The 112,995-nt window shown below is 69.4% G+C and carries 107 protein-coding genes (2 of these 107 cut by a window edge); 52 read left to right on the top strand and 55 right to left on the bottom strand.

Features of this window, described 5'->3' with window-relative positions:
- From A3CE_RS0123030 to A3CE_RS0123020, 3 genes are all read right to left on the bottom strand, one after another.
- Positions 1-703 carry the 5' end (the start) of a transglycosylase domain-containing protein gene (locus A3CE_RS0123030; protein WP_026468768.1) on the bottom strand. It extends 1,772 nt beyond the left edge of the window, so 703 of the gene's 2,475 nt are visible here — the first part of the coding sequence; its start codon is at positions 701-703; the stop codon falls past the left edge of the window.
- A gap of 145 nt (positions 704-848) precedes the next feature.
- Positions 849-3,581, bottom strand: coding sequence for a transglycosylase domain-containing protein (locus A3CE_RS0123025; RefSeq protein ID WP_020642476.1), 2,733 nt, complete (start codon positions 3,579-3,581; stop codon positions 849-851).
- Between the two features lie 67 nt (positions 3,582-3,648).
- Positions 3,649-4,044 carry a DUF5318 domain-containing protein gene (locus tag A3CE_RS0123020; RefSeq protein ID WP_020642475.1) on the bottom strand — a complete coding sequence of 132 codons (396 nt, stop codon included), beginning with the start codon at positions 4,042-4,044 and terminating at the stop codon, positions 3,649-3,651.
- A gap of 245 nt (positions 4,045-4,289) precedes the next feature.
- On the opposite strand from A3CE_RS0123020, the gene A3CE_RS0123015 reads away from it, so the two are divergent.
- The 4 genes from A3CE_RS0123015 to A3CE_RS0123000 all read left to right on the top strand — a co-directional run bounded on the left by A3CE_RS0123015 (position 4,290) and on the right by A3CE_RS0123000 (position 7,359).
- Positions 4,290-4,838 (top strand): PadR family transcriptional regulator, encoded by a 549-nt coding sequence (locus tag A3CE_RS0123015; protein WP_020642474.1) that lies wholly within the window; start codon positions 4,290-4,292, stop codon positions 4,836-4,838.
- A 69-nt stretch (positions 4,839-4,907) separates the two neighbouring features.
- Entirely contained in the window at positions 4,908-5,996 is a 1,089-nt protein-coding gene (locus A3CE_RS0123010; RefSeq protein WP_020642473.1) for an inositol-3-phosphate synthase, read from the top strand.
- Between the two features lie 89 nt (positions 5,997-6,085).
- Positions 6,086-6,616: an RNA polymerase sigma factor gene (locus A3CE_RS0123005; protein WP_245589572.1), complete on the top strand. Its 531-nt coding sequence runs from the start codon at positions 6,086-6,088 to the stop codon at positions 6,614-6,616.
- Complete coding sequence (locus A3CE_RS0123000) at positions 6,613-7,359, top strand: hypothetical protein (protein ID WP_020642471.1); 747 nt, start codon at positions 6,613-6,615, stop codon at positions 7,357-7,359. The genes A3CE_RS0123005 and A3CE_RS0123000 overlap by 4 nt, the downstream gene beginning before the upstream one ends.
- Here A3CE_RS0123000 and A3CE_RS0122995 read toward each other — a convergent pair.
- Positions 7,322-7,963, bottom strand: a complete 642-nt coding sequence (locus A3CE_RS0122995) for an HAD family hydrolase (RefSeq protein WP_020642470.1) — start codon at positions 7,961-7,963, stop codon at positions 7,322-7,324. The genes A3CE_RS0123000 and A3CE_RS0122995 overlap by 38 nt on opposite strands.
- Positions 7,964-8,199: 236 nt before the next feature.
- Here A3CE_RS0122995 and A3CE_RS0122990 point away from each other — a divergent pair, with 236 nt between their 5' ends.
- The 3 genes from A3CE_RS0122990 (at position 8,200) to A3CE_RS0122980 (ending at position 12,674) form a co-directional block, all read left to right on the top strand.
- On the top strand, positions 8,200-10,281 hold the full coding sequence (locus A3CE_RS0122990; RefSeq protein ID WP_020642469.1) for a PhoX family protein: 2,082 nt from the start codon (positions 8,200-8,202) through the stop codon (positions 10,279-10,281).
- Positions 10,282-10,368: 87 nt separating this feature from the next.
- Complete coding sequence (locus A3CE_RS0122985) at positions 10,369-12,000, top strand: DUF7850 domain-containing protein (RefSeq protein WP_020642468.1); 1,632 nt, start codon at positions 10,369-10,371, stop codon at positions 11,998-12,000.
- Entirely contained in the window at positions 11,997-12,674 is a 678-nt protein-coding gene (locus A3CE_RS0122980; RefSeq protein WP_020642467.1) for an SDR family oxidoreductase, read from the top strand. Before A3CE_RS0122985 ends, A3CE_RS0122980 begins: the two co-directional genes overlap by 4 nt.
- A gap of 8 nt (positions 12,675-12,682) precedes the next feature.
- Here A3CE_RS0122980 and A3CE_RS0122975 read toward each other — a convergent pair whose 3' ends face one another.
- The 3 genes from A3CE_RS0122975 to A3CE_RS0122965 are packed head-to-tail and all read right to left on the bottom strand — an operon-like array spanning position 12,683 to position 16,490.
- On the bottom strand, positions 12,683-13,990 hold the full coding sequence (locus A3CE_RS0122975; protein ID WP_020642466.1) for an amidohydrolase family protein: 1,308 nt from the start codon (positions 13,988-13,990) through the stop codon (positions 12,683-12,685).
- 23 nt (positions 13,991-14,013) lie between these two features.
- On the bottom strand, positions 14,014-14,664 hold the full coding sequence (locus A3CE_RS0122970) for a response regulator (protein WP_020642465.1): 651 nt from the start codon (positions 14,662-14,664) through the stop codon (positions 14,014-14,016).
- Entirely contained in the window at positions 14,661-16,490 is a 1,830-nt protein-coding gene (locus tag A3CE_RS0122965) for a sensor histidine kinase (RefSeq protein ID WP_020642464.1), read from the bottom strand. The genes A3CE_RS0122970 and A3CE_RS0122965 overlap by 4 nt, the downstream gene beginning before the upstream one ends.
- 173 nt (positions 16,491-16,663) lie before the next feature.
- On the opposite strand from A3CE_RS0122965, the gene A3CE_RS0122960 reads away from it, so the two are divergent.
- Entirely contained in the window at positions 16,664-17,365 is a 702-nt protein-coding gene (locus A3CE_RS0122960) for an ABC transporter ATP-binding protein (protein WP_020642463.1), read from the top strand.
- Positions 17,362-19,611 carry an ABC transporter permease gene (locus tag A3CE_RS0122955; protein ID WP_020642462.1) on the top strand — a complete coding sequence of 750 codons (2,250 nt, stop codon included), beginning with the start codon at positions 17,362-17,364 and terminating at the stop codon, positions 19,609-19,611. The genes A3CE_RS0122960 and A3CE_RS0122955 overlap by 4 nt, the downstream gene beginning before the upstream one ends.
- Before the next feature lie 92 nt (positions 19,612-19,703).
- On the opposite strand, the gene trmB is transcribed toward A3CE_RS0122955, so the two are convergent.
- From trmB to A3CE_RS0122925, 6 genes are all read right to left on the bottom strand, one after another.
- On the bottom strand, positions 19,704-20,339 hold the full coding sequence (gene trmB, locus A3CE_RS0122950; RefSeq protein WP_376741603.1) for a tRNA (guanosine(46)-N7)-methyltransferase TrmB: 636 nt from the start codon (positions 20,337-20,339) through the stop codon (positions 19,704-19,706).
- Positions 20,340-20,411: 72 nt separating this feature from the next.
- On the bottom strand, positions 20,412-20,963 hold the full coding sequence (locus A3CE_RS0122945; RefSeq protein ID WP_020642460.1) for a hypothetical protein: 552 nt from the start codon (positions 20,961-20,963) through the stop codon (positions 20,412-20,414).
- A gap of 178 nt (positions 20,964-21,141) precedes the next feature.
- Positions 21,142-21,897 (bottom strand): ABC transporter permease, encoded by a 756-nt coding sequence (locus A3CE_RS0122940; RefSeq protein ID WP_020642459.1) that lies wholly within the window; start codon positions 21,895-21,897, stop codon positions 21,142-21,144.
- Complete coding sequence (locus A3CE_RS0122935) at positions 21,894-22,811, bottom strand: ABC transporter ATP-binding protein (protein ID WP_020642458.1); 918 nt, start codon at positions 22,809-22,811, stop codon at positions 21,894-21,896. The genes A3CE_RS0122940 and A3CE_RS0122935 overlap by 4 nt, the downstream gene beginning before the upstream one ends.
- Positions 22,812-22,910: 99 nt before the next feature.
- Complete coding sequence (locus A3CE_RS0122930) at positions 22,911-23,660, bottom strand: ABC transporter permease (RefSeq protein WP_020642457.1); 750 nt, start codon at positions 23,658-23,660, stop codon at positions 22,911-22,913.
- A 17-nt stretch (positions 23,661-23,677) separates the two neighbouring features.
- Positions 23,678-24,616 (bottom strand): ABC transporter ATP-binding protein, encoded by a 939-nt coding sequence (locus A3CE_RS0122925; protein WP_020642456.1) that lies wholly within the window; start codon positions 24,614-24,616, stop codon positions 23,678-23,680.
- A 197-nt stretch (positions 24,617-24,813) separates the two neighbouring features.
- Between A3CE_RS0122925 and A3CE_RS0122920 the strand changes: the two genes are divergently transcribed.
- From A3CE_RS0122920 to A3CE_RS0122910, 3 genes are all read left to right on the top strand, one after another.
- A complete protein-coding gene (locus A3CE_RS0122920; protein WP_020642455.1) occupies positions 24,814-25,401 on the top strand; it encodes a TetR/AcrR family transcriptional regulator in 588 nt (195 codons plus the stop codon).
- Positions 25,398-26,309, top strand: a complete 912-nt coding sequence (locus A3CE_RS0122915) for an SDR family NAD(P)-dependent oxidoreductase (RefSeq protein WP_020642454.1) — start codon at positions 25,398-25,400, stop codon at positions 26,307-26,309. The genes A3CE_RS0122920 and A3CE_RS0122915 overlap by 4 nt, the downstream gene beginning before the upstream one ends.
- Before the next feature lie 156 nt (positions 26,310-26,465).
- Positions 26,466-27,365, top strand: coding sequence for an endonuclease domain-containing protein (locus A3CE_RS0122910; protein ID WP_125591664.1), 900 nt, complete (start codon positions 26,466-26,468; stop codon positions 27,363-27,365).
- Positions 27,366-27,369: 4 nt separating this feature from the next.
- Here A3CE_RS0122910 and A3CE_RS0122905 read toward each other — a convergent pair whose 3' ends face one another.
- Positions 27,370-28,026 (bottom strand): response regulator, encoded by a 657-nt coding sequence (locus tag A3CE_RS0122905; RefSeq protein WP_020642452.1) that lies wholly within the window; start codon positions 28,024-28,026, stop codon positions 27,370-27,372.
- Complete coding sequence (locus A3CE_RS0122900; protein WP_425387613.1) at positions 28,023-29,204, bottom strand: sensor histidine kinase; 1,182 nt, start codon at positions 29,202-29,204, stop codon at positions 28,023-28,025. Before A3CE_RS0122900 ends, A3CE_RS0122905 begins: the two co-directional genes overlap by 4 nt.
- Positions 29,205-29,397: 193 nt before the next feature.
- Between A3CE_RS0122900 and A3CE_RS0122895 the strand changes: the two genes are divergently transcribed.
- The 11 genes from A3CE_RS0122895 (at position 29,398) to A3CE_RS0122845 (ending at position 41,270) form a co-directional block, all read left to right on the top strand.
- On the top strand, positions 29,398-30,921 hold the full coding sequence (locus tag A3CE_RS0122895; RefSeq protein WP_185839798.1) for a dynamin family protein: 1,524 nt from the start codon (positions 29,398-29,400) through the stop codon (positions 30,919-30,921).
- A 59-nt stretch (positions 30,922-30,980) separates the two neighbouring features.
- The gene (locus A3CE_RS0122890) at positions 30,981-31,628 is read left to right on the top strand and encodes a hypothetical protein (RefSeq protein ID WP_020642449.1); all 648 of its coding nucleotides are present in this window, start codon (positions 30,981-30,983) and stop codon (positions 31,626-31,628) included.
- An 82-nt stretch (positions 31,629-31,710) separates the two neighbouring features.
- Complete coding sequence (locus A3CE_RS0122885; RefSeq protein WP_020642448.1) at positions 31,711-32,097, top strand: nucleotide exchange factor GrpE; 387 nt, start codon at positions 31,711-31,713, stop codon at positions 32,095-32,097.
- Positions 32,094-33,932, top strand: coding sequence for a dynamin family protein (locus tag A3CE_RS0122880; protein WP_020642447.1), 1,839 nt, complete (start codon positions 32,094-32,096; stop codon positions 33,930-33,932). Before A3CE_RS0122885 ends, A3CE_RS0122880 begins: the two co-directional genes overlap by 4 nt.
- A gap of 112 nt (positions 33,933-34,044) precedes the next feature.
- Positions 34,045-34,746, top strand: a complete 702-nt coding sequence (locus A3CE_RS0122875; RefSeq protein WP_020642446.1) for a hypothetical protein — start codon at positions 34,045-34,047, stop codon at positions 34,744-34,746.
- A gap of 349 nt (positions 34,747-35,095) precedes the next feature.
- Complete coding sequence (locus A3CE_RS0122870; RefSeq protein ID WP_020642445.1) at positions 35,096-36,919, top strand: phosphoenolpyruvate carboxykinase (GTP); 1,824 nt, start codon at positions 35,096-35,098, stop codon at positions 36,917-36,919.
- Positions 36,920-36,980: 61 nt separating this feature from the next.
- Positions 36,981-37,823, top strand: a complete 843-nt coding sequence (locus A3CE_RS0122865) for a TIGR03621 family F420-dependent LLM class oxidoreductase (protein WP_084641721.1) — start codon at positions 36,981-36,983, stop codon at positions 37,821-37,823.
- Positions 37,824-37,836: 13 nt separating this feature from the next.
- On the top strand, positions 37,837-38,718 hold the full coding sequence (locus A3CE_RS0122860; RefSeq protein WP_020642443.1) for an LLM class F420-dependent oxidoreductase: 882 nt from the start codon (positions 37,837-37,839) through the stop codon (positions 38,716-38,718).
- Positions 38,715-39,320, top strand: a complete 606-nt coding sequence (locus tag A3CE_RS0122855; protein ID WP_020642442.1) for an ABC transporter ATP-binding protein — start codon at positions 38,715-38,717, stop codon at positions 39,318-39,320. The genes A3CE_RS0122860 and A3CE_RS0122855 overlap by 4 nt, the downstream gene beginning before the upstream one ends.
- Positions 39,314-40,660: a hypothetical protein gene (locus A3CE_RS0122850; protein WP_020642441.1), complete on the top strand. Its 1,347-nt coding sequence runs from the start codon at positions 39,314-39,316 to the stop codon at positions 40,658-40,660. The genes A3CE_RS0122855 and A3CE_RS0122850 overlap by 7 nt, the downstream gene beginning before the upstream one ends.
- A 31-nt stretch (positions 40,661-40,691) precedes the next feature.
- Positions 40,692-41,270, top strand: a complete 579-nt coding sequence (locus A3CE_RS0122845) for an EndoU domain-containing protein (protein WP_020642440.1) — start codon at positions 40,692-40,694, stop codon at positions 41,268-41,270.
- On the opposite strand, the gene A3CE_RS0122840 is transcribed toward A3CE_RS0122845, so the two are convergent.
- Both A3CE_RS0122840 and A3CE_RS0122835 read right to left on the bottom strand, forming a co-directional pair.
- Positions 41,267-41,539 carry a helix-turn-helix domain-containing protein gene (locus A3CE_RS0122840; protein WP_020642439.1) on the bottom strand — a complete coding sequence of 91 codons (273 nt, stop codon included), beginning with the start codon at positions 41,537-41,539 and terminating at the stop codon, positions 41,267-41,269. The genes A3CE_RS0122845 and A3CE_RS0122840 overlap by 4 nt on opposite strands.
- Positions 41,540-41,655: 116 nt before the next feature.
- Entirely contained in the window at positions 41,656-43,269 is a 1,614-nt protein-coding gene (locus tag A3CE_RS0122835) for an alpha/beta hydrolase (RefSeq protein WP_020642438.1), read from the bottom strand.
- 182 nt (positions 43,270-43,451) lie between these two features.
- On the opposite strand from A3CE_RS0122835, the gene A3CE_RS0122830 reads away from it, so the two are divergent.
- Complete coding sequence (locus A3CE_RS0122830) at positions 43,452-43,733, top strand: DUF3311 domain-containing protein (protein ID WP_020642437.1); 282 nt, start codon at positions 43,452-43,454, stop codon at positions 43,731-43,733.
- Positions 43,730-45,373, top strand: a complete 1,644-nt coding sequence (gene mctP / locus A3CE_RS0122825; RefSeq protein ID WP_020642436.1) for a monocarboxylate uptake permease MctP — start codon at positions 43,730-43,732, stop codon at positions 45,371-45,373. The genes A3CE_RS0122830 and mctP overlap by 4 nt, the downstream gene beginning before the upstream one ends.
- A gap of 5 nt (positions 45,374-45,378) precedes the next feature.
- Here mctP and A3CE_RS0122820 read toward each other — a convergent pair whose 3' ends face one another.
- The 4 genes from A3CE_RS0122820 to A3CE_RS0122805 all read right to left on the bottom strand — a co-directional run bounded on the left by A3CE_RS0122820 (position 45,379) and on the right by A3CE_RS0122805 (position 48,758).
- Entirely contained in the window at positions 45,379-45,990 is a 612-nt protein-coding gene (locus A3CE_RS0122820; protein ID WP_020642435.1) for a hypothetical protein, read from the bottom strand.
- A 20-nt stretch (positions 45,991-46,010) separates the two neighbouring features.
- Complete coding sequence (locus tag A3CE_RS0122815; protein WP_020642434.1) at positions 46,011-46,940, bottom strand: helix-turn-helix domain-containing GNAT family N-acetyltransferase; 930 nt, start codon at positions 46,938-46,940, stop codon at positions 46,011-46,013.
- Positions 46,941-47,156: 216 nt separating this feature from the next.
- Positions 47,157-47,306, bottom strand: coding sequence for a hypothetical protein (locus A3CE_RS57445; protein WP_169523886.1), 150 nt, complete (start codon positions 47,304-47,306; stop codon positions 47,157-47,159).
- A 261-nt stretch (positions 47,307-47,567) separates the two neighbouring features.
- Complete coding sequence (locus A3CE_RS0122805) at positions 47,568-48,758, bottom strand: ATP-binding protein (RefSeq protein ID WP_020642432.1); 1,191 nt, start codon at positions 48,756-48,758, stop codon at positions 47,568-47,570.
- A 348-nt stretch (positions 48,759-49,106) separates the two neighbouring features.
- Between A3CE_RS0122805 and A3CE_RS0122800 the strand changes: the two genes are divergently transcribed.
- Positions 49,107-49,652, top strand: a complete 546-nt coding sequence (locus tag A3CE_RS0122800) for a DoxX family protein (protein ID WP_043791008.1) — start codon at positions 49,107-49,109, stop codon at positions 49,650-49,652.
- A 69-nt stretch (positions 49,653-49,721) separates the two neighbouring features.
- Here the strand turns inward: A3CE_RS0122800 and A3CE_RS0122795 are convergent, their stop codons facing one another.
- Complete coding sequence (locus A3CE_RS0122795) at positions 49,722-51,026, bottom strand: acetyl-CoA C-acetyltransferase (protein WP_051183929.1); 1,305 nt, start codon at positions 51,024-51,026, stop codon at positions 49,722-49,724.
- Positions 51,027-51,119: 93 nt separating this feature from the next.
- Between A3CE_RS0122795 and A3CE_RS0122790 the strand changes: the two genes are divergently transcribed.
- Both A3CE_RS0122790 and A3CE_RS0122785 read left to right on the top strand, forming a co-directional pair.
- Positions 51,120-52,454, top strand: a complete 1,335-nt coding sequence (locus A3CE_RS0122790; RefSeq protein ID WP_020642429.1) for a 3-oxoacyl-ACP reductase — start codon at positions 51,120-51,122, stop codon at positions 52,452-52,454.
- 1 nt (position 52,455) lies between these two features.
- Positions 52,456-53,298, top strand: a complete 843-nt coding sequence (locus A3CE_RS0122785) for a MaoC family dehydratase (RefSeq protein ID WP_020642428.1) — start codon at positions 52,456-52,458, stop codon at positions 53,296-53,298.
- Here the strand turns inward: A3CE_RS0122785 and A3CE_RS0122780 are convergent.
- Positions 53,290-53,946: a TetR/AcrR family transcriptional regulator gene (locus A3CE_RS0122780; protein ID WP_026468762.1), complete on the bottom strand. Its 657-nt coding sequence runs from the start codon at positions 53,944-53,946 to the stop codon at positions 53,290-53,292. The two genes, A3CE_RS0122785 and A3CE_RS0122780, sit on opposite strands and share 9 nt — an antisense overlap.
- Before the next feature lie 126 nt (positions 53,947-54,072).
- Between A3CE_RS0122780 and A3CE_RS0122775 the strand changes: the two genes are divergently transcribed.
- From A3CE_RS0122775 to A3CE_RS55320, 3 genes are all read left to right on the top strand, one after another.
- Entirely contained in the window at positions 54,073-54,735 is a 663-nt protein-coding gene (locus A3CE_RS0122775; RefSeq protein ID WP_020642426.1) for an SCP2 sterol-binding domain-containing protein, read from the top strand.
- 67 nt (positions 54,736-54,802) lie between these two features.
- Positions 54,803-55,354 (top strand): SCP2 sterol-binding domain-containing protein, encoded by a 552-nt coding sequence (locus tag A3CE_RS0122770; protein ID WP_026468760.1) that lies wholly within the window; start codon positions 54,803-54,805, stop codon positions 55,352-55,354.
- Between the two features lie 53 nt (positions 55,355-55,407).
- Complete coding sequence (locus A3CE_RS55320) at positions 55,408-56,346, top strand: YDG/SRA domain-containing protein (RefSeq protein ID WP_084641719.1); 939 nt, start codon at positions 55,408-55,410, stop codon at positions 56,344-56,346.
- A gap of 43 nt (positions 56,347-56,389) precedes the next feature.
- Here A3CE_RS55320 and A3CE_RS55315 read toward each other — a convergent pair whose 3' ends face one another.
- From A3CE_RS55315 to A3CE_RS0122750, 4 genes are all read right to left on the bottom strand, one after another.
- Positions 56,390-58,063: a DUF262 domain-containing protein gene (locus tag A3CE_RS55315; RefSeq protein ID WP_125591666.1), complete on the bottom strand. Its 1,674-nt coding sequence runs from the start codon at positions 58,061-58,063 to the stop codon at positions 56,390-56,392.
- Between the two features lie 326 nt (positions 58,064-58,389).
- Positions 58,390-59,517, bottom strand: coding sequence for a TIGR02679 family protein (locus A3CE_RS0122760; protein ID WP_020642423.1), 1,128 nt, complete (start codon positions 59,515-59,517; stop codon positions 58,390-58,392).
- 97 nt (positions 59,518-59,614) lie between these two features.
- Positions 59,615-59,833 carry a DUF397 domain-containing protein gene (locus tag A3CE_RS0122755; protein WP_020642422.1) on the bottom strand — a complete coding sequence of 73 codons (219 nt, stop codon included), beginning with the start codon at positions 59,831-59,833 and terminating at the stop codon, positions 59,615-59,617.
- A gap of 21 nt (positions 59,834-59,854) precedes the next feature.
- Positions 59,855-60,739, bottom strand: a complete 885-nt coding sequence (locus A3CE_RS0122750) for a helix-turn-helix domain-containing protein (protein ID WP_026468758.1) — start codon at positions 60,737-60,739, stop codon at positions 59,855-59,857.
- Positions 60,740-60,852: 113 nt separating this feature from the next.
- Here A3CE_RS0122750 and A3CE_RS51500 point away from each other — a divergent pair, with 113 nt between their 5' ends.
- Positions 60,853-61,110 (top strand): hypothetical protein, encoded by a 258-nt coding sequence (locus A3CE_RS51500; protein ID WP_020642420.1) that lies wholly within the window; start codon positions 60,853-60,855, stop codon positions 61,108-61,110.
- Between the two features lie 30 nt (positions 61,111-61,140).
- Here A3CE_RS51500 and A3CE_RS0122740 read toward each other — a convergent pair whose 3' ends face one another.
- The 5 genes from A3CE_RS0122740 to A3CE_RS51495 are packed head-to-tail and all read right to left on the bottom strand — an operon-like array spanning position 61,141 to position 69,007.
- Positions 61,141-65,244 (bottom strand): TIGR02680 family protein, encoded by a 4,104-nt coding sequence (locus tag A3CE_RS0122740; RefSeq protein WP_020642419.1) that lies wholly within the window; start codon positions 65,242-65,244, stop codon positions 61,141-61,143.
- Complete coding sequence (locus A3CE_RS0122735) at positions 65,241-66,434, bottom strand: TIGR02678 family protein (RefSeq protein ID WP_020642418.1); 1,194 nt, start codon at positions 66,432-66,434, stop codon at positions 65,241-65,243. Before A3CE_RS0122735 ends, A3CE_RS0122740 begins: the two co-directional genes overlap by 4 nt.
- Positions 66,431-67,984 (bottom strand): TIGR02677 family protein, encoded by a 1,554-nt coding sequence (locus tag A3CE_RS0122730; protein ID WP_020642417.1) that lies wholly within the window; start codon positions 67,982-67,984, stop codon positions 66,431-66,433. Before A3CE_RS0122730 ends, A3CE_RS0122735 begins: the two co-directional genes overlap by 4 nt.
- Before the next feature lie 58 nt (positions 67,985-68,042).
- The gene (locus tag A3CE_RS0122725) at positions 68,043-68,504 is read right to left on the bottom strand and encodes an FxsA family protein (RefSeq protein ID WP_020642416.1); all 462 of its coding nucleotides are present in this window, start codon (positions 68,502-68,504) and stop codon (positions 68,043-68,045) included.
- Between the two features lie 41 nt (positions 68,505-68,545).
- Positions 68,546-69,007 (bottom strand): TetR/AcrR family transcriptional regulator, encoded by a 462-nt coding sequence (locus A3CE_RS51495; RefSeq protein WP_020642415.1) that lies wholly within the window; start codon positions 69,005-69,007, stop codon positions 68,546-68,548.
- A 23-nt stretch (positions 69,008-69,030) separates the two neighbouring features.
- Here A3CE_RS51495 and A3CE_RS0122715 point away from each other — a divergent pair, with 23 nt between their 5' ends.
- The gene (locus A3CE_RS0122715) at positions 69,031-69,612 is read left to right on the top strand and encodes a quinone oxidoreductase family protein (RefSeq protein WP_020642414.1); all 582 of its coding nucleotides are present in this window, start codon (positions 69,031-69,033) and stop codon (positions 69,610-69,612) included.
- On the opposite strand, the gene A3CE_RS0122710 is transcribed toward A3CE_RS0122715, so the two are convergent.
- Positions 69,609-71,555 (bottom strand): ABC transporter ATP-binding protein, encoded by a 1,947-nt coding sequence (locus tag A3CE_RS0122710; RefSeq protein WP_020642413.1) that lies wholly within the window; start codon positions 71,553-71,555, stop codon positions 69,609-69,611. The genes A3CE_RS0122715 and A3CE_RS0122710 overlap by 4 nt on opposite strands.
- Positions 71,556-71,575: 20 nt before the next feature.
- Positions 71,576-72,166 carry a TetR/AcrR family transcriptional regulator gene (locus tag A3CE_RS0122705; RefSeq protein WP_020642412.1) on the bottom strand — a complete coding sequence of 197 codons (591 nt, stop codon included), beginning with the start codon at positions 72,164-72,166 and terminating at the stop codon, positions 71,576-71,578.
- A 95-nt stretch (positions 72,167-72,261) separates the two neighbouring features.
- On the opposite strand from A3CE_RS0122705, the gene A3CE_RS0122700 reads away from it, so the two are divergent.
- Positions 72,262-72,555, top strand: a complete 294-nt coding sequence (locus tag A3CE_RS0122700) for a DUF6191 domain-containing protein (protein WP_020642411.1) — start codon at positions 72,262-72,264, stop codon at positions 72,553-72,555.
- A gap of 44 nt (positions 72,556-72,599) precedes the next feature.
- On the opposite strand, the gene A3CE_RS0122695 is transcribed toward A3CE_RS0122700, so the two are convergent.
- From A3CE_RS0122695 to pdhA, 5 genes are all read right to left on the bottom strand, one after another.
- On the bottom strand, positions 72,600-72,875 hold the full coding sequence (locus A3CE_RS0122695; RefSeq protein WP_020642410.1) for a hypothetical protein: 276 nt from the start codon (positions 72,873-72,875) through the stop codon (positions 72,600-72,602).
- Positions 72,876-72,896: 21 nt separating this feature from the next.
- Positions 72,897-74,471, bottom strand: a complete 1,575-nt coding sequence (locus A3CE_RS0122690; protein ID WP_020642409.1) for a hypothetical protein — start codon at positions 74,469-74,471, stop codon at positions 72,897-72,899.
- A 236-nt stretch (positions 74,472-74,707) separates the two neighbouring features.
- Positions 74,708-76,009, bottom strand: a complete 1,302-nt coding sequence (locus A3CE_RS0122685; protein WP_020642408.1) for a dihydrolipoamide acetyltransferase family protein — start codon at positions 76,007-76,009, stop codon at positions 74,708-74,710.
- Between the two features lie 16 nt (positions 76,010-76,025).
- Positions 76,026-77,018, bottom strand: a complete 993-nt coding sequence (locus A3CE_RS0122680) for an alpha-ketoacid dehydrogenase subunit beta (protein WP_020642407.1) — start codon at positions 77,016-77,018, stop codon at positions 76,026-76,028.
- Positions 77,018-78,223 carry a pyruvate dehydrogenase (acetyl-transferring) E1 component subunit alpha gene (pdhA, locus tag A3CE_RS0122675; protein WP_020642406.1) on the bottom strand — a complete coding sequence of 402 codons (1,206 nt, stop codon included), beginning with the start codon at positions 78,221-78,223 and terminating at the stop codon, positions 77,018-77,020. Before pdhA ends, A3CE_RS0122680 begins: the two co-directional genes overlap by 1 nt.
- Before the next feature lie 370 nt (positions 78,224-78,593).
- Between pdhA and A3CE_RS0122670 the strand changes: the two genes are divergently transcribed.
- Entirely contained in the window at positions 78,594-80,012 is a 1,419-nt protein-coding gene (locus tag A3CE_RS0122670) for a M20/M25/M40 family metallo-hydrolase (protein WP_020642405.1), read from the top strand.
- Here A3CE_RS0122670 and A3CE_RS0122665 read toward each other — a convergent pair.
- Entirely contained in the window at positions 80,009-80,569 is a 561-nt protein-coding gene (locus A3CE_RS0122665) for a TetR/AcrR family transcriptional regulator (protein ID WP_020642404.1), read from the bottom strand. The two genes, A3CE_RS0122670 and A3CE_RS0122665, sit on opposite strands and share 4 nt — an antisense overlap.
- Before the next feature lie 82 nt (positions 80,570-80,651).
- Here A3CE_RS0122665 and A3CE_RS0122660 point away from each other — a divergent pair, with 82 nt between their 5' ends.
- From A3CE_RS0122660 to A3CE_RS0122650, 3 genes are all read left to right on the top strand, one after another.
- Entirely contained in the window at positions 80,652-81,689 is a 1,038-nt protein-coding gene (locus tag A3CE_RS0122660; RefSeq protein WP_020642403.1) for a saccharopine dehydrogenase family protein, read from the top strand.
- A 138-nt stretch (positions 81,690-81,827) separates the two neighbouring features.
- Entirely contained in the window at positions 81,828-81,959 is a 132-nt protein-coding gene (locus A3CE_RS59335) for a hypothetical protein (protein WP_260473755.1), read from the top strand.
- Entirely contained in the window at positions 81,959-82,294 is a 336-nt protein-coding gene (locus tag A3CE_RS0122650) for a hypothetical protein (protein WP_020642401.1), read from the top strand. The genes A3CE_RS59335 and A3CE_RS0122650 overlap by 1 nt, the downstream gene beginning before the upstream one ends.
- Before the next feature lie 7 nt (positions 82,295-82,301).
- Here the strand turns inward: A3CE_RS0122650 and A3CE_RS0122645 are convergent, their stop codons facing one another.
- The 3 genes from A3CE_RS0122645 to A3CE_RS0122635 are packed head-to-tail and all read right to left on the bottom strand — an operon-like array spanning position 82,302 to position 85,754.
- On the bottom strand, positions 82,302-83,144 hold the full coding sequence (locus A3CE_RS0122645; RefSeq protein WP_020642400.1) for a transglutaminase family protein: 843 nt from the start codon (positions 83,142-83,144) through the stop codon (positions 82,302-82,304).
- A complete protein-coding gene (locus tag A3CE_RS0122640) occupies positions 83,141-84,088 on the bottom strand; it encodes an alpha-E domain-containing protein (RefSeq protein ID WP_020642399.1) in 948 nt (315 codons plus the stop codon). The genes A3CE_RS0122645 and A3CE_RS0122640 overlap by 4 nt, the downstream gene beginning before the upstream one ends.
- Positions 84,089-84,098: 10 nt before the next feature.
- The gene (locus A3CE_RS0122635) at positions 84,099-85,754 is read right to left on the bottom strand and encodes a circularly permuted type 2 ATP-grasp protein (protein ID WP_026468757.1); all 1,656 of its coding nucleotides are present in this window, start codon (positions 85,752-85,754) and stop codon (positions 84,099-84,101) included.
- 138 nt (positions 85,755-85,892) lie between these two features.
- On the opposite strand from A3CE_RS0122635, the gene A3CE_RS0122630 reads away from it, so the two are divergent.
- The 4 genes from A3CE_RS0122630 to A3CE_RS0122615 all read left to right on the top strand — a co-directional run bounded on the left by A3CE_RS0122630 (position 85,893) and on the right by A3CE_RS0122615 (position 90,942).
- Entirely contained in the window at positions 85,893-86,828 is a 936-nt protein-coding gene (locus tag A3CE_RS0122630) for an ABC transporter substrate-binding protein (protein WP_020642397.1), read from the top strand.
- Positions 86,829-86,852: 24 nt separating this feature from the next.
- Positions 86,853-87,785 (top strand): amino acid ABC transporter permease, encoded by a 933-nt coding sequence (locus tag A3CE_RS0122625; RefSeq protein ID WP_020642396.1) that lies wholly within the window; start codon positions 86,853-86,855, stop codon positions 87,783-87,785.
- Complete coding sequence (locus A3CE_RS0122620; RefSeq protein ID WP_020642395.1) at positions 87,782-88,555, top strand: amino acid ABC transporter ATP-binding protein; 774 nt, start codon at positions 87,782-87,784, stop codon at positions 88,553-88,555. Before A3CE_RS0122625 ends, A3CE_RS0122620 begins: the two co-directional genes overlap by 4 nt.
- Before the next feature lie 83 nt (positions 88,556-88,638).
- On the top strand, positions 88,639-90,942 hold the full coding sequence (locus A3CE_RS0122615) for a hypothetical protein (RefSeq protein WP_020642394.1): 2,304 nt from the start codon (positions 88,639-88,641) through the stop codon (positions 90,940-90,942).
- Positions 90,943-91,017: 75 nt separating this feature from the next.
- Here the strand turns inward: A3CE_RS0122615 and A3CE_RS0122610 are convergent, their stop codons facing one another.
- Positions 91,018-92,241 (bottom strand): ISAs1 family transposase, encoded by a 1,224-nt coding sequence (locus tag A3CE_RS0122610; protein ID WP_260473756.1) that lies wholly within the window; start codon positions 92,239-92,241, stop codon positions 91,018-91,020.
- Between the two features lie 222 nt (positions 92,242-92,463).
- The gene (locus A3CE_RS0122605) at positions 92,464-93,039 is read right to left on the bottom strand and encodes a hypothetical protein (RefSeq protein ID WP_020642392.1); all 576 of its coding nucleotides are present in this window, start codon (positions 93,037-93,039) and stop codon (positions 92,464-92,466) included.
- A 167-nt stretch (positions 93,040-93,206) separates the two neighbouring features.
- On the opposite strand from A3CE_RS0122605, the gene A3CE_RS0122600 reads away from it, so the two are divergent.
- The 3 genes from A3CE_RS0122600 to A3CE_RS0122590 are packed head-to-tail and all read left to right on the top strand — an operon-like array spanning position 93,207 to position 97,575.
- Complete coding sequence (locus A3CE_RS0122600) at positions 93,207-95,024, top strand: NHL domain-containing thioredoxin family protein (protein ID WP_020642391.1); 1,818 nt, start codon at positions 93,207-93,209, stop codon at positions 95,022-95,024.
- Between the two features lies 1 nt (position 95,025).
- Positions 95,026-95,358, top strand: a complete 333-nt coding sequence (locus tag A3CE_RS0122595; protein ID WP_020642390.1) for a GroES family chaperonin — start codon at positions 95,026-95,028, stop codon at positions 95,356-95,358.
- A 24-nt stretch (positions 95,359-95,382) separates the two neighbouring features.
- Complete coding sequence (locus A3CE_RS0122590) at positions 95,383-97,575, top strand: VanW family protein (RefSeq protein ID WP_020642389.1); 2,193 nt, start codon at positions 95,383-95,385, stop codon at positions 97,573-97,575.
- Between the two features lie 4 nt (positions 97,576-97,579).
- Here the strand turns inward: A3CE_RS0122590 and A3CE_RS0122585 are convergent, their stop codons facing one another.
- A complete protein-coding gene (locus tag A3CE_RS0122585; RefSeq protein ID WP_026468754.1) occupies positions 97,580-98,287 on the bottom strand; it encodes a leucine-rich repeat domain-containing protein in 708 nt (235 codons plus the stop codon).
- Positions 98,284-99,123, bottom strand: coding sequence for a helix-turn-helix transcriptional regulator (locus tag A3CE_RS0122580; RefSeq protein ID WP_020642387.1), 840 nt, complete (start codon positions 99,121-99,123; stop codon positions 98,284-98,286). Before A3CE_RS0122580 ends, A3CE_RS0122585 begins: the two co-directional genes overlap by 4 nt.
- A gap of 133 nt (positions 99,124-99,256) precedes the next feature.
- On the opposite strand from A3CE_RS0122580, the gene A3CE_RS0122575 reads away from it, so the two are divergent.
- Positions 99,257-100,672, top strand: a complete 1,416-nt coding sequence (locus tag A3CE_RS0122575; RefSeq protein WP_020642386.1) for an MFS transporter — start codon at positions 99,257-99,259, stop codon at positions 100,670-100,672.
- 75 nt (positions 100,673-100,747) lie between these two features.
- Here the strand turns inward: A3CE_RS0122575 and A3CE_RS0122570 are convergent, their stop codons facing one another.
- The 4 genes from A3CE_RS0122570 to mug form a co-directional block, all read right to left on the bottom strand.
- Positions 100,748-101,023, bottom strand: a complete 276-nt coding sequence (locus A3CE_RS0122570) for a GlsB/YeaQ/YmgE family stress response membrane protein (protein ID WP_020642385.1) — start codon at positions 101,021-101,023, stop codon at positions 100,748-100,750.
- Between the two features lie 136 nt (positions 101,024-101,159).
- On the bottom strand, positions 101,160-102,995 hold the full coding sequence (locus tag A3CE_RS0122565) for an acyl-CoA dehydrogenase (RefSeq protein WP_020642384.1): 1,836 nt from the start codon (positions 102,993-102,995) through the stop codon (positions 101,160-101,162).
- 158 nt (positions 102,996-103,153) lie between these two features.
- Positions 103,154-103,939 (bottom strand): response regulator transcription factor, encoded by a 786-nt coding sequence (locus A3CE_RS0122560; RefSeq protein ID WP_020642383.1) that lies wholly within the window; start codon positions 103,937-103,939, stop codon positions 103,154-103,156.
- Between the two features lie 270 nt (positions 103,940-104,209).
- Positions 104,210-104,770, bottom strand: a complete 561-nt coding sequence (mug, locus tag A3CE_RS0122555) for a G/U mismatch-specific DNA glycosylase (protein ID WP_020642382.1) — start codon at positions 104,768-104,770, stop codon at positions 104,210-104,212.
- A 104-nt stretch (positions 104,771-104,874) separates the two neighbouring features.
- Here mug and A3CE_RS57440 point away from each other — a divergent pair, with 104 nt between their 5' ends.
- Positions 104,875-105,051: a hypothetical protein gene (locus tag A3CE_RS57440; protein ID WP_003058066.1), complete on the top strand. Its 177-nt coding sequence runs from the start codon at positions 104,875-104,877 to the stop codon at positions 105,049-105,051.
- On the opposite strand, the gene A3CE_RS0122545 is transcribed toward A3CE_RS57440, so the two are convergent.
- Positions 104,992-105,636, bottom strand: coding sequence for a VanZ family protein (locus A3CE_RS0122545; protein WP_020642381.1), 645 nt, complete (start codon positions 105,634-105,636; stop codon positions 104,992-104,994). The genes A3CE_RS57440 and A3CE_RS0122545 overlap by 60 nt on opposite strands.
- A 220-nt stretch (positions 105,637-105,856) precedes the next feature.
- Between A3CE_RS0122545 and A3CE_RS0122540 the strand changes: the two genes are divergently transcribed.
- The 3 genes from A3CE_RS0122540 (at position 105,857) to A3CE_RS0122530 (ending at position 109,574) form a co-directional block, all read left to right on the top strand.
- Positions 105,857-106,936 (top strand): Gfo/Idh/MocA family protein, encoded by a 1,080-nt coding sequence (locus A3CE_RS0122540; protein ID WP_020642380.1) that lies wholly within the window; start codon positions 105,857-105,859, stop codon positions 106,934-106,936.
- Positions 106,937-106,987: 51 nt separating this feature from the next.
- Positions 106,988-107,767, top strand: coding sequence for an alpha/beta fold hydrolase (locus tag A3CE_RS0122535; protein ID WP_020642379.1), 780 nt, complete (start codon positions 106,988-106,990; stop codon positions 107,765-107,767).
- Positions 107,768-107,882: 115 nt separating this feature from the next.
- Positions 107,883-109,574 (top strand): bifunctional metallophosphatase/5'-nucleotidase, encoded by a 1,692-nt coding sequence (locus A3CE_RS0122530; protein ID WP_020642378.1) that lies wholly within the window; start codon positions 107,883-107,885, stop codon positions 109,572-109,574.
- A gap of 134 nt (positions 109,575-109,708) precedes the next feature.
- On the opposite strand, the gene A3CE_RS0122525 is transcribed toward A3CE_RS0122530, so the two are convergent.
- Together A3CE_RS0122525 and A3CE_RS0122520 are read right to left on the bottom strand one after the other, a co-directional pair.
- Positions 109,709-110,236 (bottom strand): GNAT family N-acetyltransferase, encoded by a 528-nt coding sequence (locus A3CE_RS0122525; protein ID WP_020642377.1) that lies wholly within the window; start codon positions 110,234-110,236, stop codon positions 109,709-109,711.
- An 8-nt stretch (positions 110,237-110,244) separates the two neighbouring features.
- Positions 110,245-110,622 carry a nitroreductase family deazaflavin-dependent oxidoreductase gene (locus tag A3CE_RS0122520; protein ID WP_020642376.1) on the bottom strand — a complete coding sequence of 126 codons (378 nt, stop codon included), beginning with the start codon at positions 110,620-110,622 and terminating at the stop codon, positions 110,245-110,247.
- Between the two features lie 87 nt (positions 110,623-110,709).
- Here A3CE_RS0122520 and A3CE_RS0122515 point away from each other — a divergent pair, with 87 nt between their 5' ends.
- Complete coding sequence (locus tag A3CE_RS0122515; protein WP_020642375.1) at positions 110,710-111,360, top strand: hypothetical protein; 651 nt, start codon at positions 110,710-110,712, stop codon at positions 111,358-111,360.
- Here the strand turns inward: A3CE_RS0122515 and A3CE_RS0122510 are convergent.
- Positions 111,357-112,556: a cytochrome P450 family protein gene (locus A3CE_RS0122510; RefSeq protein WP_020642374.1), complete on the bottom strand. Its 1,200-nt coding sequence runs from the start codon at positions 112,554-112,556 to the stop codon at positions 111,357-111,359. The two genes, A3CE_RS0122515 and A3CE_RS0122510, sit on opposite strands and share 4 nt — an antisense overlap.
- 118 nt (positions 112,557-112,674) lie before the next feature.
- On the opposite strand from A3CE_RS0122510, the gene A3CE_RS0122505 reads away from it, so the two are divergent.
- Positions 112,675-112,995 carry the 5' portion of a YciI family protein gene (locus A3CE_RS0122505; protein WP_020642373.1) on the top strand. The gene runs 30 nt beyond the window's last position, so 321 of the gene's 351 nt are visible here — the first part of the coding sequence; it begins with the start codon at positions 112,675-112,677; its stop codon lies off the right edge, out of view.

Raw genomic sequence — 112,995 nt, 5'->3', positions numbered from 1 at the left:
TCTTGATGTACTGCTGCGAGATCGTCGAACCACCGCCGACCCCGCTGGTGGCCTGGTTGTACACCGCGCGCAGCAGGCCGCCGATGTCGAAGCCGGAGTTGGTCTCGAAGGAGTCGTCCTCGGTCGCGATCGCCGCGTGCTTCATGATGTCCGGGATCTGCTCCGGGGTCAGCAGCACCCGGTTGCCGCCCCGCGGGACGTCCTTGCCCATCGGCGAGCCGTCGGCGAAGAGGTAGGTCACCGCCTGGCTCTGGTTCTGCGCGACCTCCGTCGGCGAAGGCACGTCGACCAGGAAGTACGTGATGACGAACGCGATCGCGGGCAGCACCAGGAACAGCCCGACGAAGGCGTAGGAGACGCGCCGGATGATCTTCCAGCGTCTCTTCTTGCGCTGCTCCGGCGTGAGAACCGGCTTGCCGTCGTCCGGCGGCTCGACGCCGTCTTCGTCGTACGGGCCGTCGTAGCCGGACGGCTCCTCGTACGCGTGGTGCGTCATCAGCTCCGGACCGCCGCTCATCGGCGGCGGCTCGGGCCGGTAGGAGCGCGGGGGCGGCTGCGGCGGACGGCCGGGCAGCGGTGGCACCGGGCGGCGGGGGACCTGGCCGTGGGGGACCTGCCCGTGGGGACCCTGTGGTGCGGACGGCCCACGACGGCGCGGATCGGGACCCTGGCCGGGCCAGGAGCGGGATCGATCGTCGGGCACGGGTCCTCCAGTGAGCGCAGGGACGGCGACGATCGCCGTCCCTCTAGAGGAGGGGACGCGCGTGAACCCGGCGGGTTGCCGGAATGATCACCCCGGAACCGGTTCGGGGCCCTCCGCGTGGTCGCGGAGGGCCCCGAAGGAGCCGCTAGCCGGGTCCTGGACCCGGTCGGGAGAGGAGCCCGCCACCACCACCCGAGTTGTTGCCGTTCCCGGGGTCGATGATCGGCGGCGTCGGGCCGGGCCGGGAGGTCCGGGTCCTCGACGTCGTCTCGGACGACGTAGCGGACGACTCCGTGCTGGGCGGGGTGGTCGGTGTCGTCGGGGTGGTCGGCGTCGTCGGCGTGTCCGGCGGTTTCGTCGGCGTCGTGGTCACCTCGTTGACGTCCTTGCCGATCGCCGCGACCTTGTCGAACTTCTCCGCCGGCTTGCCCTTGAGGTAGAGGTTCATGAAGTTCTGCCACGTCGGACCGGCGACGGTCGCCCCGAAGATCGGCTTGTTCTTCGGGTCGTGCAGCGGCTTGTTGCCGTCGCCGCCGACCCAGACCGCGGCCGACACGGACGGCGTGTACCCGACCATCCACGTCTGGGAGTTGCGTTCGCCGTACGCCTTCGGGTCGCCGTCCTTCGCCGTGTACTGCTGCGTACCCGTCTTGCCGGCGCACTCGTGGCCACTCGGGCACTTGAGTTTCGAGTGGTCGATGACCGGCACGAGCGCCTCGGTGACGTTGCCCGCGATCTGCTGGCTCTTGGAAGCGTCGTCGTCGAACGCCGGGTTGGTCTTGACGTTGTTTTCGTCGAACTCGACCTCGTCCTGGGCGTTCGTCAGCTTCGCGACGAAGTGCTGCTCGTGGTACGTGCCGCCGTTCGCGAACGAGGCGTACCCGGCCGCCATGTCCTCCGGCGTGATGGCCGTGCCACCACCACCGAGGGAGATGTTGGCGTCGTCGGTGTACAGGACGCTCTTGCCGTTCGGCGCCACCTTGACCCCGGCTTCCTTCGCCGCTTCCGCGACCCGCGACGGCTTCGTCACGTTCAGGACCATGTCGTAGAACACAGTGTTCGCCGAGATCTCCATCGCCGTGGCGACGGTGCATTGCGGGCCGCAGCTGGTGCTGTCACCCGCGTTCCGGACGACGCGGCCACCCAGCGACCGGTTGTTCGTACCGTCGAACGTCTCGCCGAGACCCTTGCCCATCTTGAGGAACGCGGTGAGGTCGAACGGCTTCACCGCCGAACCCGGGTTTCTCGCCTGGTTCGCCCGGTCCTGGCCGATCTGGTCCTTGCCTCCCGCGTCCTTCACCAGCTCCGGCCCGCCGTAGTAGGCGATCACACCGCCGTTCTTCGGGTTGACCGCGACCAGCGCGTTGAGCAGGTTCTCGTCCGTCTGGCCCTTCATGCCTTCCTGGGACGCCTGTTCGGCCGCGGCCTGCGCCGCCGGGTCGATCGTCGTGTAGATCTTGGCGCCGGTGGAGAACAGCTTGTTCTCGTCGTAGCCCTTCGCCGCCAGCTCGTCCTTGATCCGCTGCTGGAGCTGGTAGGTCATCTTCCCCGAGTTTTGCTCCTTGTTGGCGTTCTTCGGGATCGGCGTCGGGAACTGGGCGGTGGCCCGCTCATCCGCGCGCAGCCACTTGTTGGCGACCATCTGGTCCATCACGTACGTCCAGCGTTTCTGGGCGTACGCCTGGTTTTCCGACTTGCTGGGGCCCTGGATCAGGCCGGCCAGCAACGAGGCTTCGGAGGCGTTGAGGTCTTTGGCGTCCTTGTTGAAGTAGGCCTTCGCAGCCGCCTGGACACCGCTCGCCCCGCGTCCGAAGTAGACGATGTTCAGGTAGGAAGTGATGATCTCTTCCTTGGACTGCTGGTTGTTCATCTTGAACGACTTGGCCAGCTCGGTCCACTTGCGGGTCAGCGTCGGAGCGTCGTTTTCGGTGGCCTTCTTGATGTACTGCTGGGAGATGGTCGAACCACCGCCCTGGCCGCCGGTCACCTGGTTGAAGACCGCGCGCAGGATGCCGGTGACGTCGAAGCCCGAGTTGGTCTCGAACGTCGCGTCCTCCGCCGAGTACACCGCGTGCTTGACGACCTCGGGCACCTCGCCCGGCTTGAGCAGCTGGCGGTCGCCGCTCGGCGGCAGCTCCCGGCCCAGCACCTGGTTGTTGGCGTCGTAGTAGGTGACCGCCTGGTTCTGCAGCGACTTGATGCTCTCCGGCGTCGGCACGTCGACCAGGAAGTACGTGATGACGAACGCGACCGCGGGGACCACGAAGAACAGCCCGACGAAGGCGTAGGACACCCGCCGGATGATCTTCCACCGACGCTTCTTGCGCTGCGCCGGCGTCAGGACCTTCTTGCCCTTTTCGTCGAGCTCCTCCTGGGGCTCGACGTCGTCGGCGAACTCGTTGAAGGCGGCGTCGTCGTAGCCGTCGTCATACGGGTCGCGGCCGATGTCGTCGGTGCCGTTGTGCGCGTGGTGGGTGATCAGGTCCGGTTCGCGCTCGGGCGGCGGGGCCGGCGGACGGCGTCCCGGCGGCGGCTGGCGGAAGCCCTCCGGAGGCGAGCCGGGCGCGGCCTGTCCCGGGCGCTGGCCGGGCGGCGGGACCGGGCGCCGCTGCGGAACGCCTTGCTGGCGGGTGCGCTGCGGACGCCGTGGCGCCTCATCAGCCGGCCACTGGGGACCGCCTTCGTCGCCGGATGGCCACTCGGGCGAGCCGCCGCCGCGCGGGTTGCCCCGGGGCGGTGTGCCGCGCTGCGGACGGCGGGGGGCTTCTTCGCCGGGCCATGCCGGTCCGGGGTCCTCCCCCGGCCACGGGCCTGACTGGGCACGGCGAGGTGCATCTGGCTCCTGGCCGGGCCAGGAGCGGTTGCGGTCGTCGTTCACGAATGGGCCTCCCAGACCGGCGCCCGGTGGGGTGCCGTTCTGCGCTCTGCAGCGGTTGTGTTCCAGCTCACCGGCCTGCGGTCCTTCGTGGACCGGCCGGTTCCCCCGTGCCGAGGACGTATGACCGCACCAGGTGGTTCCAATGGCACGCCCGGCACACCTCGACGTCGTACACGGTGAACTCGGCGAACAGGCCGGCCATCCTGGCCAGCTCTTCGGGGGACCTCGCCGAGCCCGCGACGTGCTTGAGTTCGTCACCGTAGACCCAGGACACGAGGGTCAGCGGCTCTTGGCGGCAGATCGGGCAGGGCAGGTCACCGGCCCGGCCGTGGAACTTCGCCGCCCGCAGCAGGTACGGGCTCGCGTCGCAGGCTTCATAGCCGCCGACGCGCCCGGAGCGGACTTCGGCGAGCAGCGCACGGCGCTGCAACGCGTAGTCCACGACCTGCCGCTGGTTAATCACCAGGACAGAGTACGGGCTCTTCCTGTGCCGTCCACGCCCCCTAGCGCGACCGGCTCGCTGACCGGGGCGGACACGCCGGACGTTCGATAACTCTCCGGTGAATTTCGCCCACACTGAGCAGTCAGAGAGGGTTAGCTTCGCCACTTCGATGTATCGGCGCGATATAGTAGCTGAGTAGGTTGGATCGAGGCGATCGTTCGGAGCAACGCCCGTCGTCTCGGTTTGTTCCCGGAAGGGGGTGCGGTGTGCTGGAGTTCGCGATCCTCGGTCTCCTGCACGAAGCGCCCATGCACGGGTACGTGCTGCGCAAGCGGCTGCACGAGACGCTCGGCACGTTCCGCACGTTCTCGTACGGCTCGCTGTACCCGACCCTCCGCAAGCTGCTGCGGGCCGGGTACCTGGTCGAAGAGCTGGACGAGGCCGACGACCGAGCGTGGTCGCGGCGCGGGCGGCGGGTCTACAAGCTCACCGCGGAGGGCAAGGAGCGCTTCGGTGAGCTGCTCGGCGACGCCGGGCCGCAGACCTGGGACGACGAGGGTTTCGGCGTCCACCTGGCCTTCTTTTCGCGGACCCCGGCCGACGTGCGGATGCGGATCCTCGAGGGCCGCCGCCGCCGCGTCGAGGAACGGCGTGAGGGTTTGCGGGCGGCGCTGGCCAGGGCCGAGGAGAGGATCGATCGCTACACCCGCGAGCTGCACCGGCTGGGGCTGGAGACCAGCGAGCGGGAGGTGCGCTGGCTCAACGAGCTGATCGCGCACGAACAAGCCGAACGGCAGGGGCCGGAGACGACCTGAGCCGCGAGGCCGGGCCGCAGCGTGGCGGCACCAGACCTACTGACAGACGGATTGAAGGAGAAACCTCCCATGGGCGAGAACCGCCGCGTACGGGTGGCCATCGTGGGCGTCGGCAACTGCGCGGCGTCGCTGGTCCAGGGTGTCCAGTACTACCGCGACGCGGACCCGGCCACCCGCGTCCCCGGCTTGATGCACGTCGACTTCGGCGGGTACCACGTCCGCGACATCGAGTTCGTCGCCGCGTTCGACGTGGACGCCAAGAAGGTCAGCCGCGACCTGTCCGAGGCGATCTTCGCCTCCGAGAACAACACCATCAAGATCGCCGACGTGCCGCCGCTTGGCGTCACCGTCCAGCGGGGGCACACCCACGACGGGCTCGGCCGGTTCTACCGCGAGACGATCGAGGAGTCCGACGAGACCCCGGTCGACATCGTCGCCGCGCTGCGCGAGTCGCAGGCCGACGTGCTCGTTTCGTACCTGCCGGTGGGCTCCGAGGTGGCCGACAAGTTCTACGCCCAGGCCGCGATCGACGCGGGTGTGGCGTTCGTCAACGCGCTGCCGGTGTTCATCGCCTCCGACCCGGAGTGGGCGCAGAAGTTCACCGACGCCGGCGTCCCGATCGTCGGCGACGACATCAAGTCCCAGGTCGGCGCCACCATCACGCACCGCGTGCTGGCGAAGCTGTTCGAGGACCGCGGCGTCCAGCTCGACCGGACGATGCAGCTCAACGTGGGCGGGAACATGGACTTCCTGAACATGAAGGAGCTGGAGCGGCTCGAGTCGAAGAAGATCTCGAAGACCCAGTCGGTGACTTCGCAGGTCGACCGCGACCTCGGCAAGGGCAATGTCCACATCGGACCGTCGGACTACGTGCAGTGGCTCGACGACCGCAAGTGGGCCTACGTCCGCCTCGAGGGCCGCGCCTTCGGCGACGTGCCGCTGAACCTGGAGTACAAGCTCGAGGTGTGGGACTCGCCGAACTCGGCGGGCATCATCATCGACGCGGTGCGGGCGGCGAAGATCGCCCTCGACCGCGGTATCGGCGGCCCGATCCTGTCGGCGTCGTCCTACTTCATGAAGTCGCCGCCGGAGCAGTACGACGACTCGACCGCCCGCGACGCCGTCGAGAAGTTCATCCGCGGCGAAATCGAGCGGTAAAGCTGTCTTGGAAAAAGGCCGTCACCCCTGGTGACGGCCTTTTTCTGTGCTGCACTAAACCGGTGGGGCGGGGTGCGCGTGAGGAGCGCGTGAGGGCGAGCGTGGGGGAAAGCGTGCCGGGGGACCTGGGCGCGCCGACCTTCCACGACCTGTTCCGGGAGTACTTCGGCCAGATGACGCGGCTGGCCCACCTGCTCGGCGCGGACGACGCGGAGAACATCGCGCAGGAGGCCTTCGTCAAGCTCCACCAGCGCTGGGACTCCCTGATCGACCACACCCGCGTCGCCGGCTACCTCCGCGCGACCGTGGTGAACATGTCGCGGTCGCGGACGCGGCACCTGCGCGTCGTCCGGCGGGCACCGCAGGACCGGCCGCCGGACGAGCCGTCGGCCGAGGTCAGGGCGGTGGCCAGCTGGGAGCACCAGCGGCTGCGCGCGGTACTGGTGAAGCTGTCCCGTCGCCAGCGCGAAGTGCTGGTGCTGCGCTACTGGCTGGACCTGAGCACGGTGGCCATCGCGGACACCCTGGGTGTCTCGCCGGGCACGGTGAAGGCGACCACCCACCACGCGATGGAGAATCTGCGCAAACACCTGGGGGACGACCTCGGAGGCGCGCGATGATCGACCTCGAACGCAAGCTGGCCGAAGCACTGCGCGAGCGGGCGGGGGAGGTCAGGCCGAACCTCGACGCCGCGTGGGCCGAGCAGCAACGCAGACAGCGGCGGTCACGGGCCGCCCGCCGCCGGTTGACGGTGGTGGTGGCGCCCCTGGCCGCGGCGCTGGTGCTGCTGACCAGCGTGCTGATGGCCACCCGGCTCCAGCTGGCGGATTCCACTCTGCCGGCGAGCCCTCCTGGCGAACCGTTCGGCTTGCCGAAGCCTGTGTACTACGACGGGTCGGTCGGCTTCGGCTCGATCAGCTTCAGCCGGATCGGGACTCCGGTCGGCGAGTTCACCGGGCAAACCGATCGTTGGACGACCTACGCGGTGACCGCGACCACCAAGACAGTCCCGGCGCGAACCATGTTCTGCCTCCTGGCGTCACCCGGCGGCGTGAAGCCGGATGGCACATCTCCGCAGTACGGGATGAAGTCGCCGACGTGCGTCCCCCTCTCGACCGCCGTGGTGCGCTCCGGGTACGTGGGTGAGGACGACGGCCCGCTGCCGGCCGGCAAGGCGATCTACCTCGTCGACCCGGCGGCGCGGGAACTGCGGCTCTTCGACGCGAAGAGCGATCCGAGTCAGGCCAAGGCGGTCGGCATGCTGGGATCGGACCAGTTGTTCCTCGCCGATGTCCATGCGGATTCGCCGCCGGTGCGCTTCCAGGTCAGCTGGTCAACCCCAGCGCACCCGGCAGGTCGGTGATCTTCTCCACCACCGCGGTGGCCTGCTTCAGCACCTCCGGAGCGGGCGGGAAGTGCGGGTTCGGCACCGCGTACACCGCCATCTTCGCCGCCAGTGCCGACCGCAACCCGTTCGTGGTGTCCTCGACGGCCGCGCAGTCCGAGGCTGCCACGCCCAGCAGCTCGGCCGCCCGCAGGTACACGTCCGGCGCCGGCTTCCCCGCGCCGACCTGCTCGGACGACACGGCCGCCCCCACCGGCAGGCCCGTCACGTCCAGGAAGCCCTTGATCAGGATCACCGGCGACGAGCTCGCGATCGCCACCGGCCACCGGTTCGACACCTGGCGCACGACCTCCACCGCACCCGGGATCAGCGGCGGCTCCGCGGCGTACCGGGCGGCCATGCGCTGGACGACGAGGGTCGCGATCTCGGCCGGGGTGGTCCGCGCGCCGAGCTCCTCCACCAGGTAGCGGGCCCATTCGGGGGTGCTCATCCCCTGCAGGGCGCGCGTCGCCTCCTCGCGCCAGGTGCCGCCGTGCTCGGCGACGACCGCGCGCCGCACTTCGTCCCAGATCCGCTCGGAGTCCACCAGTACGCCGTCGAGGTCGAAGATCACCGCGTCCATGTCCCGAGCCTAGCCTGTGAGCCGACTTACTTAGCTACCCTTACTAATTTTTGTTAGCCTAGCTGATCTCACGCAGAGCGACGGCCCCTGGACCAAGTGTCCGGGGCCGTCGGCCGTCCGGGGCACCGCGCGTGGGCATTGCGAGCAATACACCCGCTGTTCACCCAGATGTCTGGATCGGCTGGTTTTCGGCACATACGGTCGCTTCGTTCCCGAACTCCCACCATGGAGGCGCTGTGCCCGACCGCCTGCTCCCGCTGTTCCCCGCTCACCCGGGTGGCCGCTCCCCGATCACCTGCGAGTACCGGTGCGGCAACGCATGCGCCCACCCGGAGGCGAACGAGACCGGCAACGAGTACTTCGGTGACGTCGTCAAGGACATCTCGCGGCGCCGGGTCTTCAAGGCGGGCGCGGTGATGGCGGCCGCGGCCGGTGGCTTCGCCGCGCTCTCGACGGGCACCGCGGCCGCGGCCCCGGCCGACGTCACGGCGAACGGCCACGGCCCGAAGCCGCGTCCGGTCCCGGGCACCGACTTCACGCCGGTCCCGCCGAACAAGCTCGACCAGGTCAGCATCCCCGACGGCTACGCCCAGCGCGTCGTCGTCCGCTGGGGCGACCCGGTCGTCCCGGGCGCGCCGAAGTTCGACTTCACCCAGCAGACCGCGGCCGCGCAGGCCAAGCAGTTCGGCTACAACAACGACTTCGTCGGCCTGATCCCGCAGGACCCGCTGGGTCTGTCGAACCTGCTCGTGGTCAACCACGAGTACACGACCGAGGTCCACATGTTCCCGGCCGACCAGTACGACCCGGCCAACCCGACCGAGGAGCAGGCGAAGATCGCCTGGGCCGCGCACGGCCTCTCGGTGCTGCAGGCCCGCCGCGACCCGGTCCACGGCGGGCTCGAGGTGGTCCCGAGCCGGTACGGCCGCCGGATCACCCTCGACACGATCTTCGAGGTCCGCGGCCCGGCCGCCGGCTCGAAGTTCCTCAAGACGTCGGCCGATCCGACCGGCCGCCAGGTTCGCGGTACGCAGAACAACTGCTCCGGCGGCGTGACGCCGTGGGGCACCGTGCTCTCCGGCGAGGAGAACTTCGACCAGTACTTCGCCAACTCCGACAAGGTCACCGACCCGGTCACGGCGGCGCGGCTCAAGCGCTACTCCGTCGGCAGCGGCACGAGCACCCGCAAGTGGGAGCGGTTCGACAAGCGCTGGGACGTCTCGCAGGAGCCCAACGAGCCGAACCGGTTCGGCTGGGTCGTCGAAATCGACCCCAACGACCCGAACTCGACGCCGGTCAAGCACACCGCGCTCGGCCGGTTCAAGCACGAAGCCGCGAACATCAAGATCACCGCCGACGGCCACGTCGCCGTCTACTCCGGTGACGACAGCCGGTTCGAGTACATCTACAAGTTCGTCTCGAAGGGCAAGTACAAGCCCGGCACCAGCGCGCACGCGCGGCGGCACAACTCGGCGCTGCTCGACGAAGGCACGCTGTACGTCGCCCGCTTCACCGGCGACAGCCCCGCGGCGGAGATCGACGGCAAGGGCACGCTGCCCGCCGACGCCGAGTTCGACGGCACCGGCGAGTGGATCCCGCTGGTCAGCGGCGATAAGTCCTTTGTGGACGGATTCACCGCCGAGGAGGTCTACGTCTTCACGCGCCAGGCCGCGGACAAGGTGGCCCCCACGAAGATGGACCGGCCGGAGGACATCGAGCCGAACCCGGTCAACGGCCGGATCTACGCGGCGCTGACCAACAACACCGACCGCGGCGCGGCGGGCAAGGCCGGCGTCGACGAGGTCAACCCGCGCAACAGCAACAAGAACGGTCACATCCTGGAGTGGGAGGAGTCCTGCGGCGACGCGGCGTCGACCCGGTTCTCCTGGCGGCTGCTGCTGGTCTGCGGCGACCCCAAGGCGGCCGACACCTACTTCGGCGGTTTCCCGAAGGACCAGGTCAGCCCGATCTCCTGCCCGGACAACGTCGCGTTCGACCGGCACGGCAACCTGTGGATCGCCACCGACGGCAACACGCTGGGCGCGAACGACGGCCTGTTCTCGGTGCCGGTCACCGGGCCCGAGCGCGGCCACGTCAAGCAGTTCCTGTCGGTGCCGGTCGGTGCCGAGACGTGCGGCCCGGTCGTGACCGACAACCTGGTGCTCGTCGCGGTCCAGCACCCGGGTGAGAACGGGACGAGCTCGGCCAACCCGACGTCGCACTGGCCGGACGGCGGCACCGCGCAGCCGCGCCCGGCCATCGTCTCGGTGTGGAAGAAGGGCCGCTTCGGGCTGCCCGGCCGCATCGGCGAACGCTGAGGCCCGCGGGCCCGCCCGGCCGAGGTTCACTCTTAAGTGGACGGTTCTCGGCCGGTGCGGGCCCGTGCCGCGCGTCATAGTCGAGAGGTGATCTTCTCGGCGCGGGCGACGGTGGTGGTGGCGGTGGCGATCGCGGGTGCGGCGGTGCCCGCGTCCGCGTCCGCGGATGCGCCGCCGGGCTGCGGCGGGCTCGCGCCGAATCCGAGCGTCGAGCTCACCGCGCGCAACGGCGCCCCGGACGGGTACGTGTTCACCCCGGCCGCGCCGGTCCCGCCCGGGACACCGGCCGCGAAGGCGCCGAAGCTGCTGACCGAGCAGGCGTACGCCGTCGACGGGCAGCGGTCGGCGGTCATCCAGACGCCGGACGGCAAGACCAGCACCGCCTCCCAGACCGAGCGGTTCGTCCCCGGCGGCGTCTACACGCTCAGTGTCTGGACCGCTTCGCACGCGCCGAAGTACGAACCGGCCACCGGCCTGCGGTTCTTCGACGCGACGGGCGCCCAGGTGCAGGAGACCAAGCTGGTCGCCGGCCACTACGCCGGCGACGGGCAGCTTGAACAGCAGGACTTCCCGGCGGCGACCGCGCCGGCGAAGGCGACCGCGGTGAAGTTCTTCGCCACGACCAGCCTCGACCGGCTGCGCTGGGACTGCGTCGACCTCCAGCTCGCGGCGTACTCGGTGAAGAAGGAAGTGCGGAACCCGGCGACCGGCGCGTGGGGCCCGTTCGCGACGGTGACCGCGGGCGAGACCGCGCACTACCGCGTCACCGTGACCAACGAGGGCACGCAGGACCTGACCGGGATCACGGTGCGGGACCCGTGGTGCGCCGAGCCGTTCGGGCCGTTCGGGCTGGCCGCGGGCGCGAACCGGCAGCTGACCTGCGACCACCCGGACCTCACGGTGGCCGACACCGGGCACGTCAACACGGCGAAGGTCACCGGCGTGCACTACGTGAGCGGCACGCTCGGCGACAAGACGGCGTCGGCGACGATCACCGTCCTGCCCCCGCCGTCGATCGCGAAGATCGGCGACTTCGCCTGGGCGGACCGCAACCGCGACGGGCTGCAGGACCCGGGCGAGCCCGGCGTCGCGGGCGTCAAGGTGACGCTGAAGGACGGCGCGGGCGGCACGGTCGGCACCACGACGACCGACGACAAGGGCAAGTACGGCTTCGAGAAGCTCAAGGACGGCACGTACCAGGTCTGCTTCGACGGCTTCCCGGAAGGCTTCGCCGTGACGCGCGAGGACGCGGGCAGCGACGACAAGGACTCCGACGCGGGCGCCGACGGCTGCGCCGCGCCCCGGACCCTGGGCGGCAAGGGGCGGGAGGACTTCACGGTGGACCTCGGGCTGGCACCGCCGACGAACCGGATCGGCGACTTCGCCTGGGCGGACACCGACGGGAACGGACGGCAGGACCCGGGCGAGCCCGGCCTCGCGGGCGTCAAGGTGACACTGAAGAACGGCGCCACGGAGGTGGCGAGCGTCGCCACGGGCGACGACGGCGCGTACGCGTTCGACGGCTTGGAGGACGGCGGGTACCAGGTGTGCTTCACGCCGCCGCCGGGCGAGCACCTGGTGCCGAAGGACGCGGCCGACGACGCGGCCGACTCGGACGCGGACCCGGCGACGGGCTGCACCGACGTCCGGCAGCTCGGCCAGGGCAAGCGCGAGGACCGCACGGTGGACGCCGGGTTCGCCGTTACGGTGGGGGCATGACGGATCTTCCCCTCGCCCTGGTGACCGGTGCGTCGCGCGGCATCGGCGCGGCGGTCGCCCACCAGCTCGCCCCGACCCACCGCCTGCTGCTCGGCGGCCGCGACGCCGACGCGCTGGCCGCGCTGGCCAAGGAGCTCCCGGGCGCGAAGCCGTGGCCGGTGGAGCTGACGGATCCGGCTTCGCTCGCTTCGGCGGTCGCGGACATCTCGTCGTTGGACGTGCTGGTCCACTCGGCGGGCGTGGCACGCCTGGGCCGCATCGAGGACGCTTCCGCGTCGGCGTGGCGCGACAACTTCGAGGTCAACACCCTGGCAGTGGTCGAGCTGACCCGCCTGCTGCTCCCGGCCCTGCGCACGGCCCGCGGCCACGTGGTGGTGATCAACTCGGGAGCGGGCCGGAACGCCCGCCCGGGCTGGTCCCCGTACGCGGCGAGCAAGTTCGCGGTCCGCGCCTTCGCCGACGCCCTGCGCGAAGAGGAACCGGACCTCCGCGTGACCTCGGTCTACCCGGGCCGCACGGACACGGAGATGCAGCAGGAGATCTTCGCCGGCGAAGGCCGCGAGTACGACACAGCACACCTGCTGAAAGCGGACTCGGTGGCGACGGCGGTGGTGACAGCGATCTCGGCCACCCCGGACGCCCACCAGACGGAAGTGATCCTGCGCCCGCGTTAAGCAGGTCGCTAGGCCCGGAGCCGGGCCGCGGTCTCGGCCACTCCGGCCTGGACCTTCGCCCGGTCCACCTTCAGCGACTCCCCGTCCGCCACGACCTGCTCGCCCGCGACCCACACGTCCCGGACCCGGCGCGACCCGGCCGCCCACACGAGGTTCGACAGCAGCTGCACGTCCGGGACGTCCAGGCCGCACGCGAACGCCGGGTCGTCCAGGTCGACGTGCACCAGGTCCGCCCAGCGGCCGGCCTCGATCGCCCCGATGTCGGCGCGGCCCAGAGCCGCCGCCCCACCTCGGGTGGCCAGCAAGAACACGTCCGCCGCCGTCAACACCGTCGAGTCGCCGGTGGCCAGCCGGGCGAACATCGCCGCCAGCTGGAGTTCCTCCCACAGGTCGATGTCGTCGTTGGAGGCCGGACCGTCGGTGCCGAGGCCGACCGCCACGCCCGCCGCACGCAGGTCCGCGATCCGCGCGATGCCCGAGGCCAGCTTCGCGTTCGAACCCGGGCAGTGCGCCATGCCGACGCCGTGTGCCGCGAAGAGCGCGATGTCCGCATCCGACAGGTGGATCGCGTGCGCCGCCAGCACGCGGCCGTCCAGCACGCCGAGCTCCTGGAGAAACGCCGGCACCGAACCGTGCGAGGCACGGACCGCGGTGTCCTCCGCGGCCGCCTCGGCGATGTGGATCTGGACCAGCGCGCCGCGCGACCGGGCCGACTCCGCGGTCGCCCGCAGCCCTTCCGAAGAGAGCATGTACGCCGAGTGCGGGCCGTAACCGAGCTCGATGCGGTCGCCGGGGCCGAAGCGCAGGCCGTCCGTGTCGATCCAGCGCTCGATCGCCTTCAGCTGCGCCCGCCAGTCGAGCCCCGGCAGCTCCATCACCGGCGGCGCGACCAGCACGCGGCCGCCGGTCGTGAGCACCGCGTCGACCAGCTGCTCGCCTTCGAAGTACATCTCCGCGCTCGTCGTCACGCCGTGGCGCAGCATCTCCACCGAGCCGAGCAGCATGCCGGTGCGGACGTCGTCGGCCCGCAGCTTCGCCTCGGCCGGCCAGATGATCTCGTTGAGCCACGGCAGCAGCGGCAGGTCGCCGCCCATGCCGCGCAGCAGCGTCATCGGGCTGTGCGCGTGCGTGTTGACCAGGCCGGGCAGCAGGATGCCGGTCAGGGTGGTGACCGGTGCGGCGGACCCGGGGGCGGTGGCCGCCGGTCCGCAGTACGAAATGCGCCCATCGGCGTCGACATCGACGACCGCGTCACGGAGGAGCGAACAGGACGGGTCGGCCGGGAGAACGACAGGGGCGTGGAAACGGCGTTGCATCTCTGGATACTACGCACACGGAATTACGAGACGACCCCGTTCCGCCACGCCCACGCCGCGGTCTCCACCCGGTTCCGCGCGCCGATCTTTCCCTGCACCGACGCCAGGTGCGTCTTCACCGTCGACAACGACAGGAACAGCTCCGCGCCGATCTCGGTGTTCGTCAGCCCGCGCGCCACCTCCTTGACGACGTCCATCTCGCGCGCGGTCAGCGGTTCGGACGGCGGGGCGGGCCGCGCCTTGACCGAACTGCCGTCGAAGTGCTTGAGCAGCCGGACGGTGATCTGCGGCGAGACGAGCGCGTCACCGCGCTCGGCCGCGCGCACGGCCTCGATCAGCAGTGCCGGGCCCGCGTCCTTCAGCAGGAACCCGGACGCGCCGTTGCGCAACGCCGTGTACACGTATTCGTCGAGGTCGAACGTCGTGACCACGACGACCTTCAGCGGGTCGGCCACGTCCGGGCCGGCCAGCTGCCGGGTCACCTCCAGCCCGTCGAGGCCGGGCATGCGGATGTCGAGCAGGCAGACGTCCGGGCGCAGTTCGCGGGCCTTCGACACCGCCGAGACGCCGTCCGGGACGTCCGCGACGACCTCGATGTCGTCGTGGGACTCGAGGATCATGCGGAAGCCCATCCGCACCATCTCCTGGTCGTCGGCGATCAGTACCCGGATCACTCGTCCCCTTCCCCGGCGGCCAGCGGCAGCCACGCTTCGACCCGCCAGCCACCGTCCGGGCCGCGCCCGGCCGACAGCCGTCCCTTGAGCAGCGCGACGCGTTCGCGCATGCCGATCAGACCGTAGCCGCCCGATCCCCCGGCCGGACGGCGTACCGTCGCGCGGCCGTTGTCCGTCACCCGCAGGTGCAGTTCGCCGCCCGCCGACGCACTCCCTCCCGCGGAGGCGGCATCGGACACGGTCACTTCGGCTACGACGAACGCCTCGGTCGCGTCGGAGGCGTGCTTGCCGACGTTCGTCAGCGACTCCTGCACCAGCCGCAGCGCCGAGCGGCCGACCTCGTGCGGCAGGTCCGGCGGCAGGTCGAGGTGCATCGACGTCGGCACGCCGTGGTTGGCGCTCTCGACCAGCTTCCGCAGGTCGGCGCCGAGGTCGGTGGTGGCCTGTTCGCTGAACTCGCTCGACCCGGCCGGTGCGTCGCCGCGCATCGAGCGGACCAGCCGCCGCATCGCCGCGAGCGCTTCGACGCCGGCGTTCTCGATGCGGCCCATCGCCTCGACCGCCACCTGCGGGTTCCGTTCGGCCATCAGCCGGGCGGCCTGCGCCTGCACGACGATCCCGGTGACGTGGTGGGCGACGACGTCGTGCAGCTCGCGGGCCAGCGCCATCCGCTCGGCGGTCTGCGCCTCGCTCACCGCGGACTGGACGACGGTGGTCCGTTCGGAGTCCCGCGACCGCAGCATCAGGCCGACGGCGATCGAGATGCCGAGCATCAGCGCCGCGGCGAAGGCCAGGATGGACAAGGTCTGGGGGTCGGTCTGCAGGTGCCCGGTGGGCTGGTTCGAGTTGACGATCGCGCCGAGCGCGACGACCGCCGACAGCACGCTGATCCGCAGCCACTCCCGGCTCAGCCCGCGGGCGCGGGTCAGGTTCACCACCACGCCCATCCCGGCGATGACCTGCACGAACGGCACGCCACCCGGCATCGGGTACGAGCTGCGCAGGTGCAGGAACGGCGTGATGACCGCCGACAGCAGCAGGATCCCGGCGATGCCGAGGACCGCGTCCGCGGGCCGCCGTGGCGACAGCACCGCGATGACGGCCGCGACGAGCGAGCAGAACAGGATCGGGAACCCGAGGACGCTGTTCGAGTACGTGTAGCCGAACTCGAAGAGCAGGGCGAAGGCGAGCAGGCCGATCAGGGGCCACTGCCCCCTCGCCAGCTCGTTCACCCAGCGCAGCTTGCGCGTCCGCGGATCGGCCTTCGGACCGCGGTCGCGGACCGCGATGGCGGGCACCACCGCACCGGCGAGCAGCAGCACGCCGAACAGCAGGGCCTGGTAGGTCGTGCCGCCGTCGATGTCGTTGACGCCCCGGTACCGGCCGAAGACCGCGACGAGCCCCCCGGCGACCAGAGCGCCGATCACGCAGAACGCGACCCCGGCCCGCGCGCGGCGGGCGGCGTAGTAGGTCATCTGCACGCCGGCCACGACTTCGGTGATGGACACCTTCGGCAGCACGCTGGAGTACGCGGGGATGTGGAACGTGTGGACGAAGAGGGTGGAGAACACGAGGACGACCGCACCGGCCGCGGCCGCGACGGCGGCGCGTTTCTGCGCCCAGAGCGCGCAGGCGACCATCGCGAAGATGCCGGGGAGGAGCCCGAAGTCGACGAAGCGCGGGCCGGCGTCGTCGAGCGCCGCCTGCGTTGTGTAGATGAGGTCGAACAGCAATGCGGCGTACAGGACGGCCGAGGGCACGCCGACGCGCCGCACCAGTTCGGTGGCACGGGTGGAGAGCAACTTCGAAGGGGGCGCGGCGGGCACAACGTGACGTTACGTGATTCCCCCGCGCCCGCACCCTTGGCCGAGTGGCTCGCGCTCCCTCGGCCGATCGGCCGATGCCGGCCGGTGCGTGACCGGCCTTCTGCCCGAAGTGGACATCCCCGATCTCGGCGAAGCTCATCGGCACCAAGATCCGAACCGACAGGGAGAACCTCGTGGACCCGAACACTCCACAAGCGACGAACGGCTCGGTGCTGTCCGGCCGCGGGCTGGTCAAGCGCTACGGCGCGCAGTACGCCTTGGCCGGCATCGACATCGACATCCAGCCGCGGGACGCCGTCGCCATCGTCGGGCCGTCCGGCTCGGGCAAGACGTCGCTGCTGCACGTCCTGGCCGGCATCCTCCGGGCCGACGACGGGCAGATCTTCCTGGCCGGCCAGCGGATCGACCACCTCGGCGAGAAGAAGCGCAGCGAGCTGCGGCGCACCGAGTTCGGGTTCGTCTTCCAGTCGGGGATGCTCGTCGCGGAACTCTCGGCCGAGGAGAACGTCGCGCTGCCGTCGCTGCTGGCCGGGCTGGGCCGCAAGGAGGCCATCGAGGCCGGCCGTGTCTGGCTTTCGCGGCTCGGCCTGGCCGGCAAGGAACGCCGCCGTCCCGGTGAGCTGTCCGGCGGCGAGGCCCAGCGCGTCGCGATCGCGCGGGCGCTGACCCACCGGCCGAAGGTGATCTTCGCCGACGAGCCGACCGGCGCGCTCGACACGCGCACCGGCCGCGAGACGATGGACGCCCTGCTCGGCGCCGCCCACGAGACCGGCGCCGCGGTGATCGTGGTGACCCACGACCGTGAGCTGGCCGAGTCGATGCCGAAGACCGTCGCCATCCGCGACGGCCTGATCGCGACGAGGCTGGCGGCGTGAACTCCCTCCAGATCGCCCTGCGGGTGCTGAGGGTCGACCGGCGGACCCGGACGTCGGCGGTCCTCACCGCGATCGGGGTGGCCGTCGCGACCGGGCTGGTGCTGCTGCTGGCGACGCTGCCGTTCGCCACCCAGCACCGCGAGCAGCGGGCCCTCTGGCAGGGCGAACACTTCTTCAGCCGCGGCTCCGACGGCCCGGTCAAAATGGTTTACGCCAGCTCGAAGGACTACTTCGACGGCCGGCAGATCATCCGGGTCGACGTCGCGCTGACGCCGGGCGCGGCCGGGATCCCGCTGCCCGCCGGTGTCCCGCAGCTGCCGGGGCCGGGCGAGACCGTCGTGTCGCCCGCGCTCGGCCGGCTGCTGCAGGCCCACCCGGGCGGGCAGCTCGCCGACCGGTTCGGCAAGCCCGTCGGCGCCATCGGCGAGGACGGCCTGCGCTTCCCGGAGCAGCTCGTCGCGCTCACCGGGCACACGCCGGACGCGATGCCCGAGAACGCCTCCCAGGTGGCCGCCTTCCCCGGCGGGAAGGCGAGCCCGGACCCCCTGCTCACGCTGCTGTCCTGGGTCGGGATCATCGTGCTGCTGGTGCCGAGCCTGGTGCTGGTCGCGTCGTCGGCCCGGCTGACCGCGGCCCGGCGGGAACGGCGGCTCGCCGCGATCCGCCTGGCCGGCGCGACGCCGGGGCAGGTCACGAACATGGTGGCCGCCGAGACGACCTTGTCGGCCGGCATCGGCGCGGTTCTCGGCCTGCTGATCAGCCCGGCGTTGCGCGGCCTGGCGTCGTTCGTGCCGTGGGCCGGCGGCACCTGGCTCGCGTCCGACTTCGCGCTGCCGATCGGCCTGACGGTGTTCATCGTCCTGGCCATCCCGGTGCTCGTGGTGCTGGCCGGTGTGCTCGGCCTGCGCCGCGTGCTCAAGAACCCGCTGTTCGCGACCGGCGGCCACACGAAGAAGCCGTTGCACTGGTGGCGGTTGCTGGCGCTGCCCGCGGCCGGGCTGTTCTTCCTCGTCGCGGTGACGACGGCGAAGGACTCCGACAGCGGCGGCATCGGGCTGGTCATGGCGGGCCTGTGCCTGCTGGTCGGCTCGGCCGCGATCGTCGGGCCGTGGGTGACGTCGGCGGTCGGCGGCACGTTCGTCCGGATCTGGCGCCGCCCGTCCGCGCTGCTCGCCGGCCGTCGCCTGCGTGACGACCCGAAGGGTGCCTACCGGGCGTCCGCCGGGATCGTGCTCGCGGTGTTCACCGGGTCGATGGCGCTGACGCTGCTGCCGACGTTCGAATCGATGGCCGGTGGCGGGCGGTCCTTCTCCGGCTCCGTGTTCTACGTCGACGCCGATGCCCCGCACGCGAGCAAGATCGTCGACCAGGCCAACGCGGCCCTGCAGAAGTACGGCCAGTCCGAGAAGGCGGTCGCCGTCGGCGAGGTCTACCTGGTGCGGGGCCAGGTTCCCAACCGCTACGGCCACCGCGCGCTGGTGATGACCTGCGCGGACGCCGTCAAGCTGACCCGCTTCGGGCTCACGCAGGCGAACTGCACCGGCGGTCCGGCCGTCTTCGGCGACTCGGCGCTCGACCTGGCGCAGTACAAGTTCGCCACCAACTGGGAGGGGGAGGCGGTGGCCGCGAAGTCGGGAACGCGGGTGGAAGCCGTCCACTACCCGGACTCCGACCTGTCCGGCACGTTCGTCATCGACCCCGCCGCCCTGCCGGACGGCGTCGCGATGAAGGACTTCACCGTCGTCGCGCCGACCACCGACGCGAACCGCGAGATCGTCCGGACGGCCCTGGCCGGACCGGCGGCGGGCGCGGAGGTCGGCAGCCGGGACCAGTACCTGGTCAACCAGCAGACCGAGCTCGGTGACCTGCGCCGGGTCACGGTGATCGGGCTGATCGCGGCGGGGATCCTGGCCGGCTGCAGCGCCGCGGTCGCGACCGCGGGTTCGGTGATGGACCGCCGCCGCACCTTCGGGGCGCTGATGGCCGCGGGCACCCCGGTGCGGGTGCTGGCGAGGGCGTTGCGGATGGAAGCCGCGCTGCCCGCGCTGGTCGCCACCATCGGGGCGGGAATCGTCGGGGTACTGGTCGGCGTTGGGCTCTACAGCTTGGTCGACGCGCGGGGCATCGTGCTCAGCCCGTGGCTCCTGGCGCCGGTGGTGCTCGGAGTCGGGGTGGCCCTGCTGGGCGCGTCGGTCTGCACGCCGGCGCTCAAGCGGGTCCAGGCCGAACCGCTGGCCGACGAATAAGGCGTTCGCCCCTCTGGTCGGGGGAGGGGCGAACACCGGGGGTACAGAGGGAGGTCGTGAGTGCGTAACAGTGTTAGAACACTGTTACGCACTCACGACCGCTTTTCGAAGATGAGGTCGTGCGAGACGCGGCCCTCGACGTCCGCGCGCTGCTCGAACTTGGTCACCGGCCGCCACTCCGGCCGCGGCGCCCAGCCGTCGTACCGGTTCCGCAGTGCCGGCTCCGCGGAACAGACCTCGAGCATCTGCTCGGCGTAGTTCTCCCAGTCAGTCGCCATGTGGAAGGTGCCGCCCGGCGCGAGCCGCGACGCCACCAGCGCGGCGAACGACGGCGACACGATCCGCCGCTTGTGGTGCTTCTTCTTCGGCCACGGGTCGGGGAAGAACAGGCGGACGCCGTGCAGCGAGTCCGGCTCGACGTGTTCGGTCAGCAGCACGATGGCGTCGCCGTGCAGCAACCGGAGGTTCTCGACGCCGAGCTTTTCGGCGCGCAGCATCAGCTGGCCGAGGCCCGGGTCGTAGACCTCGACCGCGACGTAGTTCAGCTCCGGCGCCGCGGCGGCCAGCTGCGAGGTCGTTTCGCCCATGCCGGAGCCGATCTCGACCATGACCGGCGCCTCGCGGCCGAACCACGCGGTGAAGTCCAGCTTCCCGGCGGGCAGCTCGCCGACCGTGCGGCCCAGCCCGGGCCACAGTTCGTCCCACGCGCGCTGCTGCCCGACGGTCATCCGGCCACCGCGTTTGACGTAACTGACCACGCTGCGAAGCCGACGTTCGCCCTCATTTTCCACGAACCGAGGTTAACGAACGGCTTCGAACACCCCGAGACGAGATCGCAGCCCGGCCAGCCCGGCGACCGGGATCGGGTCCGGAGTCGGCCCGGTGTGCGCGGGCAGGACGTCGATCCAGCCCGGGTGCCGGTCGGTGTTCATCACCGTGGTGGGAATCGCGTGCCCCGATTTCCCGCGTTCGGACGGCATGAACTCCCAGTAGCCGGATTCGCCGTCCGCGGCCCACGGGACGAATTCCCACCCCGGGCGCCTGCCGAGCAGTTGCGCGATCCGGTCCTCGACGCGGAAACCCTGTTCCCGGGAATCGAGCTTGCCGTCCGCCATCGCGCGCAGCCACCACGGCGCGGGGATCTGTCCCGCCATCCCGGCCGAAGCGCGGAACAGGGCCAGGACGCTGTCTTGGGGCGCGCGGTGCACCCACGCCCGGCGGAGTTCGGACGGCGTCGCCGCCGTCATGGCGGCCTGCGGGAGCTCGATCGCCCGCGACCACTCCAGGTCCAACATCGGTTCGAGCCGGGGCGCGTCGTCTTCGACGCGGGCTCGGGGAATCGTGCCACCCAATTCTTGCCCGGTGTCCACCGTCAAGGATCACCTCCAGCGGGAGTTCAGACGGTTCCGGTGCGCTCTCTTATGAATCTTGCCTGGTCATAGCAGTATGTCCGGCGGCTGTGAGGGAAGCCACAGTTGTTTCATCTTTTGTTAACACAGTTTTTTTGGGGTATTGAGACGACCGTCACGCTCAGGCGTCGCGTCGTGCCGTGACGAGCACGCCGGCCACGAACAGGGCAACGCAGATCGCCGCGAAGTAACCGAGGTAGCCCCACGGCCCGAGCGGCGCGGACGGCAGCTGCAGCGGGCCGGTGGAGAAGCCGGCCGCGCCGACGAACTCGTCGGCGGCGTGGAACGGCATCCACTGGTAGATGTGCTTGCCGACGCCCGGGATGAAGACCAGCACGCCTTCCAGCACCTGCGTCCACACGAGGACGATCGTCAGCGCGAAGGCGACACTGCGGAGCAGAAGCGCGACGCCGACCCCGGCCACCGCGGTGAACAGGAACACCAGGCTCTGTCCGAGCACCGAACGCCAAGCCGCGGCCGAGTGCAGCGCGAGATCGGCGTCCGGCTGCACCAGCGACGCCAGGCCCCACGAGCCGAAGCCGACGACCAGGCCGAGCACGGTGCCGACGGCGCCGACGACCACCACCTTCGCCACCAGCGCGGGCACCCGGCTCGGCACCGCCTGGAACGTCAGCCGCATGGTGCCCCAGTTGAACTCCGACGCGGTCGCGAGCACCGCGAGGACGAGCAGCACGGTCCGGCCGTTGCCGCTGGCGAGCTGGGTGTTCCCGACGGTCGCCGGGATCTCCGGCCCGGCCAGCGCGAAGAACAGCAGGGTGAAGCCCAGTGGGGCGACGAGCGCGATGGCCAGGCACCACCACGGCGCGCGGGTGCTGAACAGCTTGATGCGTTCGGCGCGGAGGAGGTGGGCGATCATCGGGAGGCCTCCGGGGAAGACGCGGCGGGGAACTCGACGGCGTCGCGGGTGAGGTCGAGGTAGGCCTGCTCGAGCGAGCCGGTGACCGGGCTCAGCTCGTGCAGCGTCGCGCCGGCGTCGAAGGCGAGCTGCCCGATCCGGTCACTGTCCAATCCGGACACGACGAAGGCGCCGCCCGCCTCGGTGAACTCGGCCTGGCCGGTCAGTGCGGCGCGCAGCTCGGCCGGGTGGGGCGTGCGCACGCGGACGCCGTGTTCGCTCGTCTGCGCGACGAAGTCGTGCATCGTGCCCTGGTAGATCAGCCGGCCCCGGCCGATGACGACGAGGTCCTGCGCGGTCTGCGCCATCTCCGGCAGCAGGTGGCTGGAGACGAACACGGTCCGGCCCTCGGCGGCCAGCGTGTGCAGGAGCTGCCGGATCCAGGCCATGCCCTCGGGGTCGAGGCCGTTCACCGGTTCGTCGAACAGCAGCACGCGCGGGTCGCCCAGCATCGCCGCGGCGATCCCGAGCCGTTGCTGCATGCCGAGTGAGTACTGCAGGACGCGGTTCTTGGCGACGCTCGTCAGCCCGACCAGCGCCAGCACCTCTTCGACGCGCTTGTCCGGAATGCCGTTGGTCGCGGCCAGCCAGCGCAGGTGCTCGCGTCCGCTGCGGCCGGGGTGGCGCCAGGTGGCGTCCAGCATCGCGCCTACCGTCCTCAGTGGATCTTTCAGCTGCCGGTACGGGACGCCATCGACGAGGACCGTGCCCGCGTCGGGTGTGTCGAGGCCGAGGATCAGCCGCATCGTCGTGGACTTGCCGGCGCCGTTCGGGCCGAGGAACCCGGTGACGCGCCCGGACCGCGCGGTGAACGTCAGCTCGTTGACCGCGGTCGTGGCGCCGTACCTCTTGGTCAGTGCGGTCGCTTCGATCATGGGCTCCCCCGTCCGTCGAGGGGAGCCTACTGCGAAACACCGAATCCGGGTCGCCCCCCGACAGCGCGACCCGGATTCGGTGTTTTCCCCTGTTACCCCTCAGGCGTCCCGCTTCTTCGCGACCCCGAGCGCGACGAGCAGGAACACGATGGCGATGCCGGCGAAGTAGGCCAGCGCCCAGCCCGGGCTCAGCGGCGAGTCCGACGGCGGCGGGCCGTCGACGACCGCCGAGCCGCGCAGGAACTTGTTCGCCACGTTGAACGGCAGCCATTCGTGGATGTGGTGCCCGATCTTCGGGATCAGCTGCACCAGCTCTTCCACGGCCAAGTAGTAGATGAGCAGCAGGGCGATCGCCCCGGCGCTGTGCCGGATGAGGATCCCGAGCGCGACGGCGAGCACGGCGGCGATCGCGAACACCGGCCCGAGCCCGGCGACGTTCAGCCAGTCCTGCGTGGTGTGCAGGCCGAGGCCGTCGTTCGGCCGCATCAGCATGCCGAGGCCGAGGGCGCCGAACGCGGCGATCTCGCCGATCACGAGGGCCACCAGCGCGACGACGACCGCCTTGGCGACCAGCGCCGGCGAGCGGTGCGGCACGGCCTGGAACGTCGTGCGGATGGTGTTGAAGCGGTATTCGGTGGTCACCGCGAGCGCGGCGAGCACCATGACGACGGCGATGCCGAACTGGGAGCCGCCGAACTGGGTGGCGGACATCGTGAGCCGGTCTTCGGACGGCGTCGCGCCGGCGATGATCGCGGCGAAGCCGATGGTCAGGGCCAGGGTGATGAGCGCGCACCACCACGGCGAACGAGTGGAGAACAGCTTGATGCGTTCCACGGCGAGCAGGTTCATGATCTTGGTTTCCCCGGTTACTTGGCGGACTCGAGTACGTGCTGCGCCTCGGCGTCGAGGCCGGTGTGGTACTCGACGGAGTCGCCGGTGATCTGCATGAAGGCCTGCTCGAGCGAGCCGGTCTGCGGGCTCAGCTCGTGCAGCACGATCCGGTTCGCGGCGGCGATCTCGCCGATCTTGTCGCTGTCCATCCCGGACACCACGAGCGCCTTCTCGTCCCCGGTGACCCCCGCGCTGGCGCGCTGCAGGGCGTCGCGGAGCTCGGCCAGCTGCGGCGAGCGCACCTTGACCGTGTTCTCCGCCGCGCGGGAGACGAAGTCTTCGGTGGACGACTGTGAGATCAGCTTCCCCCGGCCGATCACCACGAGGTTGCTCGCGGTCAGCGCCATCTCCGAAAGCAGGTGGCTCGACACGAACACCGTGCGGCCTTCCTCGGCCAGCCGGTGCATGAACTTCCGGATCCAGAGGATGCCCTCGGGGTCCAGGCCGTTCACCGGTTCGTCGAAGAGCAGCACCTCGGGGTCGCCGAGCAGGGCGGCCGCGATGCCGAGCCGCTGCGACATGCCGAGCGAGAACCCGCCGGCGCGCTTGCCCGCGACGCTGGTCAGGCCGACCGTCTCGAGGACCTCGTCGACGCGGGCGTCGGGGATGCGGTTGGACTTCGCCATCCACTGCAGGTGGGCGCGCGCCGAACGGTTGGGGTGCACCCACTTCGCGTCGAGCAGCGCGCCGACGGTGCGCAGCGGCTCCTTGAGGTCGTGGTACTTCTTGCCCCCGATGGTGACCTGGCCGCCCGTCGGGTTATCCAGGCCCAGGATCATGCGCATGGTCGTGGACTTGCCCGCCCCGTTCGGGCCGAGGAAGCCGGTGACCTGGCCCGCGGCCACGGAGAACGACAGGTTGTTCACCGCCAGCGTTTTTCCGTACCTTTTGGTGAGGCCGGTTGCCTCGATCATGACTGCTCCTCTTCCGCCCCTCGCTTACGACGCGTTCATCGTCGCGGGTCGGAGCCGGTTCGCGCGTCACCCTGTGGACCGAACCGTGCCCCCTACCTGAGTAGTACCTTGCTGGCTCTTCGGCCGATGCGCGATCCGTGATGACCCTGAGGCGACCCTGATTCGCGCCCATTAATGAACTGTGGTTCAATAATGGCGTGGCCCGGCCGAGGAGCATCACCGACGAGCGGTTGCTGGGTGCGGCGGAGACCGTGATCGGCCGCTGTGGCCCCGGTTTCACGCTGGCGCAGGTGGCTTCGGAAGCGGGCGTCTCGGTCGGCACGGTCGCGCAGCGGTTCGGCTCGAAGAGCGGCCTGCTGCAGGCCATGAGCCGGCGGGCCACGCGGCGGGCGGTCGAGCTGATGCGGGAGTGCGCCGGGCGGGCGGACGACCCGGTCGACGGCCTGCGCGCCGCGGCGGTGTCGGTCTACGCGGTCCTCGGTGACGCCGAAGAGGCGGCGAACCACCTGGGCCAGCTCGGCGTGGACATCGGCGACCCGGTGCTGCGGGCGCTGCTGGGCGAGCACTTCACGGCGGTCGAAGAGGAACTGCGGCGGCTCGTGCGGGCCGCGGCGCCGTCGTTGCCGCACGCCCCGAGCGTGCCGCGGGCGGCCCGTGCGGTGCTCGGTGTGATCAACGGGGTGTCGATCGACTGGTCGATCCGGCCGCACGGGCGGCTGGCCGACCGGCTGGCGGAGGACGTCGATGCGGTGCTGGCCGCGTGGCGGGGACGGGAGGAAACATGAGCTCGAAGGGCAAAGTAGCGGTGGTCACCGGGGCGACCCGGGGCTGCGGCAGGGCGATCGCGGTGGAGCTGGGCCGCGCGGGCGCGACGGTGTACGTCACCGGCCGCACGACGCGCGAAACGGTGTCGCCGATGAAGCGCCCGGAGACGATCGAAGAGACGGGCGAACTGGTCGAGGCGGCCGGCGGCAAGGCCGTCGTGGTCCGCTGCGACTTCACCTCGGTGTCCGATGTGGACGCACTCAAGGCCCGCATCGAGTCCGAAGTGGACGGAATCGACATCCTGGTCGACGACGTCTGGGGCGGCGACATGTACTTCCACTTCGACGCGCCCTTCTGGGAGACGCCGCTGCAGGACGCGCTCGACCTGACGCACAACGCGCTCGACACGCACCTCATCGCGCTGCACAAGCTCCTGCCGCTGGTGGTCGCCCGCCACGGCCTCGTCCTGGAGGTGACCGACGGCGACAACGACGACTACGTCGGCGCGGGCCTCCCCTACTACCTGGCGAAGTGCGGCATCCGCGCGCTCGGCCGGGCCCTCGGCGTCGAGCTGAAGAAGAACGACTGCGTCGGCCTCGCCGTCACGCCGGGGTTCCTGCGCTCGGAGTCGATGCTGGACCACTTCGAGGTCACCGAGGACACCTGGCGCGACGCGGTCGGCAAGCTCGCCCCGGTCGACTTCAAGATCTCCGAGACGCCGTACCTGCTGGCCCGCGGCGTCGCGGCCCTGGCGCAGGACCCGGAGGTCGCGCGTTTCGCCGGGCAGACGCTGGCGTCGTGGACGCTGATGAAGGAGTACGGCTACACCGACGTCGACGGCGACCGCCCGAACTTCGGCCGCTGGCTCACCGAAGTCCGGCACGCGGGCAAGGACCCGGCGACGACCCCGCCGGACGACTTCCGCTAACTCCAAAGCGCCACTTTCACGTGAAAGCTACGTCCTGGGCCCGCCACTTTCACGTGAAAGTGGCGGGCTGTGGACAACTTCGAGCGTTGTGGACAACTGGTCGATAGTTGATCTTGAAATGGCGAGTGGTGACCGGTCGTGCGGCACGCTCGGGTCGTGTCGTTCACCTCTGCCGACCTCGTCGAGTTCGCTGAGCCGTTCCTGGGCAGCCACGCCATGGTCACGGGCGCGGTTACGGAACGGGCCCTGCGCTCCCCACTCTTCACCAGGCTCTTTCGCAACGTCTATGTGGCTTCGACGGTCCCAGTCACGCATGTCCTGCGGTGTAAAGCGGCTGCGCTGCTCGCGCCGGACGGTGCGGTTCTCACCGGGTGCTCGGCCGCGGCCGTCCGCGGTATAGAGCTGGTGGGCGCGCAGGAACCGGTCGAGTTCGTCCTGCCCGAAAGGCTGCTGTTCGCCCTGCAAGACGGGGTGCACATCCGGCGGACCAGCCGGGGGCGAATCGACAGCGAGCCGTGGCAGGAAATCCGCCTGGCCTCTTCGCTGCGGCTCACCCTCGACATCCTGACCAACACGAAGCTTCATCGTTCGCTTCCAAGGGTCACCGGCTACCTGGACGCTTTGCTCCGGGCTGGGGAAGTGGCTGCTTCAGAGCTGGCGGATTACCTGAAAGGCCGCCGTGACAACGGGATCGTTCGCGCGAAGAGAGCCTTCCGGCTCGCTGATCCCCGCGCGGAAAGCATCCCCGAGTCCGAGCTACGGGTCTGGCTTACGGTTGCAGGCCTGGAACCCGATCTTCAGGTTTCGGTCGTCGATGAACGAGGTGCCTTCGTGGGCCGGTTGGACCTGGCCTTTCCCGAGCAGAAGCTCGCCGTGGAATACGACGGTGACTGGCATCGGGATGGCATCCAGCCCCAGCGCGATGAGGGCCGTCGGCAAGCGATCCGCGCACTGGGCTGGCGCTTCGTGATCGTCACTAAAGCCGAGCTTTACGGGGCACCGAAGGCCGTCGTCGAGTCCGTCCGAGCGGCACTTTCACGTGAAAGTGCCGCTTGAGACGCTAGCCGAGGCCGGGGCGGGCGAGGCCGGTTTCGTAGGCCAGCACCACCGCCTGCACCCGGTCCCGCAGCTCCAGCTTCGCCAGGATCCGCCCGACGTGCGTCTTCACCGTCGCTTCGGACAGGAACAGCGCCTCCGCGATCTCCAGGTTCGACATGCCCTTCGCGATCAGCACGAGCACTTCGCGCTCGCGGTCGGTCAGGACGTCCAGCTCGGCGGTGTCGCGCATCGGCGAGCCGCCCGTGCCGACGAACCGGTCGAGGAGCCGCCGGGTGACCGACGGCGACACGACCGCGTCGCCCGAGGCGACCGCGCGCAGCGCCGACACCAGGTGGTCGGGCTGGGTGTCCTTGAGCAGGAACCCGCTCGCCCCGCCCTGCAGTGCCGCGTAGACGTACTCGTCGAGGTCGAACGTCGTCATCACGAGCACCCGCGCGGTGCCGGCGGCGACGATCTGCTTGGTCGCCTCGACGCCGTCGAGCACCGGCATCCGGACGTCCATCAGCACGACGTCGGGGCGCAGCTCCTCGGCCAGCTTGATCGCCTGGGCGCCGTCGCCCGCTTCGCCGACGACGTCGAGGTCGGCCTGGGCGCCCAGCACCATCCGGAAGCCGACGCGCATCAGTTCCTGGTCGTCGACGACCACCACACGGATCACTTGTCCAACCTAACCGGCAGGGCCGCACGGACCTGCCATCCACCACCGGGAGCCGGGCCCACGTCGAGGGTCCCGCCGTACACGTGCGCGCGTTCGCGCATGCCGATCAGGCCGTTGCCGCCCGGCACCGAGAGCCGCGGGTCACGCCGCCCGCCGGCCGGGGTCAGCTGCGGGACGCGGCCGGCGCCGTCGTCGGACACCAGCACCTCCACCAGGTCGCCGGTGCGCTGCACCCGCACCGCCGCGGTCGCGCCGCGCCCGGCGTGCTTGAGCGTGTTGGTCAGCGACTCCTGCACGATCCGGTAGATCCCCAGCGAGACGCCGGCCGGCAGGTCGCCGAGCTCGCCGAGCTCCAGCTCCACCGGCACCCCGGCGGTGCGCATCCGGTCGGCCAGCTCGGCGAGGGCGTGCGCGTCCGGCTGCGGTACCCGGGGCTCGCCGTCCGCGTCGTCGCTGCGGAGCACGTCCAGCAGGCGCCGCAGCTCGCCGAGGGCGCCGCGGCCGGTCTCGGAAATCGTTTGCAGGGCCCGTTGCGCGAGCTCGGGGTTGCTCTGGATCGCGTACGACGCGCCGTCGGCCTGCACGACCATGACGCTCACCGCGTGCGCGACGACGTCGTGCAGTTCGCGCGCGATCCGCCCGCGCTCCTCGGCCACCGCGATCCGGGTGGCCTGGTCCCGTTCGGTCTCGAGCAGGTGCAACCTGGCCTCCACTTCCACGTCGTAGGCGCGCCGGGCTCCGACGAATTCGCCGAGGGTCCAGCACAGGGCGATCCCGAACGCGAGGAACACCGCCGAGATGACGAGCTCGTCCGACGGGCCCAGCGCCAGCATCAAGGCCGAGCCGGCCACGACCGCGCCGACGTACACCAGCCCCTGCCGCCGCCCCGCGTAGACGACGACCGAGTAGATGCTCATCGCCAGCCCGGCGATGCTGGCGACGCCCAGTTCCAGCGTCCCGTGCACGATGCTGATCACCAGCACGACGTAGGCCGACCACAGCGGCGACCTCCGCCGGAACACCAGCGGCACCACCATCGCGATGTCCACCGGCACGGCGATGTACCAGGGGGGCAGCGTGGCGATCTCGGAGAGACCGTCCGCGGCGAACAGCAGCATGTCGAACAAACCGAGCAGGACGGCCAGCACCGTGTCGCCCGCCATGGGGTGGGCACGCATCCAGAGACTCAGCCGTCGCACCACACAACACTAGGTCGAGCGGCGAAGCCCGCGCGTCGGTCGTCGGTAGCACCTTCGGTGAGACCTGGGGATGAGGTGCATGGCACGATTCAGGGGTTGTTCTCGTACGACCGGGGAGGGGCAGGGGGCCGTGACGTCACCGGAGCAGGGCCGGCTCGCGGGTCCACTGTCGATGTCGGTGGCCAACCTGTGTCACCGCCTGCAGCCGCAGGTCTCCGCGCGCACCGCCGCCGGGTTCGCCGAGGTGCTGCGCCGGCTCGGCGCGCCGCTGCAGGTGGCCGTCGCCGGCCGGATCAAGTCGGGCAAGTCGACGCTGGTCAACGCGTTGATCGGGCGCCGGGTCGCGCCGACCGACATCGGTGAGTGCACGCGGCTGGTGACCCGGTTCCAGTACGGCACGGTGGACCGCGTCGAGATCGTCTTCACCGACGGCCGCAAGCAGGTGCTGCCCTTCGCCGCCGACGGGATGATCCCGGCCGAGCTGGGCGTCGACATCGACAAGGTGTCGCACATCGAGGCGTACCTGACCAACGCCGTCCTCCAGGGCATGACGGTGATCGACACCCCGGGCCTCGGCTCGCTCGACGCCGCTTCGGTGTCCCGCACCGAGCAGCTGCTGGGCGCGGCGAAACACCGCAAAGAAGAGGACGACGAAGAGGGCTCGGACGCGCTCGACGACACCTCGCGCAACGCCGTCGCCGGCGCCGAAGCCGTCTTGTACGTCGTCACCCAGGGCGTCCGGGCCGACGACCAGCAGGCCCTCGCCGCGTTCACCGCGGCCACGGCGAGCCGTGAGGCGGGCCCGGTCAACGCGATCGCCGTGCTGAACAAGGCCGACACCATCGCACCGGAGTCCGTCGAAGGCTCCGGCGGCGACATCTGGCAGGCGGCGACCCTGCTCGCCGAGAAGCAGGCGTCGACGTTGAAGCCGCGCGTCGCCGACGTGCTGCCGGTCATCGGGCTGATCGCCGAATCCGCCGAGTCCGGCGGGTTCACCGCCGCCGACGCCGAGGCCCTGCGGCAGCTCGCCGAGCTCGACGACGACGTCCTGCAGACCATGCTGATCTCGGCCGACATCTTCACGAGCTGGGAGTGCGACGTCCCGGCGGGCACGCGGCTGCGGCTGCTGGAGAAGCTCGATCTCTTCGGCATCTCCCACGCCGTCGAGGTCGTCCGCAAGGAACCGGAGATCACCGCGGGCGCGCTGCGGCGTTCGCTGCTCGACGCGTCGGGCCTGGAAGCGGTGCGGCAGCGGCTGGCGGTGGTGTTCGCCGCCCGCGCCGACGGCATCAAGGCAGCCGCCGCCCTCGCCTCGGTCACCGCGCTCGCGCACGCCTCGGCCGACCCTGGCGAGCGCCAGCGCGTCCACGACGCCATCGAGGTCCTGCTCGCCAAGCCCGAGGCTCACCAGCTGCGGCTGCTCGAAGCCCTGACGCTGGTCGCCTCCGGCGCGGTCGACATGCCGGAGGACCTCACCGAAGAGGTCCTGCGGGTGGGCAGCAACGCCGACCTCGGTGCCCAGCTCGGCAAGCCCGGCGCCCCGCGCCAGGAGCTGGCCGCGCACGCCCTCGAACGGGCGGGCTGGTGGCGGTCCTTCGCGTCCTTCGGCGCGACGCCGGCGCAGGGCCGCGTCGCGCACGTCGTCCACCGGGCGTACTTCCTGCTCTGGCAACAGGTCCGCGACCCGCAGGGGTGAGTTTGTCGCTCCGTGCCGACTTTCCCTGGTAGCCGCGTTTTCCCGCGTACTGTGGAAACGTGCAACGGGAATACACGACGTCCTGGCGGGCGGGTTGGGGCAGCGAGACCGAGGTCGACGTCGCGCTGTACATCCGTGACGCCCTGGCCCTGTCCGTTTCCGAAGGACAGGTGCTGCCGCCGGTCGAGCCGCAGGTCCCGGTGCACATCCCGGCCGCGATCGACCGCGCGGCCGTCCAGGAGCAGTGGGCCGACTGGTGGGTCGACCTGCTGGCCTTCCTCCGCAACCGCGAGGACCCGGACCCGCGCAGCCCGCGCAACCGCTACGGCAGGCCGGCGCTCACCCAGGGCTCGGCGATGCGGCAGGCGATCGACTTCTTCGGGCCCGCGGCGGCCCGCCACTTCGCCAACGCTCGCGGGCCCGCCCTGCGCGGCGCGGGTGAACCGGCGGGCAGCACCCCGTGGGCGCCCGGCTTCTACCGGCGCCAGATCGTGGCCAGTGAGCGGCTCAGGCAGCTGGTCCGCGAGGCCGAGGTGCGGCAGGGGCGGCACGCCTACCCGTTCCGCCTGAACGTCATCGAGATCTCGGTCGCGGGCTCGATCTGGCTGCGCACGGCCGAGGACCAGCTGCTCGTCTCGTCCCGGCTCGCCGAGGACGGCCCCGGCCTGGAGGCGGTCCTCCGCAAGGTGATCGACCAGCTGGTCTGACGCCGGCCTCCGGACGATCCTGATCCGGTTCCTTCGGCCCGTTTCGTCCCCGGACGGTGCCTGAGTCCGCCAGACTGTCGTCATGGCGTGGTTTCGCAAGGACGGAACCGACCGCGGTTCCGTCGCGTCGGACACCGATGTGCACCCCCTGCAGCAGGTCACCGATCTCGAGCGGGCTCTCGCCGATCGCCACGCGCTGATCCAGATGTGCCTCTACGCGCTGGACCGCGCCCGCAGCGGCGGCGTGGTCGAACGCCTGGAAGAGGGGCTCGCCGCGATCGGCGTCCAGGCCCTGCGGCCCGACGGCGAGCGGTTCGACCCGGCGCGTCACGAAGCCGGCGGCGCCGTCCCGACCGAGGACCCGGCGCTCGACGGCATCGTCGCGGAAACCGAGGTCACCGGCTTCGCCGACCACGACCGGCTGCTGCGCGCCCCGATCGTCACCGTCTACGCGAAGAAGAACCCGTGAGCGCACCGACCGCGCCGAGCCTGCCCGCGCAGGTCGCCGCGACCCGAGACCAGCTGCTGACCCTCGTCCGCGACGCCGATCCGGACGCCGCCAAGTGGGTCGACGACGTCCGGAAGGCGCGGCCGAAGAAGCCGGCCGTCGTGGTCGTCGGGGAGACGAACCGCGGGAAGAGTTCGCTGGTCAACGCCCTGCTCGCGCGGCCAGGACTGTCCCCTGTGGACGCCGACGTCGCCACCGCGACCTACCTCGTGTTCGACCACGCCGACGCCTGGGGCGCGCGGGCCTGCTACCCCGGCCAGCTCGCGCCGGTGCCGATCGACCTCGGCCAGCTGATCCACTGGGTGTCCGCCGCGCACGAGCTGCCGCCGGGCCAGATTCCGCCGCGGTACGTCGAGGTCACCGGTCCGGTGCCGCTGCTGGAACGGCTTTCGCTGGTGGACACGCCGGGCGTCGGCGGGCTCGACTCGATGCACGGCGAGCTGGCCAAGGAAGCCGCCGCGGGGGCGACCGCGCTGCTGTTCGTCGTCGACGCCTCGGCGCCGTTCACCTCGACCGAGCTGCAGTTCCTGCGTGACGTCGGCGAGCGCGTCGAGACCGTCGTCTTCGCGCTGACCAAGATGGACATGTTCCGCGGCTGGCGCGAGATCCTGGAAGCCGACCGGCAGCTGCTGCGCGAGCACGCGCCGCGCTTCGCCGACGCGGTGTTCCACCCGGTGTCGGCGCGGATGTTCGAGACCGCGGCGAAGGCGCCCAACGAGCAGATGGCCGCGATGCTGCGGGAGAAGTCCGGCATCGCGGCGATCCAGATGGCACTGCAGGAGCTGCTCGTCGGCCGGTCCGCGATGCTCGGCGAGGCGAACACACTGCGTGCGCTGTCCAGCGCGCTGGGTGAGCTGAAGGCGAAGCTGCAGGCCGAGAGCCGGGCGCTGTCGGCAGGCGAGGCCGAGGCCGAGCAGCTGCGCGAACGCCGTGACCAGCTGCAGGCCGAACGCCGGACGTCGACCCGCGGCTGGCAGCTGAAGCTGCGCGGCGAGGTGCAGCGCACCCGCGTCGAGGTCGGGCACGAGAGCGCCCGGCAGATGCGGGACGCGCAGACGCACTTCCGCCAGCTGATCGACGCGGCCAAGCGGGACGAGCTGGCCGCGCTGCCGCAGCAGGTCGACATCGCGCTGCAGACGACGTCGCAGCGGATCTCGATGCTGCTTTCGCAACGCCTGAACCAGGTCACCAACGTCTCGCTGTCGGAGCTGTTCTCGCCCGAAGAGCTCGACGTCATCCGCGCGCAGTTCGCCAGGGCCGGCGGGCCGCCGGTGGTGCTGCGCCCGCCGGACAAGAAGCCGCCGACGGCCGAGGACAAGCTGCTCGTCTTCATGGGCATCTCGGGTGGCGTCGGGGCCGGGAAGGTGGCCGCGTTGCCGCTCGCCGGCGTCGCGATCCTCAACCCCGTCGTGCTGCCCGCGACGATCATCATCGGCCTCGGCGCCGGCTGGTGGCTGGCCCGCACGCGCAAGCACGCGGCCGACAAGCAGCACATGAAGCAGTGGCTGGTCGAGGCCATCGCGGACGCCCGCTCGACGCTCGACCAGCTCGTCGCCGAGCAGCTCATCGAGGCCGAGCAGCAGCTGTCGATGGCCCTCGACGAAGCTCTGGGCCGTCGCATCGACGCGATCGAGGGCGAGCTGAAGGAAGTCGACAAGACGATCAAGATGGGCGCGCAGGAACGCGCCAAGAAGATCGCCATCGTGTCGAAGCGGCTGAAGGAGGTCAGTGACGGCCGCGAGCGTGCCGAAGCCTTCCTGACCCGGATCAGGGCCCTGCGGGACCAGACAGCCTGACCGGCCACCCGGTGGTCCGGTTGTGGAGCGGAACCGAACGGGCCTACGGTGAGTCATACCCTCCGACAGCAGGTCAGAGACGGCGTTACCCGGTTCAAAGGGGGAAGTTCCCATGTGGGTCGACGAGAGTGGCGGCAGCGACACCGACGCCTCCAGCCCGGACGCGATGACCGTCCACGTCGACGGCCAGGAGTACCAGGCCGAGGTCAACTACGACGTGAACGACGACGGGGTCAACGACACCGCGATCATCGAACACGACGACGGGACGTCCCAGGCCTTCATCGACACGAACCACGACGGCGAGGCCGACCAGTACGCCGTGCTGGACCAGACCGGGCACGCCGTCGACCAGGCCGTCTACGACGAGGCCAGCGGCGAGTGGGTGGAGTCGCACGGTGCGGGCCACGACGACTCCGGCACCAGTGGCCGGGACGCCGGTTCCGGCGGCCACATCCACGCCGACATGCCGGACGGCGAGGTGGACGCGGGGGCGGCGACCATCGACACCGACCACGACGGGCACAACGACACCGCCATCGTCGAGACGAAGAGCGGCGGCACCATCGCCTTCACCGACAAGGACGGCGACGGCGAAGCGGACATCGCGGTGCAGACCGAAGCGGACGGCACGACCACGACGTTCGAGCACGCCGGCCCCGGCCAGTGGACCGAGGTCTCCAGTGGGCTGATGGACTCCGGCAGCGACAGCGACCCCGCGGGCGACGCCGAGTGGGGTGGCGCCGGCACGCAGACGCTCGAGGGCGTCGCGCGCATCGACTCCGGCACCGGGCAGTGGATTTCGCCGAACTGAACGTAACCCACGTCACAGTTTGAAAGCCCGGGGCCGCGGCCCCGGGCTTTCTTCATGTCTTCAATGAAAACGACCAGGTCACGGCTGTGACTCGACCCACCGGAAGATTTTCAGCGAATACACCGATCAAGTGACGTCTGAATCGATTCCCTTATCGTTCTTGTGAGAGAACCTACACGTCAGCTCTCGGTTACTTGCCGGTCATGCGGCTACTCTCGGGGAATCCCCAATCGCAGACACCGGTTCGCCAGCCGGTGTGCGAAGCCATTCGGTCGCCGGCAATGACGCCCGCACCGGGACAACGTCGTTCCGGTGCGGGCGCATTTGTCGTCGGAAGTCAGGAGTAGAGATGACCGCAGTCGCCATCCCCGGACTGGACACCGCGCCGACGACGCACACTGGCGTGCTGTCCTTCGTCCGGGAGGTCGCCGAGCTGACCAACCCGGACCGCGTGGTGTGGGTCGACGGGTCTGACGAAGAAGCCGCCCGGATCAACCAGGAGCTGGTCGAGGCGGGCACGTTCGTGCAGCTCAAGTCGAAGCCGAACTCCTTCTGGGCCACTTCGGACCCCGACGACGTCGCCCGGGTCGAGGACCGGACCTTCATCTGTTCGGAGCGTCCCGAGGACGCCGGTCCGACCAACAACTGGATGGACCCGGCCGAGATGAAGGCCACCATGACCGAGCTGTTCCGCGGCTCGATGCGTGGCCGCACGATGTACGTCATCCCGTTCTGCATGGGCCCGCTCGGCGACGAGAATCCCAAGCTGGGTATCGAAATCACGGATTTCGCCTACGTTGTCGCGTCGATGCGCGTGATGACCCGCGCCGGCAAGGCGGCCCTCGACAAGTTCGTCGCGCCGGACGGATCCGAGCGCGAATTCGTGCCCGCGCTGCACTCCGTGGGCAAGCCGCTCGAACCGGGCGAGAAGGACGCTTCCTGGCCCTGCAACGAAACGAAGTACATTTCGCACTTCCCCGAGGAACGCGCGATCTGGAGCTACGGCTCGGGTTACGGCGGCAACTCCTTGCTGGGCAAGAAGTGCTACTCGCTGCGCATCGCGTCGGTGATGGCCCGCGACGAGGGCTGGCTCGCCGAGCACATGCTGATCCTCAAGCTGATCTCCCCCGAGGACAAGGTCCACTACGTCGCGGCCGCGTTCCCGAGCGCTTGTGGCAAGACCAACCTCGCCATGCTGCAGCCGACCATCCCGGGCTGGCGCGCTGAGACCCTGGGTGACGACATCGCCTGGATGCGCTTCGGCGAGGACGGCCGCCTGTACGCGGTCAACCCCGAGTTCGGCTTCTTCGGCGTCGCGCCGGGCACCGACTGGCACACGAACCCGAACGCGATGCGCACGATCGAGAAGGGCAACACGGTCTTCACGAACGTCGCCCTGACCGACGACGGCGACATCTGGTGGGAGGGCATGGAGAACAAGCCCGCCCACGCCACGTCGTGGAAGGGCCAGGACTGGACGCCCGACTCGGACGAGAAGGCCGCCCACCCGAACTCGCGCTACTGCACGCCGATGTCGCAGTGCCCGATCCTCGCGCCGGAGTGGGACGACCCGAAGGGCGTGCCGATCTCGGCCATCCTGTTCGGCGGCCGCCGCAAGACGACGGTCCCGCTGGTGAACGAGGCCCGCGACTGGCAGCACGGCGTGTTCATGGGCGCCACCATGTCCTCGGAGACGACCGCTGCGGCGGCCGGCGCGGTCGGCAACGTCCGCCGCGACCCGATGGCGATGCTGCCGTTCCTCGGCTACCACGCCGGTGACTACTTCAAGCACTGGCTGAACCTGGGCAAGAACGCCGACGCGAACAAGCTGCCGAAGATCTTCTACGTCAACTGGTTCCGCCGCGGCGACGACGGCCGGTTCCTGTGGCCGGGCTTCGGCGAGAACTCGCGGATCCTGAAGTGGGTCATCGAGCGCGTCGAGGGCAAGGGCAACGCCGTCGAGACGCCGGTCGGCTTCGTGCCGCGCGCCGAGGACCTCGACACCGAGGGCCTGACCGAGCCGATCGAGGACATCCAGGCCGCCTTGGACGTCAAGCCCGAGGAGTGGCGCGAGGAGCTGCCGCTGATCGAGGAGTGGTTCGAGAAGATCGGCGACCGGGTGCCGACGTCGCTGCGTGACGAGCTGGACGCGCTGGCCCAGCGTCTCGCCTGAGTTCCACAGGCCGAAGGGGACGTCCCTCGGGGCGTCCCCTTCCGCCTGTAGTTTCGCGGCCATGAGACCGTTCCGCTTCGGTGTGGCGTTGTACGTGCCCGGCTCGCGAGCCGAGTGGATGGCGAAATGCCGCGAGGCCGAGGACCTCGGCTACGACGTCGTCGGAGTGGTCGACCACCTCGGGCGGGTCGCGCCGGTGCCCGCCCTGCTCCTCGCCGCCGAGGCCACCGAACGAATCCGGCTGAACACGTACGTCCTCAACGCGAGCTTCCACAACCCGGTGGTCCTGACCCGCGACCTCGCCGCGCTCGACGAGTTCGCCGGCGGCCGGGTGGAGATCGGGATCGGCGCCGGGTACGTCCGTGACGAGTTCGAAGCCGCCGGGATCGACTGGGGCACGCCCGGCCGCCGGTTCACGCGGCTCGTCGACGTGGTCACCGAAATCGAGCGCGCGTTCACCGACCGCCCGCGGCCGCCGCTGCTGCTCGGCGGCCGCGGCGACCGGATGCTGACCTTCGCCGCCGCGCGCGCCGACACCATCTCCCTCACCGGCACGGCGCCCGGCGCGGCCGAGGGGCGGCTCGCCCTCGCCGATTCCGCCGCGCTGGCCGAGCGCGCCGACTTCGTCAAGCGGGTGCTCGACGGCCGGGACGTCGAGCTGAACCTGATGGTCCACTTCGTCCGGATCACCGATGACCGGCGGGCGGCCCTGGAGACGGCACACCAGCTCGTGCCGCACCTCGGCGTCGAGGAGCTCGGCTCGCTGGCCACGGTCCTCGCCGGCTCGGCGGAAGCGGTGGCCGAGCAGCTGCTGCGCACCCGCGAGACCCTCGGCGTCAGCTACTTCACGGTGCTCGAAGACGACCTGGCCAGGCTCGCTCCGGTGATCGAGAAGCTCCACTGAGTACGTTGTCGGTATGACTGGGGATTTCCGCTTCGGTGTCAACATGGTCGTGCCGGACAGCCGTTCCGCCTGGGTCGAAAAGTGCCGAAAGGCCGAGGACCTCGGTTACGACGTGCTGTCGGCGGCCGACCACCTCGGCATGGCGCCGCCGTTCCCGGCGCTCGTGCTCGCCGGCGAGGTCACTTCGCGCGTCAAGCTGAACACCTTCGTGCTCAACGCGCCGTTCTACAACCCGGTGCTGCTCGCCCGGGACGTCACGGGCACCGACCAGTTCACCGACGGACGCCTGGAGCTGGGGCTCGGCGCCGGGTACGTCAAGGAGGAGTTCGAGGCGGCCGGGATGCCGTTCCCGTCCGCGCGCGAGCGCGTCGACCACCTCGAGCGGATGATCACCGAGCTCAAGCGGCTGTACGCCGATCCGGAGCACAAGCCCGCGCCGGTGCGCCCCGAGGGACCGCCGCTGCTGCTCGGCGGCCGCGGCGACCGTGTGCTGGGCCTGGCGGCCGAGCACGCCGACATCATCGGCTTCACCGGCACCACCAAGACGCCGGACGGCGCACCCCTCGCCGCGGCCGGACCCGAGGAGATCGACGAGCGTGTGGCGTTCGTCCGCGCGAAGCTCGGCGACCGCGAGGCGCACGTGGAGTTCAACCTGCTCTGCCAGTTCGTGAAGGTCACGGACGACCGCGCGGCCGGCTTGGCCGAGGTCGAACAGCTCGTGGGCGGCCGGTTGGGCGCCGAAGCGATCGGCGAGCTGCCGGTCGTCCTCGTCGGTACGGCGGCGCAGATCGCCGACCAGCTCCGCGCTCACCGGGAGCGCTTCGGGTTCAGCTACTTCACCATCCTCGAACCGTTCCTCGACGAGTTCGCGCCGGTCCTCGAGCACCTCCGATGATCGACGCGAAGGCGCTCGGCGTCCGGGCCGGCGAGCAGTGGCTGTTCGACGACCTGGACTTCTCCGTGGACCCCGGCGAGTGCGCGGCGATCGTCGGACCGAACGGGGTCGGCAAGTCGACTTTGCTGCGTTGCTTCTACGGCATGCAGAAGCCGCAGCGAGGCCGGGTGCTGGTGGACGGCAAGGCGCCGGACGAGCGGGACGTCGAGTTCCGCCGCAAGGTCTCCGTGCTGTTCGACGACTCCGACTTCTTCGCCGAGCTGACGCCGGTGCAGCACCTGGAACTTCTGTCTGGCTCGTTCGGCGCCGACCTCGGCGACCACGAGGAGCTGCTGCGCGACGCGGGCCTCGGCGAGCGCATGCGCGTGACGTCGGGGCACTTCTCCGCGGGCCAGCGCCGCCGGCTGCTCCTGCTCGGCGTCACCGCGCGGCCCCACCGGCTGCTGCTGCTCGACGAGCCGGAACGCGCGCTGGACGCGGCGGGCAAGGAGTGGCTGGTCGAGGTGATCGCCCGGTCGACCGCGGCCGGCGCGGCGGTCGTGGTGGCCACCCACCACCCGCCGCTGCTGGAGGCCGCGGACAGCGTGCTCGAACTGTGGTGACGCTGGCACCACGCCGGATGCGGATCCCGGGCCGGAAGCGGTTCGGCGGGATCTTCAGCGGCGACACCGCGGGGTTCGTCTTCCTGTTCGGCTTCGGGTTCCTGTTCACGGCGTTCTTCCACGTCGACGCCTGGCGCCCGGCTCTGTACGGCTCGTCGCGGGTCGACTTCCCGGCCGTGCTCGGGCTGCTCACGCTCTGCTGCGCGGTCGGCTGGCGCGGCCTGCTGCGCCGCGGCTTCGTCTGGGTCGAACCGGCGGAGCTGACCTGGCTCGACTTCGCGCCGGTGGACCGCGGCCGCGTCGTCACGCTGCGGCTGCTCGGCGCCTGGACCGGCGTGGTCGCGGTGACCGCTTACCTGGCGGCGCTGCTGCTCGCCGTCGGCGGCGCGGGGCTCGACCAGTGGCGAGCGGCGTTCGCCGTCGTCGCCGCGACCGGTGTCGTCGCGTTCGCTTCGGCGAGGCGGACGCGACCGGTCTTTGGGGGGGCCAGGGGGGCTTGCCCCCCGGCTGGGGTCTGGGGCTCGGCCCCAGAAGGCTCCGGGTTCGACGCCCTCGGCCCGCTGCTGCTCGCCGTACTCGGGCTGGCGATCGCCGTGTTCGGCCTCGGCCCGGTGACCGTCCAGTTCGTCGCGGCCGGGGTGCTGGCCGCGGCGCTGCCGCTGGCGTTCGGCGGCGAGCCGGTCGTGCGCGCGGGCCGGGCGACGTTGCTCGCCGGGTGGGACGGCCGGGTGCTGCGCTCGGTCGCCGTCACCTTCCTCGACCCGATGATGCTGCTTCCGCCGTCCGCGCCGGCCGGGCGGCTTTCGCTGCGCCGGCCGACGCCGCTGCGACTGGCCTGGGCGGGCACGCTCGGCCGGTCGCGATACGCGGGTGCGGCGGTCATGGTCGGCTTCGCGGTCGTCGTCGCGCACATCGCGGTGCCGACCGTGCCGGGCGCGGTCATGGTCGGCGTCGGTGCGTACGTCGCGCTGACGCCGTTCGGCGGCGGGCTCGGCGAGCTCTGGCGCAACCCGGGCCGTCGCCGGTGGCTCGGATCGGCGAACCGCGGCCTGGTCCTGGCCCACGGTCTCGTGCTGGCCGGCGTCGGATCGCTCTGGGCGGCGCTGCTCGCCGTGGTCACCCTCGCGGGTGGGACGTCGTTCCCCGCGACGGCGTGGTTCGCCGTACCGCTCGCGGTGCTTTCGATCCTGCGCACGGTGACCCGGACCGCCGTCGACTACGCGAATCCTGGTTTCACCGACACCCCGATGGGGCCGATGCCCGCCAACCTCGTGCGTCAGCTCTTCCGCGGACTCGACCTGCTGGCCGTCGGCATCGTGCTGCTCGCCGCCGCCATTTGACCTACGCTCGGCCCGACGAAGGGAGCAACCAGTGGGCGGCGGGCACGCACCGGGTGTCGGACGCAGGGCGACCAGCGAGTTCCCGGCCGGCTGGACCGGCGAACACATCATCTCGGTGGTCAAGGACGTCGCGAACGACCCCAGCGAAGCCCGGCGGCGGCAGCAGAACGGCCGCTGGCGGTGTGCCGGCGAGCGGTTCAACGTGCACCTGATCGTCCTGGTCGAGGAGGACGGGCGCGTGTACACCGCGTACCCGGTGGCAGGACCCGGCGTGGTCCGCAACCCCGACACCGCACGCGACCCGGCGAACCCGACGGTCGCCGATCTCAGGGAAAACCGCATCAGCTTCTTCGCCGACAGCGTGCTGACCACGGTCGGCAGCCGGCTCTCGCCGGAGGACTACACGCACTACCGCACGCTGCTGTGGGCCGGCGAGTGGGAGGAGCTGGCCGACGTGCTGGCCGCGCACGCCGTCAAGGTCGGCCTGAACTTCTCGCCGGACGAGTTCTCCGACTTCGAGAAGCTGCTCAACAGCTACGACCTGCCGGTGCCCGGCTGCGCGTTCCTCAACGACCGCGAGCACATCCTCAAGCAGCTCCGCCCGCTCTAACTCGCCTGGGAAAGCGAGGGCGACGCGGCGGGCGCGACGGCCGCGCGGAGCTCCTCCAGTGGCAGGCCGACGGCGTCGGCGATGGCCGTGACCGTGAAGAACGCCGGCGTGGGGATGCGGCCGGTCTCGATCTTCCGGAGCGTCTCGACCGAGATCCCGGCCTCGGTGGCGACGTCGACCATGCTCCGGCCGGCCCGTGCCGCCCGCAGCGCCTGGCCGAGGCGTTCGCCTCGTTCGCGCTCTTCGTCCGTCAGCGGCACTCGCACCATGGGACCGATTCTAATACCACTGGAGTTGTCCACTGCCTGTGGACAACTCTGTGCACAGGTGTGGAAAAGCCCCGTCGAACGTCCGTTCGGCGGGGCCTCCACTATCCCTTGTGGTGTCAGGCGCCCGCGGGCACCGGAAGTGGCATGCCGGGCAGGCTCTGGTCGTTCGGCACGACGCCGTCGATCAGGTAGGCCTCCACGACCTTGTCCACACCCGCGTTGCCGCCGGCGTAGATGCCGTGGTCGCCCTCACCGGTGATCGTCAGCATCCGCGAACCCGCGAACGCCTTGTGCGCGCGCCGCGCGCCCTCGATCGGCGTCGCCGGGTCGTGCTCCGACTCGACGATCAGCACCGGCGGGACACCCCGGCCGTCCAGCACCGGCAGCGGGACCGGCGGCTTCTTCCAGAACAGGCACGGCTGGATGAACCAGCCCGCGCCGAGCAGGGGCAGCTGCTGGTCGATCAGCTTCTGCGACTGCTTGATGGCGCTGTTGGTGCTGCCGGTCCACGGACCCTCATTGCACGGGATGGTCCAGAAGCTGGCGTCGAAGGAGTCGCCGTCGGTCGGCACCATCAGCGGCTGCGCGCCGGAGGTCTCGGTGCTCTTGTCGGCGGCCTTGACCTTCTGCGCGGCCGACGACTTGGCCTGCGCCGAGGCGGTGCCCTGGGTCAGCGTCCGGACGCTGACCAGGTAGTCGGCCAGCGACGGGAAGGCGCGCTTCGAGTAGATGTTCGACGCGATGAACGAGTCAAGGCCGTTGGCCGACACGGTCGAGCCGTCGGACAGGGTGACCGCGCCCTGGGTCAGGGCGTAGCGGACCTGCTCGTACGTCTGGCGGGCCGCATCACCGGTGGTGCCGAAGTGGAAGAGCTTGTCGTACTTCGCCATCCACGGGAGGAAGTCGGCCCGGAAGCGGCGCTCGAAGCCGAGCGGCTGCCAGTCGAACGACTTCTGCCAGGTCGTGGTGAACTCCGTCGACGAGTCGAGCACGAACCGGCCGGTGTGCGTGGGATAGGCCTGCGCGTAGTGCGCGCCCATCCAGGTGCCCGCCGAGTAGCCGACCCAGTTGATCTTGTCGCGGCCGAGCAGCACGCGCAGCAGGTCGATGTCCTTGACCGTCTGGTCGGTGTTGATCAGCGGGCCCAGCTCGCCGGACTTCTGCTGGCAGGACAGCGCCGCGTACTTCGTCGCCTGCAGGATCAGGTTGAGGTTCTCGCGGCTGCGGTCGCGCGGGTCGAGGTCCGAGCCGGTGCCGATGGCCCCGCCGCAGGTGATGTTGGTGCTCTTGCCGGTGCCGCGCGGGTCGAGCCCGACGATCTCCTGGTGCTCGCGCAGCTTGGTCTGGTTGCGCAGGCGGGCCGGGAAGTTGCGGCCGGGTGCGCCGGGGCCGCCGGGGTTGGTGACGACGCTGGCGGTCGCGCCCTTCGTCGCCTTCAGGCGGCTGACCGCGATGGTCAGGTCGATCTGGGCGTTCGGCTGGTACCAGTTGCGCGGCGTCTTGTAGGTCGCGCACTCCATGTCCTCGGCGCCCGCGGGCGGAGCCGTCGGCAGCTCGGAGGGGACAGCGCACTTGTGCCAGTCCAGCTTCTGGTTCGCGTACTGGGCCGGGAGGGAGTTCTGCGGCTGGTTACCGGCCGCGACCTCCTGACCTGCGAACGCCGGAGTGAACCCGGCCAGCAGGGTGCCGGCGACCGCCGGGATCACCACCGCGTAGCGGAGTCGAGTCATACGGTTGCCCCTTTTGGGTTCGCGTGCGGAGTCGGGCTATTGATATCGGGCCCGTCGGCACGCGGCAACCGACGTTGGTCGGCATCGGCGTCGGCGATCAAATCGATATCGGACAGACGTGACTCCCTGTCACGCAGGTTCTAAGGTCAGGCGGTCGGTTACGGGAGTGTTAGGTGAGGTCGATGTCGACTGTCAAGCACGACGGAAAGGTGCGCGGGTTCCAGTTCAGTCCCTGGAACCTGCTCCTGATCGTTCCGCTGCTGATCCTGTTCACGCCGCTGTTCAACGTGGACGGTCCACGGCTGTTCGGGATGCCGTTCTTCTACTGGTTCCAGCTCGCCTTCGTGCTCGTCGGCGTGTTGAGCACCTTGATCGTCTACTGGGCGACCAGGGGAAAGCCGACCACTCCGGCGCCGCCGGACCGGCTGGGCGTGGACGACCTCGACGAAGGTGGTGCCCGATGAGCAACCTGCAGTGGCCCCAGCTGATCATCTTCACGGTGCTGTTCCTGGTCGTCACCGTGCTCGGCTTCATGGCGTCGCGCTGGAAGGCGGGCAGCACCCTCGACCACCTCGACGAATGGGGCCTCGGCGGCCGCAAGTTCGGTTCGTGGATCAGCTGGTTCCTGATCGGCGGCGACCTCTATACCGCTTACACGTTCGTGGCGGTTCCCGCGCTGATGTTCAGTGCCGGCGCGGCGGGCTTCTTCGCGCTGCCGTACACGATCATCGTCTACCCGATCGTGCTGCTCCCGGCGTTGCGGATGTGGTCGGTTTCCCGCGTCCGCGGCTACGTGACCCCGGCCGACTTCGTCCGGGGCCGGTTCGGCTCGCCGGCGCTGGCGTTCCTGATCGCGATCACCGGCATCGTCGCCACCATGCCCTACATCGCGCTGCAGCTGGTGGGGCTCGAAGCCGTGCTGCGGACGATGGGCATCAACGGCTCCGACATCACCGGACACCTGCCGCTGCTGATCGCGTTCATCGTCCTGGCGCTCTACACCTACCAGTCGGGGCTGCGCGCGCCGGCGCTGATCGCGTTCGTCAAGGACATCCTGATCTACCTCGTGATCATCGTGGCGATCGTCTACCTGCCGTCGAAGCTGGGTGGCTGGTCGCACATCTTCGACGTCAGCAAGGCGAAGTTCGACGCCACCCCGGCGAAGACCGACGGTCTCCTGCTGAACTCGAACAACCAGCTCCAGTACGCCACCCTGGCCCTCGGTTCGGCGCTGGCCCTGTTCCTCTACCCGCACTCGGTCACCGGTGTGCTCGCCTCGCGCGGGCGGAGCGTGATCAAGCGGAACATGGTCGCGCTGCCGGCGTACTCGCTGCTGCTGGGTCTGCTCGCGCTGCTCGGGTACGTCGCGATCGCCGCGACGGTGAAGCCGCTGAACAACGCGGCGACCGGCAAGCCCGACACGAACACCATCGTCCCCCTGCTGTTCGACGGCCAGTTCCCGGCGTGGTTCGCCGGGATCGCCTTCGCCGCCATCGGCATCGGCGCGCTGGTGCCCGCCGCGATCATGTCGATCGCCGCGGCCAACCTGTGGACCCGCAACATCTACAAGGAGTTCTTCAAGCGGAACGCGACGCCGGCTCAGGAAGCGAAGCAGGCGAAGCTCGCTTCACTGGTCGTGAAGCTCGGTGCGGTGCTGTTCATCCTGCTGATCGACCCCCAGTTCTCCATCGACCTGCAGCTCATCGGCGGCGTGCTGATCCTGCAGACGCTGCCGTCGGTGGCGATCGCGCTCTACACCCGGTGGCTGCACCGGTGGGGCCTGATCGCGGGCTGGGTCGTCGGCATCGGCTGGGGCCTGATCATGCTGTACGGCATCCCCAACCCGGCCAACGGCAAGCAGCACTTCGGTGGTTCGGCGCTGGCGCTGGACAAACTGTCGCTCTTGGGCTGGCACCCCTTCTCGGGTTCGCTGGTGCAGATCTACGTCGGGTTCGTGGCGCTGGTCGCCAACCTCGTGGTCGCGGTGATCGTCACGGTGATCGCGCGGCGGATGAAGGCGTTCAACGGCACCGACGACACCAATCCCGAGGACTACCACGCCGACGAGCACGACAAGGACCTCCGCCCCGTCGGTGTCCACTGAGCCCACTAAGTCCACTGAGGACGGTTCTTGAGGACGATCGTCCGCGAGACGAGGTAGAGCACCAGGCCGTTGAGCAGGTGCCAGAGGAAGTGCGTGCCGACCGGGACGTAGTCGCATACGTCCCGGTCGAGCGTGCGCAGGGAAAGGGAAAGCGCGAACACCGCGCCTGCGATCGCGTAGTGGGCCCAGTAGGCGTCACGGGCGAAGCCGAGTATCGCGGCGAAGGCGAACAACCCGATCAGTGCCGAGAGGTAGAGCCCGCCGCCCAGCAGCGCGGTGACCACGGTGAGCGCGAGGAACGCCGGCGCGGCGAGCCACGCGTACCGCCAACCGAAGAACACGCGCGGGAACAGCACGGCATACACCAGCACGAACACGAGAATGGCCACCGAATCCGCGACGGCGGCCCAGCGCGTCGCGAGCAGGTGGAAGGCCGTGCTGGCGGCAAAAACCAGTCCGATCGACGCGGCGAGCAACCGCCCGGTCCGGTCCCCCTCGGCGAGCCGCCACACCAGCACGGCGGCGACGAGGAAGGCGAGGTTGCTCAGGCTGTTGAGCGGCTCTCCCCAGAGCCCGGCCGCGACCCGTTCGCAGTACCCGTCGACGTAGTCCGTCACGGTGACAGCCAACCACGGGGCTAGAACTCCAGGCGCCAGAACTGGCGGGTGAGCGCCGGCCCGAAGCCATCATCCGGTTCTTCCGCGACGAGTTCGAACCCGGTGGCGTGGTAGATCGCGTGCGCGGCGGTGAGTACCGACATCGTCCACAGCTCCATTTCCCGGTAGCCGTGTGCCCTGGCGAACTCGACGCACTCGGAGACCAGCCGCTTGCCCACGCCGTGGCCACGAGCCGACGGCTCGAGCAGCAGCAACCGCAGCTGGGCCGTGTGTTCGCCGGAACCCCGGCCGCAGCCGATGCCGCCGACGCGTTCCCCGTCGAGCTCGGCGATCCAGAACGCCTGCCGCGGATCGTCGTGGCTCTCGGCGAAGCCGGCGACGGCGCGGGCGACGAGGGCTTCGAACCGCGCGTCGAAGCCGTACTCGCGGGCGTACAGCGCGCCGTGACGTTCCACCACCCAGCCGAGGTCACCCGGTCGTGGTGGGCGAAGGACGAGGGCGGGGTCGCGACGACGATCGCCGACCACGTCGCCGATCGTGCGCATCGCGGTCAGCAGGCGCTGCTGGTCTTCGTCGGCGAAGCGGCGCAACAGCCCGGCGATCTGCTCGGTGGACCGGCGGTTGAGCACGGCGAACGCGTCCCGGCCCGCCGCGGTCGGGTGCACGAGCTGACGGCGGGCGTCCTCATCGGACCGTTCGCGCACGATCAGCCCGCGTGCCTCGAGGCGCGCGAGCAGCCTGCTGGCGTAGCCCGCGTCGAGGTCCAGGCGCTTACGCAGGTCGGTCACCGGCAGCGGGTCCTGGTGGGCGAGTTCGAAGAGCACGCGGGCTTCGGGGAGCGAGTACTCCGCGTCCGCCGGTCCTTCGTCGAGTACGCCGATCACTCCGGTGTAGAGCCGGTTGAAGGCGCGGACCGCGGAAACGCGGCCGGCCAGCTGCGCGTCGTTCATTGACCACCTCAACAAACTCGTTGACGAAGTCAAAGAATACTGCGGAATCCGCGTCCGGCAAGTCCTGGATATGGGAAACCCCGCGATGCTGCCAGGTCGGGGGTCCGCCAGCATCACGGGGTCGTACGGGGTATCGACACCACTTCGCGTGGCGTTACATCGATAGCGCCATGTGGTCTAGGTCACTCGAATGGGCGACCACCACGAGGTGAGAGATCAGCGCATGTAGTTCGAGCGAGCCTGCGCGATCGCGATGAGTTCCTGACGGACCGTCGCGGTGGCGGCGGTGTCGATCGCCCGGTTCAGCGCCCGGCGAGTGCGAGCCTCGGCGCGGTGGGCACGGAGCTTGGCGGCGATGTTGTTCATCGGTTTCTGCATCCCCTTCGGAGGGTCTTGGTGGCTTGTGCTTCTAGTATGCACCTTTTTTCACAAAGACTCCAACGAATATCCGGTGATGTGGCGCACTCGCCGATGAATCATCGGCAAACTTGGGTAACTTCCGGAGAGATGTGGGGTGGCGCCGGTCACGGCCAAGCAACCTGCTATCGAGTTCTAGCCCTATCTAGTAATAATGCTAGAGAAAGCTATCGACGCTGATAGACCGCGAGAGAGCCGGAAAAGCCCAGGTCAGTCGCGGCCGAGCAGGTAGTGGCCGAAGTGCGGGACGGTGAAGGCGATCTGCCCCCGCTCGGCGGAGTAGACGAGGCCCTTCTTCATCAGGCTGTCGCGCGCCGGCGACAGGGACGACGGCTTCCGCCCGAGGAACACGGCGACGTCGGCGGTGCCGGCGGGCTCGTCGCGGCCCTGGGTCAGCTCGGCCATTGCCTGCAGGTACTCGCGCTCGGCCGGCGTCGCGCGCTCGTAGCGTGACCCGAAGAAGCCGACGGCCAGCTCCGACTCCGCTTCGGGCGCGGCGACCTGGACGTCCTTGACCGTGATCGGGTCCGACGGCGCCGCGTCCCAGGCCGCCTTGCCGTAGGCCTGGATGAAGTAGGGGTAGCCGCCGGAGGCGTCGAAGAGCGCGTCGAGGGCTTCCGGCTCGATGCCGGCGTCCTCGCGCTCGATCGGCGCCATCACGGCGAAGTCGGCGTCTTCGCGGTTGAGCCGGTCGATGCGCGCGTACCGGAAGAGGCGTTCGGAGTAGGACTTCGAGGCCGACAGGACGGCGGGCAGATGCGGTAACCCGGCGCCGACGACCACGAGCGGCGCCCCGGACTGGGACAGCTCGTGGCAGGCCGCGCACAACGCCGAGACGTCGTCCGGCTGCAGGTCCTGCATTTCGTCGATGAGCAGCGCGACGCCGGTGCCGACGTCCGCGGCCAGCTCGGCGACGTCGGTGAACAGCTCGACGAGGTCGATCTCGATGTCCCCGGAGTCGGCCCGCCCCTGCGCGGTCGGCACGTCGATGCCCGGCTGCCAGCGGTCACGCAGCTTCGCGTCGGCCTTGTTGGCCCGCAGCGCGAACGCTTTCAGGACGCCGAGAACCTCTTCGACCCGATCCGGCGCCCGATGCCGCACGGCGAGGTCCCGGATGGCCCGGTGCAGCGCGGCCGACAGCGGCCGCCGCAGCTCGGCGTCCGGCCGGGCTTCGATCTTGCCGGCGCCCCACTTGTGCCGCACGGCCATCGCGCGCAGCTCCCCGAGGAGCACGGTCTTGCCGACACCCCGGAGCCCGGTGAGGACGAGACTGCGTTCGGGTCTCCCCCGCGCCACCCGCTCCAGCACCACTTCGAACGCCTTGAGCTCACGCTCGCGCCCGGCCAGCTCAGGCGGCCGCTGCCCGGCGCCCGGCGCGAAGGGGTTGCGGATGGGGTCCACTCTGCCAAGTTATCGGCGTATCTAGCGCGAGCCCGATATTCCGCCATAGACGCCTAGCGCGTGTCGCCGAGGTTCGACCGGATGGCCGTACATAGAGACGAACAGGTCTGCAGCCCTGCTCGTCTCTACCCCCAGTGCGCACCTATCGACGCGCGACTAGTCGGTCAGGTTCCGTTCCGCGTAGATCTTCATCGCGTCCCGAGCGTCAAGCTCAACCGCTAAGGCTTTCTAACCCTTTCTAGCGTTCGGCCGATATTCGCGCAGAAAGGGCGATGAGGATTCGAGCACGGGCCGAGCGGGCATCCACGGAGTAGGTTCGACCAGGCAGCGGCCCGTACGAGGAAGGCTATGACCGTGATACTCCGTCGAGTGGCACGTCCCCTGCTCGCCACGATCTTCGTGACGGGCGGGATCAATGCGCTGAGGCAGGCCGAGGGGCACGCCAAGGTGGCGGAACCGTTCCTCAACAACGCGTTCGACAAGCTGGGCGACGTCGTGCCGGCGCAGGTCCCGCGCGACCCGGTGACGCTCGTCCGGCTCGACGCCGCGGTGAAGATCGGCGCCGGCCTCGCGCTCGCGTCCGGCAAGGCGCCTCGGCTCGCGGCCGGGCTGCTGCTCGGCAGCCTGGTGCCGACGACGCTCTCGACGCACAGCTTCTGGGCCATCAAGGACCCGGGCGAGCGTCAGCAGCAGCAGGTCCAGTTCTTCAAGAACGCGAGCCTGGCCGGTGGCCTGCTGCTCGCGGTCGCCGACACGCACGGGAAGCCGTCGGTCGGCTGGCGCGCGCGCCGCGCCGCGAAGGACGTCGGCCACAGCGCCGAGAAGCTGAGCCGCAAGGGGCAGAAGCGCGCGAACAAGCTCGCCAAGCGGGCCCAGAAGGCGCTCCCCCACTGACGCCAAACTTCGTGAAGGCCACCTTGAGGAACTTCAAGTTCCTCAAGGTGGCCTTCACGAACTTGCGCGCTACTTCTCCAGGATCGCGGTGACGCCCTGGCCGCCGGCCGCGCAGATCGAGATCAGGCCGCGGCCGGACCCCTTCTCGTGCAGCAGCTTCGCCAGCGTCGCGACGATCCGGCCGCCGGTCGCGGCGAACGGGTGCCCGGCCGCCAGCGACGAGCCGTTGACGTTGAGCTTCGCCCGGTCGATCGCGCCGAGCGGCTCGTCCAGCTCCAGCTTCTCCTTGGCGAACGCCGGGTCCTCCCACGCCTTGAGCGTGGCCAGCACCTGCGACGCGAAAGCCTCGTGGATCTCGTAGAAGTCGAAGTCCGGCAAGGAAAGCCCGGCCCGGGCGAGCATCCGCGGCACGGCGTACGCGGGCGCCATCAGCAAGCCTTCGTCCCCGTGGACGTAGTCGACGGCCGCGGTCTGCGAGAACGTCAGGTACGCCAGCACCGGCAGCTTGTGCGCCTTCGCCCACTCGTCGGTGGCCAGCAGGACCGTCGACGCGCCGTCGGTCAGCGGCGTCGAGTTGCCCGCGGTCATCGTCCCGTTCGGGCCGCCGAAGGCCGGCTTGAGCTTGGCGAGCTTCTCCGCGGTCGAGTCCGGGCGGAGGTTCTGGTCGCGGGCGAGCTTGAGGAACGGCGTCACCAGGTCGTCGAAGAACCCGCGCTCGTAGGCGGCGGCGAGCTTCTGGTGGCTGCTCGCGGCCAGTTCGTCCTGCGCCTCGCGGGTGATCTCCCAGGCCTTCGCGGTGAGCGCGGCGTGCTCGCCCATCGACAGGCCGGTGCGCGGCTCGGAGTTGCGCGGGATCGCCGGCACGATGTGGCCGGGCCGGATCTTCGCGACGAGCTTGAGCCGGTCGCCGAGCGTCTTCGCGGCGTTGAGCCCGATGAGGATCTGGCGCAGGTCCTCGTTCACGGCCAGCGGCGCGTCGCTCGTGGTGTCGACGCCGCCGGCGATGGCCGAGTCGAGCTGGCCGAGCGCGATCTTGTTGGCGACGTTGACGATGGCCTGCAGGCCGGTGCCGCACGCCATCTGGACGTCGGACGCGGGCGTCGCGGGCGAGAGCTTGCTGCCCAGCACGCTCTCGCGGGCCAGGTTGAAGTCCTTCGAGTGCTTGAGCACGGCGCCGGCGGCGACCTCGCCGATCACCTCGCCCTGCAGCGAGAAGCGGCTGACCAGGCCGTCGAGCGCGGCGGTGAACATGTCCTGGTTCGACGCCTTCGCGTACGGCCCGTTGGACCGCGCGAAGGGGATCCGGTTGCCCCCGATGATCGCGACCTTGCGCACGGCTGGTGCTGCTTTTGGATGGCGCTGTTTCGGCGGCATGAACTTCACCTCTCTGGTCGGCTCCTGCACACTGTAACCTACTCAGGAGTAGGTTAGACTGCGGCGTGACGCAGACGGCACGGGAGGCAACCGATGGCTGACAGGTACCAGCAGTTCACGAAAACCCCGTTGGGGAAGTTCGTGGTGCCGAAGCTCGGCCTGCCGAACCCCGCGACACTGCGCCGCTACAAGCCCGGCCAACCCGCCCTCGAGGGTCCCGCACTTCTCGGCGCCGCGCCCGGCGGACGGCTGGAGAAGACCCTTCGTGACCGGCTCGCCGACGCCGGCATCGAGGTCATCGGCACCCCGGCCGACCGGCACGCGGCGCTCGTCTTCGACGCCACCGGCGTCACCGATCCCGCCCGCCTGCGTGAGGTCTACGACTTCTTCCACCCGGTGATCCGCAGCGTCGGCCCGTCCGGCCGGGTCGTCGTGCTCGGTACCCCGCCGGAGCAGGTCGAGGGCCGCGAGCGGATCGCGCAGCGCGCCCTCGAAGGTTTCATCCGTTCGGTGGGCAAGGAGCTGAAGCGCGGCGCGACCGCCCAGCTCGTGTACGTCGCCGATGGCGCCGAAGAGGCGACGGAGTCGACGCTGCGCTTCCTGCTCTCGGCGAAGTCGGCGTTCGTCGACGCACAGGTCATCCGGATCGGCGCCGAAGGTAAGACGGCTTCTCCGCCCGCGAACTGGGAAAAGCCCCTCGACGGCAAGGTCGCGCTGGTCACCGGCGCGTCCCGGGGCATCGGCGCGGCGATCGCCGAGGTGCTGGCCCGCGACGGCGCGCACGTCGTCGCGCTCGACATCCCCGCGCAGGGCGGCGACCTGTCGAAGGTCGCGAACAAGGTCGGCGGGTCCGCGCTGCAGCTCGACATCACTTCGTCGAGCGCGCCCGCGAAGCTCGCGGAGTACCTGAAGGAGCGTCACGACGGCGTCGACATCGTCGTGCACAACGCGGGCATCACGCGCGACAAGACGCTGGGCAACATGAGCGAGAGTGCCTGGGACTCGGTGATCGCCGTGAACCTCGCGTCGCAGCTCGCGGTGAACGACAAGCTGCTCGCCGACAAGGTGCTCAACGAGAACGGCCGCATCATCGGCGTTTCGTCGATCGCGGGCATCGCCGGCAACGTCGGCCAGACGAACTACGCGACGTCGAAGGCGGGCGTCATCGGCATGGTGAACGTCGGCGCACCGCAGCTCGCGGAGTACGGCGGCACGATCAACGCCGTCGCGCCCGGGTTCATCGAGACCAAGATGACGGCGGCGGTCCCGGTGTTCATCCGCGAGGCCGGGCGGCGGCTGTCCAGCCTCGGCCAGGGCGGCCTGCCGGTCGACGTCGCCGAGACGATCGCCTGGTACGCGAACCCGGCGTCGGCCGCGGTGAACGGCAACGTGGTCCGCGTCTGCGGCCAGGCCCTGCTGGGGGCGTGACGTGGCGATCCGCGAACTCGACAGCACGCCGAGCCTGGCCACGCTGTACCCGAAGGCGCTGCTCGGCGGGGTCCTGCACAAGCCGTCGGGCGGCGAGCTGCCGGACACCGAGCTGGTGCGCACCGGCGTCGTCGTGGACCCGGCGCACCTCGCTGCGTACAACGCGGTGTGCGGGTTCCGGCTGAGCGACGAGCTGCCGGCGACGTACCCGCACATGCTGGCGTTCCCGCTGCAGATGGCGCTGATGACCGAGCCGGGTTTCCCGTTCCCGCTGCTCGGCATGGTGCACGTGGCGAACCGGATCACCCAGCACCGCGCGTTGCGGCTGGCCGAGCCGCTGACCGTGCGCGTGCGGACGGAGAACTTGCGCCCGCACGAGAAGGGCCGTCAGTTCGACGTCGTCAGCGAAGCCTGGACCGGGGACGACCTGGTTTGGCGCGACGTCAGCACGTACCTGCGGCGCGGCTCGGGTTCCGGGTCTTCATCGCGGCGTGAACAGCTCGTACCGCCGACGCCGGACGCGATCTGGCGGGTCCCGGGCGACATCGGCCGGCGCTACGCGGAGGTTTCGGGAGACCGCAACCCCATCCACCTGCACGCGCTGACGGCCCGTCTCTTCGGCTTCCCCCGCGCTATCGCGCACGGCATGTGGACGAAGGCGCACGCGCTGGCGGCGTTCGAGGGGCGGCTGCCGGAGGCGTTCACGGTGGACGTCCGCTTCAAGCAGCCGGTGCTGCTGCCGGCCAAGGCGGGCTTCACGTCGTGGGCTACTCCGGAGGGGTGGGCGTTCGAGCTGTGGAGCGCGTCGAAGCCGCACCTGGAAGGCTCGATCAGCTCACTCTGACGGCTTCCAGACCGCGCCCTCGATGAGGTCGTTGAAGCCGAGCCAGACGAGGTTCATCAGCCAGGAAGCCAGGACGCCGTCGGAGATATCGGGGTGGTCGAGGGCCCAGTCGGCCAGCGACTCGGCCGCCCCGACCAGCGCCGCGGACAGGCCTTCGCCGGAAAACTCGGCCTGCTCGCCAACGCCCTTGCGGGTACCGGCGGACACCACGAGCACGGCGACCAGCTGGATCGCGCGCGCCCGCATGTCGGTGATCTCCGCGGCGAACGCACCGCCGACAGTCAGGGCCTGGCGGTGCAGGACCGTCCACGACTCGCGGTACTCGGCGACGAAGCGGTAGAAGGACCGCAGACCGTGCCAGAGCTGCATGTCGGGCGGCAGGTCGGGCTGCACGCCGGCCTGGATGGCCTCGAGCAGGCGCGTCGCCTCGCGGCGGATGCACGCGCCGAAGAGGTCTTCCTTCGAGCCGAGGTAGGTGTAGATCATCGGCTTCGAGACGCCGGCGACGTCGGAGATCTCGTCCATCGACGCGGCGTGGTAGCCGTGGCGCGAGAAGACCTGGACGGCCGCGTCCAGGATCTGCCGTTCGCGCACCGCACGCGGCAGCCGTCTGGCCCGTTCGGGCGGACGCTGGTCTTCCTCTGACACGCTGGACCTCCTCGTTGCTGCCCGGAGACGGTACCGGGAGCGGACCCGCGAGAGTGATTTCGGCACGCTTGCCCGCCTACCTACTGGCAAGTAGTATTACCCTCGGGTAACTGGAGAGGGGTGACCATGGCCGAAAACGCCGGGATGACCAGCGCCGATCGGATCGCGGAGCTCCAGGGGGCAGCGCTGCTCGACGCGCTGGAGCGCCTCGACCCGCTGAGCCCCGAGGCCCATTCCCTCGACGTCAACACGCTCGCCGACGCGCTGAATCCGCGTGATCTCCGCAAGGACGACTTCCGCAGGCTGTTGAACGCGCTCGTGCGGTTGGCTTCTCGCGCCCCGGCGTTCGACCTGAGCAAAGTAGACCCGGCCCGGTTCGCATCCCTGGTGGCCTCGGCATCGCGCGCGCAACTCGAGAGCGTCGTCTCCGACCGCCTGCTGCGGGAGCGGGTGCTGGACGAGATCTTCGCCCGCATGGGCGCGCACATCAGGCCGGAAAGGGCCCGCGACCTGCAGGCGGTGGTCCACTGGCGCCTCTCGGGCGGAGTGGGCGAAGGCGGCTACGACCGCTACGAGACGGCGATTTCGCACGGCTCGTGCACGGTGAGCCGCGAGATGCACGGCCGCCCCCGCGTCACGATCACGATCGCCCCGGCCGACTTCTTCCGGCTCATCACCCACCAGGCGACGCCGGCGGTGTTGTTCGTCACGGGAAGAATCAAAGTCAAAGGTGACCTGGCCTTCGCGGCCGGGCTGATCGGTTTCTTCGACTTACCGCACCCCGTATAGTCCGCCCGTGCCCCGAAACGCGAAATGGCGCCTCCCGCGCCCCCATCGTGCCCGCGGCGGCCACGTGGTGAACGCGTTCGCGGAGAAGCTGGTCATCGGTCGCCTGACGCCCGAGCAGTTCGCCCAGGTTCTGGAAACCCTGCACATGCTGGGCGAAGCGGGCGCGGGCATCGAGCTGAGCTCCCTGTCGACGGACGTCTTGGTGGACGTGGTCCGCCGCGCTTCCCGCGACCAGCTGAAGGCGATCGCCGGCCACCCGGAGCTACGCGCGGTTTTTCTGGATGAGATATTCCGGCGAATGTCGGAGCATTTCTCACCGTCGCGCGCACGTCACGTGGATTTTGTGGTTTCGTGGCGCTTTTTGGACGGCTCCGGCGAAGATGGATACGACCGCTTCCAGACGGTGATCGAGGACGGAGTGTGCGTCTCTTCGATGGACTTGTCGCGGACGCCGGACACCACGATCACGCTGTCGGTGGAGGACTTCATCCGCATGGCGACGGGCAACGCGGCGGTGGCGGCGATGTTCGTGACGGGCCGGGTGAAGGTGAAGGGTGAGTACGCCCCCGCGGTGCGCTTCTCCAGCTACTTCGACCTCCCCAAGCCGTCTGGGGACTAGCTGTCGCACGTCGGTGACACCAAACTGTCGGTGTCCACCTTTAGGGTGGACTCATGAGTCTTGCTGCTGAAGGACCTGCCGAGGCTGGGCAGATCGGGGAGATTCCTGGCGTCGCCGAGGGCCAGCTTTTCCCCAGCCGGGAAGAGTTGGCCCGAGCGGGCGTCCACCGGGAGGTGCGGGCAGGGATCACTGGAAAGGCTGCACGAGGAGCCGAATCTATCGTGCTGTCCGGCGGATACGACGATATCGATCGTGGTGACACCCTCATCTATACTGGGCATGGTGGGCAAAACGAAGCAAAAGAGCAGGTTTCTGACCAGAGCTTCTCAGCTCGAGGAAATGCCGCACTCAAGACAAGTATGATCCTAGCTGCACCTGTGCGAGTAATTCGCGGTCGCGGGAAGAACGAGCGGCGAAATGCTCACATATTTAATCCACCTTTGCATGGCTATCGCTATGACGGGTTATATTTCGTCGTCGAGTGTCGGTATGAAGTAATCGACGATTTCAGGATGTGTCGGTTTGTTATGGTTAAGGCAGACCCTGTCGATACCATCACTCCTTCGGGTAGTTTCGAGATATCTTCGGAAAAGTGGCATGGTGGCCTGCCTCTGGGAAATTCAAATCCTGACCGACGGGCTGTCAATGGATCTAGGGTGTCACGTTCGGCTGAAGTCGCCAACTCTGTGAAGAAACTCTATGACCACACGTGCCAAATTTGTGGCAATCGACTGGAGGTGAGTGGACGCGGATATTCTGAGGGAGCACATATTCAGCCGGTGAGTGGGGGACATGACGGCCCGGATGTACCGGAGAACATGCTGTGTCTATGTCCTAACTGTCACGTGCAATTCGACTACGGCGCAATCATCATCCACGAGGACTACACTCTGACATGTAACGGTGAGCCGGTCGGAGAGTTGCGCCGAAGTCCGGCTCACCGTATCGACAAGATGCATCTTGCCTACCATTGTCAGCGGTTTACTGAGTAATCGATGACTGTAGTATTACGCTGTTCTGGTAGGTTCGTATGTTTCAAGGCTTGGTATGCGGATCTCGTAACACCGTTGCAGAAAAGGTCTCAGTGCGAGCGCGGATAATTTCAGGTGTCCACTCCTCGTATTCCAGGACCTGAACGCTCCGAGGGAACGAGGTCACGCGATCTTTTAGATATGTAACCTTTTTCTGTTCAAACTCTCGATTGCTGGCCTTTGAGTTCTTACTCTTGCTCAGAAGAACCAAATTTCCGGCGCTGTCTGTCAATTCTTCTCGCTCACTGCGACTAAAAGCTGTATCCCACCTGCCACCTTTCTTTGGCGTCTGCGGCAAGACGTGTTCTATGGATCGGACCTGAAAATGTCGAGCGTGGTCAAGCTCGTCTGCGACAATCTCCGCTCGAACGAGTAGATATTTGGCATGACTTGCCGTGTAGAAGTTTTGTGCGCGACAGGCATCTTCGATCTTTGACGTCGAGATAGTTATTTCTGCGACTATCTCATCGGGTGTTGTGGCCTTATCAATATTCTTGAGTATGCTCGTGTAGACGCCATATCGCTCGTCCTTTCGAGTACCCGCCACCCAATGATCGAGGTATATCTTTTCGATTAAAAGAACAAAGTCGTATAAACGACAGTTGTCAAACTTCGCCGCGAAGGCGAGAACGCAGGCCTTCCACTCGGAAGCTGAGAAGTACGTTACCATCGCTTCCATTAGTGTTTGGTAAGCGACGTGAGGCGCGTCGCCTGCAGGATCGAGATAGTCCCTGTCAACGAAGAGCGCGTCGTACAGATCAACGTACTTCTCAAGCTGATCCAAGAACTCGGGACCAGGCTTTGGCATCTTGGGCTGACCTAAGATCTTCTGTTCAAATTCTTTATGAAGATCGAATTGAGGTTTTTCTTTAATGTATATCAATCGCAACAGGCTGAAGATATTCTCGAATTGTGTTTCGCCGAGCTGATTCTCCATCTCCTCCCATTGGAGTGCGTATTTTGCTCTTGAGTCGGCTGTCGTTACGTAGGACGGGTCAAGGTTGTAAGCCTTCAGGACATCTATCCGTCGAAGCTGCTTCCCTCTGTCGTTCACTACCGTAAAGAGACGGAACGCGTCCTCGAATGTGTCAGTTGCTACATAGATGAGCGTGCAATTTTGAGTGACGAAGATCGCAAAGCTCTCGCGATCTTGCTCGCGCATCGCGTGGAGTTTTTCCCAAAAGACTGAACGCGCAGACTCGTATCGTCGACTTATGGCGTTCTTCAGTTCTGAATCAGCTAGCGGTTGCGAGGTGCCACCCGGAGTTCCGATCATTGCGTTGAAAACTGCTTGATCTTTGACTTGCAGTCTATTCCTGGAGGGGATCGAATCTAGCTTCTTGGCGGCCTGAAATATTTTCTCGTGTATTTCTAGGGTAAGAGTATTATCATCAGTTGTGGCAAGTGAATCTCTCATGCAAGCCAAAAGGATACATAGAGCGGTTAGTCGCTGCTGCCCATCTACAACATCATACTCCCCGTCCCTGCTCTTGTGTAGAACGAGAGTTCCGAGAAAATATGGCTCGTCACGTTGAGCGGAGTCGAGATCGTCAATCAAATTTGTGAAATCTTCGTCATCCCACAGGAAGGGGCGCTGGTATTCTGGAATTCGGAAGAAGAAGTCTTGTGAGAAAAGTTTCGTTAGTGGGATCATCTCACTTTCAAGCTTCTTTGCCACTTATTGCCTTTCCTTGCTAAGCTTGAGAATTCTGTCGTGTCGGCGCGAATGACTATCGACTCGGTGCGAAGCGCTCTGGCGCTACCTCCCTCAAACTGCGGCTCAGTGGCACCTGAAGACCAGGCTGTGGGTTTACGGTGGCGGTCATGCCACGTAAGGCTCACTCGATCGTGTCATGTCGGGCTCGCTTGAGCTAGAGGTATCTGACGCTGCGTTAGGGTCGACGGTGGGTAGGTCTTATGCGTTGCTCAGAAGGCTGCACACCTGGGCGGGCCCAATCGACTCAGTGTGACAACCCGGGTTCGAATCAGCGGCGCATCAAAAGTTCAGAGACTGCCCGGATACGGTGGGAGGTCGCGAATCAGCGAGTCGAGGACGCTTTCTTCCTCGACTTTCGTAGCGAGTTCGGTCATCGCCGGTGCGAGGTCCGGGTCCCAACTGGCGACGGCAGGGATACCGGTGAGCGCGGTGCCGGGGTGGGCGGCGGCCACCCTGCGGTAGGTCGCCGCGTCGAAACGCCAAGGGCGGACCGGGAGGCGCTCGAAGAGGACGTTGGCGATGCGGATGCCGCCCCAGTCGAAGTCCCCGTGGTAGCGCAACTCGGCTCCGGCGTCGGCCAGGGCGCGGAGCAGGTGCATAACGGCCGCTCCTGGCTGGCCGTGGGTGCACACCAATGGCGGGCACGCGACGCCGAGGCGGTCGGCCGCAGTCGTGACGACGACCGGGTTTTCGCAGATGGCGACCGGGATCGCGGTCAGGCGGGGTGGGTCGGCGACGAGCTGGCGGAGCGTCAGGACCACCGGCTGGCCGGCGGAACGGAACGCGGCGAGGGCGCGGCCGGTGGCCGTGTGCGGGTCGCCGGGGAAACCGAAGGTGAGCACCGTGCTGGAGACGTCGTCGCGCAGAACGCCGACCGCGGCCCACGTTTCCCGGCTCGACGACTCCGGCAGGCCGGCCAGCGCGCGGGCGGCGCCGAGGGCGAGGGTGGCCAGCGGGCGGCCGTCGTCGAGGGCGTGGGCGTCGTGGGCCGTGCGGGCGGCGAACGTTCCGAGGGGTTCGCCGGCTGACGGCAGTTCGGCGACGACTCGCGCGAGGTCGGCGAGCAGGGGTTCGGCGGATTCGGGGGTGCCGGCCAGGCGCCGGACGAGTCCGTTCGCGTGCAGGCGGGTGTGCCAGTCCGCGAGTTCCGGGCGGGTTTCGACGAGAGCGGCCAGCGGTGCGAAGGCGCGTCGCCAGGCGGCGTCGACGGCGGCCGCGCGTTCGTTGCGGTCGGTGATCGGGCCCGTCAGGGCGATGATGGCGGCGGGCAGGCCGGCGGGGCTCGCGCCGGAGCTGCGGAGGATCCCGTCGACGGCGGGCAGCGACACGGTCAGCGTGTTCCCGGCGCGTGGACGACGGCCGAGCAGCCGGTGTACGGCGTCGCGCTGCGCCGGGGTGGCGGCTGTGAGGGTCACCGAGGTGTCGAGCGTTTCGCCGCGTTCGAGGCGCTTGCGGACCCGCTCGATCAGCCAGGTCAGCTCGCCGCCCAGGAGGCGGGTGAGCCGGTCGAGGTCAGGTGAGATCGTCGAACTCTCCGGCTTTGACGCCCTTGAGCCAGGCGCTCATCTCGGCACGGGTGAAGTAGGTGACGCCATCGCCCGGATGGTTGCTGTTGCGGATCGCGATCCGGCCGTCCGGCAACTCAGCCGCCTCCACGCAGGTGTCACCGTTGGAGCCGCCGTCATTGGAGAAGCTGCTCTTGCGCCAGGTGAGGTTGGCCAGAGGGTTCATCGGTGACCTCCTCCAGTCTTGCTAACGGTACTGCTCAAGTGCTTCAGCGATGGCTTCGGCGGACCTCTCGCCGGTCAACGCCTGCTGGGTGAGCATACCGAAGCGCAGTGTCCATGAGCGGACTCGCTCACGATCCTCGATGTAGAACGTTCCGGGCGGACCCTCGAAGTAGCCGATGTCCGGGATGGGGTCGGGCAGGGTGAGCAGAGAGAAAGGTCCGAACAAGCCCGGGCCGCCGCCGGAGACCTTGGGCAAGATCTGGATCGTGACGTTCGGCTTCTCGGTCATGGCCAATAGTTTGCGTAGCTGGCCATACATGACATCCGTGTCGCCGACGATCCGGTGCAGGACGAACTCGTCCAGGATGAAGTGCAGATCGGGTGCGTCGGTCTTGGTGATGACCTGCTGGCGGGCGATCCTGGCCGCGACCCGTTGTTCCAGCTCGCCGGCCGTGTACTGCTCGGCACTCATCGAGAGAATCAGGGCCCGCGCGTAATCGGAGGTCTGCAACAGGCCGTGGATGAGCTGGTTCTGGAAGTCGCGCATCGCGACCAGACCGCTTTCCAGGCTGAGCAGCGGCTGGACCATTGTGGCCACGGCGCCTTGGTACTGGTGCCACCAGTCGCGCTTGCGCGAGTCGATGGCGAGCTGGGCCAACGCCTCCAGGGCTTCCGGATCATCGATTCCATAAGCGGTCAGAAGCTGGCTGACCTCGCGGGGCCTGAGGTTGTGCTCCCGGTTTTCGACTCGGGACAGCTTCGACCGTGACCAGTTGCCCTCGCCCTGCCGAAGTCGATCGACGGCTTCGTCCTGGGTGAGATTCGCTCTCTCCCGGAGGACTTTCACCGTCGCGGCGAGCTGCCAACGGCGGACGATCGACACGTTGCCGCCCATACCTGCGGTCACCAGGCCTCCGATCGAGTGAAAGGTGGAACTTCCAGTTTTCGGAAGTGGACTGTCTATGGTCAGGTTAGACGTACACCGGGTACCGGTGCAAACACTCTCCGTAGGAGGTCCGGATGGTAGCCGACGAGGAAGGCCCGCTTTGTGATCAGGCGGAGTTCGACGAACTGGTCAACGGCATGGTCGCCACCTTCGCACCGCGGTTGTTCGCCATCGTGCAGGAGTACGGAGACCGCTTTGACGCACGGATCGCCGCGTGGGGCATGGCTTTCGACGACGAGGACGAGGTCGAAGTGATCAGCGTCGGTGGTGCGCTGCGGATGTCCTACCGCACCCCGGACCGGGCGTTGCGGAGTTTCGCCCGGCATCCGTAGGTGTCGGCGCGGGTGGTGTGGGTTGCCTGATCAGTCCCAGAGGCCGTCCGTCGCCGCGGCGACCGGTTCCGGCTCGGCGACCGCGGCGGGGCGCTCCAGCTTCGAGCGCCGGTGGCCGTCCCACGCCCAGTTCGTGACCAGGACCGCGTTCACCCCGTCGACCCGGGACAGCTGGGAAATCGCCAGGCCCGGCACCTCCGGGTAGCAGCCCCATTCCCGTTCGCTGGTCATCACCACGTCCAGGTCGAACGCCGCGAGCAGGCCCAGATACTTCGCGCGGGCGTTGTCGTCGACGCCGGCGAAGGCTTCGTCCAGGGTCACCAGGCGCGGGGCGTGCGGACTGCCCGCGGACGCGTAGTGCGAGGACGCCGCGGCGAACAGCGGCACGCTCGCGGCCAGCACCCGCTCGCCGCCCGAGGCCGGGCCGGTGGCCGGTTTCCACTGGCCGTTCTGGTGGCGCTGGATGACGAACCGGTTCCAGGCGCGGTAGTCGAGCGCTTCGGTGAGATGCTCCAGCCAGGTGCCGGACGCGTCCCGGGCGCGGACTTCCGCGATCCTGGCCTGCAGGAAGCCGCCGACGGCGGCGCGGTCCGCCTCCGACCAGGCGTCGGCGGTCTGCCGCAGCAGCCGCTCCCGTGCCGCGGCCAGCCCAGCCGGGCCGTCTTCACGCGGTTTCCACTGCAGCCGTAGGCGCATTCCGGTGCTCGTCGGGCGATCGTCCAGCTCGTCGTTCATCCGGGCGACCTGGGCCTCGGCCGCGGAAATGAGTTCCTGCAGGGTGCTCGCCACCTCGTTGATCAGGTGGTTTTCCAGGATCTCGCGTTCCCGCTCGCTCAACAGGCGTTCCCGGTCGCCGACCTCGGTGCCCAGCGCGCTCGTCAGTTCGGGGACGGTCGCGGGTTTGCCGCGGAACTCGACCTCGACGACCAGACCGTCTTCGAGCAGGTCACCGGACGCTTTGCTGCCCTGTCGCGAAAGCGTGTCGGTGAGCGTCTTGAGTTCGTCGTTGACGCGTTTCTGCGCGCGGTCCCACGCGTTGTCGTCATCCGGGAGGTCGGCGAGTTCATCGTTGATCCGCCTGGCCAGCCGGACGGTCGGGTCGGGTGCCCACGGTTCGCCAGGGTCCGGGACAGCGAGGTCCGGCAGTGCGATGGCCAGGAGCCCGGTGGCGGCGAACCGCCGGAGCGAATCGGCGGCCGAGGCACGTTCGGCGGTCGCGGCTTCCAGCTCGTCCTTGAGGGTTTCGCGACGGCCGTCGGCCTTGCCGCGGGCGTTGATCGCCGCGTCCCGTTCGCGTCCGGCGGTTTCGGCGTCGGCTTCGTTGGTGCGGAGAGCTTTCGCGACCTCGGCGAGGTGTGCTTCGAGTTCGGCGACGGCGGCACCGACCGTTTCCCGGAGGGTCCGGTGCCGTTCGGTCGCGCCGGCCGCCTCGTGCTCGGCCGTGGCCGAGCGCTCCGCCACGTCCGTCAGGTGGAGTTCCGCTTCCTCGAGTTCGCCCGCTGCCTCGTCCGCTTCGCGGCCCGCCTCGGTGACGAGACCGGCTGTCGGCCACAACCCGGCCAGCGCGGTGCGGTAGGCGTTGAGTCCACTTTCTACTTCGGACAGTTCGGCCGCGGTGGCGGGCAACCCCGCATCGGTGGCGCCCTCGTCGAGGGTGACTTGCGCGGTTTCGGCGCGCTCGGTGGCCAGCCGGACCGTCTCGGCCGCGATCGACTGCTTCGCGACCAGCCGTTGTGCTTCCTCGGCGAGACGCTTGACGTCGGAGTGTGCTTCGCGCAGCGCCTCGTCGCCCGGAAGGCCGGACACCTCCGCGGCGAGGGTGACCTGGCGGGCATGGAGGACGCGCCGGGCTTCGGCCAGCTCGTCGAGCTGGGATTCCACTGTGGACAGCTCGGCGCGAAGGGTCGCCAGGCGAGCGCGTCGCGCGGCTTCACGAGCGCCGCGGCCGACGTACTCGGCGGCGGGCTTGTGCCACGAACCGGTCAGCACGCCGACGCGGTACGCGCCATCCACGCGTACCCACGTGTCGCTGTTCTCGCCGAGACCGATGGAGCCGAGCAACTCGGCCACGGTCTCCTCGGAAACGGCGTTGGCGTGCGGGTTCTCCCGGTCCACCGCCGGGATCAGCGCGGTGGCCAGGCTTGCCCCGCCGGCTTGCCCGCGCGGGACGAGGACGACGTCCTCGGTGTCCGGTGCGAGCAGCTCACCGGCCGGGGTGACCCAGGCATCAAGGATGCCCGCGCCTTCCAGAGCCGCTTCCAGCCCCGCGCGAGCCGCCGGCTCCACCTCGGCGGAGAAGTCGACGAGCTGCCAGAACGGCGCACCGGCCCGATCGACACGATCGGTGTTCTGCCTGGTGTAAGGCACCGGCGGGGCATTGTGGTCGCCCCGCTCCAGCCGTTCGATCTCGGCGGCCAGCTCATCGAGGCGAAGCCGCGCCGCGCGTTCTTCGGCTTCGCGAGCCGCGTCGGCACGCGCGAGGGCCGCAGCGGCGGTTTGGCCGGTGGCGGCGGCCGCGGCGGTTGCCGGGTTCGGGCCGTCGAGGGTTTCGACCCACAACTCCAGTTCGGCCAGCGTGGCGGCCGGATCGGCCAGCCGCAGCTCGATGGCCGCGTCGAGGTGGCGCCGCACCCCGGTGACCAGCTCGGTGCCACGTTCGGTGACCGTGGTCGCGGCCCCGGTCCGGCGCTGCGCGAGGTCGTCGGCCTCGGCGTCCAGCTCGTCGACCTTCCGGCGGGCTTCGGCCAGCTCCCCGAGGGCTTTCCCGGCGGCGCGGATCAACGCGTGGACCTGGTCGATCGCGTCCTTCTGACGCGTGGCCAGCTGCTCCGCGCCGGCCCGCAGCCGGGCAAGGTCGGGGCTTCCGGTCAGTGCCCCGTCGATCCGCTCGGTGTGCGGACCGGTGATCCTCGCGAGTTCCGCGGCTTCTCGGGCGGCTACCCGCGCTGTGTCCAGGTTGGCGCGGGCTGACGCGAGCCGGGACCCGGCGCGCTCGTGCCGTTCCCGGCGAGTGGCGAGCTTCGTGATGGCGTGAGTCCGCTCGCCGGCGAGCTGACCGGCACGCTCGGTGAGCTTTCGGGCGTCCTCGGCGGCGCGTTCGAGCTCGCGCGCGCTGCGCATTTCCGGGCTGGCGCGCAGGGCTTCGTCTCTGGCTTGCAGACGTTTCCGCTCGGTGCCCAGTTCTTCGAGGCGGGCCTTCGCCGTGGTCAACGCGGTTTCGGCTACCTGGTACGCCGTCTCGGCGGCGGCTAGGTTCTCACTGACCCGCCGGTACTCGGCCTGGGCACTGCGCGGCCGCGCCGCACGACGTCGTGACGCGATCCGCGCGTAACGGCTGTAGTGCCCGAGGAACGACTTCGCCGCGTCGTGTGCTTCGTTCATCGCGCGGAGCGACTCGCGGTCCTCCTCCAGGCTGCGGAACGCCTCGGCGACATCCGCGACGACCGCCTGGTCCAGCGGCGGCAACGCCTCGGTGAGTGCCGCCGACAACGCCTTTTCGCTGGGGCGCTTCGACAACTGCGGCTGGCGCAGCTGGACCAGCAGGTCCACCAGAGCGCCGTATCGTTGTTCGCCGAAGCCGAACAACGCCTCGTCGACGGCACGCCGGTAGTTGCGGGCGCGGTCGTAGATCGTGCCGTGCTCGCCGAGGGCGTCGCCGAGCCTGTCCCGGCTCAACGCCGTTCCTGTCGCGTCGAGCAGCTCCAGCCCGGCGCCCACGCGCTGCTCGGTGACGAAGTACCAGTGCCGCGCGATTCCCTTGCCGGACACGGCCTTCATCCCGCAGCCGAGAGTGTGGAACCGGGGCTCGCCGTCCTCGTCGATCCGGCCGAACTCCAGCCAGGTGTAGCCGAGCCGTTCCGGATACGGATGGGCTCCGCCGAGCAGGAGGTTCCACTCCATCTTCTTCTTCGGGTCGGCGTCCGGTTCGACGCGGTGCGGCGACAGATCGCCGTCCAGCAGGAACGGCAGCATCAGCGCGAGCACCTTGGACTTGCCGGTGCCGTTGTTGCCGCGCAGCAGCAACCGGCCGTCGCGGAACCAGAACTCCTCGGTGTCGTAGTAGAAGAGGTCGACCAGCCCGGCCCGCAGGGGCTGCCAGCGGGTCAGGGCCGGTTCGGGCAGGCGGCGGGTCATCGGCGTTCCTGAATCGTCGGTTCGGCCAGCGCGTAGCGGGACAGCGCCGGGCGAGCGGTGACCGTCTCGGCGGTCATGGTGATCAGCCGCAACGCTTCCAGCCGCACCAGCGCCGCCGCGGTCAACTCGGTTTCGGCGCCGGGCTCGGCCGAATTGCGCCGCCAGTAGCTGCGGTTTTCCGCGGCGAACTCGCGGATCTTGGCGTGCAGCTCGGTGAGCAGCACCGCCCGGCCAGTGCTGCTCGCGAGGTACTCCGCGAGCAGCAACGTCGCGTGGCCCTCGGTTCCGGTCTCGGGCATCCGGACGTCCGTGAGGTCGTCGGCCGGGTCGACCATCGCGATGCCCTCGGCGCGGACCTCGGCCTTCAGGCCGGTCAGCTCGACGATTCGGGCCGTGATCGCACCGCGCTGGCTGTTCAGATAGGCGAATTCGGCTTCGGTGAGCTCGTCGTAGTAGAGCACCGGCTCGTCCAGGAGCCGCCGGGTCAGCTGCTGCCGGATGCGCTGGTTGCGCAGCTCGTCCGTGGTGGGCGAGAGCTCCGCGGTGAGAGCCGCGAGCCGATCTTCGAAGGCCGTGGCCTGGACGGTCGACGGGCCACGTGGCGCGGCGAGCAACCCGGCGAGGACCCGGCGTTCGACGTCGTAAAGGACGTCGCCGGTGTCCTTGACGAACGCGTCCTCGTCGCCCGAGACCCGGCTGAGCACGCCCAGATCGAGCAGGAGCCGGACCACCGAGACCAGGTCCGTCCGCTCTTCGCGACCTTGGAGGGTGAAGGTGATCCCGGCTCCGGTCAGCTCCGGGTCGGCCGCGGCCAGCACGACCTGCTCGGCGAGCCGGCCGAGCGTGATCTGGGCGTCGGCGCGCTCCAAGGTCGCCAGCGCGAGGCAGAGCAGCACGTAACGGCGGCGGCCGAACGGCTGCTTCGAACGGACATCGCGGGCCGGATGGGTGTGATCCGCCGTGGTGGCGACGGTCTTGACCAGCCGGGCGACCTCGCTGTCGACGGTCAGCCGCCAGCCGGTGTTGCGGTCGAACCAGGCGCGCAGTTCACTCGTGTGCCTGCGGATCAAGGTGAAATCGTCGGACCCCTGTCCCGCCGCGCGGATGATCGGACGCCGGAGCAGGGCACGGGCGGCCCGGCGGAACTCGTCGGCGCGGGACACGGACAGGGCGTCGGCCAGCGAACTCACGCACTCGCCTCCTCGACGTCGTCCGCGGTGAGATCCACGATGTCGACCAGGTGATCCGGGCCGCGGAAAATCCCGTGCGGCGTCTTGATCTCCGCGAGTTCGGCGTTCTCCAGCGCGGTCAGCCGGATGGCCATGCTGCCGTCCGAGTTGGACACTGTCGTCGTGCCGACCGCGCGCTTCCCGGGCGTCCGGGCGGCGAGCGCGTCCCCGAGCAGGGCCAGGAACAGCCGGAACGCGGCCGGGTCGAGCTCGCCGAGGTCGGTCAGCCGGGTCGGGCGGCCGGTCACCAGCGCGGCCCGCGCGGCGGCCGTTTCGGCGGCTTCGCGGGCGGCCAGCTCGGCGAGGTACCGGCGTTGTTCGGAGCGGTCGACCACGCGGTTCGGCTTGCCACGGCGCTCGTAGCTGCCGGTCTTGCGCAGGCGCGGGCTGATTTCCAGGGACGGTGCCTGCGCCCAGGGCGTGCCGGCCGGGACCGGGTTCTCGTCCCGTGCTTGGAGCGTGTCCGAGTCGATCGTCAGGTGCCGGGACGCGGACAGCCCGAACGCGGACCGCCACAGCCGGTGCAGCGCGGCGTCGTCCGGCGCCTCCGCGAACCACTTCGCCAGGCTGCGGAAATCGGCGGAGCGGTCGGATCTCCCGGACCGTCGTTCGTTGAGCGCGGCCACGACCTGCAGCAGTTGCGGGATCGCCGCGCGCGCCTGTGAGCGAAGGAGTTTCGCCTGGCTCGGGTGCTGTGGCGCGCTGACGAACCAGGCACGCACGCCGTGCCACCGCTCCTGCCAGAGCGGCCGGACGCGCTCGAACTCCGGCCGCCGCGGGTCGTCTGTGCCGTCACTGTGTCCTGGCGCGGCGTCTTCCGCTTCCCGCCAAGCGGCGATGTCCAGCAGCGCGCCCACGCCGGGCCCTTCGATCTCCTCGATCAGCGACGCGATCTTCCCGCCGGTGCCGACCAGGTCCCGGATGAAGCGTTCGAGGTAGTCGATGAGCCGGTCCTTGTAGGCACGGAAAGCATCGATGTCGGCATCGTGGAGGTCGATGGTGCGCTGGAGCGAGCCCATGAAGGCCTGTGCGTTCCCGGCCAGGTCGGTGAAGCGGTCGACCAGGCCGCGGAGCAGCAGATGTACTTTCGCCGGATCGGGGGCGGCCTGCCGGGAGAGCTCCAGCAAGGCCTGCAGCTGGGTGGCGATGTCGGACAGGGCGACGGCCTGCAGTGCGCCGCGCCTGCCGAGGGCCTCGTCGTAGGCGGTGAGTGCCTGCTCGGCGGCCTCGCCACGCTCGGTCAGCTGGTACAGGAATCGGGCGCGGTGGAAGTCCTCGACCGTGGTGACGCGGCTCGTGTCGGGGTCGGCCCGCAGGTTCCCCCAGCTGACGAGCTTTGCGAGGGCGTCGGCGACCGAGGTCAGCTCGACGTCGTCCAGGGTTTCGCGCACGTCCTCCGGGCGCAGGTGCACGGTGAAACGGCGCTTGGCCTGGACGAACGCGCCCATGACGCTCCGGTATAGGGCGGTGTTCGGTGCCGTCAGATGCGCGAACGGCTGGAAATCCTGCACTGCCTTTCTCCTCCCGGACCCCTGCCGAGGGTACGGGTGGGCACCGACAGTATTCGCGCTAACCCTCGATGACACGGCCTTCGATGACCGTGGGTTGACGTCGCGGCTCTTCGTCCACCACTTCGCTGTCCACCACCATCGCCGGCCCCCGCCGCTGGTTGGCGAACCGGACGGCCCGCTTTTCCATCCGCCGCAGCCACAGCCGGCGGGCCACCGCGCGCGACGGCGGGAGGATCAGCAGCAGCCCGAGCACGTCACTGACGAAGCCAGGGACCAGGATCAACACCCCGCCGAGGCCGACGAGCATTCCGTCGGTCAGTTCCTTCTCCGATGGACGCCCCAATCGGGCCGACTCGACGAACGCCCTCATCGCCTTGCCGCCCTCTCGGCGGGCCAGCCACGAGCCCAAGAAGGCTCCGGCCAGCAGGAGGGCCAGCGTGCCGAGCACGCCGACGGCCGAACCCACCGCCCAGATCGCGGCGATCTCGGCGAAGACGTAGAGCAAGAACGCGACAGCCATACCTGGACAACGAACAAGCTGTCCGATTTGCTCCCGGCCGATCAGCGCAGCAACGTGGAGACCATCGAGCGCAGCCCCGCGGCCAGGCGGTCTGTCTCGCCTGTTTTCAAAAAACGCAGCATCAGGTCGCTGTGCAACGAGCCCAGCAGCAGGTGCGCTACCAGGTCGGCGTCGAGCGAAGGCGCCGCCGACGCGATCAACCCTGACACGTGCGCGTGCCACGACAGGTAGATCGGGCTGCTCAGGCGGTCCGTCGACGCCTGCTCGAACGCCGCCATCACCTTGACGTTCTTCGAAGCCAGCTCGATCACCGCGTCGAAGAACGCCCCCAGCCGCTCGGCTGGGGGTGCGCCCGGGCCCAGCGGGGGTGGGCCCGACTCCAAAGCGGCCGACAGTGTCTCGACTCGGGACTCCACCAGCGCACGCATCAGGCCTTCGCGGTTGCCGAAGCGGTGGAACACCGTGCCCTTGCCGACGCCGGCCGCGGCCGCGACGCGGTCCATTGACTGACACGGGGGGACCCGAAGTGCTCAAGGTCGAGGAGCAGCCCGCTGCCGTTCCGGCCTCCGTGGCGCTCGCCTTGATGAACACCGCGGACGTCAAAGCAGGCGAAACCGTGCTGGTCGAGGCCGTCTCCGGGGCGATCGGTGGCTACCTGGCCCGGCTCACCGAACAAAAAGGCGTTCGAGTCGTGGCCACTGCCGGTAAGGGAAAGGCCGACATCGACCACGACGATCCGGACTGGCGGCAGAAGGTGCCCGAAGGTCTCGACGTCGTCTTCGAGTCGATCGGTGGCCCGCGCGCCGCCGAGCTCACCGCGAAACTCGGCCCGTTCGGCCGGATCCTCGCCTACGGCATGCTCAGCGGCGAGCTGCCGGTCTTCTCTGTCACCGACCTCATTCCCCGCGGGCTGACCGTGATCGGCTTCGGCGGTCCGGACGCCTACGGGAAGCGGGTCGCGGCCGTCCGCGACGAGGCGCTTCGCCTCGTCGCGGACGGCACGCTGACCCCCGTGCTCGACCGGACCTATCCCCTCGCCGACGTCGCCGCGGCGCACGCGCGCGTCGAGAGCCGCGAGGGCATCGGCAAGGTCGTGCTCGTTCCCTAGCTCGGCACCTCGTCGAGGTACGCCTGGGCCTGGAGGGTGAACAGCTCGGCGTAGCCCGCCTTCGCCGCCATCAGCTCCTCGTGCGTGCCGTACTCGGCGACCTTTCCGTGGTCCAGCAACAGGATCCGCTCCGCCTGGCGCACCGTCGAGAACCGGTGCGAGATGTACAGCGTCGTGCGGCCCTCGGACAGCTCACGCAGCCGCGAGAACAAGTCGTGCTCGGCCTGCGCGTCCAGCGCCGACGTCGGCTCGTCGAGGATCAACAGGGGCGCCTCCCGCTGGAACGCCCTGGCCAGCGCGATCTTCTGCCACTCACCACCAGAGAGGCTCACGCCCTGGTCGAACCAGCGCCCGAGCGGGCTGTCGTACCCCTGCGGCAGCCGCTCGATGCGCTCGTCCGCGCCCGCGCGGCGCGCCGAGTCCTCGACGTGCGGGCGGTCCTCGAGCCGGGTCAGGTCGCCGAGGCCGATGTTCTCCGCGGCCGTGCCCTGGTACGTCACGTAGTCCTGGAACATCGCGCTGATCCGCGTCCGCAGCTCGACCGGGTCGTACTCGCGGATGTCGACGCCGTCGAGGCGGATCGTGCCGCCGGTCGGGTCGTAGAGCCGGCAGAGCAGCTTGAACAGCGTCGACTTGCCCGCGCCGTTGCGGCCCACGACCGCCACCGTCTCGCCGGGCCGGATCTCGAAGCTGACGTTGTCGAGCGCCGGTTCCTCCGCGCCGGGGTAGGTGAAGGTCACCGAATCGAACTCGATGTGTCCCTCCACTGTGGACGGGAAGGTGCGTGGCGACGCCGGTGCCGTGATCTCCGGTTCCGTGTCCAGGAACCGGTACAGCGTGTCGAGGTAGAGATTGTTCTCGTACATCCCCGAAAACGCCGTGAACAGCCCGGACACCGACGTCTGCACCGACGCCGCCGCGGCCGTGTACAGCGCCAGGTCCCCCAGCGTGAGCCGTCCGCCGACCGCCTCCAGCGCGATGTACAGCGCGATCGCCGAGCCCGCGAACGTGCTCAGCAGCCCCCAGGACGTCGAGCTGATGTTGCGGTTGATCGTCAGCTTCCGCTGCCGCTCGTACGAGACGAGGCCGAGCCGGCGGAACCGGTCGACGAAGTACGGGCCGAGCCCGAACAGCTTCGTCTCCTTGGCGTAGGTGTCCGTGGTGACCAGCGAGGACAGGTAGTCCATCCGCCGCTTGATCGGCGACATCAGGAACGTCAGCCAGAACGCGCGCGAGCCGTACTTCGACTGCGAGATGAACGCCGGGATCGGCGCCACCAGCGCGACCAGGGCCAGCAGCGGGCTGACCGCGACGAGCAGCGCGACCATGCTGCCGAACGTGATCAGCGTCCGCACGAGCCCCAGCGCGGAGTTCATCATCGACAGCGGCCGCGTCGGCGCCTCCTGCGCGGCCTGGCGCAGCATGTCGTACGACGTCGAGCCCTCGAAGTACGCCAGGTGCAGCTCGCTGGCGTGCGCCATCACCTGGTGGCGGATGGTCAGCGTCATGCGTTCCTGCAGCAGGGACTGCGCGATCGACGTCAGCGCGCTGCTGATCGCCGTCGCGGCCAGCACGCCGAACTGGAACAACGCGACGTTCACGATGTCGCCCGTGGTGCCGCGATGCTGGATCGCCGCGACGACGGAGTCGAGAAGCAGCTTCGCGATGTACGCGGTCACGGTCGGCAGCAGTCCCGACAGCAGCGTGATCAACGCCAGCAGGATCGTCAGGATCGGGCTGGCCTGCCACGTCAGCTTCACGACCTTCGGCAGGCCACGGACCGTGCCCGCCAGGGACGTCTTCGCGCGCTTCAGCCGGGAGCGCAGGTCTTTCGGCTGGTCCTCGGGCTTGGGCTCGGGGATTTCGACCGGTCCGGTGAGCCCGCTTTCCGGGACCGTCGTGGCGTGCCGCCGTCTTCCTCGCCGAGCCAGCATGAACTCCATGCCGCCCCCACCGCCCGGGATCACGGAGCCTCCACGGCGCCGTGCAGGAAGACGTCGACCACCTGGCGCGTGGTGGGCGCGTCGCCGTCCGCCGCCATCGGGCGGCCGCCGAACAACAGGGCCAGGAACAGCGACGCGAGCTGCTCGGGCGGCAGCCGCAGCCGGTCCTTCTCGGGCGTGAACAGTTCGACCGTCGCCCCGCGCATGGCGGTCATCGACTCGCGGCGCCCGCCCTTCCATGTGCCGCGCCGGTCCTTGAGGCGCTGTTCGGGGTCGCGGAGCTTGTGCCTGCCGGACGCGTGCAGGGCGCCCATCAGCGCGCCCATCCGCTCGAGGTGCGCGCCGAGCGCGTCGGCGGCCTCGACGAGGCGGTCGGCCAGGGGCTGGTCCAGGGGGATGTCGGAGATCGCGTCGAGCACGTGGTCGGGCCGGAGAGCTTCCGCGGTGCAGGCGTCGAAGAGCTCGTCCTTGTCCTTGAAGGCGCGGAAGATGGTGCCCTCGCCGATGCCGGCGGCGCGGGCGATCTGGCTGGTGGTCACGTTGGCGCCGTGCTCCATCAGGAGCGGCAGCACCGCGTGCACGATCATGGCGCGCCGGGCCTCGACGCTCATGCCCGGCGCTCTTCGCCGGGTTTCGGATGCTGGTGTCATGACATCCAGTGTGCGGAGTGAGTGCTCACTCCGTCAAGCGGGTATAAGTTGAGCTCATGGGTGTGGCCTGGGCGATGGCGTTTCCGATGCTGGTCGTGCTGCTGTTCCTGCTCGCGGTGCTCGAGGTCTGGGGCCGTCGGTTCCTGCCGTGGCACCGCCGCGGGGACGGCTCCCGCATGGCGAGTTCGGTCGCGACCGAAGAGGTCGAGGCGATCCTCGGCGGCACCAAGCAGCACGAGCTCGAACAGCGCCAGGTGCAGCTGATGCTGGTCGACGACCAGGCTGACGGCGCCCCGCCGCGCACTCACGTCGACCTTGACGCCGGGAAGATCGTCTTCCGGCAGCAGTGAGGCTGACTCGGGCGCGAGGCGGCGTTCTGCCGTCGGCAGTTCGGTCAGTCGTCCTCGACCGCGCGAAGCAGCAGTTCGGTGAAATGTGGGCGCCACGACTCGGGCACCAGATTGGGTAGTCGCGCGGCAGACGCGGCGTCGGAAGCGACGATGAACGGCTGTCGAGCTGCGGCGGAGAAGATCGCCTTGTCTCCGTTGTCGTCACTCGACAGGACGCGTTGCGCTTCGTCGCTGAACGTGTCTGGGCCCGCCTTGACGGCCAAGTCCAGGATCTCGTCGACCTGGGGGCGCATGAAGTCCATGATGTTCTCTCCGGCCACCGTAGACACCTTTCCGAGATATTAGCGCGAGTAGCGCTCGATGATGTTCTTCTGGAGTACTCGATAACTCTTTTGGAAGCGGAACCTTCGCCCGATCAGCCATACAGTGAGCGCGGTGAGTAGCCCTGCGATCACGAGCAGCACCTGATGGGAAAAGATCGAGGTGAGAATGGGTGAACACGGTGCGGCCGCCGGGTTGCAGACTCCACGTTGGACGACCACGCCGAGCAGTGAGTAAAACGCTGACATTCCGACAGCGAGCAACCCGATTCGGCTTACGAGAGGGATGCGAGGCCGGATGTCGTCCTTGAACGCCCGGGAAAACCAGATGGAGGCGAGGCCGGGGAGTGCGACGAACAACGCGGCCACGTCGATGCCCTTGGTGTCATCGATCACGAGCCGGTCCCAGATCAACCAGTAGAACCAGAAGAAGATGCTGGCGAACAAGGTCAACCACATGACCAGTGCGGTGGTGCCCGGCGGTCGCTCCCGTAACAGGGTGTAAGCGTAGATCTGGTCGCCCACCGTGCTGGGGAGGTTGCGCACGTATAGGTGAGCAACGGGACCGCCGGCTTCGTTCTTGCCTTGGACGTGCACGTTGTCGAGCTTGCGAATCGCCGCGTCGAACGTATCGATCTGTTGATCCTTCGGCATTGTCAAGGTGCGCTCGTGAGCGAAGCGCTGTTCCAGGAAGAAGGTTCCGGGTGGCGCGGTCTGGGTGAAGTGATAGCTCGTGCACACACTGTGCATTGCGAGGGGAATCCTGAATTCATAGGGTTCCTGTCCGACGGCTCGTCGGACCCACTCGTCAGCTCTGCGGTAAAAGCTTCGCGGTTGACGGTGACCGTTTCTGGGTTTCGGCAGGTAGTCCGCCGAGAACCTTGTCCGGTACGAGACGCTGAGCCGCGCGGCCTGCCCGGGCCGGCTGGTCAGGTGCAGCCAGATCAGGTGTCGCTTCGCTACGTAGTTGCCGACGTACCTCAGCCGCCCCAGTACGCCCGGGTAGAACGGAACGCCGATGGTGCCAAGTTCGCCGAAGACCTCCTCGACCCGTGCGGTCGCGGCATCCGTGTCCATGGTCGGGAGCTCCAGGTATCGCCGCTTGAGCTCGGCCAGCCTGCCTTCGGTGTAAGAACCCTTCTCCACCGGGACGAGGTCGACCAATCCCCAGAAGAAGCGAAGCATGAGCCGGCTGCGCTCTTGCCACTCGTCGGTGCCGCACAGGTACAGTTTGCCGCCGGATGGGTCTTCGACGCAGAAATTGTTCATCAAGCGCCCTTTTCGGACGATGAAGATTGGAACGACGAGCACCGGATTCATCTCGTTGAATGCGTCGATGAACTTCGCGTTGCTCATCAGGTCGTTGCGGGGCAGGGCTTGAGTGAGTGTGGGCAGATGCCAGTCGATCATCAACTGTCTTCGACACTCGCCGTGATCGACTTCCACGTTCTCGGAAACTCGGGCAAAGGGCCGGTCTTCGCCATTGATCATGGAGATTGCCAGGGCGGTGGAGTAGGCCTTGGCGATAAGCTTGACCTGTTCTTTGTCGGGAGGATTGCTCTCGAGCAGGTTGTCGACGTTCAGTTCCAAGCTCATGGGGGCAACCTCTCGCTGCGAACTATCAACTTTGTTTGGAACTGTCGCGAGAGCGGAAGCCCTTGTTACGTTGAGTGACCTCTTATCGGCATTGCTGCATGAACGGTCAGGGTATAACGCATCGTTATCATTCGGACCTCGACTCGTGGCTCAGATGCGAGCGCAAAAGAGTCTGGAGCGTGACAAAGGGCGCTTCCGTTATCCGAAGATGCCGAAAGCGCCCTTTGGCCAGTGTGTCAGTACGTCATGGCCATGGCCGGGTCGGCCAGCAAGGCGCCGACGTCGGCCAGGAACTCCGAGCCCTGCTGGCCGTCGACCACGCGGTGGTCGAAGCTCAGCGACAGCTGGAGCACCTTGCGGACCTTGATCTCGCCGTCCACGACCCACGGCTGGTCCTTGATCGCGCCGAGGCACAGGATCGCCGACTCGCCCGGGTTGATGATCGGCGTTCCGGTGTCTACGCCGAACACGCCCACGTTGGTGATCGTGATCGTGCCGTTCGCCATGTCCGCCGGCGACGTCTTGCCCTCGCGGGCCGTGTCGGTCAGGGCCGTCAGCGCCTGCGCCAGCTCCTTGAGCGACATCGAGTCGGCGTCGCGGACCTTGGGCACGATCAGGCCGCGCGGTGTCGCCGCCGCGATGCCGAGGTGCACGTAGTCCTTGTAGACGATCTCCTGCGTCTGCTCGTCCCAGACCGCGTTGACGTCCGGGGTGCGCTTCGCCGCCAGGCACACGGCCTTCGCGGCGAACGTCAGCGGCGTGACCTTGACCCCGGCGAACTCCCGCGACTTCTTCAGCTTCTCGCGGAACTCCATCATCGGCGTGACGTCGATGGTCAGGAACTCCGTGACGTGCGGAGCGGTGAACGCGCTCTGCACCATCGCGGCCGCGGTCATCTTCCGGACGCCCTTGATCGGCACGCGTCGCTCGCGTGCTCCACCAGCCACGATGGCCGCGACCGGAGTTCCGTTGGCGGCACGCTCGACGTCGTCGCGGGTGATGACGCCACCCTCGGCGCTGCCGGTCAGCGCGTGCAGGTCGACGCCGAGGTCTTTCGCGAGCTTTCGTACCGGTGGCTTCGCCAGCGGGACGTACCCGCCGCGAGGAGCAACCGGAGCAGGCGCCGGAGGAGCGGCGACAGCGGCTACCGGAGCGGGTTCCGAACCCTTGCGGGCGCGCCGATGCGTGACGACGGCCTTGGAGCCGTAGCCGACCAGCGGCTTCATCTCTTCTTCTTCGACAGGCGCAGCAGCAGGAGCAGCCGCGGCCGGTGCAGGCGCCGTGGCGCCACCCGGGTCGACGTCGATGGTGAGGATCGGCGTGCCGACCTCCACCGTCTGGCCCGGCTCGACGTGCAGCTCGGTGACTATCCCGGCCCACGGGATCGGCAGCTCGACGGCGGCCTTCGCGGTCTCGATCTCGACCACGATCTGGTTGACCGTCACGGTGTCGCCCGGCTTCACGTGCCAGTTCAGGATGTCGGCTTCGGTCAGCCCCTCGGCCGTGTCGGCCAGGGGGAACTGTTTGTACGTAGGCATTGCGCGGAGATCCCCCTTACCAGGCGAGCGAGCGGTCGACGGCGTGCAGCACCCGGTCGAGGTCGGGGAGGTAGTGCTCCTCGAGCTTGGCCGGCGGGTACGGCGTGTCGAACCCGGTCACCCGGAGGACGGGCGCTTCCAGCGAGTAGAAGCACTCCTGCTGGACGCGCGCGGCGATCTCCGACGTCAGCGACGACTCCGACGGCGCCTCCGACAGCGCGATCAGCCGGCCGGTCTTGCGCACCGACTCGAACACCGGACCCAGGTCCAGCGGCGAGAGTGTGCGCAGGTCGATGACCTCGAGGGATTTGCCTTCGTCCTCGGCCGCGGCGGCCGCGTCGACGGCGACCTTCACCGACGGGCCGTACGCGACGACCGTCGCCGTCGTGCCTTCGCGCACGATCTGCGAGGAGAAGATCTTCGACGGCGTGCCGTCCGTGTCGATCTCCGCGCGCAGCGCGCCCGAGTGGTACAGCCGCTTCGGTTCGAAGAACAGGATCGGGTCGTCCGACTTGATCGCCTGCTGGATGCCCCAGTAGGCGTCGACGGCGTTCGAAATGGACACGACCTTGAGCCCCGGGATGTGCGCGAACAGCGACTCCGGCGACTCCGAGTGGTGCTCGACCGCGCCGATCCCGCCGCCGAACGGCACCCGGATCACGACGGGCATCTTGATCTTGCCCTGCGTCCGGTAGTGCAGCTTCGCCAGCTGCGAGGAGATCTGGTCGAAGCCGGGGAAGATGAAGCCCTCGAACTGGATCTCGCACACCGGCCGGAAGCCGCGCACGGCCAGGCCGACCGCGGTGCCGATGATGCCCGACTCGGCGAGCGGCGTGTCCAGCACGCGCTGCTCGCCGAAGTCCTTCTGCAGGCCGTCGGTGATCCGGAAGACGCCGCCGAGCTTGCCGACGTCCTCGCCCATGATCAGGACCTTGGGGTCTTCTTCCATCGCGCGGCGCAGGCCGAGGTTGAGCGCCTTGCCGATGGTGAGTTTCTGGATGTCGCTCATCAGTGCTCACCCGCCGATACGAAGCCGTCGAGGTAGGACAGGAACTCTTCGCGCTGCGCGTCCAGCACCGGGTTGCCCTCGGCGTAGACGTTGCTGAAGATCCTCTCCGGCGGCGGTTCCGGCATGTTGAACGTGTACTCGCGCAGGTCGGCGGCGAACGCGTCGGCGTCGGCCTGGACGCTGTCGAAGAACGCCTGGTCGGCGTAGCCGCCGCGGGCCAGGAACGCGCGGACGCGCTCGATCGGGTCCTTGAGCTTCCACTCTTCCAGCTCGTCGGAGAGCCGGTAGCGGGACGGGTCGTCGGTCGTCGTGTGCGCGTCCATCCGGTAGGTGAACGCCTCGATCAGCACCGGGCCGTTGCCGTGGCGGCACTCGTCGAGCGCCCAGCGCGAAACCGCCAGGCAGGCGAGGACGTCGTTGCCGTCGACGCGGATGCCGGGGAAGCCGTAGCCGCGGGCGCGCTGGTAGAGCGGCAGGCGCGACTGGCGCTCGGTCGGCTCCGAGATGGCCCACTGGTTGTTCTGGCAGAAGAAGACGAGCGGCGCGTCGTAGACGGCGGCCCAGACGAATCCTTCGTGGACGTCACCCTGCGAAGTGGCGCCGTCGCCGAAGTAGCAGATCGTGGCTTCGCCGTCGTCGTCACCGACCTTGCCTTCGAACTTCTGCCCCATCGCGTAGCCGGCGGCGTTGAGCACCTGGTTGCCGATCACGATGCAGTACGGGTGGAAGCCGTGGGCTTTGTAATCCCAGCCGCTGTGGTCGGTGCACCGGAAGATGCCCAGCAGGTCCTTCATGTCGACCCCGCGCGCGTACGCGACGCCGTGCTCGCGGTAGCTGGGGAACGCCATGTCGTTCGGCTTCAGCGCGCGGCCGGAGCCGACCTGCGCGGCCTCCTGGCCGAGCAGCGGGACCCAGATGCCGAGCTGGCCCTGGCGCTGCATGGCGTTCGCTTCGCGGTCGGCCCGTCGCACGAGCACCATGTCGCGGTAAAGGCCGCGCAGCGCTTCGGCGTCGACGTCCTCGACGTACTTGTCGAACTGGGGCGAGGGCACCCGTTCGCCTTCGGGGGTGAGCAGCTGAGTCAGCTCAGCGCCACCTTCGCTGGTTGCTCGCAAACCGGCGATCACCTGTTCGGGGGAGGGCTGGGCCGCGACCGCGGCCGGGCCGTCTCCAGGCTCCGGGTGCGTCCACTGTTCGGACGGCATGCGCTGTACTCCTTGGTGTCGGTGCCTCTGGCGGCCGCTTGTGGCGACCACAGCGACTGCACCGGCGGGGACCAGCGCATCGGGTCCGAAGCGCTCGGTCACCGTCGGCGTTGACGGTTCTCGCCGACATCCTGGCACGAAGGTCCCCGTTTTGGTGAGTGACGGATGCTGATTTGTTGCTGAGAAAGGGGCCCTGAACAGGGAAAACGTTAGGAAGCCCTAGCATCGGACCTACGAGAGTAGGGTGCCGGACCGCGTGCTCACCAGGCGTGGTCGCACGGGCACCCGAACGTGCGGACGCCCGGTCATCCGATCCGGGGGTGCCATTGTGACGTGCCGCACGCAGGGGCGTGCGTGGCACGATGGCCACGTGGAGCAGAAATCCGTCCGTGAATCCGTCGTGTCCGCCTGGATCAACGACGTCACCCCGAGCCTGTCCGGGCTGGTGGCCATCCCCGCTTTGTCCCCGGCTTTCGACGCCGGCTGGGCGCAGAGTGGCCACCTCGCCGCCGCCGTCGACCACGTCCGCGAGTGGATCGCCGGGCGTGACCTGCCCGGCGCGACGCTGGAGGTCGTGCAGCTCGAAGACCGGACCCCCCTGTTGCTCGTCGACGTCCCGGCGACCCCGGGCGCGGCGGACAAGGGCACCGTCCTGATGTACGGCCACCTCGACAAGCAGCCGCCGGTCGGCGGCTGGTCCGAAGGCCTCGGCCCGTGGACCCCGGTGCTCCGCGACGGCCGGCTGTACGGCCGCGGGTCCGTCGACGACGGCTACTCCGGCTACGCGGCGACGACGGCGATCGAGGCCGTGCACGCGGCCGGCGGTGAGCACGCCCGCATCGTCGTGCTGCTGGAGACCGGCGAGGAGTCCGGCAGCCCCGACCTGCCCGCCTACGTCGAGCACCTGGCCGACCGCATCGGCGAGGTCTCGCTGGTGGTCTGCCTCGACGCCGGCGGCAGCGACTACGAGCGGTTGTGGCTGGTCACGAGCCTGCGCGGGATGCTGCACCTCGACGTCACGGTGCAGCTGCTCGCCTCGGCGCAGCACTCCGGCGTCGCGTCCGGCGCCGTCGCGAGCTCGTTCCGGATCCTGCGGCACCTGATCGAACGCCTCGAGGACAGCGCGACCGGGGAATTGCTGCCGGCCGAGCTCAAGGCCGACGTCCCGGCGGACCGGCTCGCGGAGCTCAAGGCCGTCTCGCAGGACTTCCCGGAGGCGATGTCGAAGGCGTTCCCGCTGGTCGAAGGCGGGCGCGTGATCACCGAGGACGCGCTGGAGCTGATGCTCAACAACGCGTGGCGCCCGACGCTGTCGGTGATCGGCGCCGACGGCTTCCCGAAGCCCGCCGACGCCGGCAACGTCCTGCGCGAGAGCACGACGTTGACGCTGAGCTTCCGTCTCCCGCCGACGGCCGACGCCGAGAAGGCGCTCGAAGCCGTGAAGCGCGTCCTGACCACCGACGTCCCGTACGGCGCGAAGGTGACGATCGGCTCGCCCCAGGCGGAGAACGGCTGGAACGCGCCGACCGAGGCGCCGTGGCTGACGACGGCCCTGCGCACGGTCAGCGACGAGGTCTTCGGCCGCCCCCACCGCGCGACCGGCATGGGCGGGTCGATCCCGTTCATGGGCCTGCTCTCGCGGAAGTACCCGGCCGCGCAGTTCCTGGTCACCGGCGCGTGCGGGGCCGACTCGAACATCCACGTGCCGGACGAGTGGCTGCACCTGGACTACGCGCAGCAGGTCACCGAGGCCGTCGCGCACATCCTGGACGCCCACGCCCGCGGCTAGCGACAGGCTTCGCGCAAGGTCGCGGCGGCCGTCTCCAGGCACGCCGGGAAGTCCCGCTTCCCGGCCGCGTCGATCCACCGGTCGAACGCGTCGCCGAAGACGATCGTCGCGACCTGCGCCGCCGGTTTCGCCAGCTCGGGACGTGTTCCCCGCTGTTCGAGCGCCTCCCGGATCGCGGTGGTGATCGCGGCCGCTTTGCTTCGCTCGCGTTCGCGAAGCTCGGGCGTGGCCGCGATGATCGCCCGGCGCTCGGGCGACGGGTCGACGACCTGCGTGATCCGCGTACCGACGTCGGCCAGCGCGGCGAGGACCGTGCGCAAGGGCGACTCACCTTCTTCGGCGGCGAGGACGGCTTCGGCGACCGCGGGCGGTAGCTGCTCCGCGCCGGCGAAGAGGACTTCGCGCTTGTCGGGGAAGTAACGGAAGTACGAGCGGCGCGTGATCCCGGCGCGCTCGGCGATCTGCGTGATCGTGACGGCGTCGTAGCCGTGCTCGGCGTACAGCTCCAGCGCGGCTTTCCGCAGCCGGTCCGCGGTCCCGGGATCCCATCTGGCCACGGCTCAGCCTAACTGATGACTCAGTGTGCCATCACATGCTAGCGTCAGTGACGACACACTGAGACATCACTAGGAGGTCGACATGGAGATCTGGGTACTCGGAGCCTTGGGCCGCACCGGCCGCGGCATCACCGCCGGGCTGGTGGCGAAGGGGTTGCCGGTCGTACTGGTCGGGCGCAACCGGGAACGCCTGGCGGCTACCGGTTCGAAGTTCGTCGTCGCCGACGGCGTCGAGGCCATCGCGGCGGAGATCCGGCAGCAGCGGCCGTCGGTCGTGGTCAACACCATCGGCGAGTACGCCGCCACGGCCGCGACGATCGCGCGGGCCTGCCTGCCCGGCGGCCACTACGTCGACTTGGCCGCGGACCTCGTCGCCGTCCCACGGCTGCTGGACCTGCACGAAGAGGCCCTCGCCGGCGGCGGCACCTTCGTGACCGGGGCCGGCTTCGGCGTCCTGGCGACCGAGTCCGTCGTCGCGAAGCTCTGCGACGGGCGCGCGACGCCGAGCGCGGTACGCGTCGACGCGGTGGCGTCGGTCGCCATCGAAGCGGGGACTTTGGGAGTCGCGCTGGCGGCCAGCATCGTTGACGCACTGACCACCGGCGGCCGAGAGTACCGGGACGGCCGCTTGGTCCCTTCGCGGCTCGGCGCGAACGCGCAGACGCTCGCGTTCCCGGACGGCGAGACGGCGAAGTCGGCGAGCGTGCCCTCGGGCGAGCTGGTGGCGGCTCAGCGGGTGAGCGGCGCGCCGTCGGTCACGCTGACGTCCGGTCTCGCACCCACCTCGGCCGCGGTCCGGGCGGTGCTGCCGCTGCTTGGCAAGGTCCTGTCCGTCCCGGCCCTCCGCCGGTTCGCGGTCCGGCGGCTCGCCGGGGTTCAGGCGAAGGCGGCCCCGCGACCCCGCGCACACTCGTGGGGCCACGCCGTCGTGACCTGGCCCGACGGCACGACGCGCGAAGGCTGGCTCCGCGCCGGCGAGGGAATGGACTTCACGACGGCGGTCGTGGCCGAGGTCGCGGCCCGGCTGGCGCGCGGCGAGGGCAAGCCAGGCGCGCACACACCGGCGTCGGCGCTCGGACCGGACGTCGCCGAAGCCGCGGGTGGCACCTTCCTGCTGTGACGGCCGATGCTCGGTATTGCCCCGATCGGGTACTCGTATTACGCTGTAATACGTTGGTTGAGTGGAAGGCGAACTCTACGACGGGATCCCTCTTCGCGGACCGGCGAGTCGATCCGGCTGGTCGGTCACTCGCCCGGAATGGGCCGATTGCTGGTGGTGGTCCTGCTGCCGGACCGGCACCCGCCGGAGGGAGCGTGGCTCGTGGCCACGGCTTGGCCGGCCGACAAGCGAGTGCGGCAGGTGTACCGAGGACTGTGGGAGGTGCCGTGATGACGGACAAGGAACTTCGCGACCGCATTGCCGAGGCCGCCGGGGCCGATCCGGACGCCGAAGTCGACTGGACGCCGCACCGCGAGCCGTCGAAGAGCCCGACCGCGGTCTACAGCGTCCGGATCCCGGTCGATCGCATCGAAGAACTGCGGCGGCTCGCCACCGAACGCGGCGTTCAGCCCACCGCCTTGATCCGGGCCTGGGTGCTCGCTCAGCTCGACGCGGCTCGCGCCGGTGACGAAGGCGCCCGGCAGTGGGAGAACGACGTCCGCGCGACGATCGACCACCTCCGGGCCCTGCTCGACGAACGGACCGGTGTCCCGCACGCGAGCTGAGGCCGGCTCAGGCCAGCCGGGTCAGGTGGACCGAGACGTCCAAAGTGGACTGACCGCCGCCGGTGAAGATGCCCTTCAGCGGCGCCACGTCCGCGTAGTCCCGGCCCATCGCCACCCACACGTGCCGTGGTCCGACCGGGATCGCGTTCGTCGGGTCGTACGCCCACCACCCGCCCGTCCAGACGTCGACCCACGCGTGCGACTCGCCCTCGACCACCTCGCCGAGCTTCGCGTCCGGTTTCGTGTGCAGATAGCCCGACACGTACCGCGCCGGGACGCCGATCGCGCGCAGCATCACCAGCGTGACGTGCGCGAAGTCCTGGCAGACGCCCTCGCGCGCCTGCCAGGCGTCGGTCGCCGTCGAGTGGACGCCGGTGGTGCCCGGCTGGTACTTGAGCTGCTTGTTCACCCATTCGCACACCGCGAGCACCGCGTCCGCCGGGTCGAGGCCCGTCCGCAGCGAACGGGCCTCGCGCGCCAAGGTGACGTCTCGCGGCGTGTAGTCCGTCGGGGTCAGGTACTCCGTGCGGTGGTCGACGACCGTGTCGGAACGCAGGTCCTTCCACGTCGCCGCGCGGATCGGTTCGGCCTCGTCCGCCGTCTCGACCACCGACGTCGCCAGAACGGTGAACTCCGTGTGCGGCGCGTGGAGGTCGAACGACGTCACGACCGTGCCCCAGTAGTCCGTGTACCGGTAGGCGCGGGTCGCCGGGGCCGTCTCGATGCGGGTCGCCACCGTCGTCTGGCGGCGGTCCGAGCGCGGGGTCAGCCGGGCTTCGTTGTACGACTGCGTCGCCGGTGTCGCGTACCGGTACCCCGTCCGGTGCGCCACCCGCAGCTGCCACGTCACAGCGAAACCTCCGCACCGCTCCACGCCACCCACGGCGACGTGCTGAAGTACTGCAACGACACGGATTCCCCGATTTCCCTGATCGACGTCTGCAACGCCGCGAGCCGCCGCGGCAGGTCGGTGAGCAGCTCCGACGGGCGGAGGAACTCCAGCTCGCTGCGGGCCCGGCCGAGTTCGCGCAGGGCCTCGGTCTGCTCGTTGGTGCGCGCGCCGCCGCCCGGGTCGAGCCGCTGCAGGCACTCCTCGGCCTGCAGCAGCGCGTGGAACACCGAACGCGGGAACAGCCTGTCCCGCAACAGGAACTGGACGACGCGGCCGGCGTCCAGGGCACCCCGGTACGTGCGCAGGTAGGTGTCCTGCGCGCCGGCCGAGCGCAGCACCGTGATCCAGCCCGGCGACGACGCGCGGTCCGCGACCCGGGACAGCAGCAGCCGCACCACCATGTCGGCGCGTTCGATCGAGCGGCCGAGCACCATGAACAGCCAGCCGTCGTCCCGGCTCATCGTCGAGTCGGCGAGCCCGGCGAACATCGCCGCGCGCTCCTCGATGAACGACAGGAACGCGTGCGGCCCGGCGCGCCGGGCGTAGCGCTGCCGGTCGGGCACCGCGTTCCAGGTCGCGTTCAGGCATTCCCACAGCTCGGTCGAGACGACTTCGCGGGCGCCGCGCGTGTTCTCCCGCGCCGAGTTGATCGAGCCGACGATCGACGCGGGGTTGTCCTTCGCGTACGCCACCAGCTCGGTCAGCTTCCACACGTCCAGGGATTCCGCGCCCTCCGGGTCGATGCCCAGGACGGCCAGGAGCTGGCGGCTCGCGTGGTCCGAGTCGACGGTCGCGTCTTCCAGGAGCTGGTGGACCGAGACGTTGAGGATGCGGGAGGTGTCGTCGGCGCGTTCGACGTACCGGCCGATCCAGTACAGCGACTCCGCGTTGCGTGCCAGCATTCGAACCTCCCTAACTCTGCTGTTGCTGCTGTTGCTGCGACGAGGTCAGCTCCGGCCCCTGCTCGGCGGCCAATCCGTCCACAGCGGACATCGCGCCGAGTGCGGGCCGCTCGAGTTCGCGTTCGGCCGTCGACGCGCGGGACGCCAGCACCCACGTGTCCTTCGAACCGCCGCCCTGCGAGGAGTTGACGACCAGGCTGCCCTCCGGCAGCGCCACCCGGGTCAGCCCGCCGGGCAGCACGAAGATGTCCTTGCCGTCGTTGACGGCGAACGGCCGCAGGTCGACGTGCCGCGGCGCGAGCCGGTCCTCCACCTTGGCCGGCACGGTCGAGAGCTGGACCACCGGCTGCGCGATCCAGCCGCGCCGGTGCGCGCGCACCTTGCGCCGGAGCGTGTCCAGTTCCTTCTTCGTCGCCTCCGGCCCGAACACGATCCCGTAGCCGCCGGAGCCTTCGACCGGCTTCACGACCAGTTCGTCGAGGTGCGCCATGACGTGGTCGAACTCGTCCGGCAGCCAGCACCGGAAGGTGTCCACGTTGGGCAGCAGCGGCTTCTCGTTCAGGTAGTACTTCACCATCTCCGGCACGTAGGTGTAGACGAGCTTGTCGTCCCCGACGCCGTTGCCGATGGCGTTCGCGACGACGACGTTGCCCGCGCGCGCCGCGTTGAGCACGCCCGCGATGCCGAGGACCGAGTCCGGCCGGTAGTGCACGGGATCGAGGAACTCGTCGTCGACCCGCCGGTAGATGACGTCGACCTGGCGCTCGCCCTCGGTGGTCCGCAGGTAGACGACGTTGTCGCGGCAGAACATGTCGCGGCCTTCGACCAGCTCGACCCCCATCAGCCGCGCCAGCAGCGAATGCTCGAAGTACGCCGAGTTGTGGATTCCCGGCGTGAGCACGACGACCGTCGGGTCGGCGACGTTCGCGGCCGACGCCGCGCGCAGCGCCCGCAGCAGGTGCGACGCGTAGTCACCGACCGGGCGCACGCGGTGCTGGGCGAACAGGTCCGGGAAGACCCGGGCCATCGTGCGCCGGTTCTCCATCACGTACGACACCCCGGACGGGTTGCGGAGATTGTCCTCCAGCACCCGGAACGTGCCCTCTTCGTCCCGCACCAGGTCCACACCGGACACGTGGATGCGCACGCCGTTGGGCGGGTTGATGCCGAACGCCTCGCGCTGGAAGTGCTCGCACGAGGTGATCAGCCGCCGCGGCAGCACGCCTTCGCGCAGGATCTGCCGGTCGCCGTAGATGTCGGCGAGGAACGCCTCCAGCGCGCGCACGCGCTGGGCAACGCCGCGCTCGATCTTGGCCCACTCGGCGGCCTGGATCACCCTCGGCACCAGGTCCAGCGGGAACGGCCGCTCCTGCCCGGACAAGGAGAACGTGATGCCCTGGTCGACCATCGCCCGGTCGAGCGCGAGCGCCCGGGAGTTCAGGTCGTGCGCGTCGAGGGCCGCGATCGAGTCGTACAGCGCGCGGTACGGGCCGCGGACGGTGCCGTCGGCGGCGAACATCTCGTCGTAGGCCCCGGCGTGCGGCCGTTCCGGGGAGAGGTACCCGTCGAACCGGGCACCCGGACGGGTGATCCGGCTGGTCGTCGCCTTCCGCGCGCGTCGACCGGACGGGGGCAGCCGCGGCGGGATGGCGTTCATGAACGACATCCTTGCTCACCGTGCGGCCCGGACGCGACACTCGCGCGCCGCTCTAAACATCGCTGTAACTTCACGGTGCTGTGCTTTGGTATGGATGAGTGGCAATATGCGTGCTCTCAGAACCTGAGAACTACGAGGAGTGACGACGTGCCCCGAGGAACCCAGCTCAAGGCGATCGCCCTGCTGCCTGCGTTCGCCCTGGTCGGCTTGACCGTGGCGTGCGGAGCGGGAGGCAGCGGCGCGGGCAACGTCAGTGCCAGCAACTCGGCCGCGCCGGGTGCCGGTTCGGGTGACGTCGGTACGGTCGCGAAGGACGACGCGCTGGCCGCCATGGTGCCCGCCGACATCAAGTCCGACGGCAAGATCGTGGTCGGCCAGGACCAGAGCTACCCGCCGAACGAGTTCGTCGACGGCGGCAAGGCCGCCGGCTTCGACGTCGACCTCGGCACCGCCATCGGCCAGGTGCTCGGCGTGCAGATGGACTTCCAGAACGCCGCCTTCGACGGCATCATCCCCGGCATCGGCGCCAAGAAGTACGAGCTGGCGATGTCGTCGTTCAGCATCAACGCCGAGCGGCTGCAGTCGGTCGACATGATCTCCTACTACAGCGCGGGTACCTCGCTGGCCGTGCTGAAGGGCAACCCCGACGGCCTGAAGGCCGACGACCTGTGCGGCAAGAAGGTCGCGGTGCAGAAGGGCACCACCCAGGTCGAGGACCTCGACAAGAAGAACGCCGCCTGCACCGGCGCGGGCAAGCCCGCCATCGAGGTCACGCAGCTGCAGGCCCAGACCGACGTCAACCTGGCTCTCACCGCCAAGCGCGTGCAGGGCGAGCTGGCCGACTCCCCGGTCATCGACTACGCGGTCAAGCAGACCAACGGCCAGCTCGAGTCGGTCGGCGCGCCGTACGACACGGCGCCGTACGGCATCGTGTTGCCGAAGAACAGCGGCGACTTCGGCAAGGCCGTCCAGGGCGCGATCCAGAAGCTGATCGACAGCGGCGCGTACAAGAAGATCCTGGACAAGTGGGGTCTCAACGCGACGGGCGCGGTCACCAAGTCGGAGATCAACCCGGCCTCCTGAGTCTGTCGAGTTAGGACGTAGTTCGTGAGTTCCTCCGAAGCGCCTCCTCCCGAGGCGCCGATCGACACCGAGCCCATCAAGGCCGTCCCGGTGCGCCACTACGGGCGCTGGGTGGCCGGGGTGATCGTCCTCTTCGTCGCGTTCATCGTGGCCCGCAGCGTGATCACGAACGACGCACTGCAGTGGCCGGTCGTCGGGGACTACCTCTTCGACGACCGGGTGCTGCGCGGCCTGCAGAACACGTTGATCCTGACCGTGATCTCGATGCTGATCGGGATCTTCGGCGGGATCCTGCTGGCCGTGATGCGCCTGTCGCCCAACCCGCTGACCTCGGGTGCGGCGGGCATCTACATCTGGCTGTTCCGCGGCACGCCGCTGATCACGCAGCTGGTGATCTGGAACTTCCTGGCGCTGGCCTACCCGCGCCTGGGCCTGGGCATCCCGTTCGGGCCGGAGTTCGTCAGCTGGGACACCAACCAGCTGATCACGCAGTTCACCGCGTCGCTGCTCGGTCTTGGGCTCAACGAAGCCGCATACATGGCCGAGATCGTGCGTGGTGGCATCCAGTCGGTCGACTCGGGCCAGCTGGAAGCGGCGAGCGCGCTCGGCATGAGCCGGACGAGGACCCTGCGGCGGATCATCCTGCCGCAGGCGATGCGGGTGATCATCCCGCCGACCGGCAACGAGACGATCTCGATGCTGAAGACGACGTCGCTGGTCGTGGCCATCGGGTACTTCGAGCTGATGGTCGCGGTCCAGACCATCTACTCGCAGAACTACAAGACGGTCCCGCTGCTCATCACGGCGGCCGCCTGGTACCTGTTCATGACGTCGGTCCTGACGCTGATCCAGATGCAGATCGAGAAGCGCTTCTCCCGCGGTACCTCGCGGGACGTCGTCCAGCGGGCCGGCTGGCGGTCGAGGGTGTTCGGCCGGGGTGGAGGGAACGTCACATGACCCCCGTGGTGTCCGCGCAGAAGATCTACAAGAGCTTCGGCAGCGTCGACGTCCTCAAGGGCATCGACCTCGTGGTGCACGAGCGTGAGGTGCTCTGCCTGATCGGGCCGTCCGGCTCGGGCAAGTCGACGCTGCTGCGCTGCATCAACCACCTCGAGAAGATCGACGCCGGCCGGCTTTACGTCGACGGCGTGCTGGTCGGCTACAAGCAGCGCGGCGACAAGCTGCACGAGCTGCGCGAGAACGAGGTCGCGTTCCAGCGCAAGGACATCGGCATGGTGTTCCAGCGGTTCAACCTCTTCCCGCACATGACGGCGCTCGAAAACGTCATGGAAGCGCCGATCCAGGTCCGGCGCGAGCCGAAGGCCCAGGTGCGGCAGCGTGCGCTGGAGCTGCTGGAGCGCGTCGGCCTCGCGGACAAGGCGAAGAACTACCCGGCGCAGCTGTCCGGCGGGCAGCAGCAGCGCGTCGCGATCGCGCGGGCACTGGCGATGAAACCGAAGCTGATGCTGTTCGACGAGCCGACGTCCGCGCTGGACCCGGAGCTCGTCGGCGACGTCCTCGGCGTGATGAAGCAGCTCGCCAAGGACGGCATGACCATGGTCGTCGTCACGCACGAGATGCAGTTCGCGCGCGAGGTGGCGGACAAGGTCCTGTTCATGGACGGCGGGGTCGTCGTCGAAGAGGGCCCGCCCGACCAGGTCATCGGGAGCCCCCGTGAGGAACGGACCAAGTCGTTCCTCGCCCGGGTGCTGAATCCCAACGCCTGAGGGTCTTACGGCGGAAACGGTGTTCCGGCACCGTTTCCGCCGTTTTTTCGCTACCTTGATGGCAGGGGCCGGAGGGGGAGTTCATGACGACCGAGAACGCGTTGCCGCCCCTCGACCCGTTCGCCGGTATCCCCGACCGCCGGTACGAGGTCAGGGCCTCCGAGCTGCTGAAACCGGGCAACGCCGGGCTGCTGCGCTGGCGGCGTCAGGCCACGAACGCCCCGATCGTCTACGTCGAGGACGCCTACATCACCGGCACCCTGGACCTGCGGGCCGCGGACCTGAAGTACCTGTTCCGGTTCGAGCGCTGCCGGTTCGAGCAGCCGCCGGACGTGCGCGAGGCGAACCTGCTCGGCCTGGTCTTCCGCAAGTGCTGGCTGCCCGGGCTGAAGGCGCGCAACATGCGCAGCCGCAACGACGTCCGGCTGATCCGCAGCGTCGTGCAGGTCGACGGCGCCGACCGCGAGATCGAGGAGACCACGGTCCAGCGCGGCGACGACCGCGAACGCGGGATGCCGAACGCCGCGGTCAACCTGACCGACGCCGTGATCGAGGGGTCGATGGTGCTGACCCGCACCGTCATCTCGCACCCGCACGGGAAGGCGATCCAGGCCGACCGGCTCGTGCTGACCGGCGCGCTGCTGGCCTACCGGATGGTCGCCAACGGCGAAGTCCGGCTTCCCGGCGTCAGGACCGGCGGTAACGTCAACTTCTCCGGCGCGACGCTGAACAACCCGGACGGCTTCGCGCTCAACGGCAACGGCCTGCACATCGGCGGCAGCCTGCTGTGCGAGGTGGACAACTACGGCCCGGCCAGCCAGCGCAAACGCTTCTCCGCCACCGGGATCATGTACCTGCCGAGCGCCACGGTCGACAGCGACATCTCGCTGCGCGAAGCCAAGCTGACGGTGTCGCAGCACGGGCCGATCGCCGTCGACGCGTGGAAGTCCAACGACCCGTACCTGGACCCGCGGCCGGCGCTGGTCGCGGACCGGATGCGCGTCGACGGGAACGTCGAGCTGTCGGACGGCCTGCAGGCCCTGGGCACGCTGCGGATGGTCAACGCCCGGATCGGCGGCTCGCTGCGGCTGGCCGGCGCCGAGATCCGGGTCGAGCGCGGCAAGACGGTGCCGTACTACGACCGCGCGCTGCACCTGGACGGCACCGAGATCGGCGGCGACATCGAGGCGACGAGCCTGCGCGTGCCCGCCGGGCAGCTGCGGCTGGCCGACGTCACCGTCGGTGGCAACTTCCTGGCCTGGAACTCGATGTTCCGCCATCCGGGCCGGGACGTGTTCTCGGCGCGCCGCTCGAAGATCGCGGGCAACTTCCAGCTCACCGACGCCACGATCCACGGCACGCTGCGGCTGCAGGGTGTGGACGTCGGCGGCAGCATCAACCTGGCGGGCACCCGGCTCACCGAGCCCGGCCAGCGCGCCACCAGCAGCTACTCCCTCGACGTCCGGACCGGCCGGGTCGGCCGCGACCTGACGCTGCGGGACAACAACGGCCGCCCGTTCGTCGCGGAAGGCGGCGTCAACCTCGACGGCGCGCAGGTCGCCCGGCGCGTGGACCTGCGCGGTTCCCAGCTGGGGTCGCTGCCCCCGTTCGGCGTGGCCCTGGACGCGGGCGACGTCGCCTCGGACGAGTTCATCCTGACGCCGAGCAGCCCGCCGACGGGCCGGATCGTGCTCCGGCGCGCCCACTGCGGAACGCTGAGCGACAACGACCAGTTCTGGGCGGCGTCCGACGGCATCGAGCTGGAGGACTTCCGCTACGACGCGCTCAAGAAGGGCATCCCGCTCGCCGACGACAAGGCACTCGACGACCGCATCGAGCTGCTGCGCAGGGCGATGCGCGGCTACCGGCCAGGCCCGTACGACCAGCTCGCGCACATGCTGCGCGCGGCGGGAAACGAAGAGCACGCCTCGACGGTGGCCCTGCGCAAGCAGCAGTTCCGCTACGAGGCACTCGCCAGGGGGTTCCAGTTCTTCGGCCCGGGCGTCCGGCTGTGGAGCTGGCTGCAGCGATCGATGGTCGGCTACGGCTACCGCCCGGTGCGCGCGCTCGGCTGGCTGCTGACGCTGCTGGTGCTGGGCAGCCTGTGGTTCGGCCTGGGCTCCGACGACTGCATCCACGACAAGTCCGGCCGCTTCATGACCAGCGGTCCCCGCTGCGTGGTGAACCAGCAGGACACGGGCCTGCAGTGGAACCCGGTGATCTACACGGCCGACCTGCTGGTCCCGATCGTCGACTTCGGCAACAAGTCGAGGTGGTACATGCACGGCCCGGACAACTGGGTGGCGGCCGGCTTCACGGCTTCGGGCTGGATCCTGGCGACCACCGTGGCGGCCGGCGTCAGCCGCATGCTGCGCCGGGAGAACTGAGGGCCCGGCCCGCCGTCGGCCCCAGAGCAGCCCCCACCCTCTCCGGCAGGGTTCCGGCAAAGTCGTTTGTGGTGGTCATGTGGGTATTCCGAGCAGGGTGAGGGCTCGGGTGGCGTTGCGGGCGGTGTGGCGGAGTGCTTTGGCGATGTTGTTGTGTCCGGCTTGTCGGTGTGCGCTGGTGGCGAGGTTGCGGAGGGTGGCCATGACGCGGGGTGCGGTGCCGGTGCGGGCTCGTGATTGGTCTTCTTTGTAGGTGACGTCGCGGACGTAGTGGAGTTTGTTTTCGATGTGCCAGTGGCTGCGGACGTAGTCTCCGATGTGGGCGGGGTGGGCCCAGGGGCCGGTGAGGCTGGTGAGGCCGAATGCGGCGTGGGCGGAGCGTTTCTGGCTGGTGTGGTGGGTGGTGTAGCGCTCGATGAGGAACGCGTGCGTGGCGTGGGGGAAGTCGATGGCGGGGTAGCCGAGGTACTCGCCCAGGGGTGCGAGCTGGACGGTGCGGCGTTCGCTGCGGCCGTGCCCGCTGCCGCTGGTGATGTGGGCGGGGATCTCGTGCCAGGGCAGGGTGTCGAGCAGGCTATGGAGACGGTGCTGGTTCTCCTTGACGGTGAACACGTAGTCCGCGCCGCGTTGATGCAGGTAGCGGGCATGGGCGGCGGTGGTGTGCAGGGCGTCGGCGGTGACCACCCGCCCGGCCAGGTCGATGGTGTCCAGCAGGGGTTGGAACCAGGTGATTTCGCTGCTGCCGGCCGGGACCTGGCGTTGACCGAGCACCGTTGCCGTCTCGTGGGTGATCGCGGCCAGCAGGTGCACTCCGGCGCCGCCGGTGCGGGCGAAGGTGCCTCGCAAGGATTTGCCGTCCACTGCGATCGCTGCCGGCGCGGTCTCGGCCGGGTCGGGGTCATCGGTGTTGTGGCCGGTGAGCCAGCTGCTGATCACGTCGTCGAGGAGGTCGCCGTCGACCCGGGCGGCCACGCGCCGCACGGTGGCTTCATCGGGTGCTGCATACCGGGCTTGGCGGGGATCGAACCGGGCGCCGAGAGCGGCCAGTACCGGCTGGGGCGCGTCGGCGGCCCATTCGCCGATCGCGGTGAACGACTGGGCTCCCGCCACGACGGCTGCGGCGGCGAGCGCCAGAATCGACCCGATCGAATGCCGGACCCCACGCCGATCTCGTGGGTCAGGCACCCCAGTCAGATGTTTTCGCAGGTCAGCTGCCCAGCACGGCTCAGCTTCGGGATCGATGACCGGGGCCAGACGATCAAGTACGACAGGGATCAGGCACGATTGCGCAGCGGGCATGGCTCTCTCACACGATCATGGGACTTCGACAATCACATGATCAATGAGAGCCGTGCCCGCCCTGCAATCAGGCCAAAAGACTTTGCCGGAACCCTGACCCTCTCCGGGGGGCGTCCCCAGGTCCAGTCTATCGGCCGGGGGTGACAGTCCCGGCCGGTTCGCCGTTCTCGGCCCGAGCTGTCCACATCACTCTTTCGGTATCCACAGGCCTGGCCGCCGAAGCTAGTCGATGAAGCGGGACCAGAACGGGATGTACCGCGGGCCGTCCGGTGGGGCGGTGCTTATTCCGCCCGTGGCGAACTCGCGGTGCAGATAATCCCGCAGGTCACAGCCGTAGACGACGATGTCCGTCTGGTACACCGACAGCACCGGGTGGCCCACCGTTCCCGGCAGGCCGGGCAGGTAGCGGTGCCCGCACACCGGGACCAGTTGCGGCACGTCGGCCAGGCGCCGCCGGGCTTCGCGGACCGCGTCCTCCGGGCCAACCGGGCGCGTGCCCCAGTCGGGGAGCCAGAAGCCGTTGTGTTCGACGTCGTACAGCACTCCGTCGACCGGCCATGCCAACCGTTTGCGCAACTGCTCGGGGTTGCCGCAGCGCCAGTCGGGCCAGCGGTCGCCGATCGGGATGCCCGCGGACAGGAACGTCCGGTGGTCCGCGGCGAAGCGGAAGCCGAACCGGCGCTCGACGTCGTCGAGCTCGGTCTCGGTCAGCCCGGGACGCACGGGTTCCCGGAGGTTCTCTTGCAGGTGCCGCGCCTCCTCCGGAGTGAGGGCACCGGCCGGCTGGACGGGGGTCATGACCAGGAGCCTAAGCGGCGGCTCACCCGCACCGCGCGCCCTTTTCCCCGCCGACCTGGGCGAACCCCGGTGGGGTGAGTTTGTTCTCTCATCGGCCGGACCGCGGAACAGAGCGTGCCCGCGTGTAGTTCACTCTTCCCGTGACTTCTCCACGACCGCAGAGCCGCGTGCGTGCCCCCGAGCTGCGCGGCGACGTCTGGCTGAACACCGGCGACCGCCCGATCACCCTCACCGGGCTACGCGGGCGCATCGTCCTGCTGGACTTCTGGACCAGCGGCTGCATCAACTGCCTTCACGTGCTCGACGAGCTGCGTCCGCTCGAAGCGGAATTCGCGGACGTGCTGGTCACGATCGGCGTCCACTCGCCGAAGTTCCTGCACGAGGGCGAGCGCGCCTCGATCGAAGCCGCGGTCCGCCGCTACGAGGTGCACCACCCGGTCGTCAACGACCCGAAGATGGAGCTGTGGTCGCAGTACGCCGTCCGCGCGTGGCCGACGCTGGTCGTCGTCGACCCCGAGGGGTACGTCGTGCACGTGGCGGCGGGCGAAGGGCACGAAGAGGCGCTTCGCCGTGTCATCGCGGACCTCGTGACGAAGCACGAAGCGAAGGGGACGCTCCGCCGCGGCGGCAGCCCGTACGTGCCGGTCGAGGAGCAGCCCGGCGAGCTGCGGTTCCCCAGCAAGGCCGTCGCGACCGCCGAGGGACGCGTCCTGGTCGCGGACACCGGGCACCACGCGATCGTCGAGTTCGCTTCGGACGGCGAGACCGTCATCCGCCGCTTCGGCAGCGGCGCTCGCGGTGGCCAGGACGGTCCGTTCGACATCGCGACCTTCACCGAGCCGTCGGGCATCGCGCTCCTGCCGTACGACGTCGCCGAGCGCGTCGGCTACCACGCCGTGGTCGCCGACACCGCCGGGCACCGGCTGCGCGGCCTCGACCTGATCACCGGCGAGGTCACCACGGTCGCCGGCACCGGCGCGCAGTGGCGCAACGGGCCGGACTCCGGCAAGGGCGTCGAGGTCGACCTGACCAGTCCGTGGGACGTCGCCTGGTGGGGCCCGGCCGGCGGGATCGTCGTCGCCATGGCGGGCAACCACACGCTGAGCGTGTTCGACCCGGTCACGGCCACGATCCGCCGCTTCGCCGGGACGACCGTCGAAGGTCTCCGAGACGGCGACGTCAGCGAAGCGTTCTTCGCGCAGACGTCCGGCCTGGCCGTGGACGGCGACAAGCTGTGGCTCGTCGACGCGGAGACGTCGGCGCTGCGCTGGATCGAGCCCGACGGCGAGACGTTCACGGTGCACACCGCGATCGGCGTCGACCTCTTCTCCTTCGGCCACACCGACGGCCCGGCCGACAAGGCGCTGCTCCAGCACCCGCTCGGCCTCGCCGTGCTGCCCGGCGACAAGATCGCGATCGCCGACACCTACAACGGCGCCGTCCGCCGCTTCGACGTCTTCACCCGCCAGGTGACCACGGTCGCCACCGGGCTCGCCGAACCGCAGGGGCTGCTGCCGCACGACGGCGAGCTGCTGGTCGTCGAGTCCGCGGGCAACCGGATCGCGGCGCTGCCCACGGCCGAGCCGACGGTCGTCACCGGCGACGCGCACGCCGTGCGCAGGCCGCCGACGGTGCTCACACCGGGCGAGATCGACTTCTCCGTCGTCTTCACGGCGCCACCCGGCGAGAAGCTGGACGACCGCTTCGGCCCGTCGACGCGGCTCGAGATCAGCGCGTCGCCGCCTTCGCTGCTCGTCGACGGCGGTGGCACCGGCACGGACCTGACGCGCAAGATCCGGCTCGCTCCGGATGTCACCGAGGGCGTGCTGCAGGTGGTCGCGCAGGCGGCGAGCTGCGACGACGGCGCCGAGCACCCGGCGTGCCGCATCACCCGGCAGGACTGGGGAGTGCCGGTGCGGCTGGAGAGCGGCGGCGCGCGGGAACTCAGCCTGGTCATGGCCGGTGAGCCCAGGACCGGCGAGTAGCATGCGGGCCGTGTCTGACGGGCCGAAACTCGAGATCCAGATGCTGCACGACCGCGTGCTCGTGCGGCTGTCCCCGGAAGAGGGCGAGCGCCGCAGCAGCGGCGGCATCGTGATCCCGGCGACGGCGCAGGTAGCGCGCCGCCTCTCCTGGGGTGATGTACTGGGCGTCGGCAACAGTGTGCGGAACGTCAAGACCGGCGACCGCGTGCTCTTCAACCCGGAGGACCAGTTCGAGGTCGAGATCCAGGGCGAGGGGCACCTGGTGATGCGCGAACGCGACATCCACGCCGTGGCGATGGAGCGGACCGAGCACGGGACGGGGCTCTACCTGTAGGTCGGGTCCCGCGGAGGGCAAGGCGTGGCAGACGAAAAGGTCCGCGAGGGCGCGGAAACGCTCGAAGCCGAGCGCGCTGACGCGCCGGCCGAGCCCGCGGTGGTCGAGTCCGAGGTGGTCGACGGAACGGCTGCCGAGGTGTGGCCCGAAGCCGAGCCAGAGCCGTTGGTGATGGCTGAGTCGGTGAGTGTCGCCGGGGCAGAGCTCGAGCTGCCGGTGGTCGAGCCGGTGCACGCCACGGAGACCAAGCCTGCGCCGTTGGTGGCTGAGCCGGTGAGTGCCGCTGAGGCGGAGCCTGAGCAGCTGGTGGCCATGCCGGTTGGTGCCGCCGAGACCGAACCCGAGCCGGGCGCGGCCGCGCCCACTGTTGAAGCGTCGGCCGTGGTCACCACCGATCTCTTCGCCGACGATCTGCTCGGCGAACTCCTCGAGACCCCCGCGCCGCCGCCAGCTCCGGAAACTCCGGCTCGGAAGCTGCGCCGGGGCGTTGCCCGGACGATGATGGCCGTCGGGCTCGCGCTCGGCCTGTTCGTCATCCTCTATGCCGTCGACCTGGTCTTCAGCGCCGGGGATGTGCCGCGGGGCGTGACCGTTGCCGGGGTCGACGTCGGTGGGCTGACCCACGCCGAGGCGGAAGCCAAGCTGCGCAACGAACTCGAGCCGCGGCTGATCCGGCCCGTCGTGATCCACGGCGGGGATGTCCAGGCCGAAATCGTGCCCTCGCAGTCCGGTCTCGGGCTCGACTGGCCCAACACCCTCGGGCTCGCCGGGCACCAGCCGCTCAGTCCCATCACGCGGATCATGTCGTTCTTCACCAGCCGCGAGGTCGGTGTCGCGACGCGCACCGATCCCAACCAGGTCAGCCAGACCCTGCGCGAGCTGGCCCAGGGCAAGCTCGACCACCCGGCCACCGAAGGCTCGGTCGGGTTCGCGCCCACCCCGGGCAGCGACGGCGGTGTCACGCCCTACCCCATCCTGCCGCGGCAGGGCCAGCGGCTCGCCGACCTCGCCGGGGCCGTGCACACCGTCACCGACCACTGGCTGGACCGCGGCGGGGTCAAGCTGGCCATGGCGACCACGCCAGTGCGGGCCACCGCCGCCGGCGTGCAGGCGGCCTACCAGCAGATCGTCGTGCCCGCGGTCGCGAAGCCCGTCGTCGTGCACGGGCAGGGCAAGGACGTCCCGCTGAAGCCGGCCGCGATCGCTTCCTCCTTCCAGTTCGCGCCGGTCGAGGGCGGGGCCGTCGAGGTCCGCATCGACCAGGGCAAGCTGCAGGCCGCCCTCAAGGACGAGCTCGCGGCCACCGAGACCGACGGCAAGGACGCGCAGATCGTCTTCAACGGCGACCAGCCGGCGATCGACCCGTCCGAAGACGCCAGGAAGGTCGACTGGGAGAAGACCTTCCGCCCGCTGATCGACGTGCTCAAGAAGACCGGCGGACGCGATCTCCCGGTCGTCTACAGCGCGACGAAACCCGGCGTGACCACCGAAGCCGCCGGTGCGCTCGGCATCAAGGAGGTCATCGGCGAGTTCACCACCGGCGGACTGACCGGCCCGGCTGTGACGAACTCCGCCGCACTCAAGAACTCCGCCGCACTCAAAAACAATCAGACGCTCGCAGCGCGCGTGTCCGGCACGATCGTCAAGCCCGGCGAGACGTTCAGCCTTGGAGGCCGGTCCGGCCCGCGCACCGCCGCCACCGGCTACGTGCCCGCTCCCGTCGACGAGGACGGGACCGGCCCGGACGTGGCCGGCGGTGGCGTCTCGCAGCTGGCGTCCACTTTGTACAACGCCGGTTACCTCGCCGGCCTGGCCGACGGCGGCCACCTGGAGCACGACCACTACCTCGATCGGTACCCCGTCGGCCGCGACGCCAAGGCCGTCAACGCCGACGGCAGCCCGGTCGAGCTCAAGCTGACCAACGACGCGCCGACCGGTATCGCGATCCAGGCCACCGTGTCCGGCGACTCCGTGACGGTCCGGATCTGGGGCACCCGGCACTACCGTGTCGAGGGCCAGACCGGCGCGCAGACACCCGGAGACCCACCGCCGATCCAGTTCGGCTCCGGCGGCTCGGGCGCGTGCCTTCCGTCGATCGGTTCGGCCGGCTTCAGCGTCACCGACACGCGCGTGCTCTACGACGTCGCGAGCGGTGCCGAGGTCCGGCGGACGTCGCACACGGCGACCTACGGCCCGCGTCCGACCGTTCTCTGTTGAGTTGTCAGCGAAGGACCATGCACCCCGCCTCCTCGAAGTCGCGCAGCCACGCCGGCTCCCGGAAGTGCTTGTTCCACCGCAGATCCAGTTTGTCCAATTTGGACAAGCGGGCCAGTGACGCGGGTAGCGTCGTCAACTGGTTCTCCCGCAGGTCGAGCTGACGCAGCTCACTCAGCAAGCCGATCGACGACGGCAGCGACGTGAGCCGGTTGCCGCGCAGGTGCAGCTCCCGCAACGCGCTCAACGCGCCGATCGACTCGGGCAGCGCGGCCAGCTCGTTGCGGTAGAGCCGGAGTTCGCGCAGCGCCGCGAACCCCGAGAGGTCCGGAGGAAGCGAAACGAGCCGGTTGTCCGTGCAGCCCAGGTACCGCAGCTTTCCCAGCCGGCACCAGGTATCCGGGAACTTCGTCAGCCGGTTGTCGCTGATGTACAGGTACTCGGTGAGCCCGCTCAGGTCGCCCAGCTCGTCCGGCAGCGAGTCGAACCGGTTGTGCGCCAGGTCGAGCGTGTGCACCGACGTCAGCGCCGAGATGCCCGGCGGCAGTGAAGAAATCCGGTTCGCCGCGAGGTTCAGCACGCGCAGCTCGGTCTGCGACCACAGCGACCCGGGCACGACCGAGATCGAGTTCTTGTACAGGTCGAGCCGGGTGACGCCGCCCGGCAGTGACGGCACCGACGTCAGCCCCTGATCGCTCAGATCCAGTGACGTCATGACGACCGCCGAGTCCCGGGCAGCAGCGCCCACGTCGACGCGTTGTCCGGAGTGGACACCTGGATCCGCAGGCCCGGCACCTCCGACACCGCCAGCTCGGTCAGCCGGAAGTGCATCAGGCCCGCCCGCGGGTGCTGGAACTCCCGCACCCGCGGCCGCGGTTCCGCCACCTCGTGCCGCGCCCACAGCCCGGCGAACTCCGGGCACAACGCCGACAGGCGCCGGATGTCCTCTTCCCAGGTCGGGTCCCCGACGTGCCTGCCGTACTCGGCGCGCATCCGCGCGACCATGTGGGGCACCTCCTCGTCGTAGTTCAGCAGGAACTTCCGCGCGTTCGGCTCGGTCACGCAGCACCACAGCAGGTTCTTGTGCAGGCACGGCAGGCTGTGCCATTCCCAGAACAGGTCCTCCTGCGCCGCGTTCGACTCGAGGATGTCGAACCGGCCGTTGACCACCGTGGCCGGCAGCGGATCGAGTGCGCGCAGTACCTCGCGCACCGCGTCCGGCACCACCTCGACCGACGACGGCAGCCGCGACGGCGTCAGCTCCGCCAGCCGGTACAGGTGCTCCCGCTCGGGGTGGTCCATCCGCAGCGTGCGCGCCACCGCGTCGAGCACCTGGGCGCTCGCGTTGATCGGCCGGCCCTGCTCCAGCCACGTGTACCAGGTGACGCCGACGCCGGCGAGCAGCGCGACCTCCTCCCGCCGCAACCCGCTCGTGCGACGGCGTACGCCGGGTGGCAGCCCGACCGCTTCGGGGCCGATCCGCGCCCGGCACGCCTTGAGGAACTGGCCGAGTTCCTCCCGGCGGCTCGTGTGGACCTGCGTTGACGTCATGCGGACATGGTGCCCGGGGGGTACGACAGTTTCTGGCGGTGTTGTCCGGGGCCGGGGGCTGAGGCAGGTGTTCCCAGTACCAGCATCACCAGGCTCTCTCCGCCCGCCGCCGAAGAACCCCAAGGTCAGAGGCATGACACTGACCACCTCTGCACCGGCCACCCCGGACCGGGCCGCCCGGCCGGACCGGCGGCCGTGGTTCATGCTGGCCGTGCTGCTGCTCGGCCAGTTCATGGCGCTGCTCGACGTCACCGTCGTGAACGTCGCCATGACCGACATCCGCACCGACCTGCACGCGTCCGGCGCCGCGCTGCAGCTCGTCGTTTCCGGCTACACCGTGGGCTACGCGATGTTGCTGATCACCGGCGCCCGGCTCGGCGAGCTGTTCGGACGGCGGCGGCTGTTCGTCACCGGCGTCGTGGCCTTCACCGTCTGCTCGCTGCTCTGCGGATTCGCGCCGGACCCGGCAACGCTGATCGTCGCGCGGATCGCCCAGGGCGCCGGGGCGGCGCTGATGATGCCGCAGGTCATCAGCGTCATCCAGGCGCACTTCACCGGGGCCGCGCGGGCCAAGGCGCTGAGCGCCTACACCGCGGTCATCTCCGTCGCGTTCGTATCCGGCCAGGTGCTCGGCGGGGTGCTCGTCGGCGCGGACCTCTTCGGCGCCGGCTGGCGGCCGATCTTCCTGGTGAACGTGCCGATCGGGGTGCTCGTGGCCGCGCTCGCCCTGCGTCTGGTGCCCGGTGGGGCGGCAAAAGCGGGCCGCCGTCTCGACCTCGCCGGCCTCGCGCTCGCCGTGCCCGCAGTGGTGCTCATCGTGCTGCCGCTCGTCCTCGGCCACGAGACCGGCTGGCCGATGTGGACGTTCGGGTCGCTCGCGGCGGGTGTGCTGCTGGCGGTGCTGTTCGTGGTCGTGGAACGCCGCGTCCGCGACCCGCTCGTCAACCTCGGCGTCCTCAAGATCCGCGGCGTCGCACCGGGACTGGCCGCGCTGGCCACCGGGGTCGCTTCCTACGGCGGGTTCCTGTTCTGCGTGGGGTTGCACCTGCAGGCCGGCCTCGGGGAGACGGCGCTGGCGGCCGGGCTGACGATGGCGCCCGGCGGCGTGGTCTTCGGCGTGTGCGGGTTCTTCTGGCACAAACTGCCCGAGCGCGTCCACGCGGCACTGACGCCGTGCGGCTATGTGGGGTCGGCGGTCGCCTACGCGTTGCTGGGACTGAGCCTGAAGGACGGTGGGAAGGGCGGCGCGCTGTTCTTCGCGGCGCTCCTGCTGTTCGGTCTCTCCATGGGCCTGGCGTTCGGGTCCCTGATGGCCCACGCGCTGACCCACGTCCCGCTCGAAAGCGCGGCGGACGCCAGCGGCCTGCTCACGACGACGTTGCAGCTGGGGCAGGTCGTGGGGGTGGCGACGTTCGGCAGCCTGTTCCTGACGCTGGCCGGTGGTTCGTCCGCGCACGCCATCACCACGACGATGACATGGGCCGCGGCGCTGATGCTGGTGGGCGCCGGATTCGCCGTCGCGCTCGCGCGCGCGTCGGCCAGGCGGTAGCCGCGAAAAGGCAGGCACGGAAAAGCCCGGCCGGTTCACCCGAAGGTGGACCGGCCGGGCCGCGATCCTAAAGCGTTACCTGGTTACACCACGACGGCCGTAGGCACCCGCGGCGATGCTGACGCCGATCGCGGCCAGCACGACCTGGGTGAGGATCTCCAGCCAGTCGATCCCGTTCGTGTCGGCGTAGCCCAGCCCACGCGCGATGGCCGTACCGATGAACGCGGCGATGATACCGATCACGATGGTCAGCCAGACCGGGATGTTCTGCTTGCCGGGAGCGACCAGCCGGCCCAAAACGCCGATGATCAACCCGACGATGATGGCACTGATGATGCCGGCGACAGTCATCGCTTCTCCTCTCGGTGGTCGCGGGTCCGGCCACTCGGTCCCGCGAACTCGAAGACGGAATTCCCCGGCGACGGGACCCCGAAACGCAAAGGACCCCTTCCCGGCCGGGAAGGGGTCCTTCGGCGGAACACGTTGATCAGAACGCGGCTTCGTCCAGCTCCATGAGCGCGTTGTCGGCGGCCTCCACGATGGCGCGGCGGGCGGTCAGCTCCGGCAGCACCTGCTTCGCGAAGAACGACGCCACGGCGATCTTGCCCTCGTAGAACGGGACGTCCTTGGTGGACGCGCCCGCGTCGAGCTTGCCGATGGCGACCTCGGCGTGCTTGAGCAGCTGCCAGCCGATGAGCAGGTCGCCGACCGACATCAGCAGGCGGACCGTGTGCTGGCCGACCTTGTTGATGCTCTGCGTGTCCTCCTGCGACGCGGTGAGGTAGCCGATCAGCGAGCCGAGCATGCCCTGGGTGTCCTCGAGGGCCTGCTTGAGCAGCCCGCGCTCGTTCTTGAGCCGGCCGTTGCCCGCCTCGGACTCGATGAACTTCGTGATCTCACCGGCGACGAAGGCCAGCGACTGGCCCTTGTCGCGGACGATCTTGCGGAAGAAGAAGTCCAGCGACTGGATCGCCGTGGTGCCCTCGTACAGCGAGTCGATCTTCGCGTCGCGGATGTACTGCTCGATCGGGTAGTCCTGCAGGAAGCCGGACCCACCCAGGGTCTGCAGCGACTGCACGAGCTGCTCGGTGGCGCGCTCGGAGCCGACGCCCTTGACGATCGGCAGCAGCAGGTCGTTGACGCCCTGCGCGAGCTTCTGGTCGCCTTCGCCGGTCCACAGCTGGTCCTGGAACGACGCCGTGTACAGGTACACCGCACGGAGGCCTTCGGAGTAGGCCTTCTGGAGCATCAGCGAGCGGCGGACGTCCGGGTGGTGCGTGATGGTGACGCGCGGCGCGGCCTTGTTCAGCATGTTCGGCAGGTCGGCGCCCTGGACGCGCTCCTTGGCGTACTCGAGCGCGTTGAGGTAACCCGTCGAGAGCGTCGCGATGGCCTTCGTGCCGACCATCATCCGGGCGTACTCGATGACCTGGAACATCTGCGCGATGCCGTCGTGCACCTCCCCGAGCAGCCAGCCCTTGGCCGGGGTGCCGTGCTGGCCGAACGTCACCTCGCACGTCGTCGAGGCCTTGATGCCCATCTTGTGCTCGATGTTGGTGACGAAGGCGCCGTTGCGCTCGCCCAGCTCACCGGTCTCGCTGTCGAAGTGGAACTTCGGGACGAGGAACAGCGACAGGCCCTTGGTGCCCGGCCTGGTCTCGATGCCCGGGCCTTCGGGGCGGGCCAGCACCAGGTGCATGATGTTTTCGACCATGTCGTTTTCACCCGACGTGATGAACCGCTTCACGCCGTCGATGTGCCAGGAGCCGTCCTCCTGCCGGGTCGCCTTCGTGCGGCCGGCACCGACGTCCGAACCGGCGTCCGGCTCGGTGAGCACCATGGTGGCGCCCCAGCCCTTCTCGATCATGATCCGGGCCCAGCGCTGCTGCTCTTCGGTGCCGTTCTTGTCGACGATCATCGCGAAGTTCGGGCCCGCCATGTACATGAACAGCGGGGCGTTGGCGCCGAGGATCAGCTCGGAGGCGGCCCACTGCACGGTCGGGGGCAGGCCGAAGCCGCCGAGGTCGTTGGTGAGGCCGAGCCGCCACCACTCGCCGTCGACGAGCTGCCGGTAGCTCTTCTTGAAGGACTCGGGGATGGTGACGCTGAAGGTCTTCGGGTCGTAGACCGGGGGGTTGCGGTCGGCGTCGGCGAAGGACTCGGCGAGCGGACCGGTCGCGAGCTTGTTCAGCTCGGACAGCACACCGCGCGCGGTCTCTTCGTCCGATTCGGCGAGCACACCCTTGCCCAGGCGCTCTTGCACGCCGAGTACCTCGAAGAGGTTGAACTCCAGGTCTCGGACGTTGCTCTTGTAGTGGCCCATGTCGTCACTCCAATGTGTTCGGCTCCCCGGCCGGGCACACAGTCGCCTTACTCGCCGGTAACTTCAGGATATTACCTGCGGGTAACTGGAGCAAGCAGATCCGCACTTCCGAGTATCGGAAATCCCCCGAAAATGTGCGTTCTTGCTGGGGAGCGGCGTCAGCGGTGCCCCGGGATCGCCGTTGTGTCGGGCGTCACCGGAACGTGGCCGTCCTCGGCCCTGGCGACCAGGATCCCGGCGCGGAACGCGATCGTCACGGCGTGTGTCCGGTCGCGCGCGGAAAGCTTGCGCAGGATGCTCTTCACGTGGGTCCGGACCGTCTCGACGGACAGGAAGAGCAGCTTCGCGATCGCCGAGTTCTCGAGGCCTTCGGCGACCAGCTGGAGCACCTGGTACTCCCGCCTGGACAGCGGCATTCCGCCGCGCGGCGCCGGGGGGCTGTCGGGGGCGGGCTCGCCCTTGGGCGCGGCCGCCCGCTTCGGCCGGGCGGTCAGCGCGGCCAGCGAAGGGTCGATGTACCGGCGTTCGGTGTGGGCGCGCCGGATCGCTTCAGCGAGCCGCCGTGAGTCGATCGACCGCGGCACGATCGCGTGCGCGCCCGCGGCGATCGCGGTCGCCAGGTACTGCTGGGTGCGATTCGCGTCACGGATCAGCGTGACGATGATCAGCGCGGGGTCGCCGGCGTTGAGCAGCTTGGTCAGGTGGCAGTTCGGGTCCAGCGCCGAGTCGAGCACGACGACGTCCGGCTTGACCTGCTCGCACAGCTGCAGCGCGGCGTGGTGACTGGCGGCCTGCCCGGCCCAGTGCAGCCCCTGGCTGCGGTGGACTAGCGCGGCGAGCCCGTCGCGGAAGATCGGGACCGGGTCGACGACCGCGACGCCGAGACTGCGCCCGCCGGGTCCGGCCGGCCCCGCGGGCCTGCGGGTGGGCTCGATGCCGTGCATCGCGGCCTCCGTCTCTCTGCGCTGTCGCTCCTGGGGGTGCCGGACGTCTCCGGCACCACCCGGTCCCCCCTGCCGGGACCGGCCAAAAGTGACTCCTCCTGCTTGGTACGAGTCGCGATTGCGCAGCTCATGACGCCAATTCCCCCTCATGGCCCAACCCGCCGGTCACAGCAAACTTTAGGTAGAAGTCGATCTTGAATAGGCAGTTCGGCGGGATGGGACGGGTCTCGATGGGGTAGTCGGCGCTACTGAGGGTGGCTCACAGCTTGTTCAACGATTTCGACAGTCGCCGGATGCGGTCCGCAGCCGCCGGAACTCCTCCGCCAGGCCGGCCGGCGTCCAGTGCGCGTTGAGCCCGCTCGGGTTCGGCAGCACCCACACGCGGGTGTCCCCGATCCGGTGATCCTGCGGGCCGACGCGTGCCTTCGGGAAGCCGAACGCGGTGCGGTACGCCGTGATCCCGACGACGGCCAGCCGGCGCGGCCGGTACTCCAGCACCTTCGCGACCAGCAGTTTCCCGCCCTCGCGCAGTTCGTCGCCGGTGAGCTCGTCGGCGCGGGCCGTGGTCCTCGCGACGACGTTCGTGACGCCGAGCCCGAGTTCGAGCAGCTTCTCCTGCTCGGCGGGCGCGTACCGCCGGGGCGTGAACCCGCCGGCGTGGAGCGCGGGCCAGAAGCGGTTGCCCGGACGCGCGAAGTGCTGACCGAGCGCGCCGGAGTAGAGGCCGGGGTTGATGCCGCAGAACAGGACGTCGAGGCCGGGCGCGATGACGTCCGGGATGGTGGCGTTGTGCGCCGCGGCCAGCTGGTCCTTGGTGGGTCGGGTGCTCACCCCTCCAGTGTGCGAAGGGCGGCTCGTCGCTGGGGGTAGCGAATTCGGTACGGACCTGCGTAACCTGTGTGATCTCCCGCACAGCGCCGTACCGAGGAGGATTCGTGCAGCTCCCGATCGTCCTCGGCCTGGTCGCGCTGGTGCTGGCCGTCGCGGCCCTTGTCGTCGTCCTCGAGGACCGGCGGGCCGCCAAGCGCGCGGCCCTGCAGCGGAAGGCGCGGCTAGCGCGGCTGGGCGAGGTGGACCCGCTCGCGCCGGGCCGGCTGCACGTCGACCGTTGAACGCTTCCCGCGGACCAGGGTCAGCAGCAGCGCACCGAACACCCAGCCGGCGCCGGCGCCGAGCGTGTTGTTCATGAGGTCGTCGACGTCGAAGATGCGGTAGACGTACGGCGCGGTGCCGAAGTTCGCGGTGACCTGCGTGAGCTCGATGAGCAACGACGTCGCGAAGCCGATCAGGGCGGTGCCGGTCAGGCCACGGCGCCAGAGGATCCGCGCGAACACCCCGAGCGGGACGAACAGCAGGACGTTCAGGCACGCCTGCTGGAACGTCTGCGTCATGAACCACCGGGACAGCGGCTCGCCGTGCTTGAGCAGCTCGATGTGGATGTCGGTGATCCACTGGAAGGGGTGCGGCTGGACGGTCTGGGGCAGCCGGCGGGTGCCGGGGCCGGGCAGCGGCAGGAGGACGACCGCCAGGGTCAGGCAGCCGTAGAGCAGCACCGCGGCGGTCGTGAGGAGGCCGCGCGGGCGGAGGCCGCCGTACCGGGCGAACTGGGTGATCAGCTGCGGCACGAGCACGACGACCCACAGGGCGAGGAAACCGATGAGCCCGTCCTGCAGGGCGGTGACCTGGGCGTTCGTCATGCCACCGACGGTATGGATCTCGGCCGGGGTGCCGCTTCGGTCGAAGAGCCGGACGGCGCGGACCCCCCTCGGCCACTCGGCTGACCCGCGCGGAGCCGATCGGCGCCACGCCGGTGATCGAAGTCATGCGGACACAACCGGGATGCGGCTTGCGCCGACGGGGGAATGCCAACGACGCTCTGCACGTCGGAGTCTTGTGCAGGCAACGAAAGGAACGCTCATGGCACCGGTCCGGGTCGGCATCGTCGGGCTCAGCGCGAACGGCGGCTGGGCCGCGACCGCGCACGTGCCCGCGCTGGCCGCGGTGGAGGGCTACGAGCTCCGCGCGCTGAGCGGGAGCAGCGCCGACTCGGCGCGGGTGGCCGGGGAGAAGTACGGCGTGCCGCTGACCTTCGGCGACGCCGGCGAGCTGGCCCGGCACCCGGAGGTCGACCTGGTCGTGGTCGCCGTGAAGGTGCCCGAGCACCGGGCGCTCATCGAGCCGGCGCTGGCCGCGGGCAAGCAGGTCCTGAGCGAGTGGCCGCTGGGCGTGAGCCTGGCCGAAACCGAGGCGCTGGCCGAAGCCGCCGCGGGACGGCAGACCGCGGTCGGGCTGCAGGGCCGGTCCGCGCCGGCGTTGCGCTACCTGCGTGACCTCATCAAGGACGGCTACGTCGGCCGCGTGCTTTCGACGTCGTTGATCGCGTCGGGCGCGAACTGGGGACCCTCGGTGCGGGCCGGGCGGGACTACCAGCTGCACCCCGAGGGCGGGGCGACGATGCTGACCATCCCGTTCGCGCACACCGTCGACGCGCTCGCCATGGTGCTCGGCGGCTTCGGCGAGCTGTCGGCGACGATGGCGACCGTCCGGCCGCGGGTGCGTGACGAGGTCACCGGCGAGTCCGTCGCGATGACCGCGCCGGACCAGATCGCCGTCACCGGGGTGCTGACCGGCGGTGCCGTCGCGTCGCTGCACCTGCGCGGGGGGTCGTCGCCGGCGACGGACTTCCACTGGGAGATCAACGGCACCGAGGGCACGCTGGTCGTCAACGCGGCGGACCCGCTGTTCTGGATCGCGAAGCTGACGTTGCGCGGCAGCCGGACCGGCACGCTGGAGAAGCTCACCGTGCCCGCCCGGTACGAGCTGCCGCAGCTGGCCGGGCGCAGCGCCGAGCCGTCGTACAACGTCGCGCACGCCTACGCGCGGCACCTCAAGGGCGATCTGCCGGACTTCGCGCACGCCGTGGGAGTGCACCGGGTCCTCGACGCCGTCCAGCGGTCGGCCGACACCGGCACCCGGGTCCGCCCGGACGCAGAGTAACTGTTACCGGCAGTTGTAGCCTTTCCGCGATCGGAGCCTTACGCTCGGATCATGGACGATGTTGTCTATGACCGCGCGGGCCGGGGCGAGCCGCTGGTGCTGATCCACGGCATCGGCCACCGCCGCCAGGCGTGGGCGCCGGTGTTTCCGCTGCTCACGCCCCATCGTGACGTCATCGCGGTCGACCTGCCCGGCTTCGGCGAGTCGCCCGAGCCGTCCGGCGGGTACGGCATCGAGCCCGCGCTGGTGATGTTCAAGGAGCTGTTCACCGACCTCGGGCTCGGCCGGCCGCACGTCGCCGGCAACTCGCTCGGCGGCCTGCTGTCGCTGGCCCTCGGGCAGGCCGGGCTGGTCCGCAGCGTCACGGCGTTGTCGCCGGCGGGGCTGTGGACCCGGCGGCAGAAGCTCTACGCGATCGCCGCGCTCAAGGCCCACCGCGCCCTCGCTCAGCGCACGCCGCCGCACGTCGTGCGCCGCATCGCCGCGACGGCGTCCGGGCGTCGCGCCCTGACCGGGATGATCGTCGGGCGGCCCGAGCTGCAAACGCCCGACGTCGTCGTCGAGGACGCCCACGCGCTCGCGACCGCGCCGGGCTTCGAACCCAGCGCCGCGCAGTCCCGTGGGGACTTCCGCTTCACCGGCCCGGTCACCGGCGTCCCGGTGACCGTCGCGTGGGCCGAGCGCGACCGGATCCTCGCCCGGCCACGCCTCGCCGAGCTGCGGAAAGTCGCGCCGGACGGGATGTTCCGGCTGCTGCCGGGCTGCGGGCACGTGCCGATGAACGACGACCCGGACCTCGTCGCGCGGGTGCTGCTCGACGGAAGCCGTTAGGTGACATTCGCTTTAAGTCCGTCTTTTGACCCTGGTCGTTTGCTCCTTCGCGAGGCAGAATCCTCCGCCGTGCGCCCGCTCGGGACCCTGGGCGCGAATCGGAGGAAGAACACTCATGAGGCTTTCGACCCGGCTCGCGGTGTTCGCCGCGGCCGCGCTGGCGACCACGGCGGTGACCACCGCACCCGCGTCCGCGGGCCAGCGCCCGGACCCCACCACCGACGTCCGGATCATCGGGTTCAACGACCTGCACGGCAACCTGGAGCCGCCGTCCGGCTCCGGCGGGCGCGTCGTGCAGTCGGACGGGACCACTGTGGACGCCGGCGGTGCCGCCTACCTGGCCACCCACGTGAAGCAGCTGCGGTCCCAGGTGCGCAACTCGTTCGTCGTGTCCGCCGGTGACAACATCGGCGCGTCGCCGCTGACCTCGGCGCTGTTCCACGACGAGCCGACCATCGACTTCCTGAACATGCTCGGTGTGAGCGCGTCCGTCGTCGGGAACCACGAGTTCGACGAGGGCTACCAGGAACTGCAGCGCATGCAGTTCGGCGGCTGCCACCCGACGGACGGCTGCCAGTTCCAGAAGACCTTCGGCGGGGCGAAGTTCCCGTTCCTCGGGTCCAATGTGTACTTCACCAACGGCCTGCCCGCGCTCTTGCCGTTCACCGTCAAGTTCGAGGGCGGCGTGCCGGTCGGCGTCATCGGCGCCACGCTGAAGGACCTGCCGTCCGTCGTCACGCCGGAGGCGATCAAGGGCCTGAAGTTCGGCGACGAGGTCGAGGCGATCAACCGCACGGCGAACCTGCTCGACTACTTCGGCGTGAAGGCCCAGATCGTGCTGATGCACCAGGGCGACGGTACCGAGGTCGAGGGCCCGAACGACTGCAAGCTGCGCCCCGGCCCGGCCGCCGCGATCGCGGCCGCGGTGACGCCGAAGGTCGACGCGTTCTTCACCGGGCACAGCCACCAGCAGTACAACTGCGTGATCAACGACCCCGCCGGCCAGCCGCGGCCGGTCATCCAGGGCTCGTCGTTCGGCCGCCTGCTGTCGGTGGTGGACCTGAAGATCAGCCTGAAGACGCGCGACGTCGTGCGGTCGCAGACCAAGGCGTTCAACGAGATCGTCACCCGCACGGTCACGCCGGACCCGGCCGTGGCGGCGCTGGTCGCCGACGCGAAGACCAAGTCGGCGCCGATCGCGAACAAGGAGGTCGGCAGCATCACCGCGGACCTGCCGGCGGCGGGCAACGCGGCCGGTGAGTCGCCGCTCGGCGACGTGATCGCCGACGCGCAGCTGGCGGGCACGCAGTCGAACAACGCGGTCGTCGCGATCACCAACCCGGGCGGCATCCGCGCCGACCTGACGTACAAGTCGTCGTCGAACGGCGAGGGCGACGGCGTGGTGACCTACGGTGAGGCGTTCACGGTCCAGCCGTTCTCGAACATCATGCAGACGATCACGCTGACCGGCGCGAACCTGAAGAACGTGCTGGAACAGCAGTGGACCGCGACCACCACGAAGATCCTGCAGATCTCGAGCTCGCTGCACTACTCGTACTCGGCGGGCGCGCCGATCGGCTCGCGGGTCTCGAACATCACGGTGAACGGCACGCCGGTCGACCCGGCGGCGACGTTCCGCGTGTCGGTGAACAACTTCCTCGCCGCCGGCGGGGACGGCTTCACCGAGTTCACCAAGTGGACGAGCCTGTCGGGTGGCCCGGTGGACCTCGACGCGCTGACCGAGTACCTCGGCGCGCACGAGAACCTGGCCCCGCCGGCGGCGGACCGGATCACCCGGCTGCCGTAGTTCCCCGCGCCGAAGGTCGCGGGTGAGGCGATGAGAAGGCCGCGTTGCCGGATTCCGGCGACGCGGCCTTCTTCACGACCTAGCACTACGACCGTTCGAAGAGGCGTGGCGGCAGAAAGCGCCTCGCCGTCTCCTTACTCGAGTTCGCCCTTGAGCATGCTCATGAGGATCATGTCGTGCCGCTTGCCGTCGGCTGCCACGAACGCCTCGCGGTGGCGCCCGTCCTCGGAGAAGCCGACCTTCCGGTAGACGTGCCGGGCGCGCTCGTTCTCGGCGACCACCCAGAGCGTAATCATGTGCAGCCGCATGAGGTCGAAGCCGTAGCGGCACATCACCCGCAGCGCGTCGGTCCCGTAGCCGCCGCCGTTGCGGTACTCGGCGTCGCCGATGTAGATGTCCAGCTCGGCGTTGCCCACCTCGGGCCGGGCGTCGCGCAGGTCGACGATGCCGATCAGCTTGCCGCCGGTTTCGATGCCGAGCACGACCAGCTCGTAGGTGTTGACCGGGCGCTCTTCGCAGCGCTTCCGGATCTGGGCCCGCGACCGCGGGTAGCCGTTGTTCATCCACCGGCCGACCTCAGGGTCGTGCATCCAGGTGTGGATCTCGTCGGCGTCCTCCGGCTCCAGCGCGCGCAGCCGGACGAGCTCCCCCTCGAGCAGCATTTCTCCCCTTAGTCCCGTTTCAGCAGTAAGAAGTCATCGACGTTCAGCAGGCCGAGGAACTGCCGCACGGGTGCCGGCATGGCCTGCCGCGACTCATCATGCACGAGCTCGGGTGAGTGCACGCGGTAATTACGGCGGCGCGTGATCACCGTGCAACTCTCCGCGGCCAGCACGTTCTTCACCCAGTCCGTGTCCGGGCCGTAGGTGAGTGCGACGACGAATCCGTCGTCCGTGCGGAAGACGTTCAGCGGGGTGCGGTACTCCTTGCCGGACTTCCGTCCCTTGTGGACGATCATGCCGAACCCCGGGGCCCAGCCGACCACGTACTTGTTGATCCGGTTGGTCGCCACGCGGTTGAAGCGGGCGAGTCCCTTGGGCAGCACCATGAGCCCATAATATCAACATATGATGAATTAATCGACCGGATGACCCCGCTTCCCGGCCCGAGGTCGCCCGATGGTGGGATATGGCGCATGTCGACCGAATGGCCGCTGCGCCAGGACCCGGAAGCGCCGGTGATCATCGCACTGGCCCTGGTCAACGACCCCGACGCGCTCGGCTTCGTCGTGCTGGACGACGAGGACGACTGGTTCATCAGCGACGGCACCGAGCTGTCCGACGACGTGCTGGTCAACCGCGAGAACTTCGGCAAGCTGTCCCTGCGCGAAGCCGTCGAGCTGCTGCCGCAGCTGGGTGCGCTGACGGGCCTGCCGACGGGCATGGCCGCCGACTGGGACCCGGAGCGCCGCACGTGGCTGCTCTCGTCGGTGACCGGCTCCGACGACGAGGACGAGGACCTCCGCCTGCTCGCCCAGCGCCGTGCGGCCTGGAAGTACGAGGGCTCGCCGGACGACGAAGCCCAGATCAGCAGCGGCCTCACCGAGATCCCGACCGGCCCGCAGCAGCCGGTGCGCGCGATCCGCCAGGTCGTCCGCGAGCAGGACGGCACCTGGCTGTTCGTCGGCTTCGAGGTCCCCGAGGCGGAGGACTTCGAGGTCGAGGGGCTGGAGCTGGAGCACGTCGCGAACCTGTACCCGGACGTGAAGAGCGTCCTGAAGGCCGCGCCGGGCCAGGTGTACGACCGCGCGACGCCGGAGTCCGGCTGGGAGCTCGTCGAGGGTTAGAGCTCGATGGGCAGGTGGAACAGTCCGCGCGTGATCGGGCTGGGCCACCAGGCGAGTTCCTCTTCCGGCACCACGAGCCGGGCCGTCGGAAGGCGGCGGAGCACGGTCTCGAAGGCGACGTCGGCCTGCAGCCGGGCCAAGGCCGCGCCGATGCACAGGTGCGGCCCGCTGCCGAAGGCGATGTGCCGCCGGTCTGCCGTGCGTTGTCCCGGCCGGAAGGCGTCCGGTTCCGCGAAGGCCGCGGGGTCGCGGTCGGCCGCCAGTACCGAGACGAGGATCGGGTCGCCTGGCCCCATCTTCCGGCCGCCGATCTCGACGTCCTCGGTGGGGAACCGCCAGGTCGCGTTCTGCAGCGGCGCGTGCAGCCGGAGCGTCTCCTCGATGACGGCGGCTCGGTGGGCCGGGTCGGCGCGTGCCCGGGCGGCCTCGTCCGGGTGGGTCAGCAGCGCGAGCGCGCCGGTCGAAATCAGCCCGACGGTCGTCTCGTGGCCGCCGATCAGGATCAGGAAGGCCGTCGACGTCACCTCGTCCGCGGAAAGCGTGCCCGCGGCCTCCTGCGCGACGAGGTCGCTGATCAGGTCGGTGCCCGGCGTCGCGCGCTTGGCGTCGACGACCTCGGTGACCAGCCGTTCCAGCACGTCGGTGGCCTCGCGGACCTTGGCGCCGTCGGTGTCGTCGGCCGAGTCGATGACGAGCGACCACTCGTGCACGTCGGCGCGGTACCGCCCGGGCACCCCGAGCAGGTCGCAGATGATCGCGATCGGCAGCGGGTAGGCGAGTTCGGTGACGAGGTCGCCGTGGCCGCGTTTCTCGATGGCGCCGACCAGTTCGCCGGTGACCCGCTGGGCGCGCTCGCGCAGGTTCTGCATCCGGCGCGGGCCGAACGCGCCGGCGCAGGCGCGGCGCAACCGGGCGTGCTCGGGCGGGTCGGTGTTGACCATGTGCGAGGCCAGCGACGGCCGGTGGTCGAGCGGCAGGCCCATGCCCGAGCGCAGCCACTCGTCGTTGCCGGCGAAGGGGCTCTTGACCAGGGCGGGGTGGTTGAACGCCGTCACGGCGTCGTCGTAGCGGGTGATCAGCCAGGCCCAGGTGCCGGTCGGGAAGTCGAGCCGGTGCGGCGGTCGTTCGCGCAGCCACTGGTAGGCGGGTGAGGGGTCGCGATCGAAGTCCGGACCGAACAGCGCGGGCTCTCCCATGCCACCCACCCTGCCCGGCGGACTTTCTTCCCGGCAAGTGTCCCGGCGCGGCTTCGCCCGTTCGTCCTTACAGTGAGAGCCGGCGATCGGCGCCGGTCAGGACCTGTGAGGAGCAGCCATGCCCCAGTACGCCGCGATCATCTACGCCACCGACATCGACCCGACCACGCCCGAGGCCACGGACCTGATGAAGGACTACAACGAGTTCGGCGAGGGAGCGGCCGCGGTGATCCGCGGCGGCGCGGCGCTGTACCCGACGGCGACCGCGACGACGGTCCGCGTCACCGGCGGCAAGGGCGGAGACCTCGTCACCAGCGACGGCCCGTACGCGGAGACAAAGGAAGCCCTCACCGGCTTCTACCTGCTCGAATGCGCCGACCTCGACGAAGCGGTCAAGGTCGCGTCGCGGATCCCGGGCGCCTGGGACGGCGCCATCGAG

It is taken from the genome of Amycolatopsis balhimycina FH 1894, assembly GCF_000384295.1.
Classification (GTDB): Bacteria; Actinomycetota; Actinomycetes; order Mycobacteriales; family Pseudonocardiaceae; genus Amycolatopsis; species Amycolatopsis balhimycina.
This window is presented reverse-complemented; position numbering and strand designations above follow the sequence as displayed.

Excerpts from the sequence above, each read along its gene's own strand:
- A3CE_RS0123010 (WP_020642473.1), top strand. The coding sequence starts at position 4,908 with ATGGGCGAGAACCGCCGCGTACGGGTGGCCATCGTGGGCGTCGGCAAC.
- A3CE_RS0123000 (WP_020642471.1), top strand. The coding sequence starts at position 6,613 with ATGATCGACCTCGAACGCAAGCTGGCCGAAGCACTGCGCGAGCGGGCG.
- A3CE_RS0122995 (WP_020642470.1), bottom strand. The coding sequence starts at position 7,963 with ATGGACGCGGTGATCTTCGACCTCGACGGCGTACTGGTGGACTCCGAG.
- A3CE_RS0122980 (WP_020642467.1), top strand. The coding sequence starts at position 11,997 with ATGACGGATCTTCCCCTCGCCCTGGTGACCGGTGCGTCGCGCGGCATC.
- A3CE_RS0122975 (WP_020642466.1), bottom strand. The coding sequence starts at position 13,990 with ATGCAACGCCGTTTCCACGCCCCTGTCGTTCTCCCGGCCGACCCGTCC.
- trmB (WP_376741603.1), bottom strand. The coding sequence starts at position 20,339 with ATGACCGTCGGGCAGCAGCGCGCGTGGGACGAACTGTGGCCCGGGCTG.
- A3CE_RS0122940 (WP_020642459.1), bottom strand. The coding sequence starts at position 21,897 with ATGATCGCCCACCTCCTCCGCGCCGAACGCATCAAGCTGTTCAGCACC.
- A3CE_RS0122935 (WP_020642458.1), bottom strand. The coding sequence starts at position 22,811 with ATGATCGAAGCGACCGCACTGACCAAGAGGTACGGCGCCACGACCGCG.
- A3CE_RS0122930 (WP_020642457.1), bottom strand. The coding sequence starts at position 23,660 with ATGAACCTGCTCGCCGTGGAACGCATCAAGCTGTTCTCCACTCGTTCG.
- A3CE_RS0122925 (WP_020642456.1), bottom strand. The coding sequence starts at position 24,616 with ATGATCGAGGCAACCGGCCTCACCAAAAGGTACGGAAAAACGCTGGCG.
- A3CE_RS0122915 (WP_020642454.1), top strand. The coding sequence starts at position 25,398 with ATGAGCTCGAAGGGCAAAGTAGCGGTGGTCACCGGGGCGACCCGGGGC.
- A3CE_RS0122900 (WP_425387613.1), bottom strand. The coding sequence starts at position 29,204 with ATGCGTGCCCACCCCATGGCGGGCGACACGGTGCTGGCCGTCCTGCTC.
- A3CE_RS0122895 (WP_185839798.1), top strand. The coding sequence starts at position 29,398 with ATGTCGGTGGCCAACCTGTGTCACCGCCTGCAGCCGCAGGTCTCCGCG.
- A3CE_RS0122885 (WP_020642448.1), top strand. The coding sequence starts at position 31,711 with ATGGCGTGGTTTCGCAAGGACGGAACCGACCGCGGTTCCGTCGCGTCG.
- A3CE_RS0122875 (WP_020642446.1), top strand. The coding sequence starts at position 34,045 with ATGTGGGTCGACGAGAGTGGCGGCAGCGACACCGACGCCTCCAGCCCG.
- A3CE_RS0122870 (WP_020642445.1), top strand. The coding sequence starts at position 35,096 with ATGACCGCAGTCGCCATCCCCGGACTGGACACCGCGCCGACGACGCAC.
- A3CE_RS0122865 (WP_084641721.1), top strand. The coding sequence starts at position 36,981 with ATGAGACCGTTCCGCTTCGGTGTGGCGTTGTACGTGCCCGGCTCGCGA.
- A3CE_RS0122860 (WP_020642443.1), top strand. The coding sequence starts at position 37,837 with ATGACTGGGGATTTCCGCTTCGGTGTCAACATGGTCGTGCCGGACAGC.
- A3CE_RS0122855 (WP_020642442.1), top strand. The coding sequence starts at position 38,715 with ATGATCGACGCGAAGGCGCTCGGCGTCCGGGCCGGCGAGCAGTGGCTG.
- A3CE_RS0122840 (WP_020642439.1), bottom strand. The coding sequence starts at position 41,539 with ATGGTGCGAGTGCCGCTGACGGACGAAGAGCGCGAACGAGGCGAACGC.
- A3CE_RS0122835 (WP_020642438.1), bottom strand. The coding sequence starts at position 43,269 with ATGACTCGACTCCGCTACGCGGTGGTGATCCCGGCGGTCGCCGGCACC.
- A3CE_RS0122830 (WP_020642437.1), top strand. The coding sequence starts at position 43,452 with ATGTCGACTGTCAAGCACGACGGAAAGGTGCGCGGGTTCCAGTTCAGT.
- mctP (WP_020642436.1), top strand. The coding sequence starts at position 43,730 with ATGAGCAACCTGCAGTGGCCCCAGCTGATCATCTTCACGGTGCTGTTC.
- A3CE_RS0122815 (WP_020642434.1), bottom strand. The coding sequence starts at position 46,940 with ATGAACGACGCGCAGCTGGCCGGCCGCGTTTCCGCGGTCCGCGCCTTC.
- A3CE_RS57445 (WP_169523886.1), bottom strand. The coding sequence starts at position 47,306 with ATGAACAACATCGCCGCCAAGCTCCGTGCCCACCGCGCCGAGGCTCGC.
- A3CE_RS0122800 (WP_043791008.1), top strand. The coding sequence starts at position 49,107 with ATGACCGTGATACTCCGTCGAGTGGCACGTCCCCTGCTCGCCACGATC.
- A3CE_RS0122795 (WP_051183929.1), bottom strand. The coding sequence starts at position 51,026 with ATGCCGCCGAAACAGCGCCATCCAAAAGCAGCACCAGCCGTGCGCAAG.
- A3CE_RS0122790 (WP_020642429.1), top strand. The coding sequence starts at position 51,120 with ATGGCTGACAGGTACCAGCAGTTCACGAAAACCCCGTTGGGGAAGTTC.
- A3CE_RS0122775 (WP_020642426.1), top strand. The coding sequence starts at position 54,073 with ATGGCCGAAAACGCCGGGATGACCAGCGCCGATCGGATCGCGGAGCTC.
- A3CE_RS55320 (WP_084641719.1), top strand. The coding sequence starts at position 55,408 with ATGAGTCTTGCTGCTGAAGGACCTGCCGAGGCTGGGCAGATCGGGGAG.
- A3CE_RS0122755 (WP_020642422.1), bottom strand. The coding sequence starts at position 59,833 with ATGAACCCTCTGGCCAACCTCACCTGGCGCAAGAGCAGCTTCTCCAAT.
- A3CE_RS51500 (WP_020642420.1), top strand. The coding sequence starts at position 60,853 with ATGGTAGCCGACGAGGAAGGCCCGCTTTGTGATCAGGCGGAGTTCGAC.
- A3CE_RS0122740 (WP_020642419.1), bottom strand. The coding sequence starts at position 65,244 with ATGACCCGCCGCCTGCCCGAACCGGCCCTGACCCGCTGGCAGCCCCTG.
- A3CE_RS0122725 (WP_020642416.1), bottom strand. The coding sequence starts at position 68,504 with ATGGCTGTCGCGTTCTTGCTCTACGTCTTCGCCGAGATCGCCGCGATC.
- A3CE_RS51495 (WP_020642415.1), bottom strand. The coding sequence starts at position 69,007 with ATGGACCGCGTCGCGGCCGCGGCCGGCGTCGGCAAGGGCACGGTGTTC.
- A3CE_RS0122710 (WP_020642413.1), bottom strand. The coding sequence starts at position 71,555 with ATGGAGTTCATGCTGGCTCGGCGAGGAAGACGGCGGCACGCCACGACG.
- A3CE_RS0122705 (WP_020642412.1), bottom strand. The coding sequence starts at position 72,166 with ATGAGCGTCGAGGCCCGGCGCGCCATGATCGTGCACGCGGTGCTGCCG.
- A3CE_RS0122700 (WP_020642411.1), top strand. The coding sequence starts at position 72,262 with ATGGGTGTGGCCTGGGCGATGGCGTTTCCGATGCTGGTCGTGCTGCTG.
- A3CE_RS0122690 (WP_020642409.1), bottom strand. The coding sequence starts at position 74,471 with ATGAGCTTGGAACTGAACGTCGACAACCTGCTCGAGAGCAATCCTCCC.
- A3CE_RS0122685 (WP_020642408.1), bottom strand. The coding sequence starts at position 76,009 with ATGCCTACGTACAAACAGTTCCCCCTGGCCGACACGGCCGAGGGGCTG.
- A3CE_RS0122680 (WP_020642407.1), bottom strand. The coding sequence starts at position 77,018 with ATGAGCGACATCCAGAAACTCACCATCGGCAAGGCGCTCAACCTCGGC.
- pdhA (WP_020642406.1), bottom strand. The coding sequence starts at position 78,223 with ATGCCGTCCGAACAGTGGACGCACCCGGAGCCTGGAGACGGCCCGGCC.
- A3CE_RS0122660 (WP_020642403.1), top strand. The coding sequence starts at position 80,652 with ATGGAGATCTGGGTACTCGGAGCCTTGGGCCGCACCGGCCGCGGCATC.
- A3CE_RS59335 (WP_260473755.1), top strand. The coding sequence starts at position 81,828 with ATGGGCCGATTGCTGGTGGTGGTCCTGCTGCCGGACCGGCACCCGCCG.
- A3CE_RS0122650 (WP_020642401.1), top strand. The coding sequence starts at position 81,959 with ATGACGGACAAGGAACTTCGCGACCGCATTGCCGAGGCCGCCGGGGCC.
- A3CE_RS0122640 (WP_020642399.1), bottom strand. The coding sequence starts at position 84,088 with ATGCTGGCACGCAACGCGGAGTCGCTGTACTGGATCGGCCGGTACGTC.
- A3CE_RS0122635 (WP_026468757.1), bottom strand. The coding sequence starts at position 85,754 with ATGTCGTTCATGAACGCCATCCCGCCGCGGCTGCCCCCGTCCGGTCGA.
- A3CE_RS0122620 (WP_020642395.1), top strand. The coding sequence starts at position 87,782 with ATGACCCCCGTGGTGTCCGCGCAGAAGATCTACAAGAGCTTCGGCAGC.
- A3CE_RS0122615 (WP_020642394.1), top strand. The coding sequence starts at position 88,639 with ATGACGACCGAGAACGCGTTGCCGCCCCTCGACCCGTTCGCCGGTATC.
- A3CE_RS0122610 (WP_260473756.1), bottom strand. The coding sequence starts at position 92,241 with ATGCCCGCTGCGCAATCGTGCCTGATCCCTGTCGTACTTGATCGTCTG.
- A3CE_RS0122605 (WP_020642392.1), bottom strand. The coding sequence starts at position 93,039 with ATGACCCCCGTCCAGCCGGCCGGTGCCCTCACTCCGGAGGAGGCGCGG.
- A3CE_RS0122595 (WP_020642390.1), top strand. The coding sequence starts at position 95,026 with ATGCGGGCCGTGTCTGACGGGCCGAAACTCGAGATCCAGATGCTGCAC.
- A3CE_RS0122585 (WP_026468754.1), bottom strand. The coding sequence starts at position 98,287 with ATGACGTCACTGGATCTGAGCGATCAGGGGCTGACGTCGGTGCCGTCA.
- A3CE_RS0122580 (WP_020642387.1), bottom strand. The coding sequence starts at position 99,123 with ATGACGTCAACGCAGGTCCACACGAGCCGCCGGGAGGAACTCGGCCAG.
- A3CE_RS0122575 (WP_020642386.1), top strand. The coding sequence starts at position 99,257 with ATGACACTGACCACCTCTGCACCGGCCACCCCGGACCGGGCCGCCCGG.
- A3CE_RS0122570 (WP_020642385.1), bottom strand. The coding sequence starts at position 101,023 with ATGACTGTCGCCGGCATCATCAGTGCCATCATCGTCGGGTTGATCATC.
- A3CE_RS0122565 (WP_020642384.1), bottom strand. The coding sequence starts at position 102,995 with ATGGGCCACTACAAGAGCAACGTCCGAGACCTGGAGTTCAACCTCTTC.
- A3CE_RS0122560 (WP_020642383.1), bottom strand. The coding sequence starts at position 103,939 with ATGCACGGCATCGAGCCCACCCGCAGGCCCGCGGGGCCGGCCGGACCC.
- A3CE_RS0122545 (WP_020642381.1), bottom strand. The coding sequence starts at position 105,636 with ATGACGAACGCCCAGGTCACCGCCCTGCAGGACGGGCTCATCGGTTTC.
- A3CE_RS0122540 (WP_020642380.1), top strand. The coding sequence starts at position 105,857 with ATGGCACCGGTCCGGGTCGGCATCGTCGGGCTCAGCGCGAACGGCGGC.
- A3CE_RS0122535 (WP_020642379.1), top strand. The coding sequence starts at position 106,988 with ATGGACGATGTTGTCTATGACCGCGCGGGCCGGGGCGAGCCGCTGGTG.
- A3CE_RS0122530 (WP_020642378.1), top strand. The coding sequence starts at position 107,883 with ATGAGGCTTTCGACCCGGCTCGCGGTGTTCGCCGCGGCCGCGCTGGCG.
- A3CE_RS0122525 (WP_020642377.1), bottom strand. The coding sequence starts at position 110,236 with ATGCTGCTCGAGGGGGAGCTCGTCCGGCTGCGCGCGCTGGAGCCGGAG.
- A3CE_RS0122520 (WP_020642376.1), bottom strand. The coding sequence starts at position 110,622 with ATGGTGCTGCCCAAGGGACTCGCCCGCTTCAACCGCGTGGCGACCAAC.
- A3CE_RS0122515 (WP_020642375.1), top strand. The coding sequence starts at position 110,710 with ATGTCGACCGAATGGCCGCTGCGCCAGGACCCGGAAGCGCCGGTGATC.
- A3CE_RS0122510 (WP_020642374.1), bottom strand. The coding sequence starts at position 112,556 with ATGGGAGAGCCCGCGCTGTTCGGTCCGGACTTCGATCGCGACCCCTCA.